The sequence below is a fragment of the Pedobacter sp. SYP-B3415 genome, assembly GCF_004138205.1.
GTDB lineage: Bacteria > Bacteroidota > Bacteroidia > Sphingobacteriales > Sphingobacteriaceae > Pedobacter.
Genome location: NZ_RXNQ01000035.1, coordinates 1 through 115343, shown reverse-complemented (window position 1 = coordinate 115343; position 115343 = coordinate 1). Strand labels below are relative to the sequence as shown.

99 protein-coding genes, 1 tRNA gene and 1 pseudogene (1 of these 101 running past the window's edge) are annotated in these 115343 nt (G+C 48.2%); 60 read left to right on the top strand and 41 right to left on the bottom strand.

Annotated features, from left to right (window positions below):
• On the bottom strand, positions 1–220 hold the 5' portion of the coding sequence (locus EJV45_RS16700) for a DoxX family protein (protein WP_129717475.1). The gene continues 497 nt to the left of window position 1, outside the view; 220 of the gene's 717 nt are visible here — the first part of the coding sequence; it begins with the start codon at positions 218–220; its stop codon lies beyond the left edge, outside the window.
• A gap of 820 nt (positions 221–1040) precedes the next feature.
• On the opposite strand from EJV45_RS16700, the gene EJV45_RS16695 reads away from it, so the two are divergent.
• The 12 genes from EJV45_RS16695 to EJV45_RS16640 all read left to right on the top strand — a co-directional run bounded on the left by EJV45_RS16695 (position 1041) and on the right by EJV45_RS16640 (position 14033).
• Entirely contained in the window at positions 1041–1517 is a 477-nt protein-coding gene (locus EJV45_RS16695; RefSeq protein WP_129717473.1) for a hypothetical protein, read from the top strand.
• Positions 1518–1610: 93 nt separating this feature from the next.
• A complete protein-coding gene (locus EJV45_RS16690; RefSeq protein ID WP_129717471.1) occupies positions 1611–2021 on the top strand; it encodes a hypothetical protein in 411 nt (136 codons plus the stop codon).
• A 53-nt stretch (positions 2022–2074) separates the two neighbouring features.
• Positions 2075–2902, top strand: coding sequence for an HAEPLYID family protein (locus tag EJV45_RS16685; RefSeq protein ID WP_129717469.1), 828 nt, complete (start codon positions 2075–2077; stop codon positions 2900–2902).
• A gap of 182 nt (positions 2903–3084) precedes the next feature.
• Complete coding sequence (locus tag EJV45_RS16680) at positions 3085–3948, top strand: STAS domain-containing protein (protein WP_129717467.1); 864 nt, start codon at positions 3085–3087, stop codon at positions 3946–3948.
• A 6-nt stretch (positions 3949–3954) separates the two neighbouring features.
• Positions 3955–4362 carry an STAS domain-containing protein gene (locus tag EJV45_RS16675; RefSeq protein WP_129717465.1) on the top strand — a complete coding sequence of 136 codons (408 nt, stop codon included), beginning with the start codon at positions 3955–3957 and terminating at the stop codon, positions 4360–4362.
• Positions 4343–4756 carry an anti-sigma regulatory factor gene (locus EJV45_RS16670; RefSeq protein WP_205942411.1) on the top strand — a complete coding sequence of 138 codons (414 nt, stop codon included), beginning with the start codon at positions 4343–4345 and terminating at the stop codon, positions 4754–4756. The genes EJV45_RS16675 and EJV45_RS16670 overlap by 20 nt, the downstream gene beginning before the upstream one ends.
• Positions 4749–5759, top strand: a complete 1011-nt coding sequence (locus tag EJV45_RS16665) for a serine/threonine protein kinase (protein WP_129717463.1) — start codon at positions 4749–4751, stop codon at positions 5757–5759. The genes EJV45_RS16670 and EJV45_RS16665 overlap by 8 nt, the downstream gene beginning before the upstream one ends.
• Before the next feature lie 2 nt (positions 5760–5761).
• Complete coding sequence (locus EJV45_RS16660; protein WP_129717461.1) at positions 5762–6952, top strand: sensor histidine kinase; 1191 nt, start codon at positions 5762–5764, stop codon at positions 6950–6952.
• 194 nt (positions 6953–7146) lie between these two features.
• Positions 7147–9432, top strand: coding sequence for a PAS domain S-box protein (locus EJV45_RS16655; protein WP_129717459.1), 2286 nt, complete (start codon positions 7147–7149; stop codon positions 9430–9432).
• Positions 9433–9614: 182 nt separating this feature from the next.
• Positions 9615–10895: an alpha-L-rhamnosidase N-terminal domain-containing protein gene (locus EJV45_RS16650; RefSeq protein ID WP_129717457.1), complete on the top strand. Its 1281-nt coding sequence runs from the start codon at positions 9615–9617 to the stop codon at positions 10893–10895.
• A 786-nt stretch (positions 10896–11681) separates the two neighbouring features.
• Positions 11682–12827 carry a glycosyltransferase gene (locus EJV45_RS16645; protein ID WP_129717455.1) on the top strand — a complete coding sequence of 382 codons (1146 nt, stop codon included), beginning with the start codon at positions 11682–11684 and terminating at the stop codon, positions 12825–12827.
• The gene (locus tag EJV45_RS16640; RefSeq protein WP_205942410.1) at positions 12828–14033 is read left to right on the top strand and encodes an amine oxidase; all 1206 of its coding nucleotides are present in this window, start codon (positions 12828–12830) and stop codon (positions 14031–14033) included.
• 74 nt (positions 14034–14107) lie between these two features.
• On the opposite strand, the gene EJV45_RS16635 is transcribed toward EJV45_RS16640, so the two are convergent.
• A complete protein-coding gene (locus EJV45_RS16635; RefSeq protein WP_129717453.1) occupies positions 14108–14563 on the bottom strand; it encodes a PA2169 family four-helix-bundle protein in 456 nt (151 codons plus the stop codon).
• A gap of 193 nt (positions 14564–14756) precedes the next feature.
• Here EJV45_RS16635 and EJV45_RS16630 point away from each other — a divergent pair, with 193 nt between their 5' ends.
• From EJV45_RS16630 to EJV45_RS16620, 3 genes are all read left to right on the top strand, one after another.
• Positions 14757–15440: a YetF domain-containing protein gene (locus EJV45_RS16630; RefSeq protein ID WP_129717451.1), complete on the top strand. Its 684-nt coding sequence runs from the start codon at positions 14757–14759 to the stop codon at positions 15438–15440.
• A 43-nt stretch (positions 15441–15483) separates the two neighbouring features.
• The gene (locus EJV45_RS16625) at positions 15484–15768 is read left to right on the top strand and encodes a hypothetical protein (RefSeq protein WP_129717449.1); all 285 of its coding nucleotides are present in this window, start codon (positions 15484–15486) and stop codon (positions 15766–15768) included.
• Positions 15769–15844: 76 nt separating this feature from the next.
• Positions 15845–16315, top strand: coding sequence for a hypothetical protein (locus EJV45_RS16620; RefSeq protein WP_129717447.1), 471 nt, complete (start codon positions 15845–15847; stop codon positions 16313–16315).
• A gap of 36 nt (positions 16316–16351) precedes the next feature.
• On the opposite strand, the gene EJV45_RS16615 is transcribed toward EJV45_RS16620, so the two are convergent.
• Entirely contained in the window at positions 16352–17764 is a 1413-nt protein-coding gene (locus EJV45_RS16615; protein ID WP_129717444.1) for an MFS transporter, read from the bottom strand.
• A 98-nt stretch (positions 17765–17862) separates the two neighbouring features.
• Between EJV45_RS16615 and EJV45_RS16610 the strand changes: the two genes are divergently transcribed.
• Positions 17863–18243, top strand: a complete 381-nt coding sequence (locus EJV45_RS16610) for a helix-turn-helix domain-containing protein (protein ID WP_129717442.1) — start codon at positions 17863–17865, stop codon at positions 18241–18243.
• 652 nt (positions 18244–18895) lie between these two features.
• Here EJV45_RS16610 and EJV45_RS16605 read toward each other — a convergent pair.
• The 8 genes from EJV45_RS16605 to EJV45_RS16570 all read right to left on the bottom strand — a co-directional run bounded on the left by EJV45_RS16605 (position 18896) and on the right by EJV45_RS16570 (position 29560).
• Positions 18896–19699 (bottom strand): endonuclease/exonuclease/phosphatase family protein, encoded by an 804-nt coding sequence (locus tag EJV45_RS16605; RefSeq protein WP_129717440.1) that lies wholly within the window; start codon positions 19697–19699, stop codon positions 18896–18898.
• 22 nt (positions 19700–19721) lie between these two features.
• Complete coding sequence (locus tag EJV45_RS16600) at positions 19722–20510, bottom strand: sialate O-acetylesterase (RefSeq protein ID WP_129717438.1); 789 nt, start codon at positions 20508–20510, stop codon at positions 19722–19724.
• Positions 20510–21412 carry a glycerophosphodiester phosphodiesterase family protein gene (locus EJV45_RS16595; RefSeq protein WP_129717436.1) on the bottom strand — a complete coding sequence of 301 codons (903 nt, stop codon included), beginning with the start codon at positions 21410–21412 and terminating at the stop codon, positions 20510–20512. The genes EJV45_RS16600 and EJV45_RS16595 overlap by 1 nt, the downstream gene beginning before the upstream one ends.
• Before the next feature lie 12 nt (positions 21413–21424).
• On the bottom strand, positions 21425–22348 hold the full coding sequence (locus EJV45_RS16590; RefSeq protein ID WP_165305091.1) for a glycerophosphodiester phosphodiesterase family protein: 924 nt from the start codon (positions 22346–22348) through the stop codon (positions 21425–21427).
• Between the two features lie 8 nt (positions 22349–22356).
• On the bottom strand, positions 22357–23313 hold the full coding sequence (locus EJV45_RS16585; RefSeq protein WP_129717432.1) for a DUF5017 domain-containing protein: 957 nt from the start codon (positions 23311–23313) through the stop codon (positions 22357–22359).
• Positions 23314–23336: 23 nt separating this feature from the next.
• Positions 23337–24929, bottom strand: coding sequence for a RagB/SusD family nutrient uptake outer membrane protein (locus tag EJV45_RS16580; protein WP_129717430.1), 1593 nt, complete (start codon positions 24927–24929; stop codon positions 23337–23339).
• A gap of 19 nt (positions 24930–24948) precedes the next feature.
• Entirely contained in the window at positions 24949–28350 is a 3402-nt protein-coding gene (locus EJV45_RS16575; protein ID WP_240755315.1) for a TonB-dependent receptor, read from the bottom strand.
• A 238-nt stretch (positions 28351–28588) separates the two neighbouring features.
• Positions 28589–29560, bottom strand: a complete 972-nt coding sequence (locus EJV45_RS16570) for a FecR family protein (protein ID WP_129717428.1) — start codon at positions 29558–29560, stop codon at positions 28589–28591.
• A gap of 201 nt (positions 29561–29761) precedes the next feature.
• Between EJV45_RS16570 and EJV45_RS16565 the strand changes: the two genes are divergently transcribed.
• On the top strand, positions 29762–30373 hold the full coding sequence (locus EJV45_RS16565; RefSeq protein WP_129717426.1) for an RNA polymerase sigma-70 factor: 612 nt from the start codon (positions 29762–29764) through the stop codon (positions 30371–30373).
• 51 nt (positions 30374–30424) lie between these two features.
• Here EJV45_RS16565 and EJV45_RS16560 read toward each other — a convergent pair whose 3' ends face one another.
• Positions 30425–31216: an aminoglycoside adenylyltransferase family protein gene (locus EJV45_RS16560; protein ID WP_129717424.1), complete on the bottom strand. Its 792-nt coding sequence runs from the start codon at positions 31214–31216 to the stop codon at positions 30425–30427.
• 263 nt (positions 31217–31479) lie between these two features.
• Here EJV45_RS16560 and EJV45_RS16555 point away from each other — a divergent pair, with 263 nt between their 5' ends.
• Both EJV45_RS16555 and EJV45_RS16550 read left to right on the top strand, forming a co-directional pair.
• Positions 31480–32337: an NAD(P)-dependent oxidoreductase gene (locus tag EJV45_RS16555; protein WP_129717422.1), complete on the top strand. Its 858-nt coding sequence runs from the start codon at positions 31480–31482 to the stop codon at positions 32335–32337.
• A 280-nt stretch (positions 32338–32617) separates the two neighbouring features.
• Positions 32618–33043 (top strand): hypothetical protein, encoded by a 426-nt coding sequence (locus EJV45_RS16550; protein ID WP_129717420.1) that lies wholly within the window; start codon positions 32618–32620, stop codon positions 33041–33043.
• A 574-nt stretch (positions 33044–33617) separates the two neighbouring features.
• On the opposite strand, the gene EJV45_RS16545 is transcribed toward EJV45_RS16550, so the two are convergent.
• The 3 genes from EJV45_RS16545 to egtD all read right to left on the bottom strand — a co-directional run bounded on the left by EJV45_RS16545 (position 33618) and on the right by egtD (position 37105).
• Positions 33618–34784, bottom strand: a complete 1167-nt coding sequence (locus tag EJV45_RS16545) for a MalY/PatB family protein (protein ID WP_129717418.1) — start codon at positions 34782–34784, stop codon at positions 33618–33620.
• 118 nt (positions 34785–34902) lie between these two features.
• A complete protein-coding gene (egtB, locus tag EJV45_RS16540) occupies positions 34903–36099 on the bottom strand; it encodes an ergothioneine biosynthesis protein EgtB (protein WP_129717416.1) in 1197 nt (398 codons plus the stop codon).
• A gap of 10 nt (positions 36100–36109) precedes the next feature.
• A complete protein-coding gene (gene egtD, locus EJV45_RS16535) occupies positions 36110–37105 on the bottom strand; it encodes an L-histidine N(alpha)-methyltransferase (RefSeq protein ID WP_240755314.1) in 996 nt (331 codons plus the stop codon).
• 209 nt (positions 37106–37314) lie between these two features.
• Between egtD and nhaA the strand changes: the two genes are divergently transcribed.
• Positions 37315–38622 carry a Na+/H+ antiporter NhaA gene (gene nhaA / locus EJV45_RS16530; protein ID WP_240755313.1) on the top strand — a complete coding sequence of 436 codons (1308 nt, stop codon included), beginning with the start codon at positions 37315–37317 and terminating at the stop codon, positions 38620–38622.
• 35 nt (positions 38623–38657) lie between these two features.
• Here nhaA and EJV45_RS16525 read toward each other — a convergent pair whose 3' ends face one another.
• Both EJV45_RS16525 and EJV45_RS19705 read right to left on the bottom strand, forming a co-directional pair.
• A complete protein-coding gene (locus EJV45_RS16525; RefSeq protein ID WP_370291467.1) occupies positions 38658–39470 on the bottom strand; it encodes a DUF389 domain-containing protein in 813 nt (270 codons plus the stop codon).
• Between the two features lie 88 nt (positions 39471–39558).
• A pseudogene (locus tag EJV45_RS19705) lies at positions 39559–39746 on the bottom strand (DUF389 domain-containing protein); the annotation flags it as partial.
• A gap of 676 nt (positions 39747–40422) precedes the next feature.
• Between EJV45_RS19705 and EJV45_RS16520 the strand changes: the two are divergent.
• The 8 genes from EJV45_RS16520 to EJV45_RS16485 all read left to right on the top strand — a co-directional run bounded on the left by EJV45_RS16520 (position 40423) and on the right by EJV45_RS16485 (position 48494).
• Positions 40423–41511: a TlpA disulfide reductase family protein gene (locus tag EJV45_RS16520; RefSeq protein WP_129717414.1), complete on the top strand. Its 1089-nt coding sequence runs from the start codon at positions 40423–40425 to the stop codon at positions 41509–41511.
• 272 nt (positions 41512–41783) lie between these two features.
• Positions 41784–42941, top strand: coding sequence for a tetratricopeptide repeat protein (locus tag EJV45_RS16515; RefSeq protein ID WP_129717412.1), 1158 nt, complete (start codon positions 41784–41786; stop codon positions 42939–42941).
• A 235-nt stretch (positions 42942–43176) separates the two neighbouring features.
• Positions 43177–43764, top strand: coding sequence for a GDP-mannose pyrophosphatase NudK (gene nudK, locus EJV45_RS16510; RefSeq protein ID WP_129717410.1), 588 nt, complete (start codon positions 43177–43179; stop codon positions 43762–43764).
• Positions 43765–44052: 288 nt separating this feature from the next.
• The gene (locus EJV45_RS16505) at positions 44053–44547 is read left to right on the top strand and encodes a hypothetical protein (RefSeq protein ID WP_129717408.1); all 495 of its coding nucleotides are present in this window, start codon (positions 44053–44055) and stop codon (positions 44545–44547) included.
• A gap of 734 nt (positions 44548–45281) precedes the next feature.
• Positions 45282–45599 (top strand): hypothetical protein, encoded by a 318-nt coding sequence (locus tag EJV45_RS16500; RefSeq protein ID WP_129717406.1) that lies wholly within the window; start codon positions 45282–45284, stop codon positions 45597–45599.
• Positions 45600–45844: 245 nt separating this feature from the next.
• Positions 45845–46279 (top strand): hypothetical protein, encoded by a 435-nt coding sequence (locus EJV45_RS16495; RefSeq protein WP_129717404.1) that lies wholly within the window; start codon positions 45845–45847, stop codon positions 46277–46279.
• 591 nt (positions 46280–46870) lie between these two features.
• A complete protein-coding gene (locus EJV45_RS16490; protein WP_129717402.1) occupies positions 46871–47065 on the top strand; it encodes a hypothetical protein in 195 nt (64 codons plus the stop codon).
• Positions 47066–48101: 1036 nt separating this feature from the next.
• Entirely contained in the window at positions 48102–48494 is a 393-nt protein-coding gene (locus EJV45_RS16485) for a hypothetical protein (RefSeq protein ID WP_129717400.1), read from the top strand.
• Positions 48495–48724: 230 nt separating this feature from the next.
• On the opposite strand, the gene EJV45_RS16480 is transcribed toward EJV45_RS16485, so the two are convergent.
• A tRNA-Ile gene (locus tag EJV45_RS16480) sits at positions 48725–48798 on the bottom strand.
• A gap of 69 nt (positions 48799–48867) precedes the next feature.
• Between EJV45_RS16480 and EJV45_RS16475 the strand changes: the two genes are divergently transcribed.
• The gene (locus EJV45_RS16475; protein WP_129717398.1) at positions 48868–49503 is read left to right on the top strand and encodes an HAD family phosphatase; all 636 of its coding nucleotides are present in this window, start codon (positions 48868–48870) and stop codon (positions 49501–49503) included.
• 163 nt (positions 49504–49666) lie between these two features.
• A complete protein-coding gene (locus EJV45_RS19535; RefSeq protein WP_165305090.1) occupies positions 49667–49807 on the top strand; it encodes a hypothetical protein in 141 nt (46 codons plus the stop codon).
• A 95-nt stretch (positions 49808–49902) separates the two neighbouring features.
• On the opposite strand, the gene EJV45_RS16470 is transcribed toward EJV45_RS19535, so the two are convergent.
• Together EJV45_RS16470 and EJV45_RS16465 are read right to left on the bottom strand one after the other, a co-directional pair.
• Positions 49903–52095 carry a TIM-barrel domain-containing protein gene (locus EJV45_RS16470; protein ID WP_165305089.1) on the bottom strand — a complete coding sequence of 731 codons (2193 nt, stop codon included), beginning with the start codon at positions 52093–52095 and terminating at the stop codon, positions 49903–49905.
• A 1-nt stretch (position 52096) separates the two neighbouring features.
• The gene (locus EJV45_RS16465; protein ID WP_205942409.1) at positions 52097–53263 is read right to left on the bottom strand and encodes a glycoside hydrolase family 88 protein; all 1167 of its coding nucleotides are present in this window, start codon (positions 53261–53263) and stop codon (positions 52097–52099) included.
• Positions 53264–53601: 338 nt separating this feature from the next.
• Here EJV45_RS16465 and EJV45_RS16460 point away from each other — a divergent pair, with 338 nt between their 5' ends.
• The 6 genes from EJV45_RS16460 to EJV45_RS16435 all read left to right on the top strand — a co-directional run bounded on the left by EJV45_RS16460 (position 53602) and on the right by EJV45_RS16435 (position 64509).
• Positions 53602–55584, top strand: coding sequence for a polysaccharide lyase family 8 super-sandwich domain-containing protein (locus EJV45_RS16460; protein WP_240755330.1), 1983 nt, complete (start codon positions 53602–53604; stop codon positions 55582–55584).
• A gap of 4 nt (positions 55585–55588) precedes the next feature.
• Positions 55589–57469, top strand: coding sequence for a glycoside hydrolase family 97 protein (locus tag EJV45_RS16455; protein WP_165305087.1), 1881 nt, complete (start codon positions 55589–55591; stop codon positions 57467–57469).
• 46 nt (positions 57470–57515) lie between these two features.
• On the top strand, positions 57516–58784 hold the full coding sequence (locus EJV45_RS16450; protein ID WP_240755311.1) for an acetylxylan esterase: 1269 nt from the start codon (positions 57516–57518) through the stop codon (positions 58782–58784).
• 8 nt (positions 58785–58792) lie between these two features.
• Positions 58793–59737, top strand: coding sequence for an AraC family transcriptional regulator (locus tag EJV45_RS16445; protein WP_129717388.1), 945 nt, complete (start codon positions 58793–58795; stop codon positions 59735–59737).
• Positions 59738–59820: 83 nt separating this feature from the next.
• Positions 59821–61158, top strand: coding sequence for a sugar porter family MFS transporter (locus EJV45_RS16440; RefSeq protein WP_129717386.1), 1338 nt, complete (start codon positions 59821–59823; stop codon positions 61156–61158).
• Between the two features lie 21 nt (positions 61159–61179).
• Complete coding sequence (locus EJV45_RS16435) at positions 61180–64509, top strand: DUF5107 domain-containing protein (protein WP_129717384.1); 3330 nt, start codon at positions 61180–61182, stop codon at positions 64507–64509.
• A 279-nt stretch (positions 64510–64788) separates the two neighbouring features.
• On the opposite strand, the gene EJV45_RS16430 is transcribed toward EJV45_RS16435, so the two are convergent.
• The 4 genes from EJV45_RS16430 to EJV45_RS16415 are packed head-to-tail and all read right to left on the bottom strand — an operon-like array spanning position 64789 to position 71173.
• Positions 64789–65793 (bottom strand): DUF4466 family protein, encoded by a 1005-nt coding sequence (locus tag EJV45_RS16430; RefSeq protein WP_129717382.1) that lies wholly within the window; start codon positions 65791–65793, stop codon positions 64789–64791.
• 10 nt (positions 65794–65803) lie between these two features.
• Positions 65804–66214, bottom strand: a complete 411-nt coding sequence (locus EJV45_RS16425; RefSeq protein ID WP_205942406.1) for a hypothetical protein — start codon at positions 66212–66214, stop codon at positions 65804–65806.
• Between the two features lie 16 nt (positions 66215–66230).
• Positions 66231–68015, bottom strand: coding sequence for a RagB/SusD family nutrient uptake outer membrane protein (locus EJV45_RS16420; protein WP_129717380.1), 1785 nt, complete (start codon positions 68013–68015; stop codon positions 66231–66233).
• Positions 68016–68041: 26 nt separating this feature from the next.
• Positions 68042–71173 (bottom strand): TonB-dependent receptor, encoded by a 3132-nt coding sequence (locus tag EJV45_RS16415; protein WP_165305086.1) that lies wholly within the window; start codon positions 71171–71173, stop codon positions 68042–68044.
• Between the two features lie 635 nt (positions 71174–71808).
• Here EJV45_RS16415 and EJV45_RS16410 point away from each other — a divergent pair.
• Together EJV45_RS16410 and EJV45_RS16405 are read left to right on the top strand one after the other, a co-directional pair.
• Complete coding sequence (locus tag EJV45_RS16410; RefSeq protein ID WP_129717376.1) at positions 71809–72054, top strand: DUF3253 domain-containing protein; 246 nt, start codon at positions 71809–71811, stop codon at positions 72052–72054.
• Between the two features lie 202 nt (positions 72055–72256).
• Positions 72257–73309 (top strand): hypothetical protein, encoded by a 1053-nt coding sequence (locus tag EJV45_RS16405; RefSeq protein ID WP_129717374.1) that lies wholly within the window; start codon positions 72257–72259, stop codon positions 73307–73309.
• A 155-nt stretch (positions 73310–73464) separates the two neighbouring features.
• On the opposite strand, the gene EJV45_RS16400 is transcribed toward EJV45_RS16405, so the two are convergent.
• Both EJV45_RS16400 and EJV45_RS16395 read right to left on the bottom strand, forming a co-directional pair.
• Positions 73465–74751, bottom strand: coding sequence for an RNA polymerase sigma factor (locus tag EJV45_RS16400; protein ID WP_240755310.1), 1287 nt, complete (start codon positions 74749–74751; stop codon positions 73465–73467).
• 20 nt (positions 74752–74771) lie between these two features.
• On the bottom strand, positions 74772–75113 hold the full coding sequence (locus EJV45_RS16395; RefSeq protein WP_129717372.1) for a YciI family protein: 342 nt from the start codon (positions 75111–75113) through the stop codon (positions 74772–74774).
• Between the two features lie 417 nt (positions 75114–75530).
• Here EJV45_RS16395 and EJV45_RS16390 point away from each other — a divergent pair, with 417 nt between their 5' ends.
• From EJV45_RS16390 to EJV45_RS16345, 11 genes are all read left to right on the top strand, one after another.
• Positions 75531–76208 carry a hypothetical protein gene (locus tag EJV45_RS16390; protein WP_129717370.1) on the top strand — a complete coding sequence of 226 codons (678 nt, stop codon included), beginning with the start codon at positions 75531–75533 and terminating at the stop codon, positions 76206–76208.
• A 42-nt stretch (positions 76209–76250) separates the two neighbouring features.
• Entirely contained in the window at positions 76251–77696 is a 1446-nt protein-coding gene (locus EJV45_RS16385) for an ankyrin repeat domain-containing protein (RefSeq protein WP_129717368.1), read from the top strand.
• Between the two features lie 12 nt (positions 77697–77708).
• Entirely contained in the window at positions 77709–78683 is a 975-nt protein-coding gene (locus EJV45_RS16380) for an ankyrin repeat domain-containing protein (protein ID WP_129717366.1), read from the top strand.
• Between the two features lie 550 nt (positions 78684–79233).
• The gene (locus tag EJV45_RS19700; RefSeq protein WP_255466233.1) at positions 79234–79359 is read left to right on the top strand and encodes a hypothetical protein; all 126 of its coding nucleotides are present in this window, start codon (positions 79234–79236) and stop codon (positions 79357–79359) included.
• Positions 79360–79760: 401 nt separating this feature from the next.
• The gene (locus EJV45_RS16375) at positions 79761–79838 is read left to right on the top strand and encodes a potassium-transporting ATPase subunit F (protein ID WP_084498241.1); all 78 of its coding nucleotides are present in this window, start codon (positions 79761–79763) and stop codon (positions 79836–79838) included.
• 9 nt (positions 79839–79847) lie between these two features.
• Complete coding sequence (kdpA, locus tag EJV45_RS16370; protein ID WP_129717364.1) at positions 79848–81566, top strand: potassium-transporting ATPase subunit KdpA; 1719 nt, start codon at positions 79848–79850, stop codon at positions 81564–81566.
• Between the two features lie 18 nt (positions 81567–81584).
• A complete protein-coding gene (kdpB, locus tag EJV45_RS16365; protein ID WP_129717362.1) occupies positions 81585–83615 on the top strand; it encodes a potassium-transporting ATPase subunit KdpB in 2031 nt (676 codons plus the stop codon).
• Between the two features lie 17 nt (positions 83616–83632).
• Positions 83633–84202 (top strand): potassium-transporting ATPase subunit KdpC, encoded by a 570-nt coding sequence (gene kdpC, locus EJV45_RS16360; protein WP_129717360.1) that lies wholly within the window; start codon positions 83633–83635, stop codon positions 84200–84202.
• Between the two features lie 141 nt (positions 84203–84343).
• Positions 84344–85414, top strand: coding sequence for a porin (locus tag EJV45_RS16355; protein ID WP_129717358.1), 1071 nt, complete (start codon positions 84344–84346; stop codon positions 85412–85414).
• Positions 85415–85551: 137 nt separating this feature from the next.
• Entirely contained in the window at positions 85552–86682 is a 1131-nt protein-coding gene (locus tag EJV45_RS16350; protein WP_129717356.1) for a sensor protein KdpD, read from the top strand.
• 18 nt (positions 86683–86700) lie between these two features.
• Positions 86701–88464 carry an ATP-binding protein gene (locus EJV45_RS16345; RefSeq protein ID WP_129717354.1) on the top strand — a complete coding sequence of 588 codons (1764 nt, stop codon included), beginning with the start codon at positions 86701–86703 and terminating at the stop codon, positions 88462–88464.
• 92 nt (positions 88465–88556) lie between these two features.
• On the opposite strand, the gene EJV45_RS16340 is transcribed toward EJV45_RS16345, so the two are convergent.
• A complete protein-coding gene (locus tag EJV45_RS16340; protein WP_129717352.1) occupies positions 88557–91136 on the bottom strand; it encodes a TonB-dependent receptor in 2580 nt (859 codons plus the stop codon).
• A 419-nt stretch (positions 91137–91555) separates the two neighbouring features.
• Positions 91556–92476 (bottom strand): glycoside hydrolase family 43 protein, encoded by a 921-nt coding sequence (locus tag EJV45_RS16335; RefSeq protein WP_129717351.1) that lies wholly within the window; start codon positions 92474–92476, stop codon positions 91556–91558.
• A gap of 125 nt (positions 92477–92601) precedes the next feature.
• Between EJV45_RS16335 and EJV45_RS16330 the strand changes: the two genes are divergently transcribed.
• Positions 92602–94422: an alpha-L-fucosidase gene (locus EJV45_RS16330; protein ID WP_129717349.1), complete on the top strand. Its 1821-nt coding sequence runs from the start codon at positions 92602–92604 to the stop codon at positions 94420–94422.
• On the opposite strand, the gene EJV45_RS16325 is transcribed toward EJV45_RS16330, so the two are convergent.
• The 3 genes from EJV45_RS16325 to EJV45_RS16315 all read right to left on the bottom strand — a co-directional run bounded on the left by EJV45_RS16325 (position 94423) and on the right by EJV45_RS16315 (position 97015).
• The gene (locus tag EJV45_RS16325) at positions 94423–94887 is read right to left on the bottom strand and encodes a GNAT family N-acetyltransferase (protein WP_129717347.1); all 465 of its coding nucleotides are present in this window, start codon (positions 94885–94887) and stop codon (positions 94423–94425) included.
• Position 94888: 1 nt separating this feature from the next.
• Entirely contained in the window at positions 94889–95389 is a 501-nt protein-coding gene (locus EJV45_RS16320; RefSeq protein ID WP_129717345.1) for a DinB family protein, read from the bottom strand.
• Positions 95390–95641: 252 nt separating this feature from the next.
• The gene (locus EJV45_RS16315; protein WP_129717343.1) at positions 95642–97015 is read right to left on the bottom strand and encodes an NAD-dependent succinate-semialdehyde dehydrogenase; all 1374 of its coding nucleotides are present in this window, start codon (positions 97013–97015) and stop codon (positions 95642–95644) included.
• 202 nt (positions 97016–97217) lie between these two features.
• Between EJV45_RS16315 and EJV45_RS16310 the strand changes: the two genes are divergently transcribed.
• Positions 97218–99611 carry an outer membrane beta-barrel family protein gene (locus EJV45_RS16310; protein WP_129717341.1) on the top strand — a complete coding sequence of 798 codons (2394 nt, stop codon included), beginning with the start codon at positions 97218–97220 and terminating at the stop codon, positions 99609–99611.
• Between the two features lie 80 nt (positions 99612–99691).
• Positions 99692–100075: a nuclear transport factor 2 family protein gene (locus tag EJV45_RS16305; protein WP_129717339.1), complete on the top strand. Its 384-nt coding sequence runs from the start codon at positions 99692–99694 to the stop codon at positions 100073–100075.
• A 146-nt stretch (positions 100076–100221) separates the two neighbouring features.
• Here the strand turns inward: EJV45_RS16305 and EJV45_RS16300 are convergent, their stop codons facing one another.
• From EJV45_RS16300 to EJV45_RS16285, 4 genes are all read right to left on the bottom strand, one after another.
• Positions 100222–100611: a type II toxin-antitoxin system HigA family antitoxin gene (locus EJV45_RS16300; RefSeq protein WP_129717337.1), complete on the bottom strand. Its 390-nt coding sequence runs from the start codon at positions 100609–100611 to the stop codon at positions 100222–100224.
• A gap of 17 nt (positions 100612–100628) precedes the next feature.
• Positions 100629–100820 carry a type II toxin-antitoxin system HigB family toxin gene (locus EJV45_RS16295; RefSeq protein ID WP_129717335.1) on the bottom strand — a complete coding sequence of 64 codons (192 nt, stop codon included), beginning with the start codon at positions 100818–100820 and terminating at the stop codon, positions 100629–100631.
• Positions 100821–101071: 251 nt separating this feature from the next.
• Positions 101072–101392 carry a cupin domain-containing protein gene (locus EJV45_RS16290; protein ID WP_240755309.1) on the bottom strand — a complete coding sequence of 107 codons (321 nt, stop codon included), beginning with the start codon at positions 101390–101392 and terminating at the stop codon, positions 101072–101074.
• A 37-nt stretch (positions 101393–101429) separates the two neighbouring features.
• The gene (locus EJV45_RS16285; RefSeq protein ID WP_165305085.1) at positions 101430–102296 is read right to left on the bottom strand and encodes an NAD(P)H-binding protein; all 867 of its coding nucleotides are present in this window, start codon (positions 102294–102296) and stop codon (positions 101430–101432) included.
• Between the two features lie 155 nt (positions 102297–102451).
• Here EJV45_RS16285 and EJV45_RS16280 point away from each other — a divergent pair, with 155 nt between their 5' ends.
• Genes EJV45_RS16280 through EJV45_RS16270 form a run of 3 tightly spaced genes read left to right on the top strand, consistent with a single transcriptional unit; the run spans position 102452 to position 105233 of the window.
• On the top strand, positions 102452–103204 hold the full coding sequence (locus EJV45_RS16280) for an alpha/beta fold hydrolase (RefSeq protein ID WP_129717329.1): 753 nt from the start codon (positions 102452–102454) through the stop codon (positions 103202–103204).
• Between the two features lie 21 nt (positions 103205–103225).
• Positions 103226–104407 carry an MFS transporter gene (locus EJV45_RS16275; RefSeq protein WP_129717327.1) on the top strand — a complete coding sequence of 394 codons (1182 nt, stop codon included), beginning with the start codon at positions 103226–103228 and terminating at the stop codon, positions 104405–104407.
• Positions 104408–104453: 46 nt separating this feature from the next.
• On the top strand, positions 104454–105233 hold the full coding sequence (locus EJV45_RS16270) for a DNA-formamidopyrimidine glycosylase family protein (protein WP_129717325.1): 780 nt from the start codon (positions 104454–104456) through the stop codon (positions 105231–105233).
• Here the strand turns inward: EJV45_RS16270 and EJV45_RS16265 are convergent.
• Positions 105220–105963, bottom strand: a complete 744-nt coding sequence (locus EJV45_RS16265; RefSeq protein WP_129717323.1) for a fatty acid desaturase — start codon at positions 105961–105963, stop codon at positions 105220–105222. The two genes, EJV45_RS16270 and EJV45_RS16265, sit on opposite strands and share 14 nt — an antisense overlap.
• Positions 105964–106207: 244 nt before the next feature.
• On the opposite strand from EJV45_RS16265, the gene EJV45_RS16260 reads away from it, so the two are divergent.
• Entirely contained in the window at positions 106208–106969 is a 762-nt protein-coding gene (locus tag EJV45_RS16260) for a DUF72 domain-containing protein (protein ID WP_129717321.1), read from the top strand.
• A gap of 15 nt (positions 106970–106984) precedes the next feature.
• Here the strand turns inward: EJV45_RS16260 and EJV45_RS16255 are convergent, their stop codons facing one another.
• The 4 genes from EJV45_RS16255 to EJV45_RS16240 are packed head-to-tail and all read right to left on the bottom strand — an operon-like array spanning position 106985 to position 110974.
• Positions 106985–108055, bottom strand: a complete 1071-nt coding sequence (locus tag EJV45_RS16255) for a dipeptidase (RefSeq protein WP_129717319.1) — start codon at positions 108053–108055, stop codon at positions 106985–106987.
• 5 nt (positions 108056–108060) lie between these two features.
• Positions 108061–109179: a D-TA family PLP-dependent enzyme gene (locus tag EJV45_RS16250; protein WP_129717317.1), complete on the bottom strand. Its 1119-nt coding sequence runs from the start codon at positions 109177–109179 to the stop codon at positions 108061–108063.
• Positions 109176–109649: a RidA family protein gene (locus tag EJV45_RS16245; RefSeq protein ID WP_129717315.1), complete on the bottom strand. Its 474-nt coding sequence runs from the start codon at positions 109647–109649 to the stop codon at positions 109176–109178. Before EJV45_RS16245 ends, EJV45_RS16250 begins: the two co-directional genes overlap by 4 nt.
• An 11-nt stretch (positions 109650–109660) precedes the next feature.
• On the bottom strand, positions 109661–110974 hold the full coding sequence (locus tag EJV45_RS16240; protein ID WP_129717313.1) for a gluconate:H+ symporter: 1314 nt from the start codon (positions 110972–110974) through the stop codon (positions 109661–109663).
• Between the two features lie 125 nt (positions 110975–111099).
• Here EJV45_RS16240 and EJV45_RS19530 point away from each other — a divergent pair, with 125 nt between their 5' ends.
• Together EJV45_RS19530 and EJV45_RS16235 are read left to right on the top strand one after the other, a co-directional pair.
• Positions 111100–111243 (top strand): hypothetical protein, encoded by a 144-nt coding sequence (locus EJV45_RS19530; protein WP_165305084.1) that lies wholly within the window; start codon positions 111100–111102, stop codon positions 111241–111243.
• Between the two features lie 108 nt (positions 111244–111351).
• Positions 111352–112032, top strand: a complete 681-nt coding sequence (locus EJV45_RS16235) for a GNAT family N-acetyltransferase (protein ID WP_129717311.1) — start codon at positions 111352–111354, stop codon at positions 112030–112032.
• Here EJV45_RS16235 and EJV45_RS16230 read toward each other — a convergent pair.
• Entirely contained in the window at positions 112029–112844 is an 816-nt protein-coding gene (locus tag EJV45_RS16230; protein ID WP_129717309.1) for a helix-turn-helix domain-containing protein, read from the bottom strand. The genes EJV45_RS16235 and EJV45_RS16230 overlap by 4 nt on opposite strands.
• A gap of 78 nt (positions 112845–112922) precedes the next feature.
• On the opposite strand from EJV45_RS16230, the gene def reads away from it, so the two are divergent.
• Complete coding sequence (gene def / locus EJV45_RS16225; RefSeq protein ID WP_129717306.1) at positions 112923–113474, top strand: peptide deformylase; 552 nt, start codon at positions 112923–112925, stop codon at positions 113472–113474.
• 472 nt (positions 113475–113946) lie between these two features.
• Positions 113947–114792, top strand: a complete 846-nt coding sequence (locus EJV45_RS16220; RefSeq protein WP_129717304.1) for a sugar phosphate isomerase/epimerase — start codon at positions 113947–113949, stop codon at positions 114790–114792.
• Positions 114793–115343: the final 551 nt, after the last annotated feature.

Genomic DNA, 115343 nt, shown 5'->3' with positions numbered 1-115343 from the left:
TCACGGTGTAGTAGTAACCGGTATGATAAAGCGCTTCCAGGTAATGCCCCATAGGTTGGTTGTTATGCAGGTCTGTAAATCGTTCGCCCATGATTTTTACGTAACCAGAAGGCAGAAAACCGGCTGCAAGGGCAACACGGTTAAAAACAGTAAAATAACGGAACCAGCGGTTGTTTTTAATCGCTGCATGCCTGGCTTCGAAATACGCTTGAGTCTTCATTTAAAAGTGCTTTGTATTTCAAAGTTAATTAGATTTTTAATATTTCAAATATTGGTGCTGAAAATTGTGGGTCTGTAGGAGCTTTGTAGAATAAAGATTAACGAACCATTGTTGCCCGGGGGAGGTTCTGCGAAAAGCTATAATTCTTTGGTTTCCAGTAGATGTGAGGCTATGGTATCGAACCGCTTACCGCCGCGGGGCTCCTTCTTTTTGGCGAAAAAGAAGCAAAACGCTCCGGCTGAGTATCTCTTCTTGCATAAAAGCATCAAAAGTCCTACGGCGGAGGGAAAAGGCCCGGATTACCTCTGCGCCATTCCGTTCCGGGCTGGTTCCCCTCCTTGGTTCTTCCCAACCTCCTTAAAGCAGTGCAAGACTTTTAATACTTTTCTGCGGCGAGAAGATACAAGGCCGGTCCGCACCTATCAATGGTAGTAATGAGGCAAAACCGTCATCAAAACCACCGCCTGTGCGTAAAACCCATAACGTAAAATTCAGGGCTTGATTCAGAAAATTGATGCGGATATTGCTTTGAGACTTTTCAGAAGGATCTTATTTTGTTTTGCAAATTTTTACCGGACAACAATAGTAAGCAACAATGAATCAGGACCATAGTGCAGGCCTCTCATAATTCCTTTGAGCGGGTGACGAACAGCTCTGTTGAATAAGGAGTAAGGATACATAATCGGCACCATGGTATAGGCCCTCATAACGAATGCCGAAGCTTTACTTTCGCTTCATGTTTGAATCAGATCAGTGATTTTCAAACCTTATGCCCCGACAGCCGTTGTTGTAGGTATCATAGCTACAAAATCTTACGAAGATGAATCTTGAAAATATCGATAACGAACAAAACGCGGGCGGAAACACAGCTGCCAGCTCAGGAAATGACAACCATCCACACCAGGAACCTTCTGCTGGTCAATCTGCCGGGAAAGAAGATGAGGCAGGCGAGTGGGACCAGGAAACAGAATTTGAGGAGTTAGAAACCGAGTCTGAAAGCGGAACGGGGAGCAGTACGGCTTCAGGACAGGAAGTTTCCGGCGTAGCCGACCAGGATGGGTCGCCACTGCTCACGCTGGGTAAAACTGATCCCTTCGAGATTCAGGTTGTAGAAGATAAACTTCGCGTGGAGCCGCAAAACAACGGAACCTACCGGATATTTCTGGGCGGTGACAAAATAGCGGTCATCTATGCCCAATCTGCGGGCGACCAGGTGGTATGGGAAACGATGGATGATATAAATCCTGACTTTTTACAGCAGATCGGTGAATTGATCACGGAGCATAACATGGGCTGATTTGAAATTCTCCGGCCGTGCCTTCATATTGCCCGACCGGAGCAATTCAATGTTGTATTATTCTTTCATGAGAGATTTGGTTATCTTGCGCCGGTGAAATCTTTTGCAGGCTCATATTTCAGGCTGGTTGTATGCTGGATGCTTTTGCTCCAGACAGTTAACCTGTCACTCAACCCTGAGCGGCATCTCAATTTCATTTCCGGCAAGGCAACCTACCTCGAGGACCTGCGTATCAACAAACTTGAAAGTATCAGTGAATTTGTGCTCGAATACATGCTCGGGTTTGATGTTCCGGAGACACAGGATGCGGACGATGATACTGCCGGAAAGATTTTCGTTATGCATGTGCAGCCCGCGACTGCGTTTGCTCTTGCCCTGACTTTTTTCCATGCGCCCACCTATTTCGGATATAATAAACAGCTACCCGAACAATTAAAGAGCCTGGAGTCTCCTCCTCCTAAACGGATCTGCCTACTCAACGTGCCGGCGGCTATCGCCGGATAATAAAGGTTTCCGTTTAACCGGGCAGCAGAGCGTGTCCGATTCTATTACTTTTTATGATCACATATAAAAGAAGTGTCGTTGCTATCGCGCTGACACTTCAGTCGCTGGCTTCATCTGCACAGCGCGACTCCATTGCTAAGCCTGCCAAGGTGCAGCATGCCGAACCTTTATATATTGACCTGATTCGCGACCTTGGTGCCAGAAAAGGCGAAAGGGAGTGGAACGTTGGCCTGGGTATTACCGACCATGACCGGTTTGACGAATACACCGCCCTGGTTGAGTATGAGTTTGCACCGCTAAACCGGCTCGGCCTTGAAGTGGAGCTGCCATTTACCTTTTACTCTGTTAACACGTCGCTGCCAGGAGATACGCCACTGCCAGGCAACCGCCTGAACGGGCTTAAACTGGCCGCTCAGTACACCTTCCTTGTTTCAGAAAAAGTCAGGACGTCTATGGCTATCGGTTACATTCATGAATTTGGCCTCAAGCCATTTAAAGAATACCGACACGGTGTTTTTGAGGGGAATGTGTTCAATCCGTTCCTGGTCGTGGCAAAACGCTGGGGAAGCAATTTCCATACGCTGATTTACAGTGGACCTTACCTGGTCAGCGAATCCGGGCATGGGGTCACAGCAAGCTGGCAGCATAACAGCAGCGCACATTACCTGATTCCGGGCTCCAAAAACTTTCTTGGCCTGGAGCTCAACAAAGAATTTAATGCGTCGGGCTTCGATATGACGATCAGGCCGCAGTTCCGGCTGAGCCTGGCTGACAACCTGCTGGCAGGCATTGTGACCGGAATTCCGGTAAGTAGAGAAAGCCAACGTTTCAGTAGTTTCCTTAGGCTAATCTATGAACCCCGGCATAGGTCACCGCATTAAAATACCACGCAATGCATGCTAAATACGCATTGTTTAGCTCTGAAAATGAAAAATTTAAACAAATTTTTATCCGATCGGAAATTTCCGAATAGTGCTGTTGGCAATATTCCGATAAAAGCCTACCTTTCAGCATTATTTTCAATAGAAAATATAGCCTGATTATCCTTCGATCTATATTTCGCATGTCATTAACAACCAACAACTTGCTAAAAGAAAAGAAAAAAAACATCCTTGAGCTCTGGATGAAAAATCAACTGGCTGACGAAGGTCTTCGTGAAGATCTCATCAGCAATGAAGAACTTAGAAGCCAATCAGAAGAACTTATCGATGCTTTGGTAGACAATCTCACCGAAGGCATTGTGGCTGACGTGAACGCTGATGAATGGAGTCCGGTTATCGAAATCCTTGGCGGTATTGCCATTACACGCGCCAGACAGGGGTTTAGTCCGAGAGAAACCGGAAACTTCGTTTTCTCCCTGAAAGAAGCCTTGCTTGAGGTATTGCAGAGTGAAACCAAGACAGACGCTGATGCTTTGTTTCAGGAAAGCAGAAAGATAAGCCGCATCATGGACAGCCTGAGTGTTGTTACCTTTGAAACGTTTATTAAAGGAAGGGAAGAAGTCATTCTTCGTCAGACAGACGAGATTACAGAAATTTCCACACCGGTTATCCGTGTCTGGGACGGCATTTTAGCACTTCCTATTATCGGGACGCTCGACAGCGCCAGGACACAGGTTGTTATGGAAAACCTCTTGCAGGAGATCGTTGAAACGGGCAGCAGCATTGCCATTCTTGATATTTCGGGCGTACCGGCGGTTGACTCGCTTGTTGCGCAGCATCTCATCAAAACAGTAAGCGCAACCCGTTTAATGGGCGCGGAATGTATCATCAGCGGCATCAGGCCCGAAATTGCACAAACGGTTGTTCACCTTGGTATCGACCTTTCTACAATCATAACAAAGGCATCTCTGGCCAGCGCACTGTCTTATGCATTTAAAGTGATGCGTCTGGAAGTAAAGAAAATTCCTGCTGTTCAAAAATTTTAAAGGTGTATGGATAGAATTCCTATTCTGAGAATGGGCAGTTTCCTGCTCGTTACCATTCAGGTAGATTTATATGACCGTCTTGCGCTTACCCTGGAGTCAGATCTGGTCCAGATGGTGAACAAAACGGGTGCTAAAGGTGTGCTGATCGATATATCGGCGGTTTCGATCGTCGACTCATTTATGGGCAGGATTATTGGTAACATTGCCAGCATGTCAAAAATTCTTGATGCAGAAACCGTCGTGGTTGGTATGCAGCCTGCGGTGGCCATTACGCTGATCGAATTGGGCCTGCCTCTGAAGGGCGTGCACACGGCGCTCGACGTGGAAAAAGGGATGGCGTTGCTCAGAACAATGATAGACGAAGACCCGGAAGACGACCAGGAAGATATAGAACATGGTCCTGTCGCTGAGTAAAGACACGATTCAGGTTGTCAAGGAGCAGGATACTGTTTTTCTTAAAAACAGGGTTAAGGAAACCGCAACCCGGATCAAGATGGGGCTGGTCAATCAGACCAAACTGATTACCGCCGCAAGTGAACTGGTTAGAAATATGCTGCGTTACGGTAACGGGGGATACTGTGACATCGAGGTCGTCTCAAGCGGAAGAAATAATGGTGTCAGGCTCACCTTTGTAGACAAGGGGCCAGGCATTGCCGATATTCCGCAGGCCATGAAAGACGGTTTTTCTACAGGCAGAAGCCTGGGGCTCGGTCTGCCGGGTACAAGGCGCCTTGTAAACGAATTTGATATAAAGAGCACTGTAGGAGAGGGTACGACCGTCATGGTCATAAAGTGGGCAAATGGTTGACGCAACACACATCAGTTTTGCAGCAAACGACCGGAGTTACTTTTCGTTGCTGAAAAAAGAGATTCACCGGATGGCTCTTGAGGGAGGTATCAGGGAACCCCGGTTGAATGAACTGGATATTGTCGTTGCGGAAATGACGTCAAACCTTTTTAAGTTTGGTGACCAGGGGGAAATCTTAGCCGGTGTTTTTGCCAATGGCGGCAATCCTTATATCGAATTGATCAGTATCGACAGCGGACCAGGTATGACCAATCCGGCCAAGATGCTTCATGATGGTGTCTCGACAGTGAACACCATGGGACATGGCCTCGGCAGCATCAAACGGCTTTCAGGCGACTTTGATTTGTATTCGCTGCCCGGTTGGGGAACAATTGTGCTCAGCCGGATCTATAATGAACCGGAGCGAAAGGCCGGTCGGGAACCGGTGGTGGTCAGGGCCCTGGTTGTTTCCAAACCTGGTGAAACGACCTGCGGCGACGGGCTCATCATTAAAAAAACGACCAGTTACCTCAAACTGACACTGGCAGATGGCCTGGGGCATGGTCCTGAAGCCAATAAAGCCGTTAACGAAGCGGCGGCGGCTATCAGGGTTTTTCCTGATCAGAGTCCTACAGATACCATCCGTTTTATTCATCCTGCCATAAAGAAAACTCGTGGTGCGGTTATGAATGTTCTTTTATATGATTTCGCATCAAAGACCTGGCGCTCTACCGGTGTGGGCAATATCGCTGTGCGAATGTTCGGACCAAACCAGGTTAAGAATCACATGTCGTATAATGGCATTGTTGGTCACAACATACCGAATTCCATGAATGAGCAGGTTTATTCGGCAGAACAGTATAACCTGGTTGTGCTTTGTTCTGATGGGATCAAGACACGCTGGGACATTATTAAATACCCGAACATAAGAAAGTTTGATCCGGCAATTTTAAACGCCGCCATCTATAAAGACCATGCACGGAGGACCGATGACATGTCGGTTGTCAGCATCAAAATTAAATGAGCATGAATGAAATTGATGTAATATCGCTCGAAAATGAGATGGACCTGGTTCTGGCGCACAAGCGCTCGCTGAACCTTGGCCAAAAGCTCGGGCTGACGCTGGCTACCTGCACGACATTTGCAACGGCCATTTCAGAGATCGCGCGAACCGTCATCGAACACACGAACAATGGCAGCCTTAGTATCGGCCTGGTGCCGGTAGACCAGCGCTTCGCCCTGTCAGGCCGGTTCACGTTCGGAAGCCCCGAGCGTTTTGTTCCGGCTGACGGCTATTTCTACGCGCAGAAACTTGTGCCTGAGTTTAGCAGGATAGAGCATGACGGCATAACCATTATCGAGCTCCGCATCGGCATTCCGCGCTCCATAAATCTTAACCGGGCAAAGATTACTGCACTTGCTGCCTATTTCAAAGATGCTCCGCCTATTAATGCTTATGAGGAGATAAAAAAACGGAATCGCACCCTGAACAGGATTGCCGAGGAAAAAGAAGAAGAGCTCAAGCGCTCAAAAATCATCGACCAGAAGAAAACCGAGTTTATCTCAGTGGCCAGCCATGAGATCAAAACGCCGATTACCGTTATCAAAGCGTATTCACAAATGATCAAGGTGATGAAAGAGGGCTGTTCTGATCAGGTAAAAAGCATTGTTGATAAAATTGACGGACAGACATCCAAACTCCTAGCCCTGGTACAGCAACTTCTCGATGTTTCAAAATTTGAAAACGGACACATATCCTATCAGATGGAACGGGTGCAGATCGGCGACCTCATCGCTGACATGGTCGCTGTTATGAAACACATAACCCCGAATCATGAGTTCCGCGTTTCGGTAATCAAAGATATAAAGGTTAGTATCGACAAACTCAGAATGGAACAGGTTTTTTCCAATCTGCTTGGCAATGCGGCTAAATATTCCAGAAAAAACACCGTGATTAGTATTAAAGCGGGTGTAGACACGCAGGGATTTGCACAAATATCGGTGTCAGACCAGGGTATCGGGATGAATGAGCGTGATATCCGTTCGGTTTTTGAAAAGTTTTACAGATCTGATGATGTACTTAACTCGCATGCCGGGCTTGGTATGGGCTTGTACATTGCATCGAAGATTGTGACGGATCATGGCGGACGAATCTGGGTTGAAAGCACACCGGGAACGGGCTCTACGTTTCATTTCACTATTCCGGCGTCCTCATAACCTTCATTCAGATCAAGGGCGTTTTTCTGAGAGTGCTGTTGATTGCCGGCTACTGCATGTAGTCGTTCGGACACAACTGGCAAACAACTGGACTGATCCACTGTTTATGATACATTTACCGTTTTTTTTAGGCTTCAGCCGTATAAGGGGCTTTCGCAACCGGCTGTGCGAAAAACGGTTAATACCTTATTTATATGGAAACCACGCCAGGAGCGACTGCGATAAAATCGATTACCGACCAGGACTACCAACTGTTCTTCATACATCTGAATCTGCCGGTTTGCATGGTCCAGAAATCAACTGCAGCACGGGGAAAATACCAGATTCTGGCTGCAAATGCGGCATTCGCGCGGCTTTCGGCTGTGCCTGATTGCGCCGGGCAGTTGCTTGATACAATTGTTACCTGTGAACATATAGATCTGAGTTCGTTTTTAGATCAATATCCTGAAGCGTCAGGAAGTCATGAGGTGAGTTTTTCCGCGTCAGCGTCTTTCGCTACCGTGGGGGTGTCTCCGGCGGGCGCTGAGGGCCGGTTTACTTTGGTTTTCAGCGAAAGCCCCAATGAGCAATCGCAACGTACATCCGATGTAGCTGCTGCTGAATCGCTCGCTCAAACCGCAGGCATCGATCACCAGGAACATGACGATGAATCAATTGACATTGATAAACTCCGTTTTCAGGCGCTTCTTGCGGCCAGTTCTGATGTTATTTACAGGATGAATCCGGACTGGAGCAGGCTGCAGCACGTGGACGGGCGGGGTGTTCTGCTCAATACAGACGAACCGATGGAAGATTGGCTGAATACCTACATTCCGGAAGAAGATCAGCCGCTCTTATTGAAAGCTATACACGACGCAATCGCAGCAAAGCGCGTCTTCAGTCTTGAACACCGCGTCAAATATGCTGACGGTGCTATCGGCTGGATGAATTCCAGGGCTGTCCCTATAGTTGATGAACAGGGGAAGATCCTCGAGTGGTATGGCACCGCTGCAGATGTGACTGCCAACCGTGAAGCTGAGCAGGCGCTGCGCGAGGCCAGAGATTTTGCCGAGCGGCGGGAACGCCTTTATGAGGCCATCACGGCCAACACGCCCGACCTGATTTATGTATTTGACCTTAATTACCGTTTTACCTATGCCAACAGAGCGCTGCTTGAGATGTGGGGTAAGACCTGGGAAAATGCCGTAGGCAAAGGTTTGCTGGAGAACGGATACGAACCCTGGCATGCCGAAATGCATGAACGGGAGATTGATCATGTGATAGCTACCTGCTCTTCAGTACGCGGAGAAGTCTCGTTTCCCCATGCTACCCTTGGCCGACGGATCTATGACTATATTTTTAACCCGGTTATCGATGAGTCGGGTGCGGTAATAGCCATTGCCGGAACAACGCGCGACATCACCGAAATCAGAAATGCCGAGGCAGCGCTTGGAGAGAGTGAAATGCGATTCCGGACTATGGCGGAAGGTTCAAACATTTATATTGCCATGACCGACGAGCATGGAAGCGCCATTTATTTCAACCAGGCCTGGGAGCGCTTAACGGGCGCAACGGCATCAAATCTTATCGCAGAAGGCTGGCTTGAATTGCTGCATCCTGAGGACAGGGAACGCTGCGTCGAGGCCTACACTAGCGCTAAGCAGGCACATCAGCCGTTTCATTGCGATTTCCGCGTTATGGATGCGAACGGGACCTACCGGTGGCTGTTGTCCGATGCGGCCGTGAGGTTCTATCAGGACGGAAAATTCGCAGGCTTTATCAGCACTGCTGTCGACATAACCGATCTCAAAGAAGATGAGCAGCGCAAAAACGACTTCATCAGCATGGTCAGTCATGAACTAAAGACACCCCTGACCTCAACAATCAGTTATGTCCAGGTATCTCAAAAGAAAAGCGCCGAAGCCGGTGACTCGCTCGTAGCCGGTTTGCTTGAGCGGGCGGTCAAACAGCTCAATAAAATGACGCGTATGATTAACAGCTTTTTAAATGTCTCCAGGCTGGAATCCGGGAAAATTCACATCGAGGCTCAAGCATGCAATCTGGCTTCCCTGTTAAAAGAAGCCGAGGAAGAGAGCCGTGTCTCTGTGTCAAGCCATACCATTATTTTCGAGCCAATGCCTGATATCTGGGTACATGCAGATCCGGAAAAGATTGGTCAGGTTATCAATAACTTTATAAGCAATGCTGTCAAGTATTCGCCCGCACGGTCTGTTATAAACGTGGCCTGTACCGAAGCAGACGGCCAGGTGAAAGTCAGCGTAAGCGACTCAGGAATCGGGATTACGGCCGCTGACCTGCCCAGGATTTTTGAACGGTATTATCGCATCAAAAGACAGGAAACCAAGAATATCTCGGGTTTCGGCATCGGTCTGTACATCTGCAGTGAAATCATCAGGCGGCATGGTGGCCAGATCGGCGCCGAAAGCACCGCCGGTACGGGGAGCACATTCTATTTTACGCTCCCGCGTGATGTTGCCTGACCGCAAGCCGGAAATCAGCTCACCTATAAAGCGGGCATCTGACGCCGAAGCGGCTTGAACCGGTCATGCTGCCGTTGTACAAATGTTCCCCATGTACCGGCTCATGCGTATTTTTTTTATGACGCATCGGTCAGCTATTGTCAGCATGGCGCTGACCAGGTATATTTAAGAAAAAACCAAATATGCCTAAGTTTTCCCTGCGCTTTTCACTGCTTTTTCTGGCAATTATTTTTATAGCCGGTCGGGTTCATTCTCAAAAATTAGCTGTCTATGATCTGAAAATAAATCAGCTGACTAACAGTTTAAGCACAGACCTGCAAAATTTAAATTTCAGCTGGAAGCTTAAATCCAGTCAAAAAAACACAACACAGGTTCAGTATGAATTGAATCTGTTGAGTGATGGCGGATCTGGTGCACGTAAGGTCTGGAGCGTCAAAAGCCCTACAGACCAATCGGTGGCTGTTCGTTACGCCGGTGATCCGTTGCGCTCTAACGCCGGTTATTTCTGGCAGGTACGTGTCAGGGACAACCATGGCAATACCTCTGCATGGTCAGAACGCCAGCATTTCAGAACGGCTATGTTACCCCAGGACTGGAAGGCTAAATGGATCGGCGTAAGCGGGAGTGATACATCTGCCGTAAGCCCGGTTATGCGTAAAAAGTTTATGCTGAACAAGTCTGTCCGCACGGCCTACGCTACAATCACCGCCAAAGGTTTGTATGAAGCCCGGCTAAATGGTTCGAGGATCAGCGACCATTATTTTGCACCGGGATGGACAAGTTATAAACACCATATCCAATATCAGGTTTATAAGCTCGATAAACAATTGAAAAAAGGCGAAAATGTGATCGGGGTTACGCTTGCTGATGGCTGGTACAAAGGACGGATCGGTTTTGCCAATCAAAGCAAATTTTATGGCGATACCCGCGCCCTGAAATTTCAGCTTGACCTGGAATACATTGACGGAAGCCGCGAAACGATCATTAGTGATGAAAGCTGGAAAAGTACCGGCGGACCTATCCGGTCTTCTGATATCTACGATGGCGAAACATATGACGCACGGGAAGAACTGCCGGGATGGGATGACATTTCATTTTCTGAGTCTGAGCGCTGGCAACCGGTACAGGTGCTCCAGCCGGGCAGTGAAAGGCTGGTTGGCATGAGCGGCCCGCCGGTAAGAAAACACGAAACTTTTAAGCCCCTTAAAATATTCAGAACACCGGCAGGTGAACATGTAATCGATTTTGGTCAGAACCTCGTTGGCTGGGTTGTGTTACAAAGACGAACGACCAGGCTGTCTAATCCCTTACTACGCATAACTGGCCGAGGGGTTTCCGCACCGCGTCCAAATACGAACTACGAATACCGATATACTACAATAGCTATTCAACAGCACGCCTCAGCGAAAGTTCGAGCGTCTGAATTAATTCTGAAAGCTTTCCTAGGTCAGCATATTCTTTGATCAGGTAACTGAAAACGACAATTGAGGCGGGCCCTTTGCGCCTGGTTTGTATCACACATTCTTCATTTTCTGCTTCCAGTCTGAAGGTAATCTGTACGTCGGGAAACAGGTAGGTAAGCGCTGATCGCAGGATGTCTACAGTAGGCTGGTCTAAGATATTAGAGTCGTTCATTTAAATGGTCATGCGGCAGCCGCCGGCAAATCGTCTGTAAATATTGCCGCCCTTGTATGTCATGCTTGGTTGGAAACATTCCTTCCTGATCCGACTGACTGAATCAGGATCGTGGTCAATGCCGGCGACTGCTCAAATGCAACTTCTAAGCCAGCATCTATTGACCTGCCGCACATTGAAATTCCTGCAGAGAGTAATTTTGATACTCTTGAAATAAATGATTGTTGATCAGAATCTTATAATGAACGCATGAATTAAGCGTAACGCGTATATGTGATTTGTATGACGATTCTTGTATGTTTAATGGCTCCTCAGCATGAGCAGGTGCTTCTAAAGCCAATCAGCTTTTCGTTCACGCTTTTTTACGATTAAATCTCGCGTAAAAATGGATGCGCGCATCGCATCTGCGTGAAATGCCCCGGGGCTGCCACATATACCTGATCGCAGCTAGCAAATACGCATAAACGCCTTTATTCTAAACTGGTGGCATCGGTCTTGCGTTTCCCCGTGTACCCTGTTGTAATGATGATCGCAGTTATTAAACCGGACTGATGATGTTTTCTGCTCATTGCAGCAGGATTGCCAGGGGAAAACATGCCTTACTGTAATATATTATGAAAAACCAAAAACCACTGCTTCCCCAAAATCTACTATGTTTTTCTCACCTGCGCTGGGATTTTGTTTACCAGCGTCCCCAGCATCTTCTCAGTCGCTTTGCAAGCGAAATGAATGTTTATTTTCTTGAAGAGCCGGTTTTCGAAGAAATTGAGAATGACTATCTGGCTGCCGATGAGCGTACCGAAACGCTCACCATCCTGACACCGCATCTTTCCGCCGGGTCAGATCCCAGGCAGATACTCAGGTCAATGAAACAACTGGTGGGCGGCTTTCTTAGCCGGGAAGATCTGGAGGATTGGCTTTTCTGGTACTATACACCGATGGCACTGCCTTACACCGCAGCATACAAGCCCGCCCTGATCGTTTATGACTGCATGGATGAGCTTTCTGCCTTTGATTTTGCGCCTAAAGAGCTGGTATTACTGGAAAAGGAATTGCTCAGGATCGCTGATGTTGTTTTCACCGGAGGTTATTCCTTGTTTGAGGCGAAGAAAGACCAGCATAACAATATATTCCCTTTCCCGAGCAGTATTGACAAAGCGCATTTTTCTGTTGCAAGGGCAAAAACCGCGCAGCCGCAGGACCAGGCAGGCATAACAGGTGTGAAGCTCGGCTTTTTTGGGGTGATTGATGAGCGTTTTCAAACAGAACTGATCGGGTATATTGCGCAACAGCGGCCCGACTGGCAGATTATCCTGCTGGGCCCGGTTTTAAAGATTCCTGTAGACGTTCTTCCCCGGCATGCCAACATACATTACCTCGGCCAGAAAACGTACGACGAGCTTCCGGCGTACCTCGCGGGATGGGATGCAGCACTGATTCCATTCAAACTAAATGATTCAACGAGATATATCAGTCCGACAAAAACGCCTGAATACCTCGCTGCGGGTGTGCGCGTCATTTCGACTCCGATTCGCGACGTTGTCAAACCGTATGGAATAGAAAAACTCGTTAGCATAGCGGCCGAACCAGCAGAGTTTGTTCAGGCAATTGAACGCGAGCTTCAGCTAACCGACCGCCGTGCATGGCTGAGCCGGGTGGACGATTTTTTGAAGGATAAATCCTGGGATCATACCTTTCTGGCAATGAAAGAGCAGATGCAGATCGCCCTGGGACAGTCCGGCACTTTGATGGCAAGTTAGATGGAAAGGCCCGGACAGTCGCCTTTTCGGTCTTTCTGGATGGGTGGATTCGAGTGTACCGATCAATTAAATGTTCATGGCGATCGCGTTGATCTGCTGGCACTGACCGGTCACCTTGAGCAGGCATCGGCAGATTACGCGCTGATCACGCAAATGGGCATAAAGACCGTCCGCGAAGGGATCAGGTGGAGCCAGGTTGAACAGCAGCCCTACGTTTATGACTTTTCTGCCGTAGCCAGAATGATCGACGCCGCCCGGCTGCATGGCGTTCAGCAGATCTGGGATATTTGCCATTTCGGTTACCCGGACGATCTGAGCCCCTTGCATCCGCACTTTACCGTACGCTTTACAGCCGTGTGCCGTGCGTTTGCCATATTTTTTAAAAGCTATTGTCCGGACGAACAATTGATCGTTACGCCGGTCAATGAAGTCGGATTCATCTCGTGGCTTGGCGGGGAGGAGGGGGCAACCGCTCCGTATACGAGGGGGCTGGGCTGGGATGTAAAATATGCGCTTATAAAGGCATACATCCAGGGCATAAGGATGATCAAAATGATCGATGCAGCTGCGCTCATCATGACCACAGAGCCGGTGGTAAACATTGTTCCGCCATTAAGCGCCTCGCCGGAACAATTGATTACAGCCGCTCACGATCATGAATTGCAATACCAGGCAGTAGATATGTTGACCGGCAGAATCTGTCCGGAACTGGGTGGCAGTCCAGAACTGATCGATTACATCGGTCTGAACTTCTATTATAATAACCAATGGATCTCCGGCGAGTTTGCATTTTTGCCCTGGGCAAATCTGGAGCCCGACACCCGGTGGCGCGGGTTGTCTTCGCTCATGCTGGAAGTTTTCCTGCGTTATAACAAACCCCTGGTTCTGGCAGAAACGAGCCACCCTGGTGAGCATCGTCCAAATTGGATTGAAATGATCGGAAGGGAATGTGCCGAAGCAATGGCAGCTGGTGTCCCGTTAGCGGGCATTTGCCTGTACCCGATCATCGACCGGCCTGACTGGGATGACCTGAGCAACTGGCACCACTCAGGATTATGGGACGCTGACGCGGAGCATCCGCGAGACCGGCGGCTGGACCGGGCCTATGCAGATGCAATTTTACTTGTCCAACATCGGCTGCGGACCTGTAACTCTATCGGTTCCATGCCACTTGCAACCAGTCATAGTGACCACGCGCTGCTGTGAACATGCTTGAGACAGACACAAACAAAAAAGCCGTCTTCCTGGAGAGAAAGACGGCTTTTCTTGCAAAGATTTATTTATGCATGCGCATCGCGCAGTGCTTTGATTGCATCATGACTTGCGTTGATGCCTGTTTGCTGACTAAGCAGTACACTGCGAACATCTTCGCCAAGGTCCTGCTCCTGCAGGGCATCGCGGTAAGATTTTTTGATGGCGTCTTCGCCGCGTTCGCATTCGGCCAGAATGCTATGACGATCATCGCCACCAAAACTTGCCTTAATGTCGATCCATGCGCGGTGTAACGTTCCCAAAATGGTGTTGCCTTTTTCCGGTTCTTCGCCTGTACGGCCTACCAAGGCAGCCAGTTCAGTTACGTTGTCACGGCTTTGGGTTGATAATTTTTCGAAAGTTGCTTTCAGATCGATGTTTTCATCTTTCAGATCGTCTGCAGCTCTGCGAAAGCCATCGGCTCTGTCATTATTGATTTCAATGAGGTCATTTAATACCTCTGCGGTTCTTTCTGTGAATCCCATAGTTTCTGTTTTTAAGATGTGAAGAAACAACATATGATTGCCCGTTTGGTTTGCATGTTTCTGAGAAAATGTCGGAAGGCCTTCTTTTCGCCGCGCGGTTAATCCTTAAAAACCACAGGTGTCTGATCGCGTATATAACCGGCAAACTAAACACAGGTTTGTTCGTTTTTAGGGGAGATAAGGGGGAAATATCATGTCGATCGACTGGGAAAATCTGTTTTTGAACGGACTGGACTTTAGCTTTATTACTGAGATTGCATTGCGCACACTCATCATGTTTTTGTTTGTGCTGGTCCTGCTGCGGTCGTCGGGCAAAAAGGGCGTACGCCAACTGAGTATTTTCGAGGTCGCCATCATCATCGCGTTGGGGTCGGCGGCGGGAGACCCGATGATGAATAAGGATTTCGCCATCCTGCCATCGCTGATCGTTTTTGCCGTTATTCTGGGATTTTACCGTTTACTTACCTATGTGGCCTCGAAGAGCGAAAAGTTTGAGATGGTTCTGGAGGGAGAGCCAATGTACATCATAGAAGACGGGCAGTTTACCCTGCAGGAGGAGGGAGCTGATACCTTTGCGAAAGATGAATTTTTTGCCGAGATGCGGGTGATGAGCATTGAGCATGTAGGCCAGGTCAAAACAGCGGTGCTGGAAACAAACGGTCAGGTCAGTTTCTTTTTTTACGAAGATAAGGATGTCCGGCCCGGCCTGCCCGTACTTCCAAAACCCTACCAGAAAAAATCGCAGGAGATCCATGAGGCCGGCGATTATGCCTGTACCCACTGCGGCAAGGTCCTGCATCTAAGCGCTGCACAATACTGCCCCCGCTGCAAAAAAACAGAATGGGTAAGAGCAATTGATACCCCGCGCATTACTTAAGTCCTTCCGGATTTGCAATCCGGAAGCGCTGAGCAGCGGATCTGTGATCCGCACAAACCAGAACATTGATAGCCTAACCACCTTCCAGTCCTTCCGGATTTATAATCCGGAAGCGCTGAGCAGCGGATCTGTGATCCGCACAAACCAGAACATTGTTAGCCTAACCACCTTCCCGTCCTTCCGGATTTATAATCCGGAAGCACTGAGCAGCGGATATATGATCCGCACAAACCAAAACATTGATAGTCTAGCCACCTTCCCGTCCTTCCGGATTTATAATCCGGAAGCATTGAACAGCAGATCTGTGATCCGCACAAATCGTTTGTAGCTACACCATAAACAAATATCTTTGTCTGGCTTGATCTTGATGTCTTCATTATAGAAATTTAAGCCTTAAACAATCAATGAGTACAGAACAATGGATTTCCGAGCAGCGTACGCTGCTTAAGCTCAAAGCCGAAACGCTCGCCGTTGCAGAGCAAAAGAAGTATGGCTATCGGTTTGTAAGCAACAGCCTTGAATTTGTAGCTATCGGCAAGGCACTTCAGGGTGCTGAGCTGGATGAATTTAAGGCAAGTGCGGCAAATGTAATCGCAGCTTTTCCTGCCGCCGGTGCAGATGCTGCGAGCCGGAAGACATACCACAGCGCACTTTCAACATACAAAGGCATGTTGCTGAAGCGCCACAAGATTGTGCCCGAAGGCTACTACTTAGCTATCTGGATGCCCCTTGGTATCGCTATAGGTTTACCTTACGGTATACTTTTCAAAAATCTGGCGATAGGTGTTGCCCTCGGACCCGCAATCGGTCTGATGATTGGCGGGTTTCTCAATGCAAACGCAAAAAAGAAGGGATTAATCATCCCGACTGACTAAACGGCGTCTCCGCAACGCATGGTGCGCAGCTGAAGATTAATTGGCAGCCCGCTTTTTACGTTGTTCGGGTAAAAGATAAAGAAAGATCGCAACCAGTATCAAAAAGCCGATATTGACCAGGGTAGCGTACCGGTAGGCCGATAGATAACGTTCAGCAGAATCGCCGTTTCCCAGGTGGTCGAAAAAAATCCCGCCTGTTACGCCGACACCCAAAGCAATGGCCGTCTGCTGAAAGGTTGCATACATCCCCGAAGCTACTCCTGCAAATTCAGCCGGAATACTTTTTAGTGCCAGCGAGAGCAGGGAAGGCAGAACTGTGCCGCAGCCAAGTCCGTACACAAACAGAACAACTTTGAAAACGCCGGCGGGCACAGCGGGCGAATCAAGACACAAAATGTGACCGCTCAGACCGCTGATCATGACGACTACCCCCGCCTGAAGCATTTTTTTTCCAAACTTCGGAATAAGTACTGTGGCAAACACTGATGCAACTACGAAACCGATTCCCTGATAAACAAAAAGGATCCCGGTATGTGAGGCGGTAAAGCCAAAACCCGACTGGAACAAAAACACATTGATCAGGAAATACGAATCCTGAACCATAAAATAAAAAAGCACGGCGGCCAGTCCGATATTAAAGTCTCTAAAACCAAAAAGGCGCATGTCAATGAGAGGCTGCCGACCGCCGATTAGTTTTTTCTTTTGTACGAACCAGAAAACAGCGAGCAGCATGACCGCAAGACCTAACATAAGGAAGCTCCACATCGGCCAGTTATTCTCGACGCCCGAGACCAGCGGGTAAATCAGTGAGATCAGCGCGCATGTAAGCAGAATGATCCCTGAACGGTCTATCTTGCCTGAAACTGTTCCGCGATCCCGCGGCATATAGCTGAATGCCAATATTGCGGATACGATACCTATCGGGACGTTGATCAGGAAGATCAGGCGCCAGCCCTCGATAATGACCGACTGGTCGGGAAGCAGTCCGCCGAGAAACTGGCCGATAACGGAGGCCGCACCGCCAATACTGCCATAAATTGCAAAAGCTTTTGTCCGCTCATCGTGCTCCGGAAAAAGGTGTTGGATAAAACTGATACTTTGTGGTATCAGGCACGCGGCGCTTATACCCTGTAAAAACCTCGCTGCGTTGAGCTGCCAGGCGGTGTTGGCAACACCGCAGCCGGCAGATGTGATGACGAAGGCCAGCATGGCCCAGATAAACATACGCTTCTTTCCATAATAGTCACCAAGGCGTCCACCGGTAATGAGGAATATGGCATACCCTAAAACATAGAGCACGATGACCAGTTGCGCGTCGGCATCAGAACCGCCTACACCCGACTTGATAACCGGCAATGCTCCGTTCACAATAAAGATGTCCAGAACAGTTAAAAATACCGCGGATGAAAGGATGAAAAGCCGGAGGCTGCGGGGTGTCTGTTTAAGCATAACGATAAACCAAATGATTCGAAACAATTATTAAATTGCCCGTCAAAATTGTCGACTGCGTGCGCGGTAAACAAGTAGTTCAAAGAATGATACCCGGTATGAAAAATAATACGAATGATGAGCTTCAGTCAGTTATAATTTCAGAAAATCAGGCGTTCATGGAAGATAACAATCCGATGACGATGACACTGAAAATTATTGGGGGGAAATGGAAGCTGACGATCCTGAACAGGATCAGGGAAGAGTGCCCGATGCGCTTCGGCGTGCTTCGGAAAAAACTGGCGCACATTACCCAGGCCACATTGTCCATGCAGCTGAAAGAGCTGGAACGCGATGGCATTCTTGAACGTGCTGCCTTTGCCGAGACGCCGCCGCGGGTAGAATATAAGCTGACGCCGATAGGTAAGGAACTGATCCCGATTATGGATGCGTTATGTGACTGGGGCCGGTCGTATCAGGAGTCGGAAGTGAAGTCCTGATGTTGAACTCAATGTTGTCCGGGAAAGTGTTGCGAAAGTATTTAGCCCTTCGGTTGCCAACAAATGTGAAACTGTAGTATCAGACCGCTCACCGCCGCGGGGGCTCCTTCTTTTTCTTGGAAAAGAAGCAACCTGAGGCATAGCCGAAAGCGTTCGTACCATTAAAAACAACATACAAGACACGAACAAAACGCTCCGGCTGTGTATCTCTTCTTGCATAAAAACATCAAAAGTCCGACGGCGGCGGGAAAAGGCCCGGATGTTTTCAGCTCCAGACGCAAAACGGCGTTATGAGTGGTTATGCGCTATGGTCTTGGTTCATGATTCGTTGCTCCTTATTCCCAAAGAGTTCCCCTCCTTGGTTCTTCCCAACCTCTTTAAAACAGTGCAAGACTTTTAATACTTTTCTGCGGCGAGAAGATACAAGGCCGGTCCGCACCTATCAGTGGCAGTAAGCAGGCAAAACCGTCATCAAAACCGCCGCCTGTACGTAAAACCCACAAACATAGAATTCAGGGGGGCTTAATTCAGAAGACTCAGGCAAATACTGTTTTGAGACTATTCAGAACGGTCTTATTTCATTCAGCCAATTTTTACCGGACAACACTAACGTTGAACTCATGATACAGGCCGAAGCGCTAGATATGTGTCATTACCAGGTTACGACAACATCAGCCAGAACGGGAAGGTGATCGAGGTCGTTCAGTCCGGTATGCGGAGCGGATACGTTCATGATCCGGATGTTTTTACTGGTGATGATATTATCAATGTTGGTGTTCGGTCCGCCAGAGCGGCCTGCAAGCGTATTGGTACCTGAAGCTGTTGCAAACCAACCCATGTTTCCGCCGTTGGCGATATTAAATCCTTCTTTCTGAAATCGCAACTGTTCCTGGTCAAGCGCGTTTATATCACCCATGCAAATAAAATATTCATGCCGGTTAAGCTCGCTGATCAGTGCATCGAGCGCCGGAATATGCCAGTCTTTCTGCCAGGGGATATGTACTGAGATAATTGTGATCGTTTTTTTTCCGATTTTTAAATCGCCGAGGATCATATAATAATCGCCCGATGATTTTTTCTGACGGATATTCTGCAAGGTGTAATTCGTCGCGATGCCATTGTAAATCCAACGTTTGCGGTCGCCAAAATACAAGTTTGCGTAATAAGGTTTCAGCAGCGCTTCGGCGGCTTGAATTGTTGAGCCCTTATCAAAGTTCTCATTCCATTCGTTCAGGCCCAGGATATCTAACGATTGCGCGCCGATCCAGCTTCGCCAGCGCATCATTTCAGCAGTAACATGACTGCCGCCACCCTGAAAGCCGCCCAATGAGCCCTGATTGAAATGGCCGACGTTGTAAGTGCCGACCCTGAGTTTCAAAGGCAGGTTGTCAGGCAGCTGGGCTATAGCATAAAGGTTTAACAGACAAAGCGTTGTTAAAATAGACGTAACTTTCATTGTGTTGCTTGGATTTGATGTCTTATCGTAGTTTCTTTTCTTGTAAACGCAGCATGTCAGCTGCAAACCGTTTGCCGTACAAATCTGCAGATTTGCTGTCAAAATGAGTCGTGTCGCCCTTGTGCACCAGACCTTCTGATGTAATAACTGATGTGTGCTTCACCCGGAGGGGCAGATTGGCCAACTCCCTGTTAAAAATGACATATCGCTGCCGGTAGGTACCGAGCTCGCCGGCAATCCACGGTAATTTACGGTTGCCCGTTTCCTTTCTGATGGAATGAATAAGCGTTGTAAGTTTTCCCAGATAGGTATTTACAGCGCTGTCCCTGCCGCTGTCGGCCTCGCCCTGCAGCCAGATCACACCCCTGACCGTGCCCTTTTTCATGGCTGTTTTGATACGGGCAAGTGCATCATCATACGGGCGGGTTTTGCTTGACTTATCATAAGCTCCCGGCGCCCACTTGTTAATAGACGTGCCGCCCACGGCGCAGGGAACGAGCGCAATCGTATCATTCGGATAGGCACGCGCCATTTCGATACCGAAACTTAAGCCCGGACCAACGCCGGCAACGTCGGGTTTATCGAAATGAATCGGATGCCTGGCTATCGTCCATGCCTTATCTTTTGTCAGCATGATCACCCGCTCATGCTGCATATTTTTATATTCAGCTGTAACCCTGCCCCGGCCTGCCATGTTCGACTGTCCCATTAACAAATAGACCTGCACTTTACCGCTTTGCGGGCCGGGCAGGGTGGCACCCATCATCCCTATGGCGACCAGGATTAGTATGGCCAAATTTCCTATTCTCATTATGTACGGCGTTTGAAATAATTTAAAAGTGCCTCGGGCCGGTCGGTTTGTATAATTGAGGTGTTCATCTTTTTCATCCAGCCCCAGGATTCATCGGGTTGATTTTCCTCGACAGCCCGATCATCATGATGACCGCCGGAGGTTTCGGGCCAGATGCTGTTAAACCAGATGCCAAAGCCCTGTTTGCGCAGGGAACCAACCTGCCTTAACAGGGGCAGCTTGTCGTTGTTAAAGTCAAACTGAAAAACAATCTTTTTATAGGGTTTATAGCTGTTTGCAATCGCAGCTGCATCGGCATTTGCCAGGTCAATTACAGGCATCAGGACCAGCCCTGCCGGCATATCCGGGTGTGCGGCTTTTACGCTGTCAAATGGCAGGTCTTTGGTAATATTGAGAATTACCTGATCCATGGTGCCCGTTTTTCGAAGCACAGCCACGACATCATCAAAGTACGTATACCCCTTATCAATGTCAATAATGATCTTGTCTTTTGCTTCGCGCATCAGCTCTTCGAAAGTAGGTACACGGTGGTTGGTAGCATGCCCGGTTCCGTTACGCAGCCACATTTTTTTGATGTCGGCAAGGTTCAGATCTTCCGGTTTCCCTTTGCCTTTTACGGTGCGGTCAATCGTTTTGTCATGCATGACGATGAGATGTCCGTCTTTGGTTTTCTTCAGGTCGATCTCCATGATGTCAACACCCATAGAGATGCAGTTTTTGAGGGCCTGAATTGAATTTTCGGGCGCATTACGCCAGTCGCCACGATGTGCGCAAACCAACGGTTGGCTATGAGCCGGGTTAAATATCGAGGCCATTTTAGCCTTGACAGCGGTTGCAGACTGTGCACAGGCACTCATGTAAAAGGCGCCGGGTAAGAGCAGGGCTATGATGATTTTTTTCATGATGGTTATATCCTATGGATGCAGATTTTTACTTTTCAGATAGTAGCGCAGTTCTTCGGGATGGTCTGTTTCGATGATCGTGACACCATGGGTAATGAGCCGGCCCCAGCCCCGTTCGGGGTCTTTCAGTGAAACAGCGTCATCCCAGCCGCCACAATAGTAGGGACGTGTTGACATGACCCATACATGGTATCCGGCGCGGTTTATGGGCAACATGCGGGGAACGATGAACGATGTGCTGTCTTTAAATTTAGCCTGGAATACAACAGGATTTACCCGGGTTTGAAAACGTTCTGTTTTCGCTGTCAGATCGCCACGCAGGCTGTCGCCTTCCAGGGCAGGAAAGAAATGCACCGTACCTGCTGCCGCCCCGTATGTTTTTCTGAACTTCTTGTGATTTAGCCCAACGCGGAAAGAAGCCTGCCTCGCCGTACCCGTTTCCCGCAATAGATCCAGGATCCTGTCAAAAATCTGCTCTTCGTTATATTTATCGACTTTGATAAAAACTTTTCCCTTCATAACCAACAATGCTTCTTTCAGTGTAGGTACGCGGTAACTGGTCAGCCGTTTGTTTTTATCCCGCAAACAAAGCCCTTTAATTTCTGCCAGTGTATAATCGCTGACCCGCCCTTTGCCATTGGTACACCGGTCAAGCGTCTGGTCATGCATCAGGATGAGCGCGCCGTCTTTTGTTTTGCGCACATCGACCTCTATAAAGTCTGCCCCGAGTTTCAACGCTGCGCGGATCGCCTCGAGGGAGTTTTCGGGAAAGCGGTGCCAGAGCCCGCCCCGGTGCGTTGCGATTAAAATTTGCTTGTCTTCGCCTCTCCGGCGGATGGACGCAATATCCTGCCGCACAACATCCTGCGCAGCAGCAGACAGCGACAAGGCAATGCCAAGCAACAACATTAAACCGCTACGTAATAGCCTGGACATACGCATGGTTATGGGATGACCAGGTCTATCGATTTCACAACCTGCACTTCCTGCCCCGAAGTCACATTTGTAGCCACAAAGACCGCCTTGTATTTGCCGGGTTTTACATAGTTAAAGGAATACGATGTCAGGGGCAGTTCTATCCGGTTTTTGATGGCGAACGGTCTGTCAGGTCCGTTGTCAGTGTCTTCTGTGATCTGAAGGGCGGGCGAGACAGCCCAGTCTTCAGTAGGCTGCGAAAAGTTAGCAGCGCTGTTGTTTCCCCGCAAAATTATCTGTGTGGTTGTATTGCTGGAACGGCCTGACTCCACCGGACCTTTGTGATACATGTTCCATGGACTTGCCGACTGGCTTCCAAGCACATTGACACCCAGATCTGTGGTGCGGGCCAGCAGGTAGTCGCGTATGCGCCACTGTGTATGCCTGATCGCGGTTGTTTGCGGGGGTGTAACATATTTAAAGGCAATGTAGAGCGGTTTGCCTTTTTCAAACAGGTCAGACATATCTGCAGTGCCTGAAGGCAGGAAGTTATCAGTTGTAACAAGCGGAGAAAGTTGGAAACGGTCAGATATATCTTTCCAGGTTGCCGCCTGTACAGCCTCGTCTGTCAGCTGTCCGCTAAAGTTGGTCGAAGCAACTACAGACAGCTGATTGTTCAACGCGGCGGTCCCGCTGTTGAGTTTACAATTTGAGCTGAAAGACATCTGGACATTTTTAGTTTTTACAATCCTGCCGTCTTTGAAGGCGTAATCTCTCAGCGTTTCGCCTGAGTAAAAGGAGACCACATCAGCATTGCCGCTGAAAGTAAAGGTTACGCTTTTTACGGCATTTCCGGCGCTGTCAATAGCGTTTTTTACGCTATAGCCGGTCACTTCAAAGCCGGGTGCGCTTACGTCCATAGATTTGTCGCAGGCTGCTGCAAACAGTAACAGCAGGCTCAACAGGTATAAATAAGTCCTTTTCATAATAAATTCTTAGAAGCTGATGTTTACCAGCCGGGATTCTGTGTCAGTTTTCTGTTCAGGGATAAATCGTGGGTGGGTATGGGCCACAGGAGGTGTTTCTGATCAATGAGTTGCAGTGAGGGAACCACGTTTTTTGCATCAGAGGGCACACCCGAAGCGCTCTGATATTCAGCGCCTACCGCTTTCATGGCAAAGAGATAAGTGCCCCAGCGTATCAGGTCGTACTTACGCAGGGACTCGAAGCACAACTCCCGGGAACGCTCATCTTGTATAACCTGCAAAAAGGCAGTCCTGTCGGCATACTGGCTGGCGCGCAGGTCAGCTGTTGCGTCTGCTGTTGCCGGATTTTTCCCGTAACCGCGTCTGCGTACCATGTTTACCGCATTGACCGCCTCAGCGGTTGGTCCGCTTAGCTGGTTCTCCGCTTCGGCGAACATAAGCAGTACATCGGCATACCTCAGAATCGGATAGTTGATGGGTGTATAACCTTTTGATTTTGGAAGGAATACCTCATACTCGCGGCGGTACTTGCCCGCATCCCGGTTCCAGATGGCGCTGGTGCTGTAGTTGACTTTGGTACTGGAGTTGACCGGCGTATACTGAAACGGCGCAATGGCCCAGTCGCGGCGCAGATCCCCGTTACCATATAGACGGTACAAGCGGGCGGTGGCCCGCACATTTGCATTGCTGTTGCCAACCTCATCGCCCGTATTGCGGATGCCGATGTAATTGCCAACCAGACCCGCCTGGCGCGGTCGGTCAGTACGGTTACCATAAAACTCTACTTCCCAGATGGATTCTTTTACATCATACTTGTCGGCTGCATAGTTGATAAATATCTGCTGGTATGACGGGTTAAGGGTATGTTCCTGCGAATCCATGATCTTTTTTGCCCAGTCGCGCGCATTCTGATATTTGGAAGCATCGTTAAGCGGTGCGCCCGCCCAGTAAAGATAAACCCGGGCCAGGATCCCAGCTACGGCCGATTTATTGATGCGGCCGCCAAAACCTACTGTTGTCGCGGTAGGAACGAGATTGTAAGCGGTTTCCATATCTTTTGTGATCTGGGCATAGACAACTTTTGAAGCGCTGCGCTCGATGTCATTGTTGAGCGGTGAGGTGGTGGATGACAGTTTGAGCGGAACATCGCCCCAGTTTGATACCAGAATGAAGTAGTAATAAGCCCTCAGGAACATTGCTTCGCCCCGGGCAACTTCTTTTTTAGCCGGGCTCATATCTGCGCCGTCTATTCTTTCCAGCATCAGGTTCGCCAGGTTAATGCCTTCATACAAACCAGACCAGAGGTGTGAGATGGCCGGCACACTCGCATTGTAAAGAAACTGGCCTACAATGTTACGGTCAGGCCCCTTGCGGTAATAGCCGTCATCGCCTTCGGTTCCCATTGCGCTGATATAACTGGCCGCATAAAAAGGCTCCTCATTCCGGGTGTCGGCCATGACGCTGTAGATACCTGCGAGTGCCGTGTTGATCTGTGTTTCGTTCGTATAATAGTACTCCGGCGACAGGAAATCTTCAGGCTGCGTGTCGAGAAATTTTTTGCATGACCCGCTGGTAATCAGAATAAGAAGGAGCAGGAAAGTATATGTCTTTTTCATAAAATCTTGTTTAAGTGGCTTAGAATGCTGCTTTGAGTCCGAACACGAGTGTACGTGAATGTGGATATGCAGAAAAGTCAAAGCCGGGTGTGAGGGTCGAGTTTTGAACGGATACTTCAGGGTCCAGACCCGAATAATTTGTCCAGGTATACAGGTTCTGTGCAGATGCGCTAAGAGCGAGGGAGCGGATCTTTGCCCTGCGAATGAAAGCCAGCGGAAGTGTGTAACTCAGGGCCACGGTTTTCAGCCGCAGGTAGGAGCCGTCTTCAAGTGTTCGCGATGACATGACCTGGGGACCGCCGCCGCCGGCACGAAACAGTTCGTTGGTCTGGTTTTCAGGTGTCCAGCGGTTGGCCCAGCTTGCAAACTGATTAAAGTGAGGCGTCTCCGTAATGTTTCCCTCGAAGATGAGGCGGTTTGCATTCATGATTTTGTTTCCGTAAGACCATTGCATCAGGATACTCAGGTCAAATCCCTTATAGCTGAAGCTGTTCGAGAACCCGCCGACATGCAGCGGGATCGCGTTTCCGATCACCGTTTTATCGTTCGCATCAATCACGCCGTCCTGGTTAATGTCTTTGTATTTGATGTCGCCGGGTTTAATGGCACTGCGGATGTCGCCGTTTGTGGGTACGCTGGCCCGCAGGATGTAGGTGCCCGGCGAAGGCTGGTCGAAATCGCTGTACTGATACACGCCGTCCCAGATCAGGCCATAAAACATCGCCGCGGGTTTTCCCACCTCGGCAATATAGAGCGGCTCTTCAGCCATACGGCTTACAAAAGACCTGATGTTTGAAAGCAGATTGGGCTGATTTTCGGCAAGCGCAAGGATTTTGTTCCTGTTAAAACTGATGTTGAAATTACTTTCCCAACTGAACTTTGGTGTGTGTATGTTAACTGTATTAAGCGTAAATTCCCAGCCTTCATTACGTATTTTGCCAATGTTCTTAAATGAATTGCTGAAGCCTGTTGTGTAGGGAAGCTGAGCGTTAAGCAGCAGATCGTAAGTGGTTTTGCGGTACCAGTCCACAACCAGGCTTACCCTGTCTTTGAACAGGCTAAGGTCATAACCTGCATCAACCTGGCCGGTGCTTTCCCATTTCAGGTTCGGGTTGCCCAGGCGCGTGATGTTTAAACCGTAAAGCCGCTGGTTGTTGAATGAATAGCTGGCAAGATCGTTCAGGTCTATAGCGGCCAGGTAGGCGAAGTCGCTGACGCGGTTGTTGCCGGTAAGTCCGTAACTGACGCGAAGTTTGGCATCACTGATAGCCGGAATTTTCTTCAGAAAGGGTTCCTGGCTCATGCGCCAGGCGAAAGCGCCTGAGGGAAAATAGCCCCATCTGCGTCCGGGTGCAAATTTCGAGGAGCCGTCGGCCCGCATGGTAGCTGTCAGCAGGTACCTGGATTTAAAATTATAGTTAACCCGGCCAAGCACCGAAGCAAGCCGGTTGCTGCTGGCATTGGTTGTTGTCTCGAGTGGTGTACCTTGTGCCAGGCCCGCTATCCCCAATGATTCGTTCGGCACGAGGATAGCCGAAAAGCCGTTTGCGGTTGATCTGACACCCTGGAAAGTTACCCCGCCCAAGACTTCCAGGCGGTGGCCGCCGCCCAGTTTTTTATCCCAGGTTAGCGTGTTTTCATTGAGCCAGTCGGTATTTTGCCCGTTTGCAACGGAACCGTTTATGCCGTTAATGTTGTTAACCCGTAAAGGAGTGCCCCGCACCGTTTGAGAATTATAGAACTCCTCATTGCGGCTGAACCATGTATTCAGGCCGCCCGTTATCTTAAGTGTGAATTCTTTCGACAGGTCGTAGCTGGCATATGCGTTCGCGGTAAGGTTGTTTATCTTGCGCTGCCGCAGTGTGTTTTCGGCCGATAGGATGGGATTAATGCGGAAATCGGATGCCGGATCAACGCCATTGTCCAGCAACTGATCCTCCAGGCTTAAGGCATCGGCATCTGAACCGGTAACCGGGCGGTAGCCCCATACCGAATAAAGCAGAAAACCGCTGATGGTTGTATTTGAGGTGGCCGATGTACGGCCAAGCAGCTGACCATAGGTAAACTGGTTGCTGTAGTTGACGTTGACACCGGTTTTGAACTTCTTACTAAACGTTTGATCTAAAGAGATGCGACCCTGGTAGCGTTCGAAACCGCTGTTCACCACGACGCCGCCAGCATTATACATGGAACCCGAAATGGCGTATTTCGTTTGATCAGATCCGCCGCGCATGGCCACGTTATGGATTTGTGTTATGCCGGTTCTGAACAGCTTGTCCTGCCAGTCTATTCCCTCGATGTCCCTGTAATTCTCTACGGTCCTGTTGTTGGTGAAATAACCCAGCTGGTCGGGCCCGGTTCCATAGCGCTCATATTCGTATTTTACAAATTCGTATGGACTGAGCATATCCATGGTCTTCGGCGCAGTTTCTGTACCTAGGGATGAATTCAGGCTGATAACGGCTTTACCGGTTTTTCCCTTTTTTGTTTCAATTACGATCACGCCGTTTGCAGCCCGGGCACCGTATATGGCGGTGGCTGAAGCGTCTTTGAGAATGTTGATAGACTGGATGTCATCAGGATTAATGCCCGCCGTCTGCAGGTTTTCGATCGGGAATCCGTCTACCACATACAGCGGCGCGTTCGATTGGGTAAGCGAGTTATTTCCCCTGATGACGATGTTCATGCCCGAGCCGGGCTGTCCGTCTTCGATCGATGATACCTGCACACCCGCTATGCGACCGGCCAGGGCCTGATCAAAGGATGCAACCGGCGCTTTGGCCAACTGTACCACGTCAACGCTGCCGACCGCGCCGGTCAGGTCTTTCTTTTTTACCGAACCATAACCTATAACCAGGACTTCGTTCAGGTCTGTTGCTGTCTCTTTTAGTTGCAGGTCAATGAGATCTTTGGCGCTGATTGCAACTTCGGCCGTGAGATAACCTACATAACTGAAAATGAGTGCCCGGTCGTTTTCCGTTACCTGGATACTGTAAGTGCCGTTGGTGTTGGATAAAACTCCTGTTGCGGCACCCTTTATCTTAATGCTCACGCCGGCCAGCGGCTCGCCTCTGCTGTCTGTTACGCGCCCCTTAATTGTTCGGGGCGGCAGTGGCTGTTCTTTCCGGGCGCCGCTGCTGCGCAGAAACAGGATGATCGAATTGCCCTGCTGCGTGTACGTCATGTCTGTCGAAGCGAGTACCTGGCTCAGAACGCCCGCTACGGTAGCCGTTTGTTTTTCAACAGATATATGCTGATAGCGGCTGACGTGTTCTGTCGGATAGGCAAACTGGAAACCGGACAAGGCGGATATTTTACCGAGCGCCTCTTTCAGGCTTACGTCATTGAACGATACCGTAATTGTTTTTGTATTTACGCTTTGGGCCCGTCCGGTGTTTGCAGATAATAATTGGAGGGTCATTAGCAAAATAACTACCAGGCAGGCACTTATTTTCATATAAAAGAGGAGAATACGATTGATACTCAAAGATCCGGGCACATAAATGCCTTTCTTGCAAAAAAGATTTTGCATAGTTTTGTAAGGTTAAAATGATGAACATTATTTTGACTGAACTCCTCGGTACGCTTCCCCAAGCAGAGGAGTTTTTTTGTGACGTTAAACGCCGTTATGTTATGGTGATCTGGTCATAACGAATAATTTATTTAGCGGTTACCCCGCAGCCTTCGCCACTGATGTAGTAACCTCCCTTTTGTTTTTTGAAACTGGCACCGCGCGTCAGGCAGAGCACATGAAGTGCTTCCTCAATGGTCTCATTACCCGAAAAGGCTATGGTTGTCGGGCAGTTTCGCAGGGCCGGATCAAACTCAACAGGCGTTTCAAAACGTTCTGCCAGCCGGTCTGCAATGGCGCCGAAACCATCATTATCAAAGGAAAGGTTCTGTTTTACCCATTTCACCTCGTCAGTTGCGTCAATATTCTGGCTCAGTACGCTTGCGCTTTTGCTGCTGTAAACCATCTGTTTGTCTGGGGTAAGAACTGCCAGCACCCGGGTCTTATCTTCTACGCGTACTTTTCCCCGGGTAACCGTTACGGTAATCTTTGCCTGCTCAGGATAGGCTCTGATACTGAAGGCCGTGCCCAGAACCCGCGTGCTTAGTGCGCCTGTGCGTATAATAAAGGGCCGACTTTTGTCGTGGCTGATATCAAAGTAGGCTTCTCCGGCAAGCGTTACTTCCCGCGTTTTCAGGTTAAATGACGCGCCATAGTTTAGCCGGCTGCCTGCCTTCAGGATTACCCGGCTGCCGTCTGGCAACTGAACAAACCTGTTGTGAGCGGCCTTTACTACCTGAGCATGCTGTGCGGTCGCATCCGCCGAAGGCTTGAATCCGGTATGGCGGAACAAGACAATGGCTAAAGTTATACCCGCCAGCAGGGCCGCGGCCACCGGGATGTATCTGCGTAAAGAAACACGTTTTGGAGTTGAAGGCATATCAATACGTTGCCTGAAATCAGTGAGCATCTCATTGGCAAGCCCCTTCTCATCGATGGGCGCCGCATCGGCCGGCAGGTCCAGTTCATTGTACCAGCCTGATAAAGCACGAAGCTCATCATCCGTACAGGTGCCTGCCCGGTACTTTTCCAGCAAACGCGATAGTTCATGCTCATTCATCCTGGGATTCGTTTTTATGTGTATTAACTTCAGCAAGCCCGAACCGTTACCCGCTTTAAAAAAAAATTTACAGCCGCCCAGCCCGGTTTTAGAATTTTATTCTGTGGTAATATTGGCTTAATCTTTTTACGCTTAATTTGCTTTACCGGTCGACTGATAATATATTCGTGAAACCAACAAACTCCAGCTTAACAAGTAATTATGAGTAAAAAGCTAAGTGCCGAGGCTATGGCCATGCTTTGCGATGCAGAGCTGGTAAGTACATGGCAGGAGGGAAGGGATGAGGCTTTTGAAGTTTTATATCTGCGGTATGTGCCCGGGCTGGTGAACCTGGCTGCAAAAAAAACCGGCAGCCGGGAGTTGGCCAAAGAAATGGTTCAGGACGTTTTTTTTGATTTTTATAAACGTAAGTTACATCTTGACCCGCAGGGGGCTATAAAAGCCTATCTGCATCATGCACTGCGGCACCGGGTCTATAACTATTACCGGGAGGTCATGATCAGGAAAAAACACGAAGCAAGTATAGTGAGGCTTCAGCAGGCCGAAGAGAACCGGACAGAAACCGACGTTAATTACCACGAGCTGCAGCAGCTTCTTCGGCATGGCGTTAGCGGGTTGCCGGTTAAATGTCGCGAGGTATTTGTGCTGAGCAGGGAAGAGCACCTGTCAAATAAGGAAATCGCCAGCCGGCTGAATATTTCTGTAAATACTGTAGAACAACACATGCGGAAAGCGCTGCAACGCCTGCGCGGGTCAATGCAACACTATTTAATGTGGTTACTAGCTATGGGCAGCGTGTTTTTAGGTCGGTAACCACCATAATCAGCAGTCCCACCGGAACTCCTGCGTCGGGAATATCTCCGCTTAAAAAGCATCATAAGTAATATGTGACTGGGCATACCTGATAAAGGCGCCAAGCTCCTCTGGTCGTGTGGAAAGGTTGTCTGATTGGCCTGTCAGATATGAATTTACTGCTTCGCGAAGTACGGATCGGTGCTCATCAGGCAGACGCGTCAGCAACCAGCCCGCTGCCAGCTCCTTCGCGGTGATTTTTCCCGTACGGGCGGTGTACCAGATTCTGGCGATGGCCAGGACAATATTCTGCTCATCGCCTGCCCAGTCTTCGGGTGTTTGCCACATGCCAAGCGTGTGCGCCAGGGCAACCCTGACGTCTTCGTGAGGTACTGGCTCAAAGAACGTCTCGGCCGGCGGACCAAAAACAGGAATACTATGTTCTCTGATTTGTGTAAGCAGGAGGCCCAGATCAATGTCGGCAAGCTCCGGTTCGATGATGCCAGCAGCAAGATCGTTTCGCAGCCATTCGCCAAACTGCATCTCGCGGATTGCAGGCGACCGCCAGGGCATGATTTCTTTCTCACTGACCACGGTTACTTCCAGGGCACGTTTAGCGGCATCGCTTTTTGGCGGGGCCGAATGGTTTAAGAGTTCCAGCATCAATGCATGCCGGGTTACATCTGTCAGTTTGTTTCCGATCGTTACGAATAGATCGATGTCGCTTTGCGGCGCCATGTTTCCGTGAGCAGCGGAGCCGTAAAGGTGTATAGCCCTGACATGCGTAGACAGAAAACGCATAATGGTATTGCAGGTAAGCTTAACCTGCCCGGCGATAGCTGGAGGGATGATAGGTGTTGACATTGTAGTGCGTGGTTAAAGATACCAAACTACGGGAATAATGGCGGGCGGAGAATTATCCGATGGCGGAGTCCCGTATAGCATGCTCAACGTCCTTCACCGGCAATAGCATACTGGGTCGCGTAAGCCTGACTTCACCCGGCAGCCGAGGAAAAAAGCCTCAAGAACCTGCAAGTGAAGGCTTTTGTGCTGTGTCATAGGCTTCTTAGAAAATGATGCCGAGGGATACTCCGAACAACTCAATTTCTTAACTTTACTCCACAGCAATGAAAGTATTGGTCACCGGTTCGGCAGGGAAATTGGGTTCAGCGGTCATGAAGAAATTGAGGTCTGCTGGCTTAACCGCGGTTGGCGCCGACCTGGTCGACAGCCCTATGACGAATCTTGTACTGGACGTTAAAGACAGTACTGCTGTTGATAATGCGTGCAGGGGGATAGATGCCGTCATTCATACAGCCGCCCTTCACGGCAGGCATTATGAGCTCGGCTTTGAACGTAAAGCGTTTATCGATACGAATGTTTACGGAACATTACATTTGCTGAACGCTGCGGTAAAGCACGGCATCTGGCGCTTTTTGTATGTCAGCACGACATCTATTTACGGCCATGCCATGGTTGATCCGGAAAAGGCTGTTTGGGTTGATGAAGCCCTGGCCGAACAACCGAGGGACATCTATGACATCAGCAAACAAACGGCTGAACAACTATGCAGGGATTTTTTCTATAAAGAAAGATTGTGCACATCCGTTTACCGCGTTGGCCGGTTCCTGCCGGAAGAGCCAAACCTGCTAGCCAACCACCGGCTGTATCGCGGCCTCGATGAGCGGGATGGAGCAGAAGCGCTGTATCGTGCACTGCATCAGGATTTCAAACAATTTGAGATCTTCAATATAGCGGGAAGCAGCCCGTTTACAAAAGATGATCTCATCTTGCTAAAAACAGACCCGGTGTCTGCAATTACCCGACATTATCCGCATGCAGCAGAAATTTACCGTAAGAGAGGGTGGAGGTTTCCTGATAGCATAGACCGGATTTATGTAACCCGGAAAGCAGAACGAATGCTTGCTTACAAGCCCAGGTATACATTTGACTACCTGCTGGCGCCGGAAAAGAATAGCGATTAACCGGCAATGGCGCTATAAAATACAAGACAATTTCTCGCTGCTTTCCAATCCCACCGCCGGTTTCACGGTCTGTTCTAAAAGGTAGTCTTGCAAAAACATGCCGGGTCCCGGTTACCCTTTTTTTAAAGGTGATGATGACAGTCAACTGTTGCACGATCAACGCAGTCCTAGACAGCTGTCAGATTGCCATTTGCCAGTTGCGGTTTATTCCTGGAAATCGTTTTATGATACAATTCTGCGGTTTACATAAACACTTTCTGCACAACCGGGTTTATGCACTATGGTCTTAAAAATTCTCGGCTACCTGATCTATGCGGTCGTTTTTACCTACTGTTACTTCTTTGTGAATAAACGGTTAGCAACCCGGTGGATCCTCATAGGCTACCCGCTGTTTTTCCTAGTCAGCATTTACCCTGTTAAGATCTGGTTCGACTGGATCAGAACGATTTACAGCGACGCATTTGCGGATACCTGGTTAAAGATTATCCTAATGTCTATCGCCGGATTTACACTTTTCAACTTTGTCTACGGCGTGGTGAATCTGATGGTGAACGCCCAGACAGGCTTCCACAAACGGCACGGGCAGCCCGGACTTAACCCCGTAAAGTTTGTAATTAACCACGAAGCTACCATTAAACGAGGCTACCACCTGTTCTTTTATACCGGCGGGCTGTTGCTGATTGCTATCGCGTTCTGGAAGTATTGACCTTAATATAATTAACACGAAACGGTATTAGCGTCGAGGAATGAAGCCGTCGCTTTACCCAGGAAATTCAGAATGATAGCAGGACCGACAATTGCTGTTAAGATCATTATATGATTTTTCCGCTAGTGAAGTCTTTTACCGTTCAGGATTTATTTGAGTGATCTTTCGGCAGGAATCTTGACATTTTATGAACAGTTAAGAAAAGGCCGGTTGCGAAAAGCAGGCTACCCAACAAACTGACTATCCCACCCAAGGTGTAATAAAAAGTTATGCGATCGGCGGTCAGTGCATTGTTTTGCGCGTAATAAGGCATGTAATTAAAAAATACAGCTATAGCCAGCACAATACCCGAGCCTATAGTCAAAAGTATCGCATCTGGCAGCGCGATCCTGATAAGGTAATAGAGGCATATCGCAAATATCAACAAGGGTGAAATAAGCGGGATCAGTGACTGAAGTATATCTAATGGAGTCATCGGGTTGAAACTAACAGTTGAACGAATATTTCGTATAACAATCGAAAATTCTTTGGGTTTCACTTACTGCTGAACATGAACATATCGTTTGGATATATCTTAACAGAACTTTTCCAGCACGTTCTTCAAACGGGTTAAGCCTTCCCGTAACGTTTCGCGGGGGCAGGCTATATTGATACGCAGAAAACCTTCACCCGCTGCGCCGTACATCGCGCCGGGGTTGACCCATAATTTTTCCTGTTGCAGAAGTAAGTCGGCCAGATCTTTCGACTTCATTCCGGTCTGACTGCAATCGAGCCAAACCAGATAGGTTGCTTCGAGCTGCACCACCACGATCTGGTTTAAATGCTTCTCAATAAATGCCTTCAGCATCCGGTAATTTTCAGCTATATACCAGTTCAGTTCGGCAACCCACTCATCACCCTGTGTATAGGAGATGGTCAACGCTTCGCAAGCCATAAGGCTGGGCGTTCCTGTGCCCTGGGCCCAAAGCTGTCTTTCGACGTTCTTTCTCAGTTCACTGTCGCTGATAAATAGATAGGCAGCGTGTAATCCCGAAAGGTTAAAGGTTTTACTGGCCGCCCCGCAGACAACAAATGGAAGATTTTGACCGGTTGCAATTTTGAGAAAGGAGATGTGCCCTCTTTCATGCGCCACCAAATCGCAATGAATCTCATCTGATATAACATAAACGCCATGTCTGGCGCATATCGCTGCAACCTTTTGCAGTTCGGCCTCGGTCCAGGCCCGGCCTATGGGATTATGGGGATTACACAATAACAGGATTTTTGCTTTATGCGAGCTTGCTTTACGTTCCAGGTCTTTAAAGTCCAGCCGATATGTGCCGTTTTCATAAATGATGCGGTTTTCTAAGATTCTGCATTTGCCGCCGTTAACGACATCAAAAAAATGATTGTAGGCTGGTGTTTGAATAATCACCTCGTCGCCCGGATCAGTTAGCGTAGCAATTATTGCCGAAACCGCTGCAGAAACGCCGGTTGAGGCTAAGATCCAATCTTTTTCAACTGTACAACCGTGTCTTTTTTGCCACCAATGTATAATCGCCGCGTAGACTTCGTGGGGCACCATGTTGTAGCCGTAGTTCCCCTGCTTAACTATTTGGGTAAGCGCTTCAGCCAGCGGCGGAAAGGTTTGGAAGTCCATGTCAGCAATCCACATCGGGAGTATTTCCTCTGTCTCATTGGCATCCCATTTTATGGAATGCGTACCTTTCCTTATTCGTATCTGATCAAAATTGTATTTCATTTGTTATAGATTGCCCTCGGGCTGATGCTTGGATTCCAGAATATTTTTGCCATTCCATTCCCGCGACTGCTGCCAAAGGCTGGTTTGCTGTTGAACTTTTTAAGAAAGTGGCCGACACTTATTGTAGCGAGGTGTTATCGACAAGCCTGATTCCCGTAAATTGCCACTGATGTTTGGCATGAAAGAAATTTCGATAGGTATGCCTGCTGTGGCCTGCCGGTGTTGCCTCTGAAGCTCCTCGCAAAACCATCTGGTTCACCATGAACTTACCGTTATACTCACCCACCGCACCGGTTTCCTTCCTGAATCCGGGATAGGGCAGGTAAGCACTCCCGGTCCATTCCCAGCGTTGTCCCCAGGAAAATTTATCAGAGGCCACTTCCCATTCAGCTTCCGTAGGTAAACGCATATTTTTCCAGGACGCATAGGCAGATGCTTCATAAAAGTTTACATGGCACACCGGCGCATCCAGGTCCAGATCCTGCAAACCGGCGAGGGTATAATGCATCCATTTTCCATCCAAAAAATGCCAGTAAAGCGGCGTTTTTGCACTTTCCCTAACCCAGTCCCATCCTTCAGCGTGCCAATGACGGAAATCTGTATAACCACCGTTTTCTATAAACTCCAAATATTCGCCATTGGTAACCAGGCTGCTTGAAATGTCGAAAGTCTCGACATAAACTTTGTGACGGTTTTGCTCATTGTCAAAACAAAAGCCATCGCCATTGTAACCAATTTCATAAATCCCTTCCGGCACGTTGACAGTTGTTGGGGCTTCTGAATGACAATTTTTGGCCGCAAAATCAGCAGAATACACCGGAAACAGCGGATTGTGACCCAAAATATATTTAATGTCTGTATACAATAATTCCTGGTGCTGTTGTTCGTGATTTAATCCCAGTTCGAGTAAAGCCCTGACAGCAGGCGTCAGTAAGTCGCCTGATAGAAACTCCCGCATCTGCTGATCTACGTATTCCCGGTAGCGGAAAACCTCTGCAACAGAAGGGCGGCTCAGATTCCCGCGGTCTGTTCTGATCACCCTGGCACCAATCGTTTCATAATAACTGTTAAAAACAAAGTTATATTGCGGATCGAACACATTGTAACCCGGATGGTTGGGCACCAGAATAAAGGTTTCGAAGAACCAAGTTGTGTGACCTAAATGCCATTTGGGCGGGCTCACATCGGCTATAGGCTGCACAACATAATCTTCGGTTTGCAGAGGCGCACAAATATTTACGGAATGATTCCTGATGGCAGAAAATCGCCTCAGTAATTCGGTTGTATCTGTTGATTTGCTAACAGTTTCTATCATGTTGTATCAATTATTTTATCCAGGCGGCATCTACGAACCAACCCTTCGAATCTTCGATCGTTGTTAACGATTTAAAATCAGATTCGTCAGCCAGAGCAGCTATTTCCTCCGGCGAAAACTTCTGCGAAACTTCGATGTTAATGAGCTCGTTCTGGCCGAAAGAGACGGTTAAACCTCCAATGGCAACTTTCTGTTCGCTCAGGCTCACCAGATAACTCCGGCATGCGCCGGTAAGCGGGTCGTAAGTCTGGTAATGTTGAAACCGGCTTAAATCAAAATCAGCTTCAAGCTCACGATTTAACCGGGTAAGGATGTTCAGATTGAATGCGGCAGTGATGCCTGCCTGATCATTGTATGCATCAAGGATGGTATGCGGATTTTTGCGAAGGTCGAATCCGATCAGAACGATATCGCCGCTGGTCAAATTCTGATTTAATTCCATGCAAAATTTTCTGATTTCATCCCATTCCATGTTGCCGATATTTCCGCCCAGAAACAAAACGACTTTTCGTTTTGACGAACGCGAGGTTGCCTCGGCAAGCATGTCGAAATATTCTCCTTGTAAGGGTTCAATTTTCAGATCAGGCATTTCGTTTCCTAGTCGATCCGCTAGTTTCTCCAGGATATTGCCAGAGATATCGATAGGCCGGTAGGTAAACTCAATGTCGTGTTTCAGCAGGTGTTGTAAGAGGTAAGCAGATTTCATCGCATCACCCGCGCCAAGTTCAATCAGGTCAAATGGCCGGGGATCTGCTGTGATAATAGCTGCAAGCTCTGCTGTACGGTTCTGGAAAATATCAAGTTCACATTTCGTCAGATAATATTCGGGCATTTTCATGATGTCCTGGAAAAGACGATCGCCGGCTGTATCGTAAAGATATTTCGATGGAATGCTTTTGCTGGAATGTGTAAGTCCGGTCAGTACCTCCCGCTTCAATTTTTCGGTCGCGTTAAAATCAGTGTCCATCCGTAAACAACTGGTAAGCTCTGTATTTGTTTGTTGCATTTAATTGAATTAGGTAGTTCTGCAATTCCCTGCGGCGGAATTACTTTCCATCAATTCATGCGCCAATGTTATTGATCCGGCGTGAATGTGGAGTTTTAATGTGCCTGCAGATTTTCAGGCAGCTTCCGGTTCTTTCAGCACGACGATAAATTCGGATAAAAATATTGTATTTTGCCTTTTAACCTATCTTTGCCGGAACACTTAATAAAATGAAGAAAACTGCGATAGAGAAGATCATGGCCCCGGTAAGCCGTTTTATCCATCTTGAATATACAAGCGGCATTGTTTTGTTGCTGAGTGTGGTGGCTGCGATTGCCTGGGCAAATTCTCCATATCACAATTTCTATGCGCATCTTTGGCATATCAATTTTTCAGTGGGTTTTGATGATTTTATCCTGAAACATCCGCTTCATATCTGGATAAATGATGGTCTGATGGCCATATTTTTCTTTGTCATCGGCCTTGAATTAAAAAGAGAATTTATGGAAGGGGAATTGTCTACGATCAGCAAGGCGGCGCTTCCAATGACTGCTGCCCTCGGCGGCATGTTAGTACCGGCACTCATTTACTACCTGATCAACAAGAATACCGATGCCGGCCATGGATGGGGGATTCCGATGGCGACCGACATTGCCTTTGCACTTGCGCTTCTTTCGATGGCCAGCAAACGGGTGCCTGCATCTGTAAAAGTTTTTCTTTCTGCACTTGCTGTAGCTGACGATCTCGGCGCCGTTCTCGTTATTGCTTTTTTTTATACAGCTGAAATTAATTTCGTTGCGCTTGCTTTAGGCGGTGGATTTTTAGTGCTTTCAATACTGGGAAACGTGTTAGGCGTTCGGACAAGTCTTTTTTACCTGGCTGTCGGGATTTGTGTATGGGTATGCTTTTTATTATCCGGCGTCCATGCTACAATTGCCGGCGTACTGGTGGCTTTCACGATACCGGCAGTGACCAGAATTAACGAACACATCTATTCAGATAACCTGAGGAAACTGTCTTACGATTTTGAAGCTGATATCCCCGAACGTGGTAAATTGATTACCCCCGCCCAAAATAAGACCATTCAGAAAGTAAAGAGCTTGAGCATGGCAGCCGAAACACCCTTGCAAACCATTGAGCATGCGCTTCATCCATGGGTAGCCTTCGGTATCATGCCTTTATTTGCTATCGCAAACTCAGGCATGGTCATCGGGGCCGACTTCTTTTCTTCCATTCTGAATCCCGTATCTATCGGCGTGGCATCGGGCCTGATCATTGGTAAGTTTGTCGGTATTATGCTTTTCTGCTGGCTGATGGTTAAATTGGGTTTGGCCTCGTTGCCTGAAGGAGCTAACTGGAAATACATTACCGGGGTTGCGTTGCTTGCCGGGATTGGGTTTACGATGTCTTTGTTTATCAGTGGATTGGCTTTTAATGATGAAGCCCACATCACACAGGCCAAATACGGTATACTGATTGCCTCGCTTATAGCAGGGGTTTCGGGCATTGCTGCGCTTAAAGTTGCCGCCCGTAATTAGAAGAAATACGCGTGCAGCAGCTTCTTATGTATCCTCTAGTTTGTTATGATCAACCTTAAGGAGTCTGCACCGGTTCGGGTTTTTAACCAGGCCTTCATGCGGAGCGCATCCTGTGTGGAAATGTTGCCTGGTGAACTGATGATAGCGGTGGTAATTGTGTCGCTGCGACTCGTATCGAGTCTTGTTGTGATGAGGTGATCAAGTGTATAACTGGTAATGTAAGGGAACAGACTCCTGATTTCAGCTTTCAGATCCGGAATGGCTGTAATTTGTCTGGAGGCTGCCGCACTGCGTTTTGCTGACGAATCGCCCTGATAAACCGCCTCCAGTATACTGGCTTTTATCTGCGTAAAATCCAGCTGATTCTTTGCATTTAAACCCTGACGGATGATTAGTTTTGTGCCTGAGAGTTTGTATGCTGTCAGCCTTCGCTTCAATGCGCTTATTTCGTTTTTGCTCAACTCATTTCCAAGGATCAGCAGGTCAATCACATTGCCCTGGCGGTTGTAATTAAAGGACTTATTGATTACCTGTCTGTCAGTATAGTTCATTTCATTCTGGATGAAAGAATTAGCGTTGTTCTCAAATATACTTTTATCTACGATGCGGTATGCCAGATAGATACTTGGCGCGGCTGTTATGAATACAATAATCCAGATGTAGCGGGTCACCTTTCGCTCGTCAGCCTTGTCTTCAAAGTTTTTCTTCCGGAATTTCAGATAACGTACAATCAGGTATGTGGCCACACAAATGAATACGCTGTTTATAAAAGAGAGGTAGATTGCTCCTAGAAAGAAATACATATCTCCTGATGCCAGACCAAAGCCGGCTGTACATAACGGCGGCATGAGCGCCGTTGCAATGGCAACTCCGGGGAATCACATTGCTCTTTTCTTTTCTGGTTGCAGCCACAATTCCTGCCAGCCCGCCTAAACCGGCTATAAAAACGTCCCAAATAGACGGTGATGTACGAGCAAGTAGTTCAGATGATGCTTCATGCAGCGGCGTAACCAAAAAGTATAGGGTAGAAGTGATCACACTGATAAGTGTCGCAATGGCAAGGTTTCGACAGCTTTCTTTACGAGGTCAAAATCGTTGATTCCAATGCCGAGACCGAGACCCATAATCGGCCCCATTAATGGGGAAATGAGCATTGCGCCGATAATTACAGCAGTAGAATTAACATTCAGTCCAATGGAAGCAATAAATATGGCAAAGACAAGTGTCCATAAGTTGGCCCCTTTGAACTCAACATTCCTCTTGATGGATTCAACAGTGTCCTGTTCTTCTGCATTGTCTTCGTGAAGCGAAAATCTGTAAGAAATGAAATTTCTGATTGCTATAAAAATCTCTTTCATATTAAGTGAGCCAGGTGTTCTAAATTTATGTTCAGACAGGTCAATGGCTTTTCACTTATACGATGCTGTTGTCAGCCGATAACCATGTATGGTTCCTCTAAAAGGCAGCAGCAGCTGTTTTGTTTTTACGCAAGGTGGAAGTTTTCTTACAGACCACATTTAATCCGGTAGGTAACGCATAGGCCGGGTGGGAGGGAACACACGGTACAGTGACGGCATGAGGCGAATGCCCGGCAGGGGCGTTCGCATCATCTGATACCGAACTGATCAGCGTTGCATAAGACGTATAGCTGTCTACAGATATCAGCGAGAGATATCTCCACTGCTGAGATAACGATTTAACAATAATTCACAACCTTACAGACAGATTTTCCTGTATCTTCCTGGTCGTATACAAAAATTGGTTTACCCCCACCTGAATTAGACCTGACAACCTTAAATTATGAGATATTTATTCAGTATCATGTTTCTTGCCGGTACCATTATGATGGCTTCAGGCCAAACGAATCCCGGATATAAGATTACCGGAACAGTGAGCGGGATGAAAAACGGCGCGTGGCTCTACCTCCGCTTAGCCACACCTGATAAGAATATCGACTCGTGCCGGGTCTCCAACGGTCGCTTCCAGATGAGCGGTCGCATTCAGCAGAAAGCGGCTCAGGTTTATCTGCATACGGCCCGTTATACCGATTATGTTGCCTTTTGGCTCGAGAACGTACCTATGCGAATTGAGGTTAAAGCAGGCGAATTTAAAAATGGCAGCGTTGCCGGATCTGCGACACACGAAGAGTACAAGAGGTTCGAACAGTCTAAAAAACCGTTATCAACGCAAACAGACAGTATCCAGAAGGCATTTGATACCACCAAGGACCGAGCTACCCGCAACAGCCTGGCGTTTCGATTAGTTGAGCAAAGACAGAAAGATCTACAGCTTGATCGCAATTATATCCGCAGCCATCCAAAATCCCTGATTTCTGCCTACCTGCTGAGTGTTTACGCCAGTACCTGGGGAAAAGACACCACCGCGGTATTGTATGGAATGTTGGCGAATGATCTTAAAGAGTCGGGCTATGGAAGCCAGATCAATGAATTCATTGCCTTGAACCGCGACATCCAGATAGGCAAGCCGTACGTAGATTTTCAGCAGCCAAACACACTGGGCAAACCTGTTAAGTTGTCTGATATAAAAGCGCGCTACATTTTACTCGACTTTTGGGCTTCCTGGTGCGGGCCTTGCCGTGATGAAAACCCAGGCTTCGTTAGCACATATGCAAAGTTTAAAGACAAGGGTTTTGCAATATTAGGTGTATCGCTTGATGTGGATAAAAAGCTTTGGCTAAAGGCAATAGCGGATGACAAGTTAACCTGGGAAAATGTCAGCGACTTAAAGGGCGATCGAAACAGTGCAGCACTGATCTATGGTATCAGTGCTATTCCTAACAATTTCCTGATAGACAACAAAGGCAATATCATTGCCCGGAACTTACGTGGCGATTCTCTGGGAAACAAGCTTAAAGAACTATTACAGTAGATTAAATTGAATTCCTGGGATGCCAACAGGAGAATTTTTCGAATCACAAAGCTTAACACCGGAGGATTACTCGGGCCGGTTTTTTTGGCTGTTTACAACGACAACAATCTTTTAGGCAGCAGCGCGATTGCGTCAGTTAAGTTCGAAGATGCCGGCATCTGGATTTGCATTTACGGCTAACTTTTTCGGTGAGATAGATGTGAGAAGTCGCTGCTAACACACATCAGCACAAATCCATTTGCAATGATGAAAAATAACTAATAAATTAGTTTATGAAAGTTTTTTATCTTGTTTCAACTTTGCTGGTTATCATTCAATCGGCTTTCGCACAGCTGTCTAGAAGCGACAGTGAAAAATTACTTGCATGTTATCGTTTGCATGATTACCAGGCTGCCGGCGATATTCTGAGCAGGTATTATAGCGATACAACGACAAATAAAAGGCTGATAGCGGAGTTTGCCTATAGCCGCCAACAAGCTGACCGAAGCGTTGAGGCAGAGGAGCTTTATGCGCACCTGTATGCATTGGATACCAATTCCATAAGCTCCATGATCAGTCTGGCGAGGATAACCCAACTACGCGGGAATGTGCCAAAGGCAATCCGTTTGCTCAGAAAGGCGGCCGAAGCAGACTCCCTGAATTTTGATTCACGCAGGCTCCTGGCAGACCTGAGCGAAGATCCGGGTATGCGAATAAGGTATACGCTCGAGGCCCTTGACCTGCGTCCGCAGAATGCCGACATTGTTTATTTAGCTTGTGAAACCTACCTGAAATTGAAGCTACCTGAACATGCATGGAAAATTCTTGACCCTCTGATGAAGGCCGATCCTGAAAATATCAGCCTGATAAAAATGAAGGCCTTGGTGTGTGTTGCTATGGGTAAAAATGAGGAGGCTATTGAAAGCTGTCTTAACCTGATGAACAAAGGAATAAATACGCCCTTCGTACAGCTTAACCTGGCCCGAGCGTACTACAACAACAAAGACTACCGCCTGGCTCTGACGCACTTTACGGCGCTCTTACCTGACAGTGACCCCGAGGCCGGTAACTATAACATTGCTCTTTGTTACCTGGGGCTGAAAAACTATCCGCTTGCCGAAAGGCACCTTCTGAAAGCGATAGAGGGGGGGATATCTGAACAGACCGCCGTCTATTATGGGTTGCTCGGCGCTGCACTGGCCCGCCAAAATCAGCCTGAAAAGGCGGCAGCAGCGTATGAGAAGGGTCTCGAGTTCAAAAACGATGGCAGCCTGAACTATACGCTTGCCGACCATTACGAGCAGCAACATAACCATGAGTTGGCCATGACCTGGTACCGGCGATACCTTAAAGAGGTTGGCAGCAACCCGAAGAAGACAAAACTGGTTGCACACCTTGAACGAAAGATCGATTCGTTAAAAGAAGTTGCTGCGGGTAGGGCGGGGAATTAAGCTTACATCAATTTAAGGACATGAAAAGTAGCAATCGGCCGCATTCATTTACTTTTGGCCAATTTCTTTGCACCCGCGCGGGCCGAAGTGCTCCCGGACCGCCCGCAATCAGGCAGGATCCGCATTCACACATTCATGTGATTGCCGGAAATCATCTTCCCGGTATCTTTGAATCTAGTTTACAGGTAGCGTAGTTAACTATTTTTACTTGAATAGTCTGTAAATTTATAACAAGATGAACAGCGAGAACATTAGAATAATGAGTAGTGAAATACTCTCAGACAACTGGTACACTTTAAAAAAGATCACCTTTGAATATCGAAAGAAAGACGGTACCCGCGAAGTGCAAAGCCGCGAAGCTTATGATAGGGGAAATGGCGCAACCATATTACTCTATGATATTGACCGGCAAACGATCATTTTAACAAGACAGTTTAGATTGCCGACCTACATCAATGGAAATGAGAGCGGGATGTTAATCGAGTGCTGTGCAGGTTTGCTTGATAAAGATAATCCCGAGACTGCTATTATTAGGGAAACCGAAGAGGAAACTGGCTACAAGATAAGAAAGGTGAAAAAGGTTTTTGAGGCCTATATGTCGCCCGGCTCAGTCACAGAAATTCTTCATTTTTTTGTCGCTGAATACTCAAATGACATGAAGGTCCACGAAGGTGGCGGTCATGCGGACGAACAGGAAAACATCGAGGTCATGGAGATTCCCTTTGCCGAAGCATTGGATATGTTAGATCGTGGTGAAATTAAAGATGGTAAAACCATTATGCTACTTCAGTACGCGTTGATCAACAAGATTTTTGAAAGGTGAGAGGTAATGAAGAATGAGGGCTATGCGTATAGTCCATATCCTTGATCTTATTGAATCGTACTGGCTGGAAATTTTTAGGTGTTTACCTTTTTTTTGAGAAATTCGATTGCAGACTTTCCTGTTTTTCTTACTGACAGGTATTCTGTAGTCGATTCCTGAAAGAACAAAACGGCAAAATAGCATGCTAACTTGGAAAAACTTTCTGGAGACCTCGTCAGTGCATCAGGATGAACTAGCCTTTATCAGGGATTTTAACCACAATAATATAGAAGAACAAATAAAATCCTCATGAGTAGAAAAGCGCTCATTATTGTTTTGTTTTTAATGTCGGCATTTGGCTGTCGAAGACAACCAAACATAACTAACTATCGTGTCGACAGCATAGATAGTTCGAACTTCTCAATTCAATTTCGCGAATTACAAGCTCATGAAAAAATTGCTTTAAAGCTGAATGACGAACTTATACTCAAGGATTCGGCAAAAGCCGGTAGAAAGCCCGGGTTCTGGCGGTATTATTATTATCCGAAATCAATAGTAAAGATTGAGTTCAGTAATTACTTAAACGGACAGTTGAAATTAAGAAAGATTTTCAAAGATACATTAGTAAACGTTGCCCATCGCACATTGATTGTTTCGAGACCATTCCCTAAGGGATTGAATGCAAAAAATTGGAAGCCCTATGGATTTGTTTCGATTGATACCGGGACTAGGGAAGTACGGCTTGTAAATGACGCGGTAGCTTTTCGTGAATACTGGACCGATGAAGTTATCAAAATACAGTAATGACAATTTGATACTTTCGATGCTCTAAATATTTCTTGACATATATCGTAAAATGGCTAGTGGCAATAGGCTCGTATAGACTATTCGAAAACTTACTAAAGTAAATCATGTGTATGATGCCAAAGTCAACGCCAACAAAGATGAGCGAATAAATATTCAGCTGGCCTTCTTTGACCTTATACAAACCGAAGAAGGACTGGCTAGAAACAATTCCGGAAACTACAGCTACAACCATACACGTCACTTACGTAGTGTCCGATATACTTTAAATAGGCACCCATCCACAGGCGTACTTCAAACATTACGGATTGATAACTATTTGTAGTGTTTGGTTTTTTCATCGCTACTCATGAGCTCGGCTATGCCTCGGTTATTACGCATTTGGCTTGAGAAAATCAGCAACTGCTGCAGCAAATAAGTATCTTTAATGGCAAGGAGTTGCGTTGGAGTTGGGCCAGTATGATAATGGCGCAAGGTCCGTAACACGGGGGTTGGGAGTTAGAATGTTATAGATACTTAGCGGAGAGACCAAGGCGCTTTTCTCCATATGTCTATGGAAATGACAATTCTCTTCGAGTTATAGAACCTAACGGGATGAAAGTCAAAGATTGGATAAAGTGGAGCTATGGCTCTTAGGCAAAAGGGAAGGGCAAACGAATTATAAATCGCGGTAGTAAAAGCGGGACAAGTAGGAGATAACGTTCATCACGAGTTTCCAGGTAAAAAGAAAAATAATGAGTAGTGAGAAGATCTGGTTGGCCTTGGTTGGAATAAGACCGCTCAGCGGCAATGAGTATTTTAATAATGCAGGTGCATATGTAAATGTTGCATGCTTAGCAGAGAGTCAAAGTGCATTCACATCTAAACTTCGTTTTAATTTCGAGTATCATAATTTCAAAGTATTCGACATTGATGATATAGAAACAGAAGAGACTCTAATTATCCATAATGATGAGAATGCGGAAAAGTTGCGGTTAATCGGGGAAATAAAGCAAGGATATAAGTTTGCATGGGGTACCTTTCATACTTTTGATAATGAAGATGCTTCATGAAGATCATCAATAGTGAGAAGAATATCCAATCTAGCATTTCAATAACCTTCGTCTTTTGCTATCTTGAAGGCATACTTACCGGATGTAAAAAGAAACTGGCAAATACGAGGATGAGAATGCACAGTAGCTTATTACCTGTATGCCGGGCATCAAAGCTTTGGAGAGCTAACACCCGAAGGCAATAGGATGCTCAGAGTGATAGGCCCGTTGAACACATTAGAAAGAGGTATTATAAAAAATAAGTAATGATGAGACTGATAATTTTATTGGCTGTATGTATTCATCAAAGTTTGTTTTGTTATGGGCAGGCATCTGAAAGTAAAAGGGATAGTAATTCCGTGCTTAAATTTCTGGAAAAATCGGAATATATTTTTTTAGGCCCGAATAATTATGGACAACATATTAGGATCAAGCATCCCATTATGGGAAATACACTTGACAGCTGGAATCTAGACGACGATAGGGGTATTTTTGCCTGGCTTAAGCTTACAAAAACGATGAAGGCAGAGCTTCTAGCTGAATTTCTTAGCTTTCAAGCGGATACCGCCAAAAGCAATAAATATTATTTTATGAAGGTTCCAAGGCCAAATAGCGACAGTTATTCGACACGCTGGAACATTCCTAAAGATAAATCATTTACTGTCGAAATTGAGCCCTTTATACGTTCACATGGCTCCTAATAACGGGGATTCCACCAATTCAACCCGTACTGATTGAAAGAAAAACTGGCATAGAGATTAATTCAAATCGTAAAAAAGTGGATGCGGTTTATAAACTTTATAGAAAATGGCTGAGAGTGAATGAGAAAACAGGTTTCAAAAATTTCAAGTCGCCTCTGGAAGGAACCCCTTATCGTTGGGTCGGAGATGATTCAGATTTAAAAAATCGTCTGAGAGCTGAGTTATGACGAAACCCATGCCAACTATGATCGGTAATGGGAGTCGACGAGCTGTAAAATAAACTGTATCAAAGGACGGCTATAATAGCAAGGCATGCCCTAGAAGACTACAAAAAAAGATTGGACCGTTTCAATACTGATGTTTGACAAAAAATAATGCCATCGTTGGTCTTTTTACTTACAATTTATATGATGAATTTGGGAACTCGAGTTCGGTTTTTTCGCCGGAAGCTGATCGTCATGTCACGGGCTGTCCAGACTGTCTCGGAAAGTTTTATATTTATATTCCTGGAAATTTTGTGCCAGATAATTTTGCTAATCCATCTATTCAAGTAAACGCTATTTTTTGATTTGGCGCTAAAACCTTAGAGTTATGAACTATACCAAAGAAGTTTTCGAAAAAGTGGAAATAGTGAGCAGAGTGCTAGATGAATTTGATGCTTCTTATTTACTGGAAAGTTCCGACTTTTCAGTAGATGAGATGTCCATGGAATCTTGGCTTAAACTCAATTCAAACGATAAGAACGAAAATAAGATTCCATTAAGCTTAACATTTATGCAAACATAATTGGAAATCGGACTGGATAGGATAACACAAGCGATTGACTGATCAAACAAAGATTTAATGGAATCCACTTCGAATGTGTCAATATTGCTTAAGAACGTATCAACAAGCCACGCACTTGTAGAATATTACGGGGCGTCGCGGACTTCAATAAGTTTGTTTGATTGGGATGGGAGGTGTACCAATAATTTCAAATACATCGAAGGTCTTTCATTTAAAGGGAAGCGAGAGGATAGGATTTATAGCCCTATCTATTAGAAGGACTGAATTCATGAATCGATAGCCCTTGCAGAAATGTTAAGGCTCTTTAAGTGCCGGAAATTTTATCAAAAAATGCACTTAAATAAAAAGGAGTCTTGTAAACGTTTACAACTAATTTAGTCTTTGAAGGATTAATTTCAAATCCTTACGATCAATGGAGGTACGGAATGAAATTAAAGAGATATCGGTATGTTTTATAAATTAAATTTCGGCTGTGCTGTCGTTTTATTTGTTTTGACAATGACATATAGAAATGAAATTTTATATGGTTTTACAGATGATGTTGAATTCATTCAAACTTTGTTGACAGGTTGGAATATAATTATGCTAATGAGTTTGGGTGTATTATTTCTACACAATATACGGCTTGGATATAAAAGAATAAGTTTATCGTACCACTTGTTGGGCGGATTAGCTTTAGTCATGTTGGCCATATCAATTATTGGCATTTTTCTAACACCAAAAGGAGTGGTATAATTACCGGCAAAAGCGAACAAAATATATCGTGCATTGGAGGCCGACATCCAGCATAGGAGAGCATTAGGATAGAGTTTACTTGCTATGCCGTATTGAAGGTAGCTAAAATATATAAATCGCGGATTCTGTAGTATTTGATGCCGGTATTATGGGTGTAAGTTTCGTTCCGGCTACGGAATTGATGTAACGGTGTATTTTCAAGCGCCGATTGATTGGTCAAACACGCATCAGCAAGATGCAAAAGAGACCACTTGGGATCATACGTGAAGATAATACGGATTAGACGGCTCGCGCTTATAAAATGAAAATAGATATGTTAAATTATATTTTTTACCGGGCTTATCTGGCCTACGAAAAAAAGAAAGAATCAGGGCTGTATAGCGCTACAATGTATTGTTGTGCTATTTGCGTGGTTCTATTTATGCCAATTCTCGGTTTAGCGGATCTTATCCTTGGGTATGGTCATAAGCATAAAACAGAAGTAGGAATTGTTTACTTCACATTAACGCCATTGCTCACATTTTTTTATTACTACCGGAGAAAAAACTTGAAAAAACTTATCAACAAGTATCGATCCTCGCCATACAACAAAATAATTCCAAGCTGGTTGTTTTTTTTGGGCATTCCAATCGCAGCGGTGATCGGCATCGGTGGATATGCATGGATTTCTATAACTTTTCGTCCTGATCGGTAGCTTCGCTATTTAAACAGTTAAACTAGCCTGGAAACGGTGTGATTTTGCATTGACGATGATGAAAGCTCATTTGTGAACTGTAGTTTATACTTGATTTACTGACTTTCGTACAGTTTTGAATGTGTAAGCGGCGCGCCCACCTGGGCTTCCTTTGCTGGCGCTCTGGATAAACTTCTCGCCCGGGCCGGCGTTAACGCAAAAAAGCAACCTTTTAGAGGTTGCTTTTTCTGTGCGCCCACCTGGGCTCGAACCAGGGACCAAAAGATTATGAGTCTTCTACTCTAACCGACTGAGCTATAGGCGCAGACAAAAATCTTTCGATTTTTGCGAGTGCAATGTTACATATTTGCAGCGGATTTTAAAAACGATCTGCATGGAAAATATCAAAAACATCATCTTCGATTACGGAAATGTCATCTTCACCATCGATTTTCAGCGGGCACAGGATGCTTTTGCGAAACTGGGAATCAAAGATGTGACCGCCTTTTTTGCGCACAAAGCACACAACAGCCTCTTTGATGATTTCGAAACGGCGGCAATCACGCCCGAAGAGTTTCGCGCCGGTATCCGCGAAGCGGCAGCAAACAGCGACCTCAGCGACGCCGAAATCGATTCCGCCTGGAACAGCCTGCTCATCGGGACAGCGCCGCAAAACCACCAGGTGCTGCAACAGGTCAAAGAAAAGTACCGCACTTTCCTGCTCAGCAACAGCAACGCCATTCACTACGACTGGATCACCGCCTACCTGCAGACAACTTTTGAAGTCGAAAATCTTGATGGCTATTTTGAAAAGGTTTACTTTTCACAGCACATTAAACTCAGGAAACCGCATACCGCCATCTTTGAACAGGTTATTAAAGAGAACGGGCTTAATCCCGCAGAAACACTGTTTATCGACGATAGTCCGCAGCACATAGAAGGCGCACGCAAGGCCGGCCTGAAGGCCCTGCTGATGACGGAACCGGCCGAAAGGTTAGGCGACTTTTTGCGCCAGAACGGAATTCTGTAATAAAAGTCAATCGCAGCCCTTATAATCGGCGAGGTCCCGGATTACACATATAAGCCTGGACAATACGCTTAATATCCGGGTTGCGGTTATTTAACCGCCGTTTGCTGAGGTAATCGGTCAAAAAAAATCTGGCTAACAAACCGTCGTCAAGCCTTTATCCCGAATGATGATACTGACCGCCCTGACTAACCCAGAGGCGGTTCTTTCTGCTTATCAGGTTAACGCACTTTCCAGAGGCGCAGAGACAAGAAAAGTTCTGCTGTCGCCAGGTATCATCACCTCCCTGCCCATCGTAAAGTTTTAATAATAACAGTGGCTTGTCGGGTAGTTTTGCTCTGAGCAGATACTTACCGTATTTAGCGGGTGCATGCATCTCCCGGCAGCAGAGGTAGAAAATCATCAGTCCACCTTGTCCCAGCCTATAATCTTGTAGATATTCCTGCCGTAAGTGCCATTCCGCTGAGTCTGGAGCTTACCATTTTTCCACTTTAAACTTGTCCAGCTATACTGACCTTTTTCAAAGTTAAAAGTGAAGCTGTCATCTTCGAACAGTCGGATGCCTCTGTCAGGCTTTCCATATACCCTGCATGTCAGCTCGAAAATGCTATCCGGCGTGATAAATTGCAGGGGTTTGGCCAGCGGCAGGATCGTACCGCTTTTTACAAACAGCGGTATTTCGTCAAGAGACGTCGTGATGGTGTATTTTTTGCCACCGGTGTACTTGCTGCCCGTGTTGAAGTCATACCAGATGCCCTCGGGGAAATAGATCTCGCGCGTAGAAGCGCCATCTATAAAAGGGGCACACAGCAGGTTTTCGCCCATCATATACTGGTCATCAACTGTATGTGTCCGCTTGTCATCCGGATAATCCATTACCAGGGCCCTGAAAACCGGTGTACCTTCAAAATAATACCTGGCAAACGCACTGTACAGATAGGGGATCAGGCTCATACGCAGTTCCACAAGTTTTTTTGTTTTTCGTTCCAGTTCGAAATAATTCGGCAATGCTTCATCCCGGTTGTTCTTATCCTTATCATACTGGAACCAGGGCACGTTTTTCAGGAACCAGCAGTCGGCCACCATGTGCGCCGACATGAGTGTTGTCTGCAAACGTCTGATCAGGTCTGCTTCAGAACGGCTTTCCCTGAGTTCTGGCGACCAGTTCAGCCCGGAAAAACCGGAGTTTACAATCATGCGCACGAAATCTTGATGGTCATACATATCGGTATAAAGCGCGGCGGCATAGGGTGCGGCAAACAGGTGCGAGGCGCGTACTTCAAACATGGTGCGTTTATTTTCCTTGCGGTATTCATCCCACATTGTTTTTTGGTAGAGCAGCCCGAGCATTTGCCGCATCTGCACGCCATCTGCCCCTGATGGAAACTTTGCAATATCCGGGAAACTCCATTCGGCCTGAGCTTCGGTATAATAGGCTGCATCACATTCATCGAGTTTGAATGAAGAAATGCCTTTACGGATAAAATTTTTATTGTGATAACTCCCGAAAATCTGCCGTGCCCGGGGCGTAAGAAAATCGGGAACTGCACCTTTCCATACTGCATAATTTCCGGAGTAGGGCACAATGCTGTCGAAGACCGGCGAACTCGGGTGTACATAGGCATGTTCCCAAAGACTCAATTTGTAATGCGCGCCATGCATGACAGCCAAAAGGCTGTCAGGGTTGGCAAATTTCTTCGGGTTCCAGCTAAAGGAGCATGAGTAGATTGCCGATTGCCAGCCGGGTTCCAGGCCAAACATATCGCAGGGGATCTGTTTATCACGAAAATACCGGCTCATCTTTGTAACCTGAGCAGCGTCAAAATCGCCTTTTGCCCGGTATTTAAATCCGAGTGCCCAGAGCGGCGGCAAGGATCCTCCGCCCGAAAAAAGATTGTACCGTTCAATAACCTCACGCATGGCGGGGCCTTCGAACACCAGAATTTCCATGCCTTTTGCACCTTCAACCACAATGGATGCATCATTTGAAGTTCCGTAATTTTTGTTGTACAGCGCGGCAGGAGACTCTGCGACGGACTGGTCTGCTTGCTTTAACGCCGATTTAAGCTTAACCGAACGCTCCAGACGGTTTTGCGCGCCCATATAAAACGTTACGTACCTGGCCGTGTTAACAAGCAGGCCATAGCCCCTGCTTGATATATAAAACGGCATGGATGCGTGTCCGAAACCTACATTACCAACGGCCCAGCTATTAATTCGGATGTCCCGGCGCATGCCGCGCTGCTGAAAAGTATTCGACTGCAGACCAAACCCATAAACTTGCTCGGCACTATCGAGAACAAACTCAGCCAGCGCACCTTTGGCAGTTTGGCTAAATCGAATCGAGCTTAGATCTATTGCCGGCCGGTTGGTGGTCTTCAGCTTTTCAAGCGCTGCTGTCAGGCCTTTCATTTTAACATCGGTAGGTTTGAAACGCTCCTGTTCGCCAAAGCTTACGGACCAGATGCCGGCTGCAACCTTACGAACCTGCTGTGCGCGGGCCGGTACGGCCAAAATCATGACCATTGCCAGAAATAGTGCCATTGCTTTAAATCTGTCTCTTGTTTTAACGTTTGTTTGGTCAATACGCATCATCTTAATAGGTTTTGTATCGGTAAATGGCTTCCAGAAAATAATAGTCAGCATAAACAAGGGGCACATCGATCTCCGTTCCGCCGGGTTTGTGCCCGGTGCTGTGCTGCAGTAAAAAACAATGTTTTGCCCGCGGTGCCACAAAATAGACCGGCGAACAGAGGCTTTTCAGTAGCGCAGTGGCTTTGTCACGGTATTTTTCTTTATGAATGTATTTGCTGAGTTCGAAAAGTGCTGATGATGCGACGGCGGCCGCAGAGGCATCTCGCGGGGTAGCCGGACCTGGCAGAGCATTAAAATCCCAGTAGGGGATATGATCAGGGATTCGGCCTGTATAACTTAGAAATAGATTTGCTGCATTAACAGCAGCCCGGAGATAACGGAGGTCTTTTGTGTACCGATACAGCACGGTGTATCCGTAAATTGCCCAGGCCTGGCCGCGTGCCCAGCAAGATTCATCTGCCAGGCCCTGGTGCGTCTTTCGCGCCATCAAGCTTCCGGAGCGTTCGTCAAACTCAAGCACATGCCAGCTGCTGTAGTCGGTTCTGAAACGGTATTTCAGATCAGTGTCAGCATGGGAAACGGCAGTTTTATGAAACAGGCTGTCTCCTGAAGCCTGGGTTGCCCAAAATAGATATTCCAGGTTCATTAGGTTGTCAACGATAACCGGAAAGTGCCATTGTTTTCGATCCCATGAGCGTATGGCGCCAACACGCGGGTTATAGCGACTGGTCAGGGAACCTGCTCCGGCAAGCAGAATGTCTTTATATGCTGCATTCCGGCTTATCTGGTAGGCGTGCCCGTAGGAATTGTACAGCATAAATCCCAGGTCGTGCGTACCTGTGTTGGTTTTTTGAGATTCCAATCCAGTAGTAAAGGACATGGCAGATGGAATCCATTTTTTATCGCCAGTCAGCTGGTAGAGATACCACAGATTGCCGGCAAAAAATCCGCTCGTCCAGTCGTCAGCCTGTACCGTGAGAATTGTCCCGTCTGCTTTCAGACTTCTTGGATATCTCGTCGTGTCCGGGTTCAGGGCCAGATACCGTTCAAGCTGCTGCGCAGCAGCCCTGATTACCCGGTCGGTATCGATGTCAGCAACCTGTGCTGCGCCTGGTTTGTGCATCAGCACCAGGAATAGAAATAAAAAAGTTTGAATAGTCCTTTGCATAAAAGTGCATGAAAATTGCGCCTTTTTCAGGCTTGGTTTGTACCGTCTGTTTTCCGGATGCAGTGTCTGCCCCATTACTTGTTGCTGAATATCTCAGCTGCCCTGCTGCATCGTCTGCTTTGAAAATCTTTCCGCTAAATACAGTATATAATCCATTGTCTTGCGGTTGATGGCATGTCTAAATGTAACTGAATATATCTTTTAAATATCATTGCTGTTAGTGAGATCATAAGAAAGTCCATGCTTTTCATAATAATTTCTATCTGCTTGCTAACTTTTAGGCCCATATTTGGTAAACGGTCTAACCACGTCACTATCCAAATATGCGCGCTTTGTTTGTGCTTCTTTTTTTCTCATGTATTACTGCGACGCAGGCCGGACAGCCCGATGCAGACAGCGTACTAAACAGGCACCGACGGTATCTGATTTCCGCCGGCAAAGCGGGCGATCAGAAAATCCTGATGCAAACCTTCGATTCGCAAAAAAGGCAATGGGCGGGTATTGATTACAACGACAACTCTGTAGCTTCCTGGCAGCCATTGAAACACCTGAAAAATGTCTTCGCATTGGCGCTGGCCTGGTCGGTCACGAAATCAGATCGTGAGCGCAGCGAGCTGAAGCGTGTGGCTGATGCAGCGCTCAGTCATTGGTACAAACACCGGTACCGGAGCACAAACTGGTGGTACAACGAAATCGCAGTGCCGCAGGTCATGGCAGATGTTATAATATTGATGCGGTGTGGCTGGACTGAAACGCAAAAAGAGGATGCATTGAGTATACTGGGGCAGCATCGTGTAGCAGGAACGGGCGCCAACCTGGTTTGGACAGCAGCCCTGGGTTTATATCACGGTGCTTTGACGGGTAACCACGCAAAGGCAGATCGCGCTGCCGCTTTGTTACAGAATGAAGTCAGGATGGGTACCGGCGATGGCGTACAACCCGACTATAGTTTTCTTCAGCACGGCGCACGCCTGCAGATGGCGCATTACGGGGCAGCTTTTCTGGCAGATAACCTGCGCCTGGCCTGGGAACTCAGGGCAACGCGGTGGGCTTATCCGCAAGAGAAAACGGATATTTTGGCTCAAACGATGCTGCAGGGCTGGCAATGGATGGCGCGAGGAATCCATGTCCCTCCGGGTGTGGTAGACCGCGCTGTGAGCCGTCCGAATAGTTTGCGCAGCGGTGATCTGAGATTTATCGTACCTTTTGCTATAGAGGCGGCACCGCAATATAAATCTGAATTACGCGGGTTTGCCGCGCAGCAGAACGCCCCCGGTGTGCTTAGGGGTTTTAAGCATTTTCCATACGCAGACTTTTCAGTTTATCACCATCAGGATTTCAGTTTCTTCCTGAAAACCATTTCGACCCGTACCTTACCGGCCGAATCAATTAACGGCGAAAATCTTCAGGGACAACTCCTGAACAGCGGCGATGGTTACCTGGTTAGCAACGGTAATGAATATTTCAACCTGATGCCCGTCTGGAACTGGAATATGCTGCCGGGAATAACCACCTTTGCCGGTGCAGAAGTGATTGGGCGGCCAAAATTCAGTGGTGCAGTGAGCAGCGGAGCGTCAGGTCTGGTCGCTCTGGACTTATCGTTAACGAGTAAAGATAACAGGGAGCAGCTAACCGGACATAAAGTCTGGGCCATGCATGGAAAGATGGTAGTCTGTCTGATCGCAAATCTCAATTTTATCAACGCCCGTCCTGATTATCCGGTAAGCGTTTTAGATCAGGCGCGTTTAAGCGGCAATATCACCGTAAGCAAGCCAGCTGGCACCCGCAGCGGCAACATGCAAACGTACAGGGGGCTTAAATGGATACACCACAACAAATTTGCATATCTGCCATTGGGATCAGAGCCTGTAAGCATTTATGCAGGACCCGTAAGCGGCAGCTGGAGCCAGGTTAATAGCTCAGAAAGGACAGATACGATTACTGACCAGATTTTTCGACCGGTTATTTATCATAAGGCTTCATCTTTTTCCGGCTATGTCATTTGTTTTGCTGATACGCCGGCAGATGCGGCGGCGCTGGCCAAAAGTTCTCCATGGAAGCTGCACAACACAGCAGATTGCCAGGCTGTAACTTTTGAAGATGGCACAGTGATGAGCGCTTTTTTTGCCGGCGGAAGTCTGAAGCTACCGCATAAAACGCTATCGGTAAACAGGCCCTGCCTGCTCATTATACAGAACAACAATTTATTCGTGAGCGATCCGACCCATACGGGCGGCCCGGTCGTGATAAAATACAACCAGAAAATCTTTAACATTACCCTGCCAGGCGATGGGACAACCGCCATGTCGCGGGGCATTTGACATTATGAAAAAAATATCATGTTTACTGGTGCTGTGCCTCTGCATCTTTTCTTTGTCTGCCCGGCAGACTGCCTCTCTTGCCAGTCCCGACGGACACCTGAAAATTGTTGCTTCGGCAGGTATAAATCCCGGAAGCCTGCTCAGTTACAGGTTTACTGTGCGCGGAACAACGGTTATTGAAAAAGGAACTATCGTATTACAAGCCGGTAAAGGCGCTGAAGCTGGAACATGGCGACTGGCGAACGTAAAAAGGGATGCGAAAAATACAAGCTGGAAGCCGATTTATGGCGAGCGCGCACTGGTGCCCGAGCAATACCGGGAACTGCGGCTTTACTTAAGTAATGCCACGAACCGGCAGCAGGCAGTCATCACCTTCAGGCTTTATAATGAAGGACTGGCATACCGGTACTTACTAAAAAGTGTTGACGGAGACACGCTGCAACTCAATGCCGAGCGGTCTGAGTTCGGATTTACCTCAAATCACACTGCCTGGGCCACGAGAACGGCTCAGGGAATCATTGAAGCAAAGGCCATAAATGACATCGGCGAAGCCAGCGAACGGCCTTTGACAATAAAAATAAATCCCCGGTTATATATCGCGCTGGGCGAAGCGGGGCTGGTTGATTTCGCCCGGATGAAATTTGTACGAACCGGAGTCAATACGCTTGGAACTGTCTTGCATGGTCCTGTAAACCAGTACCCCGAAATACGTTCGCCCTGGCGCTATGTGCTGACCGCCGGAAGCCCGGGCGGCTTGCTTGAAAAAAATTACCTGTTGCTGAATTTGAATGAGCCATCCAGGATTCGCAGTACTTCATGGATCAGGCCCGGCAAGGTAATTCGTGAAAGTTCACTGACAACAGCCGGATCCATGTTATGCATTGACTTTGCCGCCCGCCACCGCATTGCATATGTAAGTTTTGACGCCGGCTGGTATGGCCAAGAAGACAGTGATACGTCTGATGCACGCCGCGTTATGCTTGATCCGGCGCGGTCAAAAGGACCGCTGGATCTGGCCGCAGTTATCAGCTACGCCAATAGCAAAAATGTCGGTATTATTCTCTATGTAAATCGCCGGGCGCTCGAGCGACAACTTGATACCCTGCTTCCAATTTATAAACGCTGGGGCATAAAGGGAATTAAATTTGGATTCGTACAAACAGGTTCGCAGAAGTGGACAAGCTGGGTGCATGAAGCCGTTCGCAAGTGTGCAGCGTACAATATGGTGGTCGATATTCATGACGAATACCGGCCAACGGGTTATGAACGTACCTATCCGAACCTCCTTACACAAGAAGGTGTTCGGGGGGATGAAGAAAGTCCCGATAATGCTATGGTGCTAAAGACACTATTTACACGAATGATTGCCGGTCCGGCTGATCAGACCAATGCGTATTTTACGAGACGTGTAGACAAGATGAGTTCGCATGCCTCACAAATGGCCAAAGCGATTTGCTTGTACAGTCCGCTGCAATTCATTTACTGGTATGATCGGCCTGTAGCCACACTACCTGATCCTGCACCCGAAGGGGCGATACAAAATATTGCCGACCTTGAATTTTACGATAACGTGCCAACAGTGTGGTCAGAAACGAAGGTTATCGAAGGCGAAATCGGTGAATATGCAACTGTTGCACGGAAAAGTGGTAAGGAATGGTTTGTCGGGTCGCTTGCCGGGAAAACGGGGCGAAAGCTGCAGCTGGACTGCTCGTTTCTGGATAAATCGAAACGGTATATGGCTATAATATATGCCGACGATGCCGGGAGCCGGTCGCCAACCAGGGTTGCTATCTCGGAAATACCGGTTAATCAAGGCTCGGTGCTTAACTTAGAGATAAAGGCAAATAACGGACTGGCTATCCGGATTGTACCATTAAATAAATAACATGATGGCTGGAAAAAGACTATGTTGGTTTGTTTTGGTAAACTGCTTGCTCATATTCAGTGCATCTGGAATTGCACAGCCTTCCCGGACATTTTTAACGGTAAACGTCTGGGCCGACCATACCGACTGGACGTACAAGACAGGTGAAAAGGTTGTCTTTCATTATAATGTAACGCTTAACAACAACGAAGTTCCAAATTGTAAGGTGAGCATCCAGCTCGGACCAGAGCAGATGCAGCCCAGCCGGGTCATGAACAAAATTATAAACGGTCACTCAAGCATTGAGGGCGGAACCATGACAAAGCCTGGGTTTCTTCGCTGTGTGGTTACCACCGAGTATGAGGGGAAAATTTATCGCGGTCTTGCTACCGCGGCCTTTGAACCGCTAAAAATTCAACCAACTACACAACTGCCGGCCGATTTCGAGAAGTTCTGGTCTGAAGCAAAGAGACAGGCGGCCGGCATTCCTGCAGATGCAAAGCTCACGCTATTGCCGGATCGCTGTACAGAAAAGGTAAATGTGTATCAACTGAACGTGCAGGCCTACCGAAGCGGAAGCCGGGTATACGGGATTTTAAGCGTGCCGAAAAAGCCGGGCAAATATCCTGCGCTGCTGATTCTGCCCGGAGCAGGGATCAGGCCGTATCCCGGTGATGTTGAAACGGCAGAGAAAGGGATCATCACGCTCGAGCTTGGTATTCATGGTGTGCCTGTAACAATGGAACCGTTGGTCTATCACAATCTGGCCGGCGGGGCGCTCAATGCATATCCGTTTATGAACCTGAATAACCGGGATACCTATTACTACAAACGTGTGTATATGGCCTGCCTGCGTGCAAACGATTACCTGTGCAGCATGCCGGAATATGATGGTAAACAGCTTGCAGTTTATGGTGGCAGCCAGGGTGGCGCCCTGGCCATCGTAACCGCTGCACTTGATGAGCGGGTCAAATGCCTTGTAGCGCTATACCCGGCATTGAGTGATATGACCGGTTATCTGTATGGCCGGGCAGGGGGCTGGCCGCATATGTTTAACAAGGCTAATGCAGCGATTTACGCTCGCCCGGAAAATATCCTGACAAGCCAGTACTATGATGTAGCCAATTTTGCCAGGTTTATACGTGTTCCCGGCTTCTATTCCTGGGGTTTTAACGATGAAACCTGCCCGCCCACAACGGCATATGCAACGTACAACCAAATTGCTGCGCCTAAATCTTTGTTCCTTATCCGCGATTCGGGACATCATCTGTATCCTGAGCAGAAAACAAAGTTATATGCCTGGCTTGCGGATAAATTGCTGGTAAAAAAAGAATAGCTTTGAGTATGTCTGATACGCTTACGTCCGCGCATTCGCCAAGAAAGAGTGATGGCTTCAATGGCCAGCGCGCTATCGTCTTACCCGAGAAAATCATCGCCGGCTTTGCAAAAACTCCGCTGATCAACAGTTTGTTTGTTACCGATATCGGGTTTTATCCAAAGGCTAAATTCCACTACCGGGAGCGGGAAACCGGGTCTGCACAGCACATCCTGATCTATTGCGTGGATGGGCGCGGATGGCTGCAGATTGCCGGCAGGACACTTCAGGTAGAGCGTAATCAATTTATGATGATTCCTGCAGAAACGCCACATAAATACGGCTCTGATGATAAACAGGCCTGGTCCATTTATTGGCTGCATTTTAACGGCAATCTGGCCCAGTCACTTAGTGCGCTGCTGTCTGCCGGAAACACAAATTTCACGGGCGACCTTTCGTTTTCAGAAGACCGCGTCAAACTTTTCGATAAGATGTACAATACATTAGAAAAAGGTTACAGCGATGCCAACCTTCAGTACATTAATATGTGCCTGTGGCATTTTTTATCATCTTTTAGCTTTCCTGATCTGTTTCTGCCTGGTACAGAAGGCAATAACGAAGATTCTATTGATCGTTCAATCGCGTACATGCGCGAAAACATTCATCAGCCGCTGGCTTTGAAACAGCTTGCTGACCAGGCGCTTATTTCCTCCTCCCACTATTCAGCGCTCTTCAAGAAAAAAACAGGATATCCTCCATTGGAATACTTTAATCACATCAAAATCCAGAAGGCTTGTCAATACCTTGAATTTACGAAGATTAACATCAAGGAAGTAAGTTATAAACTTGGAATAAACGATCCTTATTACTTTTCAAGGCTGTTTAGTAATATTATGGGCCAGTCGCCGCTTGATTTCAGAAACCGGAAAAAATTCGCCGGACCCGCCGTGCCACCTGCCGGCCCTTTGCCGTAAGATAATCCATTTTTTTCAAAGGATATTCTATTTTTAACGCGCCTGCAGAACGTAAGTTTGACTTACGTTTAACCAATAGATTCATGGGGAAAACCTCTTTTAGTAGCTACATCATTGGTGTATCTTTTATATCAGCATTGGGCGGATACCTGTTCGGTTTTGACTTCGCCGTGATTTCAGGAGCGCTGCCATTTTTACGGCAGGCTTTTGGGCTCAATGCTTGGTGGGAAGGCTTTCTGACCGGTTCTCTTGCGCTTGGCTGTATAACGGGGTGTTTACTAGCCGGGAATATAGCAGAACGTTTTGGCCGCCGCCCCGGACTCATGCTTTCTGCCCTGATATTTGCCGTATCTTCTTTGGGTATGGCTATGTCGCCTTCATTAACGGTTTTCATAATCATGCGTTTTGCAGCAGGGGTAGGTGTAGGTATGGCCTCGATGTTAAGCCCGATGTATATTGCAGAAATTTCGCCGGCCAGCATGCGCGGTCGCAATGTGTCTATTAACCAGCTTACCATCGTTATTGGTATCCTCGTTACGAACCTGATTAATTATAAGCTTGCAGATCTGGGCCCCGAATCCTGGCGCTGGATGTTCGGTCTTGGTTTTATCCCATCGGTATTGTTTCTGCTAGGCGTGATCTGGCTTCCGGAAAGTCCGCGCTGGCTGGTCAAAGCTGGTAAAGCTGACGAGGCCGAAGCAGTGTTGAAAAAAACGGGCACAGAAGCGTACGTAAAGAAAACCATGACCGATATTTCGCTGTCGCTCGCTGTACCAGCCGGTTCATCTGTACGCGCAATATTTCACAAAGGCGTTCGTCCGGCCGTATTTGTTGGAATTGTCCTCGCGGTATTTCAGCAGTTATGTGGCATTAACGTCGTGTTCAACTATACCTCTACCATTTTTCAATCGGTAGGCGCCAGCCTTGACCGGCAGCTGTTCGAGACCATTGCAATCGGCTGTGTTAATCTTGTTTTCACGGTGCTTGCCATGTGGCTGGTAGAAAAACTTGGCCGCCGGCCGCTAATGCTCATCGGTTCGCTGGGCTTGTGCATTGTCTACGTGCTTCTTGCCACACTGCTTAAGAACCAGGCAACTGCCGCGCTGATATCGGCAATCGTTCTTCTGGCTATTGGGCTTTACTCGTCTTCTCTGGCTCCGGTTACCTGGGTGTTAATCTCAGAGATATTTCCCAATCATATCCGTACTGCAGCATCTTCGGTTGCAATAGTTGCACTTTGGGGCGCCTATTTTATCCTTGCCTTTACGTTTCCCGTTCTCGCAGAAGAGCTGGGTACATACGGACCGTTCTATCTCTATGCCTGCATTTGCCTGCTTGGTTTCCTGTATGTGAAAGGAAAGGTAAAAGAGACGAAGGGGCAGACACTTGAAGCGCTGGAGCACAATTTAATTCGCCATTAACAAATCATCCTTTTTATTTATATGCAGCAATTCACGGCAAAAGCCTGGGAAGAAAAAGTGACTATCCCCACCTATGGTATCGGTAAAGCCGAAAAAAACCCAATGTTTTTTGAAAAAAGAGTTTACCAGGGCAGCAGCGGTGCGGTTTACCCAAATCCGGTGATCGAAAAGATTTTAGATGAAAAACAGGACCGGGTTTATAAGGCTCTGTTTCTTGAAAACAAATACCTGAAAATCATGCTTCTACCAGAGTTGGGCGGAAGAGTTCAAATGGCCTATGACAAAATAAAGCAGCGGCATTTTGTATACCATAACCAGGTGATCAAACCTGCGCTTGTGGGCCTGACCGGCCCATGGGTATCTGGCGGGATAGAATTCAACTGGCCTCAGCATCACCGTCCAAGCACATTTGAACCCGTAGATTACGATTTGTCTCAGCAGGCAGACGGAAGTGCAACGGTTTGGATCAACGAGGTCGAAAAAATGTCACGCACAAAAGGACTGGTCGCGTTTACGCTGCATCCTGATAAAGCCTATCTTGAGATCAGCGCACAGATATACAACCGGACTAACCTGCCGCAGACTTTTTTGTGGTGGGCAAATCCGGCAGTAAAGGTAAATGATCATTACCAGTCTGTTTTTCCACCCGACGTAAACGCGGTATTTGATCATGGTAAGCGCGATGTTTCTGCGTTTCCAATTGCTACAGGTACCTATTACAAAGTTAACTATGCGCCCGGTACAGATATTTCGCGTTACAAAAACATACCCGTTCCTACCTCGTACATGGCCATCAATTCTGCTTATGATTTTATGGGCGGCTATGAACACGATACGCAGGCGGGAATGCTTCATGTGGCCGACCACCATATATCGCCTGGTAAAAAACAATGGACCTGGGGTTACGGTGATTTTGGACGAGCCTGGGACCGAAACCTGACCGATGAAGACGGACCATACATTGAGCTGATGGCCGGGTGTTTCACAGATAACCAGCCCGATTTTACCTGGCTAATGCCTTATGAAACCAAAATCTTTACCCAGTATTTTCTGCCCTACAGGGAATTGGGATTGGTGAAAAATGCAAATAAGGACCTGCAGATGAACCTGGAAGTTCAGGATGGAATTGCCCGCATCAAAATCCAGGTTACCTCGGTCTTCCGGGCAGTAGCCGTGACCTTGACAGCCTCTGAAGGTCTGCTGTACGCTGCCAGGGAAGACCTGGATCCTGAGACTGTATTTAACCGCGAGATTGCAGTACCGGGGCATACAGATGACAGCCGCCTTATACTTCTCCTTCGAGATGCGGAAGGGAATGAATTGATGAGTTATCTGCCCGGACAGAACGCGCCGGGTAAGCTCCCGCAACCAGCCAGTGCAGCGCTGCCAGCCAGCCAGATTGATCACATTGAGCAATTATTTTTAACCGGCCAGCACCTTGAGCAGTACAGGCATGCAACCTATGATCCCCTCGCTTATTACAATGAAGGACTGCGCCGGGATCCGGGCGACTACCGTTGTAACACCGCCGTCGGAACCTGGTATGTCCGCCGGGGCAGATTTGATAAAAGCATTGTTTATTTCAGCAACGCGATACAGACCATAACCTCCCGCAACCCTAATCCATATGACGGCGAGGCGTATTACGGCCTGGGCCTTGCCCTGAAATACATCGCGGAACTTGATTCTGCCTACAGCGCTTTCTACAAGGCAACCTGGTGTAAGGCGTTTCAGGATACCGGCTTCTTTGCCCTGGCACAGATTGACCTGATCAGAAAAAACTACCGGCAGGCTGTTTTGCATGCGCAGCAAGCTATTTCAGGCAACGCGGCTAACAGCAAAGCATACGTGCTGCATGCTGCCGCCTTACGTCACCTTGGACAGCTTCGCGAGGCCCGATCAGTGGCAGAAGCTGCTGTTATCCGCGACCGGTTTAACCTCGGTGCCATCAGAGAATTGGCTGCATGCTGCGATATTGGAAGAGATGTTACCGGACAACTTCACTGGGAGGGCCAGCTCAAGCTGCTGGGAAGAGAACATGTAAACAGCTATATTGAATATGCGCTCGATTATGCTGCCGCAGGCCTGTTTAATGAGGCTGTAAACCTGCTGGAGCACGTTGCCGGACAGGGAGCGCCAATGGTCTTTTATCACCTGGCTTACTGTTACGAACGGCTGGATCGGCAAGCGGAGGCAGTGTCTTACCTGTCGAAAGCTGCTCTGGCAGACCCTTATCTTTGTTTCCCGAGTTTTCTCGAAGACATTGCGGTACTGTCTTATGCCAGCCAGACATCGCTGCGCGATGCAAAAGCACCCTATTATCTCGGCAACCTGTGGTACGATAAAAGACAATATGATCTGGCCATAGAAAACTGGATGCTGGCTGTACAGCGGGACGATGCTTTTCCCACAGTTTACAGAAACCTTGGTATTGCTGCATTTAACAAGCGCAATGCGCCGACAGAGGCACTTGCTTTTTTTGAAAAGTCTTTTGAACTCGATCCGACCGATGCGCGGGTGCTGATGGAACTTGATCAGCTACGCAAAAGAATGAATGTAGCACCGCAAACGCGTCTGCAAGCCCTCAACCAGCACCTGAAAATTGTGGAGCTTCGCGATGATCTTTATCTTGAACGCCTGTCGCTTTACAACTTCCTCGGCGATCATGACATTGCGTACGAACTGATCATGTCCCGGAAGTTTCACCCCTGGGAAGGCGGGGAGGGAAAAGTTTCCCGGCAATACGTCCTCGCGCTGGTTTCCCTCGCCAGAGAAAATATTATGGCTGGCAGGTATACCCAGGCATTACGGCAATTGAATGAAGCACGTGTTTATCCCCATCATATCGGAGAAGGCAAGCTGCCTGGTGTGCGCGAAAACGACCTCGCATATTTTAGTGGCCTGGCCTGTGAAGCGATGGGGGAAGATACGGGTGCTATGGAGTTCTTCAGGCAGGCAGCATTAGGATCGTGGGAACCCGGTGCTGCGATGTTTTACAATGACCAGCAGCCGGATCAGCTGTTTTACCAGGGCCTTGCTTACCGGAAACTGCAGGATCAGACCAAAGCCAGACAGATATTTGAACGCTTGATAACATATGGTGAAAGCCATATAAACGACGAAATCAAGATCGATTATTTTGCTGTATCCCTCCCAAACCTGCTGATTTTTGAAGATGACCTGCGAAGCCGCAATCAGGCGCATTGTCTCTATCTCAAGGGACTGGGGCATCTTGGCCTGCAGCAATTTGAACAGGCATCTGCATCACTGCAGCAGGTGCTGAAGATTGATGCAATGCATTTCGGCGCACACATCCACCTCGTGATGTCAGAGACTGAAACGATTTGTTAAGGAAACTATAACCAGGATCGATGGTCGATAGGGCGTGACTATAGCCCGACTACCATGTTCGATGGGCAGGGGCCATAGTAACGCGGCTGAATGAACATTCTTTTCTCTTTTGGGCTTTGGCGGCTAAGGAAATTGCCGGGCCTCTGGACTATGGTCCATAATCATCTCTTCTCTTGTTCTTCCCAAAACCATATCTCCGTTCAGCCTTTTCGGCATTGTTCGATTTCGGGGTAGCAAAAAAAAAGCCCTTTCGGGCTTTCCTCCAATTTAAAACCAACGCTAAAAGTTTTGCAGGCGCTTCAGGCTGATTACTGCCGTGCTGGTACTGTTGTTTACCGAGTTGATGTATACGAACGCGGTATACCTGCCATCTGCTGTTTTCATAAAGACGCTGCCATCATTAGTAAGGGTAATGGCATAGTTGGCCGAACCATCGAAATTCTGTTTTTGCAGGTCGATATCATCAATATAAATGTTGCTGTTGGCATCACCCTTTAGCTGTCCGTCGTAGACCCAGGTGCCAATTTTCTTTTCCATTGCGGTGCTTTTGCGTGTCCAGGCCGCTGGAATGGTAAATCCATTTGGAAGAAACCCTGCTGCTGCAGGCGAAACGAGCGAGTGCCCGTATGTATAGGCCGCGGTGCCTGGGGTAATGGTAGGCGCATAGGCATATACAAAGTCAATTTTTGCCGAAAGGTTTCCGGCTTCTACCTCAGCCAGGGTATAGGCGCGCATATCTGCAATGGAAAAATACCGTGCTCCGGCAGCAGTGCCGACAAGCGGGATGCTCCGCTTCATATCCATGGCAGATATCTGATACTCCGGTGTCCTGACCGAAGACCGGTCGCCGGCGCTGTTGGTCACAGCAAATTCGAATGAAACCTTTTGTCCACGGGCTGCCTCTGGCGTTATATAAGCGTATCTGAGCGTCGTCGCATTGGTGTCAATAATCGAAACCGTTGACAGATTGCCGTTTGTCTGGCTGTTGCGTGCAACCAGGGTTGTCACGTCTGCAGCATTCACTGTCCGGTGCGTAACCATTTCCCAGAGTGTACCGGTTGCACCAGCAATGCTGGCTGTGACCTGCACGGCGCTAAGCTTGCCGCTTTTGGTGCCCATCCCGTAGGCGAAATCAATTTTTTCGCCCACAATCAGGGGCGCGACTGTCCGTTTGATAAATGAACCCGTCAGATCTTTGTTCCTGGCTTCAATCTCGTTTTTTTTGCAGCCAAATATGGCTGTAGAAACCGCCAGAAGGCCAATTAAGTATGCTGTTCTTTTCATAATGACTGGCTTATTTTTGCACTGTAACCGTAATTGTATATAACTTCCTGATCTGCCGGTTGCCTGACACCAGCGTATAAGTCTTCGGCTGATTGAAGTCTGTCCACAAGCCCATGAAAGGCTCGACCAGCATGTCATTTGCTCCTAAAGAGCAATAGGGTTTTACCTTGCTTATGTTTGTACCGAACTTCGCTATCGCCGTAACCGTACATTTAACTGTGTCAATAAGGCCATTGGCAAATGTGGGCGTAGTAACGAGTACGGTCTGGTTGTCTGATCCAACCAGGTTGAAACTGCTCATGTAACAAGAGGTATTGTCTGTAATAAGTAAGCCGTCTTTATCTATCGGGTATTTGCGGCAGGATGATGCTGCATAAAGTGCAGCCATTCCCAGTATGGTAAGGAGGAGGTTTTTTTTCATCTGTAAAAGCATTTGCTTATAACCACGGTTCATTTTGTTTGATCTTGGGGTTGTTAACGATCTCTGCCGTTGGGATCTGGAAAATATAAAAGCGCTGGAAATCGCGTTCAATCGCATTTCTGAATTCATCCCGCACCAGTTCGTTCCAGGTGCTGAGAAGCGGATTGCCGTTCGGTTGCGTCCAGATCTGCTCTACTTTGTTCCAGCGACGGATATCAAAAAAACGGCTGCCTTCAGCGGCAAGCTCGATAATGCGCTCCTGTTCGATAGCGTTAAAGAATGCGGCCTTGCCTGCAAACAGACCACGGTCTAAAGGAGGCAGGCCACCCCGGCGTCTAATTTTGTCAATTAGATCGTAGGTTTCGGCGGTTGGCCCGCTTAACTCGTTTATGGCTTCGCAATACATCAGCCATACATCGGGCAGACGCATCATCCAGGAATCCTGCGGACCATTCTCACGCGCATACCCGCTGATCTGCCGGATGTATTTGCGGTACAGGTAACCGGTAAATGCGCCGTCTGCAAACATATAAGGTGGCGTTGGCGCATTCGTTTTATATAGAAAAGTGAGCACGTTTGAGGTTACTGTACCGTCTGCAAGTATCTCATTGATCGACTCGCCATCCCACATAACGGTAGCCTTAAGGCGAAAATCGCGCCCTGCATACGATGCCGGGTTTACCGCGCTGTTTAGCCGGGTGCGGGCATCTGCAACTGTTGTAGGATTGAGCGGCACCAGGGGCGGCGCAAAATCCCCAGTCGTAACCAGCTGATAGCGGTTAACAAGCCGCATGGTAGGAGCGACGTTGACACCGCCGGCACCGGTGCTGCGGGTGCCGAAATCGTACAGGTAGGTATCTCCGTAGAACTGGTCGGACTGATAATCGGAAGCGCCAAATAGCGGACCGCCGTTTGTAAAAGCGAAAATCACTTCAGAAGCATAAGCCGCATCCTCGTTTGCCCCGTTAAAGAGCTCGCCATAAAAGGGTGCAGTTGCCGGGCCCGGATCGCCGCCTTTGTACAAAGTGCGCCCGTATGCCGGTTTCATAATTTCAGCGAAATCTGCCGCTGCGGCCTGGTAGTGTGCCTGCGCATCGGTTGTATTTCCTGCATTTTTCTGCCAGCATGCCCAGTATAGCTTGATTTTACCGCGATAGCCAATAATTGCCGCCCTGGTAGCACGGCCCTGGTCGGCCTTCGGAACACTTACAGGTACATGCTGTGCGGCGAGGTCAAGATCTGCAAGGATCTTGTCTTTAATCGCCGTTTTTGAGCTGCGCGTAAGCGAATACGCTTCGTCATTTCCATTCAGTACGCCTTCATAAAAAGGTACATCGCCCCAAAGATCGATAAGTCTGAAATAAGCAAGCGCCCTGAGAAACAAGGCTTCACCTTCCACACGACGCAGGATCGTGAGATTGGCAGGCACTGTTTCCCTCGCAATCATGGCCCGTACGTTTACCAGGACATAGTTTGCCCGGTTAATACAGCGGTAGCCATCATTCCAGTGGCGCGACGCCGAGCTCCCGAAGTTGTTGCCGGGGGTGTAGTTGGAATATGGCCGACCGTTGATGCGGCTGTACATCATTTCGCTACCTCCGTCCCAGGCATAGGTTTTATAATGCATCTCGCGCGCCGCGACATATACACCAAGTAAAGCAGCAGTGGCTTCACCTGGTTTTGTAAAGTAGCCCTCTTCGGTTAATTTCGAAGGGTCATTCTGTTTGAGCAGGTCTTTGCGGCAGGAGCCTGCCACCACTACAACGAGCAGTAAAGCAAAGGCGTATCTTTTTCTTTTCATAACTGAAAACATAATCTGTATTTGACTTATAAGCCGATGTTGAGACCAAATGAATATGACTTGAGGATAGGGAAGGGGTCGTCATTGAAATTCTGGAACCCGTTGCCAAGCGTCGATTTTTCAGGGTCAACACCAGGCCAGCTGGTAAATGTAAAAAGGTTTTCGGCTGTCCCGTAGACACGTATCCGTTCCACGCCAAGCGTCTTAAGGAGCCGTGCAGGAAGGTTGTAACCGATCTGAATGTTTTTCACTCGCAGATAATTCATGCTGTATAACCAAAAATCTGATTCGACGCGGTTGTTGCCGGCGTTTGCCGCGACCACCCTGGGGAACATAGCTGCACGGTTGTCAAGATTCCAGAAGTCAGTTAGATATCTTTCCTGGAATGCGTAGCGCTGCGGATTCACATTTGTACTCGTCATGTCTTCCAGGAAATAATCTTTGCGTCCTGTAGCTGCCTGCAAAAGAACGCTTAAATCAAGTCCCTTCCAGTTCGCGAAAAGATTTAACCCGTAGTTTGCTGTAGGACGTTGCTCGTTTATAGCCGGCGTAGCTTTTTTGTCAAAGCTGCCGATCTGGCCGTCTCCGTTCAGGTCTTTATAAAGCAGATCGCCGGGTGAGATATTTGCCGAACCCTGGTAGGGCGAATCATAGATGTCCTGCCAGCTCTGCGCGATACCGCTGGAGAGCATGTAATAGGCATAAAACCAGGGCATATCAATAAAGTTTTTGCTTGGATTAAGCCGTTGATTCCATTTTTCAAGCCGGTCAATGTTGTAAGAAAAATTTGCCGTGGCACCGTAGTTAACCTTTGCAATTGCCGACCGCCAGGAAAGGTTTATATCAATACCGTTATTCCTGAAAGTTCCGATGTTCACCTGCGGTGGATTAAAACCTGTCAGCAAAGTTGATAATACCGAAGGCCTGATCAGATCGGTGGTCAGTCTGTCATACAAGTCAATTTCAGCAGTCAGCTTATTGCTGAAAAAGCCCAGATCTAGACCGATGTTCGCCACACGGGTTGTCTCCCAGGTAAATTGCCTATTAATTTGTTTATTTACGCTTACGCCGGTGGCCAGGTTATTACCATTCAATACATAGGGGGTAGATATGAATGTCTGAAGTTGCTCGTACCTCGATACACCGCTATTGTTTCCTAACGAGCCATAAGAAAGGCGCAATTTTCCTGCCGAAACGATAGTGCTTAGCGGCTTGAAAAAGGTCTCTTCAGAGAAACGCCAGCCGGCAGAAACAGATGGGAAGTAACCCCATTGGTGACCTTCTGTGAATTTCGAACTCCCGTCGGCACGCATGCTTGCTTCAAAGAGATAGCGGTCATTTATTGAATAATTGAACCTGCCAATAAAGGACCGCATACCTTCCTCAGATGAGGTGCCGTTGAAGCCGATATTTAATGGCGCCAGTGCCTGGTTGCCCAGTTCGGTTATACGTTCGTCCAGCCGCCCGCCGGCACCTACGCCGAATTGTTTGTCATTCCAGAATTCCTCGGTAGCAACGGCAAGCAAGTTTATCTGGTGACCCGGGAGAATTTCGCGGGTGTAGTCAAGCCGGGCCTGCGCAAGCGTCTTATACCCTTGCGTTGATGTATTGCTCAGGTTCGACGTGAGCGGGAACAACTCAAATACAGAACCTCCTGTCTGGAAATTATACAGGTTAACTCCAAGGTCTGTATAGCTCTTCTGAAACTGGTTATAATATCTGAGCGCGTAATCGATGCGCGCATTGAAGCCCTTAAAAGCATTCCAATTGATAAAGGCCGTGCCGTTGAATTCCTGCCGCTGTACCTCGTTATGCCTGGCATTGATTTCGGCATACAAGTTTGGCGCATTGGCTGCTTCGCCATATGCCATCGCCCCACCATACTGGCCTGTATTCGAGTTGTAAGGCAGCAAACCTGTTATAGCGAACACGAGCGGCGCATTGGGGCTGGAATAGTCAATAAATCCATTAGCCATTCCGAACTGCTGGTTGGTCCACTGCCCGTCAGTGCGCAGACCGATCGATACATTTTTTCTAATCTTATAGTCGAGATTGGCGCGGAAATTATAACGTTTCGCATCATTATTCACAAGAATGCCTTTCTCGTCATAGAGACCCGCAGAAACAAAATAGTTGCCATTGTCGTTAGCCCCTGCGGCCGAAATGTTATGTGTCTGAATGTTGCCTGTTCGCAGCACATAATCCAATTGATTGGCATTGGGAAAACGGATCGGATCAACCATACTCTGTGCCAGCCACTCATCTACAGTTCCGTCATAAAAGCTGGGAAGTGTTCGCCCGGCACGGGAGGCACGCTGCTCAAGCGTTAGTGCCATCGCATAATCTTCGAGCAGGTTGTAGAAATTGGTTGGATTCGACCCGGCATAGGTACCGGTGTATCTGATCTGCGGTTTCTTCAGGCCTTTTCCTGACTTTGTTGTAATGAGGATCACACCGGTCGCGCCGCGTGAACCATAGACTGCGGCCGAGGCTGCATCTTTTAAAACCGATATATTCTCTACATCATTGATGTCGATCCGGTTAATATCTACATCCGGAATGCCATCAACGACAATGAGTGGATTTGTGTTTGTTGAGCCATTTGGCGAGCTGAGGCCGCGAACCAGCAGCTTGGCATTACTCGAGCCTGCCAGTCCGGTGCTTTGCTGAACCGCAAGCCCTGGTACCATCCCCGATAGTGCCGACGATAGGTTTGTTACAGTCCGGTTACTGATTTTTTCATCTACGTTTAACGAAGAGACAGCACCGGTAACGTTAACTTTTTTCTGCGTGCCATAGCCGACAACAACTACGTCATCGATCAACATTGCTTCAGAAACCAGCTTGATGTTGAGCTGCGTCTGATTCCCAACAGCAACTTCCTGGCTTGTAAAGCCGACAAACGAAAATACAAGAACAGCCTGGTTGTTTGGTACCGCAATGCGGAACTTTCCGTCAGGATCTGTAGTGACACCCTGCAAGGTACCTTTTACGCGCACGGTGACGCCGGGAAGGTGTTCGCCTTTGGTATCATTAACTGTACCCGAGACCATTCTTTCCTGAATCATCGCGCTAAAAACGTTTTTCATCAGCCGGCCGCGGGGCAATGCGCTGAGACTGGAAAGAAAGAGCACAATGAAGAGTAGAGCTTTTCTCATAATCATTTTTGTAAGTCTATAAATGGTTGTTTGGTCCCCAGAGTGGCCGGGGGTATGATCAAAGTTATTGGTATTGATGGGGCTGAAAATGGAAGATTTGATGAATGGGATGGATAATATTACGAGGTAGCTGCTGTTCAGATAACTGAAAACGAAACTGATATTTTTGATCACTCCCTGCCCTTATGAAGGCTGTGGTTCTTTAAACGCAGTACAACAGGTTAAAAATGGGCTCTGCATACCGAATTGATAAGCAGGCAGCTTTGGTCTAAGGCAGGTAAAGCGTGAAGAGGTACCGGTGTAGATGGACAGAATTGTGTTGATCGACCAATGTGCGGATAGGGTCAGATCATCTCAGTACTCGACAATTTCAAAACGGACAGGTGTTATAGATGGCGGTAAGGTCTCAATTGAATCAAAGAATTAGACCGGCTCAAGCTTAGGTCAGACATGCACAAAAGGAACAGGCTGCTGATAAAGTATTGTGAACTCCGCACACAGAGCTATGCGCTTCTCTGCCGCGCTCATGAAAACAATATGAATGAAGATACCGGGCAGATCGGTAAGATTGATCAAAAAATCAAGAGGTTTTAAAAGAACTAAAGCGTCCATAAATCTGTTTAGCCAGACAGATCATGCAAGGTTATCAGGAAATATCTCATGCTATTCTATCCACTGCTGAACAGCGTGGCCCGGAGAAAAGTACCTGTCCGTCTGAAATAGCACGTCAGTTATATCCTGACGATTGGCGTGAACAGATGGAGAATGTTCGCAAAGTGGCTATCGGCCTGCATAAAGCTGGCAAGGTTCAAATCACGCAGGGCGGAAAACCTGTCGATGTGGATCATATAAAAGGTCCTGTGCGCATCAAAATAAAGTGATTCGGTTCCTGTCTGTGCGGGTATGCAAAAAGCCGTCGCCACAAGTCTGCCCGTTAACGACCTCTGTTTTTTCAAACAAATATGCATGAACAGGGTTTGACCTGAAGTAATTGTGATGTTAGGTGTCTTTCCGATGCGTTCGGACAGCTTAAATTCGATACATCTTTATCCGCGATCACGTTAAACAACTCATATAACCCGAATGAAAATCAATCATCTGCGCCTCCTTCAGCTGTCCTTCCTGGCTCTTTGTATCTCGTTTACCGCCTGCCGTAAAAACAGGGGGGAGCTTCCTGAACCTGAACCCACCGAAGATGTCTATGCCGTTGGCCGGGATGCTTACCGTGCTATGTTCTGGAAGAACGGTGCGGTGACGGCCCTGGGTAAAGGACCGGGAAGCTCTGACGCCAATGCGCTGGCCCTGGCCGGCGGCGATGTGCACATTGCCGGCTACGAGACCAGCAATGATATTTATGTAGCAAAATACTGGAAAAACGGTGTCGCCACCAACCTGAGCAATGGTACAAGTGATGCCATGGCCAATGACATCTTCGTTCAGGGAAATGATGTTTACATCGCCGGACAGGAAAGGGTAAACGGCACGTGGCAAGCAAAGTACTGGAAGAATGGTACGGCTGTGCAGCTGCCGTCCAACCAGGCGGCCAGCCTGGCAAGCGGAATCGCCGTTCTGGGCAGTGATGTCTACGTAATCGGCGAAAGAAACGCAAATATTTACACTTCGATAGCCTGTTACTGGAAGAATGGTGTCCTGACCGACCTTGCCGACCAGAATACAAATGCTGCATACCAGGCTGTTTCGGTTTCGGGAAATGATATTTACATGATGTGGTCTGCCGCTTATAACCAGTTTGGTAAACTGCAAACCAGTTATGCAAAAAACCTCGGAACACCGGTGGTCATTGCAGACGGTACCCAGGACGTAACCGGCACGGCTATAACTGCCAGCGGAAGCGATATCTTTGTTGCAGGCTGGGGACCGCATTCAACCTCAGATGTCATCGCTCCCAAATATTGGAAGAACGGGACACCCGTTTTTATTGCAGACGATAAAGAAGGCGCTTTTGCCCTGAGCATTTTTCTGGCAGGCAGCGATGTTTACGTTGCCGGCTGGCGTCAGAACGTACAAACAAAAAAAGCGTCAATGGCCACGTATTGGAAAAACGGAGTGGCGGTTGCGCTTACTGATGGAAGAAACGATGCATTGATCAGGGATATCGTCGTTGTGAAACGTTAGCCTGGACAATCTTCTCCCCATAAACCTTCAATTATTTCTTCGGAAGATCCGGTAAATAGCCAGTTAATGGTATGCAGCTGGCACCGTCGAGGCTATGGATTCTCAATGCGGGTCTACACAAATATGGATCAACCGCTATCTAAGACCGCGCAAAGCTATCGTGCTTCCGGTTTTGGTGCGGTCTTATCAATGTCTTTTCTGTTTTTTGCTTTGCCTGCATTCGACTCGAGCATGCTGATTGCTTTAAGTAGTTGTTGCTTTTGAGGCAATGATGCAGTCAGCTCAATGGCCCGCACATAGTGTTCGATCGCCTTCGCGGAATCAGAGTCAGCGTGCAGGTAGCCCAATAACTGGTGATAATAGCTATCATGAGGCAACTTAATTTTTTCTGTTTCAGCGAGCGCTTCGATAGTACCGTATACTTTAGCGACAGCGAATAGTCTGTTCATTGCTGTTGCCGGCGAGCCATCCATCAAAATCAGTCGGTCATATAAGCTCAAAATCTGTTGCCATTTGTCATCGCCTGACTGCGCTGTATGCCAATACGCAATGCCGGCCTCAAGGTGATATTTCGAAATTTCACTTCCGCCGGTAGCATTGATCAGGTAATGATTGCCCTGGTCAATAAGCTGCTGGTTCCACAAACTCCTGTCCTGCGATTCATAAAGAACAGCGTCGCCCTCATCGTTTTCCCGTGCATCCAGACGCGAACTCTGATAACACATAAGCGCCAGCAACGCATTAACTGCGGGAGTGTTGGTAAATCGGTTCTCAGTAAGCAGCAGGGCTAGCCGGATGGCATCAGCACACACATCTTTTCTGATCTGCCGCGAATTTGTTGTCGATGCGTAACCTTCGTTGAATAACAAATACAATGTTCTGAGTACGGTAGGCAGCCGGGAATGGATTGCAAATTCCTCAAGCGAGGCGATATCAAAGTTGCTTTCTCGTAGACGGATGCGCGCCCTGTACAGTTGTTTTTTTACTGTTTCCTTTTTTATCAGGCAGGCACTGGCTATTTCTTCAATACTAAACCCGCAAAGTATTTGCAGCGCCAGCGCAATCTGTGCGGTAACTGCGTTAGACGGGTTGCAGACAGCGAAGATCATGGCTAGTTGGCTGTCTTCTATTATTTTCGTGTCAAACTCAAACTGGAACGTATTGTCCCATGCCGAGCCGCCGAGGTTCATCTTAACTTTGGCATTGAAAACATGCAGATGCCTGAATTCGTCTTTAGCCTTATTGCTGGCCACTGTATAGAGCCATCCGACCGGGTTAGCTGGCGTACCGTTCAATGCCCAATGTTCTGACGCTTTAAGGAAGGTATCAGCGGCGATGTCTTCAGCAGCTTCCAGGTTTCGTAAGCCAAAATGACGGCACAGGAAGGCCGTCATTTTGGCGTATTCCTCGCGGAACAGATGGGGTAATAATGCCGTGTTCACCTGGTTATTTTTTACGGTGGTTAATCGCGTTTCAATGCCTCCCGAATCTCAATCGAACCGCCTATTTTGAAAATGGGGTTTCCCCGGGCAAGCTCCACCGCTTCATCGATTGATGCTGCGCGGATAACAATATAGCCGCTGATAAATTCTTTGATTTCGGTGAATGGCCCGTCTGTGACGATGTCATCACCGCTGACAACTTTTGCGCTGCCTGCCACCGGAAGAAGTGTGTTTCCCTTATCGACGAGCCGGTTTTGCGCGGCGATACCTGCAAGCCAGGCCATGCGTTCCTGCATTTGCTCTGGTGATGGTTTAATGTTGGTGCCTTCCTTTAGCCTGAAGATTAATGCAAATTCTTTCATTTTTTTTTAAACGTATAACGGGCCGGATCCTATAGTGGGGACATATTCATCTGGAAAAATAAATCAACAGCAGCTCTGTCTGAGATATCAGCCGGGTCGCTTTCAAACATGTGGGGCATTGTGTAGCCTCTTCTTTAGCCAGGCGACGCCGGCTAGCTCCCCGGTTTCAAGTAGTAGTTGGCTTGTGCTGTTTATATATTGAAGCTAAGCAATTTATCCTGAATGTTACCAGTTTCGGCAATTTACAATCATAGATGCTCCATCATCTTGGAAACCTGATACTCTGAACGTCATTTCCATATACAAATTGCAGTCATTAAAAACGGTCCCGCTGAAAAACATCCGGGAAAAATTATCTCTCAAAACCATCTACCGAATCCTGCGTTATTGCTTGCATTACAACCTGATTACGTTTTGATGAACCGCCGATTTTCCTCTTACCTGTTTCCCTCTCAGGGTCCGCTGCAACATGCCGATGAGCGCATGTCGGGTGTGCGATCCTTGTCTTTCAAAGTATTCTTTATCATTTGCACACTTTTTTTACCGCTGAGCACCCTGGCCCAGGCGCCCAAAGAAGTGGTCGCTGTTCCCGCCGCGATGAATGGGTTTATTCCGAAAGGTTACAAGGCACTTAACCTGACCCGCGGTGATCTGAACCGTGATGCCTATCCGGATGCCGTACTGGTGCTTTATAAAACCGGGGAGGAAAAGACCTCAGACGTGATCAGTCATCCTGAAAAACGGCCCCTGATGCTGCTGCTTGGTCAGCCGGATAAAAGCTATAAACTCGCTGCGCGAAGTAACAATGCGGTTTACTGCGTGGATTGCGGCGGACAAATGGGTGACCCGTTTACGGGCATCACCATAAAAAACGGCTACTTTTCTGTTGAACATTATGGCGGCAGCGGCCACAGGTGGACACGCATTGTTACCTTCAGATTCTCACCAGCCGACAAGAAATGGTATTTATTTAAAGATGGTGGAGAGCGCTTCCACGCCACATCGCCGGAAGAGGTAAAGACCGAGGTAAAAACAGCCAAAAATTTTGGCGTCATTCCCTTTGAACGTTTTAATATTTACATGGAAGAGGAATAATGCATCACTTGTTTCGTTCGTTTAAACACCGTACACCTAGAAATGACTAACGACTACAACAGCATCAAAGAAGCCTATCACCGCAATTTGTTCGCCAGCGCCGATGATAGGATCAATATCCTGTCTCTGTATCAGGGGCTGCCGACGCTCGATATCAAAAACGAAATGGACGAAGACCTCTATCACCTGGCAGCCCGCTTTGCTGACAGGTCGGCCATAGAATTTTTGCATACTTCCGGTCTGCAGCCCGCAAGCAACAAATACGGCAACACCGCTTTGCATAGCCTTACGACAACTAAGTTTGATCCCGCCGATCCGGCGCTTGAGGATAAGGCTGAACAGATCTATCACACCGCAAAACTGCTGCTGGAAGCGGGTGTAAATCCGAAGAAAAAAGACGACTCCGGCAAGCAGGCCTATGTTCAGGCAGCACAGGTTTATATGTATCCGTTTATCCAGGCCATGGCCGATGCGCATGTAAAAATGGATGCCATCCTGGAAGAGGGTAAGAATCTTCTGCACCTGATCTGTGACAAACTGGTGCATCGGAAAAGTATTCCCGGTGCAGTAGATGCGGCCACGAAAACGGTGCGCATCCTGTTCGAGCGTGGAGGTATTGATACCGAAGATAAAGACATTTTTAATACAACTCCCTTAACATATGCGCAGCGCAGCGGCGTGAAAGAAATAGCAGCGCTGTTGTCAGGTAATAAAAGTGACGTGGCAACCGGCGGTATGACCATTCATGAAGCCGTGCTAAACCGCGATACCACCGCTGTCGAAGCGCTGATTAAAGCAGGGGTAGATCTGAATGAGGTTTCTGACCAGTACCGGCGTACAGCGCTGATGCTGGCATGTGAGTACCCCTCAGCGGCGATGGTTGAACTGCTCAGCGCGGCCGGTGCCGATGTAAATTTCCGTACGGGAAATGGGGAAACCGCCGTCTTCTACCTGCTGGCAAAGGCCGTCAGTAATTTCGGTCGCGGTATGAGCAATGACCTGAAAGACATCAGGCTGATGCTGCGTACACTGATTGCCCATGGGTTGGATATCAATGCACCAACCAACAATGAAAGCGATACTGCACTTCATATGGTCTGCCAGGCGGGTTACCTGGCCGATCTAAACCTTCAACTTGCCGAAGAGATCGTGGAGGCTGGATGCGATATCAACAAGGCCAATCTCGCAGGAAAGACTCCGCTCATGTCGTTCGCCGAACGGGGAAACGAACCGCGGTACGGTCTCGCCGAATTGCTGCTGGATAACCATGCCGACACTGGGTATACCGACCGGCTGGGCAATACCGCATTGATCTATGCAGCCGGGAACAGCGATAAAATGTCGGCCAAACGGATTGTATCCCTTCTTCTTGATCAGGACAGCTCGACTGTTGGGCGGGTAAACAATGCCGGACAAAGCGCTATGGATATGGCTGTCAATAATGATAATGAGGCGGTAGTAAAGCTGCTGCTTGAGGCTACGGTCTAAAATAATACTGTAATGGACAATATGTTTTTGAATGCGTGTAAAAATGCGCAGAAAGGTGTAGTACAGGCTTTCCTGAAAAAGGGAGGCATCAATATAGACAAACGTGATGCGCAGGGCAATACCCCATTAACGTACGCATGTCTTAAAGGTGCCAAAGATATTGTAAAACTACTGCTGGATGCCGGTGCCAATGTTCATCTGGCCAACAATGCCAGCGAAACGCCCCTGCATTCAGCAGCGCGGAGCGGAACTAAAGAAGTTATTAAATTATTGACCGATGCAGGGGCTGATCTGGGTTCAGCTAACAACCATGGACAGACACCGGTCTTTTATGCGGTGCTGTCCGGCAAAACCGAAACGGCTCTATATCTTATCTCGCTCGGTGCTGAAACCGCTGTAAAAGATAACGGTGGTTATACGATCCTCGACCATGCCACCGCGAAGGGCATGCGGGATCTCGTTACAGCGCTATCGGCAAATCATAACGCCGGGAAAGACGACCATGGAAACACACCGCTACACCAGGCGGTTTATAACAACCAGAGCGAAACGGTAAAGGCGCTGCTTACCTCGGCTGCGCCGGATGTCAATGCCTTAAACAATGACGGCGTGAGCCCGCTGGTCCTGGCGGTCAATAACAACAATACGCACCTGGCCGAACTGCTGATCGGGCATGGAGCCGACGTCAACAGGCAGGTATTGAACGGCAATTCGGCCCTGCATTATGCGGCTGGTCTGGGTAATCATCATTTGGGCAACGTGCTGCTCGAGGCAGGTGCCGACCTGAATGCCAAAAACAGCTATGGCGAAACACCGCTCATCGTGGCGGCGCAATGCGGTTTTAATGATTTTACGGCCATGCTTATTGAACGCAGTGCCAGGGTTAACAGCGTAGATAATGCAGGGCGCAGCGCGCTTGCGCTCGCGAGTGAACGCGGTTATACCGGGATTGTCGAACAACTGCTAATGGCAGGCGCGACGACTTAGCGGGAGACCGGTAGCCGAACCACGAGTCAGAGAAGCTATAAGTTGTAGGTATTAAGTTGTAAGTCTCGGCGCAGGACCCCTCACTCTGCCAAGCCCCACCAACATCCACCTACGCCGTCATCCCGAAGCGCGTTTACGGAATCCCTTTCATCCGGAATCGCAACGGCGGGGGATCTCCTGCGAAGAGGTAGTACCGAACGTTCCGCAAAGCTAACAAAGAAAAACGACCAAGGACAAAAGACCGCAGCGCCTAACCCTCAATATGCTCTACCCTGCCGAGGGGTTGCTCCCTGTACCAGGACTCATATCTCATATCGTGAGATATCCATTGGCTTCATTCCAGTCCGGGATATCTTAGACGGGTCATTCAGAGCGTAGCGAAGAATCTGAATATGGATCCCGAGTCATATCCTTTCCCGACTGCTTCGGGACAGGCTCGCCCGCTCCGCTCTGTCTGGATGACTTCAAGGGGAGGCACGAGCCATGAATCCATAAAGTATTAAGTTGTAGGTTTTAAGTTGTAAGTCTTGGCGCCTAACCCCTCGTTAAGATGAAAGAGAAAGGAAAAACGATGAAAGACCTCGGCGCATACCCCTCGCTCTGCCATAGCCGCCTGAAGGGTTTGACACTCTGTCTAAATACGAACTACGAATACCTTTATACTATCGAAGCCTAACCCCCTCAATAGGCCATACTGGTCGAGGGTTTTTGCATGTCTCAAGACTCATATCTCACATCTCAAATCTCGAAAAAATGCTCCACCTCTAAATACGAAATACGAATATCTGTATACTCTACGTATCTCACATCTCAAATCCCTGGAATCCTTACCGATATGAAAAATACCCTTTCATTTTGGAAGGGTTTTTTTCGAGCAAAAAACGCTAATCACGCTTATTTATTATTTAAAATATTGATAGTCAAATAATTGTGAACATTCATTCCTCGTATGGCATCACAATTGGCAAGGCATGTGAAATTCAAACAACATGTTAACACTGCTATTATTTCTGGCCCTGCTGATCCTCTGCTGGGTATGTTACAAATCGATCGACTGGTTCGAAAAAATCTGACACAATGACCGCATTATTCATTATCGCCATCGCCGTCTTCATCTACATGATCTACGTGCTGATCAAACCCGAAAAATTTTAATTACACACAATGAACTCAGAACTACTTGGAATTATAGCGACCTACGGACTTACCGTATTGCTGGCCATTCCGCTAGGTAAATATCTCGCAAAGGTGTTTGCCGGAGAAAAAGTCTGGACAGACTTTTTAAAACCGCTGGAATCAGCGATCTACAAACTTTCCGGTATCAATCCGAAAGAGGAGATGAACTGGAAGCAGCATATGAAAGCCCTGCTTACGGTTAACCTGGTCTGGCTGGTTTACGGCTTTTTTGTTTTGATGAACCAGGATAAACTGCCGCTGAACCCCGATAGCAATCCGGGCATGAGCGCCGATCTTTCTTTCAACTCCGTCATCAGTTTCGTCGTGAATTGTAACCTGCAGCACTATTCGGGCGAGTCGGGTGTAAGTTACCTCTCTCAACACTTCGTCATGATGTTCCTGCAGTTTGTAAGCTGCGCAACGGGCCTGGCAGCGGCCGTGGTCTTTTTTAAGGCTTTTCGCGACAAAACAACCGTTAAACTAGGTAATTTCTGGGATTTTTTCGTCAAATCGATAACCCGGCTGTTGCTTCCGTTATCCCTGTTTATGGCTGTCATTCTGGCTTTTAACGGTACGCCTGCAAGTTATGAGGGAAAAGACCAGTTCATTTCACTTCAGGGAGATACAGTGAATGTTTCGAGAGGTCCTGCCGCCGGTTTTATCGCCATTAAACACCTTGGGACTAACGGTGGCGGTTGGTTTGGCGTAAATTCTGCGCATCCGCTCGAAAATCCGAACTACCTGACCAATATGGTGGAGCTGATTGCTCAGGTTATTATTCCAATTGCAATGGTGGTTGCTTTCGGAATCTTTATCAGGCGCAAAAAACTTGGCTGGGTCATTTTTGGCGTCATGACTATCGGCATGCTGCTGCTGCTCATCCCGACAATCAGTTCTGAACTTGGCGGAAGCCCTGCTATAGAAAAAATGGGTATTACCCAACAAACCGGCGCAATGGAAGGCAAGGAAGTGCGCTTCGGACCAGCCATTTCAGCCTACTGGAGCACGGTGACAACGATCATTTCAACCGGTTCTGTAAACAGCATGCACGACAGCACCATGCCGTTAACAGGCGCCTGGCAATTGCTTGGTATGATGATCAACTCGTTTTACGGGGGCTGCGGGGTCGGTATTCTCAATTACTTCATCTACCTGATCATTGCCGTCTTTATTTCGGGGCTGATGGTAGGAAGAACACCCGAATTTCTGGGGCATAAAGTGGAGGCAAGGGAAGTCAAAATCGCAGCCATCATTACCCTGCTGAGTCCCTTTCTGATTCTCGCCGGAACCGCCCTGGCCAGCTATACCTTTAATACGTATGGTAATGCCGACTGGGCCGTCCAGCCACAAAACTGGCTCAACAACCCGGATTTTCACGGTTTCTCAGAAATGTTGTACGAAGTGACTTCATCCAACGCCAACAACGGATCTGGTTTCGAAGGCCTGGGCGACAACAATATTTTCTGGAATGTGCTGACTGGTGTCGTCCTGTTTATCGGCCGCTTTCTCCCCATTATTGGCCCGGTAGCAATTGCCGGCCTGCTGGGTGCTAAAAAATATGTTCCTGAATCGGCGGGTACCCTAAAAACTGATACCATGACATTCGGTCTGATGACTTTTGCCGTCATCATCGTCCTGAATGCGCTTTCGTACTTCCCGGCTCTTGCACTCGGTCCGCTGGCAGAGTACTTCACCATGCTTAAATAATACTGATATCAAATAAAGATGAAAACATCATCAAATAAATTATTCGAACCTGCTTTGGTGCAGACTGCATTCAAACAATCGTTTATCAAGCTTGATCCGCGGGTTATGATCAAAAACCCGGTCATGTTTACTGTCGAGATCGGAACGGTCATCATGGCTTGCGTAACGGTGTATTCGATAAGCAATGCCGGGCAGGGCTCTTTTGCCTACAACTTTATCATTTTTCTGATCCTGTTGCTCACGGTTTTGTTTGCCAACTTTGCTGAGGCGATTGCCGAAGCAAGGGGTAAGGCACAGGCCGACTCCCTGCGAAAAACACGGGAGGAAACCCCTGCAAGGGTCCTGTTGCCCGATGGTACAACCAAAGTGCGGTCCTCTTCCCTGTTGAAGAAAGGGGAGGTCTTTATTTGCGAGGCAGGTGATACCATCCCGACCGACGGCGAAATTATTGAAGGTATCGCAACAATCGATGAGTCTGCCATTACAGGAGAATCTGCCCCTGTGATCCGCGAGTCGGGCGGCGACAAATCTTCGGTTACCGGCGGTACGAAAGTGCTTTCAGACCGCATAAAGGTTCAGGTAAATACCCAGCCGGGCGAAAGTTTTCTTGATAAAATGATTGCGCTTGTCGAAGGCGCGTCACGCCAGAAAACACCCAATGAAATTGCGCTTACCATTTTGCTGGCCAGTTTTACACTCGTATTTATCATTGTGTGCGTAACGCTGAAACCTTTTGCCGACTATGCCAACACGCCTATTACCATAGCTGCCCTGATCTCGCTGTTTGTCTGCCTGATCCCCACTACCATTGGCGGCCTGTTGTCGGCCATCGGCATTGCCGGCATGGACCGCGCGCTTCGTGCTAACGTGATTACCAAATCAGGTAAGGCTGTAGAGACGGCTGGCGATATCGATGTGCTGCTGCTCGACAAGACAGGCACCATCACGATCGGCAACCGCAAGGCTACTGCGTTTCACCCGGCTCCGGGTGTCGACATGCAGGAGTTCATCCGTGCCTGTGTAATGAGTTCACTGGCCGACGAAACGCCCGAAGGGAAATCAATCCTTGAACTTGCTGCTGCACAAAACTTCAGGGTGATGACGGCTCCCGCCGGATCGACATTTATCCGGTTTACAGCCGAGACCCGCGCAAGCGGTCTGGATACGGCCGACGGAAACCGAACCCGGAAAGGCGCATTCGATTCGATCCGAAACATGGTGCTAAACGCCGGAAACCCTTTTCCTGCGCAAACTGAAGAACAGGTCAAAGCTATTTCGGGCAATGGAGGTACGCCGCTGGTGGTTGCAGTAAACGAAAAAATCATGGGCGTAATCGAATTACAGGACATCATCAAACCCGGCATCAGCGAGCGTTTTGAACGCCTGCGCAAGATGGGTGTAAAGACAGTAATGGTTACCGGCGATAACCCGCTGACCGCAAAGTTTATTGCAGAAAAAGCGGGTGTGGACGATTTTATCGCGGAAGCAAAACCTGAAGACAAGATGAACTACATCAAAGAAGAGCAGGCCGCCGGCAAACTTGTGGCCATGATGGGCGATGGAACAAACGATGCACCAGCGCTGGCCCAGGCAGATGTCGGCGTCGCCATGAACAGTGGCACGCAGGCTGCCAAAGAAGCCGGTAACATGGTCGATCTGGATAACGATCCGACGAAACTTATCGAAGTCGTCGAGATTGGCAAGCAGTTGCTGATTACCAGGGGAACGCTGACAACCTTCTCCATTGCCAATGATGTTGCAAAGTATTTTGCTATCGTTCCTGCGCTCTTTATTGCTTCCATTCCTGCACTGCAAAGCCTGAATATCATGGGTCTTCACAGTCCTGAAAGCGCTATACTCTCGGCAGTGATCTTTAACGCGATCATTATTCCGATCCTTATCCCGCTCGCCCTGAAGGGGGTGGCATACAAACCGATCGGTGCAAGTGCCTTGCTGCGCAGAAATCTGCTTGTTTATGGGCTGGGTGGGGTTATCGCACCGTTTATAGGCATTAAATTAATCGACTTACTGGTAGGCCTGTTCGTTTAGGCTCTAGAAATACAATCATGAAAAAATACATCTTACAATCCATCCGTTTAACCCTGGTTTTAATCGTACTGCTTTGCGTAATCTATCCGCTGATGGTAGCTTTTGCGGGAGGATTTTCGAAAGGAAATGGCGGCGGCGAAAAAATCACAAAAAACGGAAAAGTGGTCGGCTATGCTTTGCTCGGACAGTCTTTCACAAAGCCCGAATACTTCTGGGGCAGACCATCAGCCGTAGGCTACAACGCCGCCGGCTCTGCAGGTTCCAATAAAGGACCTTCAAACCCCGATTACCTGAAGCAGGTCTCCGACCGCATCCATACCCTGCTAAAATACAATCCCGGTATCAGAAAACAGGATATTCCGGCCGATATGGTTACGGCCTCCGGCAGTGGCCTTGATCCCAATATTTCAGAACAGGGCGCTATCATGCAGATCAAGCGTGTGGCCGCTGCGCGGCAAATCGATGCTACGAAGGTTGCCGAACTGGTTGCCGCAAATACCGAGGGACCATTCATGGGGGTTTTTGGTCCGCGGGCTGTGAATGTCCTCAAACTAAACCTGGCGCTTGATCGGTTCAGCGCGAAGTAATCCTCAACTATACTACCTGGTTTTGTCCGCTTCCTCTTCAGATTTTGCGGCACAGGCCGGAAGCAAACTACAACCCAACTACCAAACATCAGACACAAGATGGCGGCAACTATTATCCGCCACCAATCAAAATATGCAACAATGAAAAAATACTTTATACTGGCTGCGGCCCTGACAACCGGATCAATTGCTTATGGACAGGACGAACCGAAAATCAAGGTTAGCGGATACCTGGAAACCTATTTCGGTTATGATTTTAACAAGCCGGCAGATAACAACAGGCCTGGTTTTATTTACTCGCATAACCGCCACAACGAATTTAACCTCAATCTCGGTTTCATCAAAGGAAGTTACGATAACGGATCAATCAGAGCCAACCTGGCGGTTATGGCAGGAACTTACGCCAACGCGAACCTGGCGGCAGAACCGGGTGTGCTGAAAAACGTTTTTGAGGCGAACGCCGGCGTTAAATTATCAAAAACGACAAACCTCTGGCTGGATGCCGGTATATTTTCTTCGCACATCGGTTTTGAGGGCGCCATCTCAAAAGACTGCTGGGTGCTTACGCGGAATATATCTTCAGAAAATACCCCGTATTATGAATCTGGCACAAAGTTGAGCTACGTTACAAGTGATGGGAAATTTGGCGCGACAGTGCTGTATTTGAACGGATGGCAGCGTATAGCGCGTCAGAATGGCAATAGTCAGCCGGCAGGCGGGGTACAGCTCACCTGGAAACCAAACCCGAAGATCACGGTGAATTACAGCAATTATCTGGGCAGTGAAGGTGCCGATTCCGTGCGGGTTAGCCGGTTCTATCACAATGTTTATGGTATCTTTCAGCTAACCGATCAGTTCGGTGTCACGCTTGGCTTTGATTACGGTACACAACAAACCGAAAAGGGAAGGAGCGACAAGTATGAGGTGTTATCTCCGGTAGCCATTGCGCAGTATAAAATTGACAGCCAGTGGGCACTCGCGGGACGTTTTGAATATTACGACGATAAAAACGGTGTCATCGTTGCTTCGGGCACACCCAACGGTTTCAAAACCAGGGGCTATTCGCTCAACATCGATTATGCCCCGGTATCCAATGCAGTTGTCCGGCTGGAAGGTAAAGTGTATGATAGTAAAGACCCGCTTTTTGTCAGGAATGAGGCCGCCGTTCGGCACAATGCGGCAGTTACAGCAAGTATAGCCGTTTCTTTTTAATAAGCTGATGGCGTACCGGCCGGTGAGATATTCAAAAAGGCTGATCCTGTGTACCTGCGCAGGATTGGCTTTTTTATTGGTTATCTGGTTTTTGGCATCCAGGGGTTATATTATTTTATCATGGTAAAAATGATCTGATGGAAGAGCAAGATCAGGCACAGTCTGTAAAGAAGTTTTTAGACCTGGTGAAAAAGTCCAGGCGTGGAAAACTGAAGATCTACATAGGCATGAGCGCGGGTGTAGGAAAGACCTACCGCATGCTGCAGGAAGCGCACGCCCTGTTAAAAGATGGTATTGATATCCAGATCGGCTACATCGAGACACATAACCGCAAAGAAACGCACGCGCTGCTTACCGGAGTCCCCGTTATACCGCGCAGAAAGATTTTCTATAAGGGAAAGGAACTTGAAGAGATGAACGTGCAGGCCGTCATCAACCGGCATCCCGAGGTTGTGATTGTTGACGAACTGGCGCATTCAAATGTAGAAGGCAGCAAAAACGGCAAGCGCTGGCAGGATGTAATTGACATCCTTGATGCGGGCATCAGCGTCATTTCTGCGGTAAACATTCAGCACCTGGAAAGCATGAACCAGGAAATCGAAAGCATTACCGGCATACGTATTACCGAGCGCATTCCGGATAAGGTGCTCGAATCTGCCGATGAGATCGTAAATATCGACCTGACAGCAGATGAGCTTATCGAACGTCTGAAAGCGGGCAAAATTTATGACCAGAGTAAAATCAAACGGGCGCTCGATAATTTTTTTCAGCCCGAAAGGATTCTGCAGCTCCGAGAAATGGCTCTCAAAGAGGTTGCACACCACCTTGAGCGTAAGATCAGTATTGAAGTGCCCGGGCAGATCAAGCTAAGGCCTGAAAAATTTCTTGCCTGTATATCTACAAATTATGAAACGGCCAAAGTAATTATCAGGAAAACCGCACGTCTTGCATCCTACTACCAGTCGCCATGGATCGTACTCTACGTCCAACGCAGCCGGGAGGGGGGCGACAAGATCAAACTTGATCTGCAGCGTCACCTGATCAATAATTTCAAGCTGGCTACAGAACTTGGCGCGGAAGTGCTTAAGGTGAAAAGCGATGATATTACCGGAACAATTTCAAGAATAACACGCGAAAAAGAGGTTACCACCATCTGCATGGGTAAGCCGCACGTAAATCTCTTCCAGATTATCATGCGAACTGCGATATTCAACCAACTTTTAAAACATGTTTCTCAAACGGAGACTGACCTGGTTATACTTTCATAACCGTACAATAAAATGACCATGAAGATCAAAACAAAATTACGCCTCGGGTTCGGGTTCTTATTTATCATCGTTATCCTGTTTGGCGGCATATCACTGTTTTACATGCAGAAGATCTCGGCAAGCTCTAAGGTTATTTTAAAAGATAATTATGAAAGCCTCCGGTACACCCGCGAAATGCGGTCAATCCTCGATGATCATGAACTTCCGCTCAGCGGCTCAGCAAAAGACAGATTGGGCAGGCAGCTCAGTCTGGAAGAGAAAAACGTCACGGAGCCTGGCGAACGGCAGGCGGTGTTGGCTTTGTCAGCGGCTTTCCGGGGGTTGACCGAGCCGGCTGCTAACCTGTCGGCCAGGAAGCAGGCCTTACGAACCATGCACCTCCAGCTGCGCCTGATCGATGAACTGAACATGCGTGCAATTGTGCGGAAAAACGACAGGGCTGCTGCGAGTGTTGAAACTGCGGTAACGTACCTCATCGCCGCTGCTTCCCTGTGTTTCCTGATCCTGTTTTCTTTCAGCGTGAATTTCCCTGGCTTTGTTGCCAACCCACTCAATGAGTTTTCGGCAGCAATCAAGGCCATCAGCAGAAAAAATTATAAGCAGCGCCTTGCGTTCAGGGGCAACGGCGAATTTGCTGAACTGGCAGAAGAATTCAATCACATGGCGGCACAGCTCAACAAGTGGGAAAACAGCAATGTGGCAAAAATTCAGTCGGAAAAGCTGAGAATAGAGACCATCATCGGGCAGATGCAAGATGCCATCATCGGTCTGAATGAGAAAAAAGAAATTCTTTTTCTTAACCAGGTTGCGGGACAGCTGCTCAATATAAATGAAAAGGAAGTGATCGGCGCAAATGCTTCAGATCTTATGAAACATAACGATTTGTTAAGCAGTGTGATACAGTCTACCGATGAAAAACCAATGAAGATCTTTGCAGATGGAAAGGAATCGTACTTTAAGCTTGAAAAGCGCGAGATCACGATACCCAACCTTGATGATCAGCATGACCGGGCCATCAAAGCAGCAGCAAAGACCGCCGGCGAGGTCTACATACTGAAAAACGTAACGGAATATAAAGAGCTTGACGAGGCGAAAACGAACTTTATTGCAACCGTTTCTCACGAGCTAAAAACGCCGATTTCCTCTATAAAAATGAGCCTTAAATTATTGAAGGATGAACGCGTAGGCGCCATGAACACCGAACAGGCAGATCTCATTCATCACATAGAAGAAGACTGCGGGCGCCTGCTGAAGATTACCAGCGAGTTGCTGGACCTTTCTCAGGTGGAAACGGGTAACCTGCAGTTAAACTTCGTAAAGTCTGATCCACGGGAAATTGCGGCTTATGCTATGGACGCTGTAAGGTTTCAGGCCGAACAGAAAACGATCAATCTTGAGCTCATCGCTGCAAACGGATTGGCTAAAGTTCATGCCGATACTGAAAAAACCGCCTGGGTACTCGTGAACTTTTTATCAAATGCCATGCGCTACAGTTCGCAGAAGTCAACGGTAACTGTATCCGTTATCCGCAAGGCGGGGAACATAGAATTTTCTGTCCGCGACTTTGGCCGCGGCATTGATCAGCAATATCAGAAGCGACTCTTCGACCGGTATTTTCAGGTGCCGACAGACGGAAATAATAAATCTGGCTCAGGGCTTGGACTGGCCATATCAAAAGATTTTATCGAGGCGCAGGGCGGAAAGATCTGGGTGGAGAGCGAAATCGGCGAAGGCAGCAGGTTTTGTTTTGTCCTGCCGGTGGCTGAAGATGCGGCCGGATAAAAGGCCGCCGTATATGTAGCCGATAAGCGGGCTTCTACAAACAAAGGACCACGACTGATCTCGATCGTGGTCCTTTTTATATCATCTGCTGATTACAGAGCGTACCGTAGCGTTAAGCCGAAGGTTCGGGGATCGCCCAATACCCCGGCGTAGTGACCGGCATTTCCGCCGGCAGGCAGCAACTGTTCAAAGTAATCTTTGTCAAGCAGGTTTCGCGCCCATACAAAGGCCGACAGACCCTTTTCAGATTTCCACCCGATTCTGGCATTAACCAATGCATAACCTTCCACATTCAGGTACCTTGACGGGGAAGGGCTAGAAGAAAAGTCTGACCGGAAAGACGCATCAACTGCAGTAAAGAAGTTTGATTGCGTATTAAAGACCTTCGAACCGGTTACAAATTCACCGCCGAGTGAGCCTGCCCATTTTGAGATACCGGGAAGACTGCCGCCCGAAATATCTTTAAAGGCAACCTGCTGGTTTGCACTGTTAGTCAGGCCGGTTTCTTCCAATGGAAGCGGTGCATTGGTAAAGCGAATGTATTTTCCTTCTGTAAAGGCTGCAGCTCCATAAAACGAAAAGTTTTTGTCTACTCTGAAACTCCCGTCAAATTCGATACCGCGCACCCTTACTTTTTCAGCGTTGGCGAGGTAACCGCGGTTTACACCAATTTCGGCCGACTGAACATTGGTCTGGTAGTCTTTGATGTCTGAATTATGCAGCGTAAGGTTCAGGGTCAGATGATCAGTTGGATTGGTTTTTACGCCGACTTCATAGTGTTTGGTGTCTTCCGGTCTGATAACGGCCAGATCAAGCGCGGGCGCGCCGTTCACAGTTGGTAAACCGGAAACGTTCACGCCAATAGGTTTGAAACTGGTAGAATACGTAGCAAAGGCATTGATGTGTTTATTTGGCCGGTAGGCTGCCGTAAGCTGATAGGTGAAGTTTTTTTCGTCAGCGTCGGCAACGTAATATTGGTCCTGGTATACCAGTGCTTTTAACGCCAGCAGTGCAGGATCAGTTGTCTGCAGGCCACCGTAAGTTTTTCTGTCGTACAGCACGTCTTTTTTGTCATAATTGAACCTGATACCGGGCAAAATGTGCAGGCCTTCTGTCACCTCCCAGTCTACGTTGGCAAAAACCGCTGCACTTGTTGATTTGATAGAAAACCGGTTGCGAACGCCAAAGCCCTCAAACAGGTTCGGTGTTCTCCACAACGCGCTGGTGGTACTTTGTGAGAAACGCCAGGTAGCAGAGCCCGACTCTTCGATGGCGACGGGGTCGGTTTGTACTTCCTGGTCAATATAAAACAGGCCTACCACACCGCTGAGGTTTTCGCTGATGTCGCCCGCATAACGGACCTCCTGCGACCAGTTCTGGTGTTTAGAATAGTTATTTGATTTAGCAAGGGATTGCAGGCCGGTAAAATCACGGTCGTTTGAAGGATCCCACTTCCAGTAGCGCCATGCCGTCGTAGCCGTCAATGTACCCGGCCCGATCTGTATGTCGGCATTTAATGAAACGCCGCCAAGGTCGTTGCCCGAGTTCCATGGTGTATCGTGGTCAACGATGCGGTCAAACGCATTCTGCGTTGGCAGCGCATAGCCCAGATCAGCTATAATGGCATTAAACTGCCGGTAGGCGGGGCGTAGGGTAGGCGCAACACCGGCTACGATCTGCGCATAGCCGTCAGGACGCTGACGCGAGTTATCACCCGCGAGTAAGATGGATACCTTATCAGATGGGCGATATAAAAGCTGACCCCTGAAACCGAGGTTATTGATGTCATTGATATTTTTCAGGGTACGGATATTTCTGATCGTTCCGTCACGCTGTGTTCCAGAGAAAGAGAACCGGCCGGCGAGCGTTTTGCTCAGCGGCCCGGTAACCGATGCCTTTGCCTGGATATAACCATAGTTGCCGAAGCTGGTCTCGAAACTGGCATCAGGTGAAAAGCTTGGTTTACGGGTTGTAATGTTAAACGCACCTGAAGAAGTGTTCTTGCCAAACAGCGTGCCCTGGGGACCGCGTAATACTTCGATCCGTTCCACGTCGATAAAGTCGAATGTTCCTGCCGCCGGGCGCGCGTAATAAACGCCATCTACATAAAAGCCTACACCCGGGTCAATTCCGTCGTTGGTCAGACCAAAAGTAGATCCCAGTCCGCGAATGTTTAGTGTTGTATTACGCGGGTTCGACGAATAAAACTGCACTGAAGGCACGAGTTCTTTCAAACGGTTCGCATTAAAGGAGCCGGATTCCTCGATTTGCGCCCCGCCGACAACAGAAATCGGGATGGGAACATCCTGCACGGCCTCGGTACGCCGGCGCGAGGTTACCACAATTTCTTCGAGCAGGGCATCACTGACAAGGGTCAGTTGCGCAGGCCCGTTGTCTAGTTTGAGGATCTGGAAATCCTGGGGTTTATAGCCGACAAACGTGGCCCGGAGGAAAAATGGTGGCTGTTCATTAACGGTTAAAGTAAAGTGACCAACTGAGTCAGCAGCAACTGCGTTCCTTGTGCCCCTCACAGACACACTTGCTCCCGGCAGCGGCTGGCCCTTATCATTCTTTACAAAACCCGATACAGTTTGCTGCGCGAAGGCGGCTGTGCTGCTAAGTAAAACAGCTGTTAGGAGTAGAAATCTTGATACATAAATAATGCGTTTCATTTTATAGTTTGTTTAGTATGGATACAAAAGTCGAAGACGGTTCAACAGCGGGAGCCAAACGGGCAAGACAGGAAAGATTCATTAAATGGTTATCCGCCCGAACCTTCCCGGGCCTAACCTGTGTGCATATTTTCTTCAACGGCAATAATTTTACGTCGCAAATATAGCGGGAAAATTTGTATATCCTAATTAATCTATGGATTTAGTAGTTATTTGAAGCTTGATTATCTACCGGGCGGGTGGCACCTATTTAAATATGGCTGTTGGTACGATGAGTCTGGCAGGCAGTCTTTGCCGGCCGGCCGCGGCGTCCGGCAAAGACTGCAATGGAATTATCGTTCTGACTGATGTATGTACATCGCAATGATCAGGTCTACTCGAGCGAAGACCAGCCGGACAATCATGCGAAGGGTAAAGCCTTAAGCCGATGGTTGTCCAGATGCAGCAGCAAAAGCCGCCGGCCCCTCCGAGGTCATGAGCACCCGCTGCATGGTTCCGTCAGCATTGTACTTCAGGACATCGACACAAACGGAGCGCCGGTGGCTTCCGCCGGTCTCAAGACCGCCGTTGTGGTAGAAAAACAGGCTACGGCCCTTGAAATCAATGATCGCCGGGCGGTTCGTTTCGCAATTACCGGCAAGTTCATTTAATATGCCTTTAAATTCCCAGGGTCCCTCGGGGCTTTTTGCCATGCAGTAGGCCACGCGCTCAGGTTGCCCATAACCATAACTCAGGTAATACCAGTCATGACGCTTATGCAGGTGCGCGCCTTCGCGGAAACCCGGGAGCTCCAGTTTGGTGATTGGCCCGTTAAGCGAACGGAGGTCGGATTTCAGCCGGGCAAGATAACAAACACCGTTGCCCCAGACCAGGTATACCTGTCCGTCATCATCGACAAGTACAGTGGGATCAAGGTTTGCCAGCTCAAGTTCGGTGTCCGGTATCATTTGCTGGTCGATAAGCGGGCTGCCTATTGCATCACGAAACGGACCTTGGGGCTGATCTGAAACTGCAAGGGCTATCGCTTTTCCGCCGGAGGCGTTGGTAACAAAAACGAACCAGTAATATTGCTGCTCATAAACGATCACTTTTGATGCATAGGCATCGCCGCTGGCCCACTCAAAATCTGTCGCACTGAGCGGAACAGGGTGTTCCTCCCAGTTAACCAGGTCTGCTGATGAAAAGCAAAGCCAGTTACTCATTACATATACGTTGCTGCCTTCGGGTGCTTCGTCGTGCCCTGTATAGAGGTAGATACGACCGTTGCTTTCGATCACTGTGGGGTCACTCGTAAAAACATGACGGATGATCGGATTGCCATTTAACTGCGTGTCTTTCATTGGGATGAGGTTTTTTATTTCTCCTGGAACAACCGGAGACCAGAATGTGATTGAAAAAAATCCACTTTGTTTTTTATGCGCATGTTTTTCTCTGTAGTTTCACCGCCGGCTAACAAATGATTTTCATGTTAAAAAACCGAATTTACCTGTATCTGGCGCTCTTGGTGTTTTCTGGTCAGGCGAACGCCCGGCAGCCTGCTCCGGCCCAGAAAATGAAATGGTTTGCTGACGCCAGGCTGGGTATCTTTATTCATTGGGGCATCTATTCTGTAAACAGCGTTTCTGAATCCTGGTCATTCTTTAATAATTACACCAGTCATGAAACCTACATGAAGCAGCTTTCCGGCTTCAATGCGAAACAATACAATCCTGACGCCTGGGCCTCGCTCATCGCCGAGAGTGGTGCCAGGTACGCAGTTATAACCGCAAAACATCATGATGGCGTAGCGCTCTGGAACAGCCAGGCTGCGGGGGCTGTTACAACGGCAGCAAGCAGCCAGGCCAGGCGCGATGTGCTTACACCGTTTGTAAATGCGTTGCGGCGGCAGAATCTTCGCACCGGAATTTATTTTTCACTGCCAGACTGGTCTTTTGCCGATTATGACGTATTTACCCGCTTGCGAAAGCGTTATCACCTCAGTCAGGATCAGCCGCGGTGGAGCCGTTTTCAGACTTATCTCAATAAACAGCTGGAAGAACTGAACACGCAGTACAGACCAGATCTCTTTTGGTTTGATGGCGATTGGGAACACAGTGCCGCTGAATGGGGCTCGCCGCAGATCCGGGAAAAACTGCTGGCACATAACCCGGATTTGATCATTAACTCGCGTCTGAACGGACAGGGAGACTATGATACGCCAGAGCAGGGAATTCCCGTGCAGCGCCCCGCTTCAAATTTCTGGGAACTGTGTTACACTATAAACGATTCCTGGGGGTATCAGGAATTTGATACCAGGTACAAGTCGCCTAACATGATTATCCGCACCCTGATCGATTGTATCAGCATGGGTGGAAACCTCCTGCTCGATATTGGTCCGAAGGCAGATGGTATCATTCCGGAGGAGCAGGTCAGGGTGTTAAAAGCACTTGGCCGGTGGACAAAAAAGCACGGAGAAGCGATTTATGGCAGTCAGTCGGGTATATCGCCGAATAATTTTCCCGGCAAGACAACGCGGTCGGCAGATGGCCGGAAAGTTTTTCTTTTCCTCGATCGGCGTAACAACGGACAAATCACCGTTTACGGATTAGAAAGCGCTGTTAAGTCGGCACGTATCATCGGTTATTCCGGCAAGCTGTCGTTCAAAAAGAACGGCAGCCAGCTCACAATTGACGTTCCGCCCGCTGCAGAAGACCAGGATGCTACGGTTGTAGAGCTGGCCTTTGCAGAACCACCCGTTTTTGCTGACCGCAAGCCCGGAAATCTCGGCCTGGTCGAGATTGCTGAAGAAAAAGAGCCGGTAAGGCAGGTTGCCGCCCTGAGCAGCGCGGTCGCAGCCGGTCATAATCCTTTTCCGGAGAAGCGGCTCTCGCCAGATGGAAGTGGTTTTGAATGGCGCCGTAATGATGTCCTGTCGTCCTGGATCAGGAAACATGCCGAAGCGCTTTACAAGACAGGCAGGGGTCTGCCACTTACACATTACGACGGGCCATCGTCTCTCTCGGCAGACAAGCAGACTTTATATCTTTTTGTGAAAGGCCAGCCCACAGGTCCCATTGCAATAAAAGGCCTGAAAAATGCCATACAGCGGGTGCGGGTAGTGGGGTCGGGGAACATCATTCCGCATGAGGTATACAATAAATTATACTGGAGCAAGACGCCCGGAATTGTTTACATCGATATTCCTTCCAAACTGCTGGATACGCAGATGAACGTAATTGCTGTGCTGCTTGACGGACCACTTTCTCTTTTTTCTGAGACAACCGGTGCGTTGGAAACCAATAATTAATCAGCGGTCAAGGCGCATATTTAACAGGTAGGGTTTAAACCCTGCCTTTTCGTAAGCGCGGATCGCCGCTGTATTTTCAGCGTAAACGTTTAGTTTGACCTCTGTGATTCCCCTTTCTGTTGCCCACGTTACCAGCCGGCTTGCCACCAGTTGGTTCAGGCCACGGCCGCGGAACGCCGGATCAATAAACATAAAACCGAGATAGGCAAATTCGGTAAACACCTGGTAGGGTTTAGCCTTTTTGATAAGTGCGTATCCGCCGCCTACAAGTTTTCCTTCAGTTTCGGCAACCAACACACACGCGTTCTCCGCTTCGATCATCGCGCCGAGATCATAATACTCGATATCACCGGGCTTCAGGGTAGGGTCAAAAGGTCTTTCGGCAGCTACAATTCCTTTTTCGAAGACACGCAGTTGCGGCAATTCATCTATCCGGGCTTCGCGGATGGTAACTTCCATGTTCATGCTAACGGTTTAATGATGTGATGATGTCATTCAACTGACCTAAATGCCGTTCGGTGTGTGCCTGTATAAAAGCTATCCATTCCAGTCGGGTAAGGTACCCGAACCCGGGCAGTTCAAATCCAAGACAAACCGGCTGCAGGTCTTCTGACGCGGCAAAATGACTGATCTGAGCCGTTACGCCGCTGAGTGCACCGACAAGTTCTTCCCTCGGAATTGCATGCGCATCAGGGAGCAGCACCTCGGGCGAAGTCATTTTAATGCTTCGGTCGAGAAACATGGAGCAAAGCGATTCGACATTTTGATCGGCAGGCCGCGTACTGCGTTCGGTCGGTCCCTGAAGAACACCGACAACCTGGTAAGACTTGAGTAAATGCTGTCCGACCTGCGAAGCCGTCCAGCTGCCGGAGAATGGAACCCGGTCAAGCTTGTCCTGGCTTAGATCGGATAACTTGGTAATAAGCTGATTAAAGCTGTTGTCGAGTTTTTTCTGAAGTTCATTCATGGGATGTAAATTTTTCGCTCAAGTTAGGTTTTTGCGCGCGGATACGCAAAAGGTTGCTGGTATCTTCCTGCGACAGCAGGTATTGAAATCTGTTTTCTGGAATATAAAAGAATAGGGAAGAAAGGCCGTCAGATCATTGACTATTCTAAAAGGTTCAGGGATAAGTAAGGCGTCTGGTCCAGGTCCGCGGTGCACGGTCGTTTCCTCCTGTGAAATTGTGGCGCCAGTGTACTTAGCGCTGAGAACACTGATCTAAACGATATAAACCGTCTTAATATTAACGAACTCATGAATCCCGAACATGCCGAGTTCCCGGCCATAGCCAGACTGGTTGATGCCGCCGAAAGGCAGGCGCGGGTCTGACTTTACCAGTCCGTTTACAAAACAAGATCCCGCCTGCAGCCTGGTTCGTGCAAGCAGTTCGCCGGTTTCAGTATCGCTTGTGAAAACAGCAGCCCCGAGACCAAAGACCGTATCATTTGCGAGTTGTATGGCGTGTTCGGTATCCCGAGCGGTGATGATGGATGCCACAGGCCCAAAAATTTCCTCGCTGAACGCCGGCATGCCTTTCTTAATGCCGCTTAAAACAGTCGGTTCGTAGAATGCATGGTTTCCTGGCCGGTCCGGAATCCGGCCGCCCATCAGGCACTTTGCGCCGGCCTGAACGTTTTTGAGCACCTGGTCGTGCAGTTCGTCGCGCAGATCGGCACGTGCCATCGGGCCAAGATCTGTGGCGGCATCAAGCGGATCGCCGGTCGCCCTCTTTTTAATCTCATTACAAAACAGGTCTGTAAACTCACGTTCCACTTTTTTATCTACAATAAAACGTTTCGCTGCAATACAGCTTTGTCCGTTGTTAATCAGCCTGCTCGATGCACATATAGCTGCTGCCTGCGCTAGGTCTGCATCATGCATCACCAGGTATGGATCACTTCCGCCGAGTTCCAGCACTGTTTTTTTTAGCAGCGAGCCCGCCCGCTCTGCTACCTTCATGCCGGCCGAGGTGCTTCCGGTAAGTGTAACCGCCTTAACCAGCGGATGAGTTATGACTGCATCTACCGCAGAGGCGCTGATCAAAAGTGTCTGGAAAACGCCCGCAGGGAAACCGGCCTCAAGAATAAGGTCTTCGATAGCCAGCGCACACCCCGGGACATTTGAGGCATGTTTCAATAAGCCGCAATTGCCTGCCAGCAATGCGGGTGCAAGAAATCGGAATACTTGCCAGAAAGGAAAATTCCAGGGCATGATGGCAAGTACCAGGCCCAGGGGCTGAAATGTGACGTAACTTTTGCTCGCTTCCGTTTGTACCATCTGGTCATTGAGAAACGAAGCGCCGTTTTCAGCATAATAAGTGCATACGGCTGCGCACTTTTCAATTTCGGCGTGCCCATCCTTCAGCGGCTTTCCCATCTCGGCTGCCATGAGCATTGCGAGCTCATCCTTGCGCTTAGCCAGTACATCTGCCAGTTTGAGCAAAAGCTGCGCCCGCCTGGCCATCGGTTGCTCCCGCCATGCAATCCAGGTCTTATGCCCCGATAAAATCTTTTTTTCCGTCTGCCCCGCAGGCAGTTCTGTGTAACGCCTGATCTTTTTGCCGGTAACCGGATTGATAGAAGTAATCGCCATAAGGATAAATGCTATTGAAGCTTTAACGGCGAGACATGGGATTTGTTTGGCGCGGAAAGAGAGAGCTGGTCTACAGAGTCCTGATCCCCGTTCGTCGACCAATCCAAGCCATATGTCGAAAAACCCCAGGGGAAATGTAACTGATCTACGAAAGTGTTCGTCTTATTAGAAATTAAAACCAAAAAACTCAATCCCGTTTAAAATGAAACTTTTTACATGCATCATCCTTATTTTTATATCTGCATTTTCTGCAATGGCACAACGCTTCGTCAGGGGAAAAGTGAAAGACGAAAAATCTGCCGGCGTTCCGTTTTCAACCGTGTTACTCATCCCTGAAGGGCAGACATCCCCGGTTGCGCAAAAAATAGCCGACAGCGCCGGTAACTATGAGCTGCAGGCAAAAACCAGCGGGAAATACAGGCTCAAGGCTTCGGCGGTGGGTTACACAGAGAAAAGCATGGATGTTATAGTTGGGCAGTCTGATCTGAAAGAGGATATTACACTGAAAAGTACAGGTCAGCAATTGTCTGATGTTGTTGTGGCAGGCAGAAAACCGCTCATTACCCGCAAAGCTGACCGCATCGTGATGAATATCGAGAACAATGCGCTTGCTTCGGGAAAATCTTCCCTCGAAGCCATGAGCCTGGCTCCGGGCGTTTTTGTCAGGGACGGCAAGATATCAATCAACGGGAACTCAGGCACCCGTGTCATGGTTAACGGAAAACTGTTGCAGCTTTCAGGTGATGACCTGACCAATTATCTCAATTCTTTGCGTAGTGATGAGATTGAATCGATGGAGATCATCGCCCATCCACCGGCCGAGTATGATGCCCAGGGCACGGGTGGAATGATAAACATCGTACTAAAAAAACAAGGCAAAGCCGGTCTGAACGGTTCAGTTTATTCGAACTATCGCCAGGGTCGTTATGGTGGCTTTGATAATGGGGTGCAGGCTAATTTCAAAAAGGGGAAGCTTGGGGTATTTGCTAATTATTCCTATTCGAACATGAAACGTTTTAATGATATTGACCAGAGCAGAAATTTTCCGCAGAATGGTTTATACAGTGCCATTAATAACGGGATCAGCCGGAATACAGGTCAGCGTATCCGTGTTGGCGGAACGTTCGATATTAATGATAAACAATACGTTGCGGTTGATTATACAGGCTCATTGGGTACCTATAATGATGATTTTTCCGCCCGTACGCAGATCATTTATCCGAACGTGGCGGGCAATTCGGTAAGCCGCGGCGTTTTTCCCGCCAGGTATGCGAGCGACTACCATTCGGTGGGACTGAACTACCACCTGAAGACTGATACAGTCGGATCAGAGCTGGTCATCCTGTCTGATTTCAGTACAAACAATGCCCGCAACCGATCTGAGGGACGCACCTCATTTTTTAATGGCAGTGAGCAGTTTCTGCGCGATACCGCATTCCGGAACTCTACACCCAGCGAAGCAAAAATTTTTACTGCAGATGCCAAATACATACAGTCATTTGGCAAGCTCGGCAAACTTACCGGCGGCGGAAAGATCTCAATAACAGATATAGATAACCGTGCGGCATTTGAAGCTTTCTCCCGGGGAAGCTGGCTGCAAAACACTGCGCAGGACTTCACTTATCTGTATAAAGAAAACATCCTGGCAGCCTATCTGAAGTTTGATGCTACTCTTGCAGGTACAGATATACAACTGGGCCTGCGCGGCGAAAACACTGACCTGACCGGGACCCTTTTCAATAACAACCAGGTTACACCTAATAAACGTGATTATTTCAATCTGTTTCCGAGCGTTTACCTGAAGCGTAATTTGAATGAGAAGGGGAGCTACAGCCTCAGTGCCAGCTACAACCGCCGTTTCAACCGGCCGTCATTCTTCGACCTGAATCCGTACGTGGGGTATATCGATAACTACTCTTCCTCAATGGGAAACCCGTACCTTACGCCCGAATTCAATAACGCTTATGAATTGAATTTCACCATGGCAAGCAAGTACGTTTTCACTGCAAGTTATACCCGGAACCGGGATGCGATTAATAACATTATAAAGACGGCAGATAACAACCCGGAGATGATGATTCAGCAGCCAAACAATATAGGGTCTACGGAAAATTATCTTATCGGAATTTTCGCTCCCGTGAAGGCAGCAAAATGGTGGGAGATGCAATATACGGCACAGTTTAGCAATCAGCGTGTTGATGCACCACAATATTCAATCTCCAAAAACATCCTGACGCTGCAGACCAACCAGTCATTCACGCTCCCAAATCAATGGTCAGTGAATTTGAATGCATTTTATTTGTCTAATATAATTTTTGCAAATGCAGTCATTGATCCGCTTTATGCCGTAAACGTCGGTGTGCAGAAGAAACTGTTTAAGAACAAACTCGTGCTGAAAGCCAACGTCGACGATGTGTTTTTCACAAACAAAGTAAGCGGTGCTTTTTTCTTTAACGACCTCACAATGAACTTTTCACAAGTTCAGCAGGACAGGCGGTTTACCCTTGGACTGACATGGAACTTTGATCTGGGCAAAGCGTTCAAGATGAAAAATGTGGAGAGCAGCAGTGATGATGTAAAAAGCCGCCTCAAATAGCCGCATTTTCAATCTGTACTTTTAAGAAAGCCTGGCCCTGATGCATTTGACGTATCCGGGCCGGTTCTTAAATTAGCGGTATGAATGATACGGAACGCAAAACGCTCATAGAACTTTATATTCAGGCGTATAACACTTTTGATGTAACAGGTATGCTCGCCGTACTGGATGCTGAAGTTGTCTTCATAAACGTGTCGGCGGGTCAGGTAACTCTCCGGTTGGAAGGAATAGATCAGTTCCGGACTCAGGCCCGTGCGGCTGCAGCCTTTTTTTCAGAACGATCACAAACGATTACCGCCATGCGTCATGAAAATGAGTATACAGAGATTGACATTGACTACTGTGCTGTTGTTGCAGAAGACCTGCCTAACGGATTAACAAAAGGTCAGGTGCTCAAGCTACAAGGACGTTCCGTGTTCACGTTCAGCGAGACTAAGATTTTAACAATCGATGATTTTAGCTGAAGCAGCGCTATGCGTATTGCGGTGCCGGTTTTTCAATTTGTACGGTAGTTTGCCTGCGAATCTAACTCTTAACGGCGCCGAGCAGGGGAGCTAGATTTCCTGGATGGTGACAGCCGTTACACACGGTCAATTGTGAGGAATAGAGGTTATGCAGGATGGCTCTTCAACTCATACTCCTTTATAAGTGCTTCAGCGGGTATTCTGAGCAGTTTGCTGAATTTCCGGATCATTGTGAGGGATAAGGCCTGTTTGTAATTTAACACTTTGCTTACGGTCCCTTTATCCCCGTATTCTTTTGCGAGGTCAGCAGATTTATAACCAAAATCTTCCATGCGGATTTTGATAAGCTCAATGGGATCAACTTCGGGCAGATCCCATTGCGCCTTTTCGTATTCGGAGATGAGATGCACAAGAAGAAGCATCTCTTTATGCTCTTCGGTGCCTTTTACCGCACGTTTGATTTGCTCGTATCTGGCAGTAGCCAGTTCGTAATCCTGTTCAGATTTGATCAGGTACCATTGTGAACTTGTAGCCATTTTTTCTGTGCTTAAATTTAAATTGTTTCGGCATCAATTTTATCATAGTCGTTATGGGTGCCAATAAATCTTATCTCTGCAATCCCATCGTCGAAGTTCAGCTCTACGACAAGGCGATATTGATTCCCTGAAATCTTGAACCTTGCCCGCTTGCCCTTTATAATGCTTGCCGTAGGAAACTTTCCAGAACGTCTTTGCTCTGTTTCCATTCAAGATCTTTCTGTTACCGTTTTCCATACCGACAGGCTTTTGGCCGAGTCAGCATGTTTGTGCGCAAAAAGCTGTAACTTCTTTAAATAAATGATTACCATAATCTATGAAAATTTAATCAAATTACATTTTCATAATTACTAAATTTGTATATTAATTAAAAATTAAATTATAAAATAATACACTCACTCCTAAAGGTTAACAAGTATACACAACTGTTGTTGATTTGCCAACTTTTTTTCATTTTTTATCAACCGCCTGGTTCCCGGTTTACGGTAATGATGTCGGCCCGTTCAAAAGTGAGATTCACGGAGCGCTTGCCTCCCGGCCGGGTCCGGTGCAGAACGCCTGCAGGCACGGTGAAAATGTCTCCGGGACAAAGTTCGGCGCTTTCGTTTTCAAGATCTATCCAGAGTTTTCCTTCCAGCACCATGAATGTTTCGTCAGAGTTTGGATGCAGGTGCCAGAAATAGTCTTTCGTCATCAGCGATATACGCAGCACATGGTCATTAATGGTTGAGAGGATGCGATTTTCATAGTCGCCGGCTAGGTCGCCAATTATGTGGTGCAAACTTATGGCAGTCAGGTGGTGGGGAAACATCAGAAGCTCAGGATTGAATTGTCTGCTCTAAAAAAGTTTCAAGAGTCGTTTCAGACTGCAGCCAGATAGTTCCCTCTTTTTGAGCGCCGCTTCTTCCTGTTCTTACGAAAGCTGTCATTTCAATAAAATTCTTTGTTGCGTCGGGAGTAAAGCCCATTGCCGATATGACTTTTCCCCACTCCTCACGCGGAAGTTCTTCCGCTATTATTTCTTTACCGGAGTGTTTCGAAAGAGCTTGTGCCACATCATTGGCGCTGTATGTTCTGGGCCCTTCGAGCTCATAGATTTTATTGCCACCGGGACCGCCGGGCATCAGTTTTGCGGCAAGTGCTGCTACATCAGCCGGTGCAACCATGGGAATTTGCAGATCGGGAGGGAAAAAGGTCGGAAGAATCCCGCTTTCTTTAGCCCCCTGGAAATTAAACAGCCAATTGCTGAAATAATAGGCAGGCCTGATAAAAATCTGCTCCACTTCACTGTCGGTAAACGTTTGTTCAAGTATGTTAGATATGAGAAGGTTACCGGTGCCCTCATTGTATTGCGCACCCATCGACGATATGGCGACTATTTTATGGATTGACGACCTGCGAATAGCGAACCTGTAATTGTCGAGAAGTGCCTTTGCATCGGCAAGTACATCCTCGCTTGCACCGTCTTCGGGAGTGATAATAAAGAGTGCCCGGCCCCCCTGAAACGCCTGGATAAGATTTTCCCGGTCATGTGCATCGGCGACGAAAGTTTCTGCCCCCTGATCGAGTAAGACTTGTTCCTTTGCCGCCGATCTGACTATTGCCCGCACAGGCTGACCGTTTTGCAGAAGATTTTTGACAACCATCGAACCAACCTGGCCCGATGCTCCGATAATAATGTTCATGATAGCTGTATTTGAATGTATGGTCATGCCGGTACTGCCGCGGCGAATGGGATGACAGACAAAAAACAAGCAATTGCTGCCGAAAGTTTTTATGGATTAATTAACAATCGCCATGATTAATGAAATGCTAGCAGACAAAATCATAAATTGCTGGTATGAAAGCAATCCTAATCTTCAGTTTTTTCATCTTTGGTTTACTGCCAGACAGCAGCGCCCGGCAAAAGCCCAGCCTGGTCATCGTACATGGCGCATGGGGCGGCAGCTGGTCGTTCAGGAAAACCGACTCCATATTGCGGCAGCAGGGGATAAACGTATACCGTGCAAACCTGACGGGTCAGGGCGAGCGTGTTCATCTTTCATCAAAGGATATTGATCTTGATACGCATATCAAAGACGTAGTAAATCTCATCCTTTATGAGGATTTGCATCATGTTATTTTGGTTGGACACAGTTATGGCGGCATGGTCATAACTGGAGTGGCAGACAGTATTCCGGACCGGATAGCCAAACTCGTTTATCTTGATGCTTTTGCGCCAAATGATGGTGATAATGCGTTGACCGTGCATGGGGGCAAGGTTCCCGGGCAGGTAAAAAGCCAGGAATTTATGGTGCCGGTCTGGGTGAAGGAAAACCAGCCGCCCCCGAAAGATGTGCCACAATCGTCAAAAACATTCTTGCAGCCCGTAAGGCGCCGAAACCCGGCAGCACTCAAACTTCCCGCAACCTACATTCTGACAGTAGATCCGGGCCGGACCGCTTCGGCTGATTCTTTTTACCCTTCATCACAACGGGCAAAATCGCGCGGATGGAAAGTAATCGAGATGAGTGCTGATCATAATCCGCAGATGACTGCTCCGGGCAAACTCGCAGAATTTATCAGCAAAGAACTAGAGCCGGATCCCTCATAATTGCCTTATACCACTCTATCGATGACAACAGACAAAAAAAAGGTAGGGCGTGCGCGCACAGCGACCCGGTTTATTTTTCTGGTGTGTGGCCTTGGCATGGCAAGCTGGGCCCCCATGGTGCCCTTAGCCAAAGAACGCCTGCATCTCAATGAAGCCGGCCTGGGTGTGATCCTATTGATGCTTGGGGCCGGCGCCATCGTCATGATGCCTGTTGCCGGGTTTTTTGTTCACCGGTTTGGAAGCCGGGTCGTTATGTTGGCTTCCGGTCTGCTTATGGCAGCGGCGCTTCCGTTGCTTATGCTTGCCGGCACACCCCTGCTGCTGGGAACCGTGCTCTTTTTTTTCGGTGCCGGCGTTGGCGCGATTGATGTTTCAATGAACGCACATGCAGTCGTTGTTCAAAACCTGTATGGTAAGCATATCCTTTCATCCTTTCACGGCCTGTTCAGCATTGGCGGTTTATTTGGATCACTTGGTCTAGGCTTTCTGATCAAAACAGGACTTTCCGCCGGGCTGGCGGCCTGGTGTATCTCGGGCGTGCTCGTACTTATCCTGCTATTTCAGTACCGTTGGCTTTTGTTGCCCCGGGCAGAACGGTCGGCATCTGAACCTCCGGCAACGCCAGGTAAAAATACGCACGGGAAAATGTTGTGGGCAAAGCCCTCTGTACTGTTTATAGGGCTAATGTGTTTTGTGCTCTTTCTCGCAGAAGGAGCCATGCTTGACTGGAGCGCATTATTTCTGCGCGACCATCGCCGCATGGATGCCTCGCTTGCCGGCTCGGGCTATGCTGCTTTTTCAATCGCCATGGCATTGATGCGACTGCTTGGCGATGGCCTGGTTGAGAAGTTCAGTCCGCGTAAAATCGTATTATGGGGCACCATGGTTGCTGCCTCCGGATTTATGGTTGCCGTACTTTTACCATGGGCTGCAGCGGGCTTACTGGGTTTTGTCCTGATCGGACTTGGTGCGGCGAATACTGTTCCCGTTTTCTTTTCTGCGGCCGGCAAGATTCCCGGGGTGCCGCCCGCAATAGCGCTCCCCGCCGTTACCACAATTGGCTACACCGGACAGCTGGCCGGTCCGGCCCTGCTCGGTTTCGTCGCATATGAGTTTTCGTTACCCATTGCCCTTGGGTTTACCGGAATAGCTATTTTTCTTGCCGGATTGGCATTTTTTGTTCGCAAGGCTGCCAAATCCTGAAGTTAAACGGCAAACAATTAATGCTTCTTTTTCTTACATTAGACACATGCCAGAATTACCAGACCTCGAAGTCTTTGCCGCAAACCTTGAGAAGCGGTTCAAAGGAAAAACGTTGGAAGAACTTAAAGTTCCGATTGATAAAAAGCTTAACGTACCCGTAGCTGAACTGAAAAGCACACTGGAAGGACACAAACTTGCGTCAGTAAGCCGGAACGGAAAAAGTCTGTTGCTTGACTTCGGAAACGAGCGTAAGCTTGGTCTACATCTGATGCTTCATGGAGAATTGAAGTTACATGATGCGGACCGGGCGTACCGGTTCCCGATCATAGAATTTTACTTCAAAGGGGATACCGGTTTCGCGCTGACGGATTTCCAGAAGGCCGCCACCCCAACATTAAATCCGGAAATTCCTGATACACCCGATGCCTTCGCTATTTCTGAAACGGCATTCCTTGAATTGCTTGCCAAAAAGAAAGGAGAGGTCAAGAGTGTGCTGCTCGACCAGAAATCCATACGTGGTATCGGAAACGCTTATGCTGATGAAATACTTTGGGAAGCACGGATCTCACCATTTTCGGCGGCAAAAGCCATTCCCGAAAAGAAAGCGAAGCTACTCTTTAAAGTCATGCAACAGGTACTAAAAGAGGCTATACAAGAGATCAAAAAGGCAAATCCTGAACAGCTTAGCGGCGAGTTGAGGGACTTTATGAACATTCATCACAGTAAAAAATCCAAAAGCCCTACAGGTGCAGCGATTCTGACCGATAAACGCGGTGGGCGCACAACCTATTATACTGAAGAACAGAAACTGTTTACCGGAAAGTAACCACCGCGGGTTTTATCCGTACAATCCCTGCTCTGTCCAGTAGCTTCGTAATATTATAAGTCAGGTCCCATTCGAACCAGCGTACCGCATTGTTTGGCCGGCCGGGGTGCTTATGGTGGTTATTGTGATAAGCCTCGCCCACAAAAAGTAAATCTACAGGAAGAATATTCTTGGAGGTATTGTTCAGGCTGAAATTTTCGTACCCGAACTTGTGTGCCCACCAGTTCACCGCGATTCCGTGAAGTGAACCCATAATAATCGTAAGCGGGAACAGAAGCCACAGCCACCATGAAGTGGCAAAAAAGAAATAAAATGCGAAATATATGGCTACCCAAAGCAGCCGCATCTTGTAATTATGCGTAAAGCGGTCAAATGTTTCCCATCTCGGCAGGTCTTTATGGTATTTCTCATCTGCCTGCATTTTTCCGATCCAAAGATTGAAATAATAGTTCCTGGTATCCCATAGCAGCAGAAAAATGTTCGGCTCATTATGCGGTGAATGCGGATCCAGGGCCTTGTCGGTATGTGCATGGTGAATCCTGTGCATCAGGCCGTATGTAGTCGGGCTGATGTATGAAGAGCCCTGGCTCAGGAAACTGCAGATGTAAAAAAAACGCTCCCAGCCCCGGCTCATGGTAAAGTGACCGTGGGCCGCATACCGGTGCATAAAAAATGATTGAAAAAACAGCGAAATGTACCAGTGAAGGACGAAAAAGATCAGTATAGCCATAAGTAAAGCAGGGGGTTAAGAGCTACGCAACGCTGTGAGATCAAACCTGCCTTCGCTATATAAACGAAGGGAAGGTACGGTTTAGATTTCAATTCTCAGCAATAAATAACTGGAGGCTGGCCACCACTGCCTAAGTCAGTGCCATAAACAAAATGGATGTAGTCCTGTTCCTATGAACGCGTAGAGGTAAAAGGCGCGGCAGTAGAAAATTCACTCCGTTTCTGATCCTGAGCTTCAAAAAAGTATGACTGAAAACAGCCAGCGATATTTTACCGGCACAAGCGGCCTGCTGCTGCCGGTTCCGAATAAAAGTTTTTATCCCCCAGCTTTCCAGGAAAAAAGCCGGCTAACCTATTATGGGCACCTGTTTAACAGTCTCGAGGTAAACAGCTCTTTTTACAAGATGCCACGTGCACAAACACTGCAGAAATGGGCAAGCGAAGTACCTGATGGTTTCAGGTTTACGTTTAAACTTTTTAAAGGGCTTACGCATAATAAAGGCCTGGAATTTGATGAAGCCGAGATTCATAGCTTTCTGCAAAATATCGATGCTGTGGGCCTGAAAAAAGGCTGCATGCTGGTACAGTTTCCCGGGAGTTTCCGCCCGGCCTGGATGCACCGGCTGGAATATCTGTTCCGGCTGATCCGCGAACATGATCCGGCAAAGGACTGGCACACCTCAATCGAATTCAGGCATGACGACTGGTACAAACCTGCTACATACGACCTGCTTGCGCGGTATGACATGGGCCTTGTGCTGCACGACAAACTTAGCCAGGGCATCATGCTTGGCAGTCTCCAGCCCGGAAATGCGGTTTACCTGCGTTTTCACGGCCCTGAAGGGAATTACCGCGGCACGTATGAAGACGATGTTTTGTACGAATATGCAAGTTACATACAGGAATGGCTCGACGAGGGACGCACCGTATACACCTACTTCAACAACACAATGGGTAGCGCCATCAGTAACCTTCAAACGTTAAGAAAAGCCGTCTTGAACGTATAGGCAAGCGGCAATTTTTCAGCGCCATGCATGCTCAAGAAAGCGCAGCCAGTTCCCGTGCATGACCCCGGTTATATCTTCAGCGGAAAAACCCCTGTTGCTGAGCAATTGCGGTATCTTCTGAAGATCAGCGATGGTTTCCAGATCATAAGGACATTGCTCCCGGCCAAATGCTCCGTCAAGGTCAGAACCGATGCCAACATGCTGCGCACTTCCTGTTAGCTGACAAATATGATCAAGGTGATCAATTGCCGCTTCCAGATTGCAATTCATGTCTGCCGGGCTAGAAACACCGCGTTGCCAGCCGGGAACGATCATCCAGGCATCGAGGGCCATGCCGATTACAGCTCCGCGATCTGCCAGTGCCAGGATTTGTTCATCACTAAACTGACGATTGTGATTAACCAGGCTCCGGCAGTTGTTATGGCTTGCCCAAACCGGACCAGCGAAGTGCTCAAGCGCTTCCCAGAACGAATCATCGCAGAGGTGCGTGGCATCAAGAATGATGTTGAGTGATTCCATTTCCGATAGTAATCTGCGTCCGGCATCGCCCAACTGCCCGCTGGCATCGGTACCCTGTGCATACCGGCCCGGGCCATAGTGTGCCGGACCAAGCGCCCGCAAACCCGCCGCATGCGCGATATGAAGGTAGTCGGGTGTAACGATAGAATCTGCTCCCTCAAGACTGAGTATATAACCAATAGGTAATTCGGTATGGTTTGTGTTTTCATTCCAGAGTTTTACATGGCTCCGGAGCGTTTGTAAATCAGTGATTTGAACCATCTCGCCTTTTGCTTCCATGGCACGGTACCAGGCAAGCTGCCCCTGGGTCTGTGCCCAGGCCTGTTCAGGCGAATGCCATCCCGGCAGCGGGTTGCCGGGCGCCACATAACGGGCAATCTGCGTCGCTACGACCAGGCCGATATTACCCTTTCTTAATTCCGGAAATGCAACCACGGCGTTACCACGATCAGGTTTATCAGTAAGTCCTGTTTCCCGGTCATTGATTTCGGAAACCGGAACGGAAAGGTCGCGGTTCCATTCCATAGCGTTCATAGCCAGGTCCAGATGTGCATCAATCGTGAACATAATTCTCAGATATTTATTTTCCGTTTTCTGGCTGTAGCCGGCCATGTACCCGTTTTTTTTCCTGCTACGATGGTTACAGCTTCTTCATGAAGCGCGACGGTAGGACAAATGTGCCAGGGCAGGGCATAAATCAGATCACCCGGCTTATAAGATCCGGCCAGCGCCGAGCCGATAATCAAATGCTCCTCACTATGACCTGTGATGGAAAAGGAGGGATCGAAAGGAAATCGCAGCCGCTGTGCTAAAGGCATCTCAGACGCGACGGCCTTATGGCCAGGATCAAGGCATAACCGGCCGGGGCCGGGAACAGAAATCACGCGCCCCAACAGCCAGGCTGCGGGCTGGAAAGCCTGTTCAGGGTATTGTTCCTGGTAACCGGCATCCCAATAGATAAACGTGCCCGGACTGCAGGTTACACGGTTGCTCTCCAGATGCAGCAAAAATGTAGGCGTGCCGCCGGCAACGAGTTCCAGCGCTGTGCCGGTCTTCTCTTCCAACTCATCAGCCAGGCTAAAAACAGGCCGAAAAGCTTCTTCCCAAAGGCTGCGCCTTATATCAAGCTCAAGCTGATGAATGTGCCCATCATAAGCATGCAGCCCGCGTAACCGAAGCTTGTCACGGCCCAGAATAACCGACGCCAGACCGCCTGCTTCCTGAACAGCGATGCCGGTTCTATGCATACCCACATCAAGGTCGATATACAGATCGAAAACCAATCCATGCGCTGCGGCTGTGCTGTTAAGACGATCGGCTACCGCCGGATGGTCGACCAGGCATGCGAAGCGGGTATTGGGATAACTGCCGATGAGCTCTGCCAGGCGAAAAATGTTCGCGCCGACAGGTTGGTAAGCAAGCAGGACTTCGGCCGCACCTTCCATACCAAGCATCTCTGCTTCGGCAATCGTGGCACACTTGAAGCGATTCAACCCTGCCTTAAGCATAAGCCTGACTGCATGAGCAGATTTGCAGGTCTTGACATGTGGCATCAGGCGGTGTGTTCCGCCTGCCATTTGAATAAGCAGATCGATATTGGCCTGCACAAGCTCCGGGAAAACGACCAGGCAGGGTGTCTCCAGCGCTTCCGCCTCATCGATTGTGAGCGCCCGGGGAATCTTCAGGCTCATGGCACTAGCTCAAACAAGGCTTCGACTTCCACTGGAATATTGTCTGGCAAGGAGCCCATGCCTACTGCGCTGCGTACGCCAATCCCGTTTTCCTCGCCCCAGACTTCGGCAAAAAGCTCGCTGCAGCCATTTATAATATAGGGATGCTTTTCAAAATCGGCGGTACAGTTCACCATGCCAAGCACTTTGATTACACGTTTGATTTTATCAAGCGTTCCGAAGTTGCTGCGAATGGTAGATAGAATGGTCAAACCGACCTGACGCGCCGCCTCCTTGCCTTCTTCGGCACTCAGGCCTTCGCCGATGCGGCCGATGATCAGGCTTTTATCATCCCTGACCGGACCGTGACCGGATACATACAGGTACTTGCCGTCGACAAGGAATGGTTTATAAACGCCCAGAGGGGTAGGAGCGGGCGGAAGCGAATAGCCCATATTTTCAAAACGCTGATCAGGACTTAATGTGTTCATATATTGAAGTTTTAAATAAAGACATTTAGCAGGAGCACACCGCCGAGGCCGGCTACAGCTACGATCGATTCCATCACTGACCAGGACATAAATGTGTCGCGCATGCTGAGGTTAAAATATTCTTTGAATAGCCAGAAGCCAGAATCATTTACGTGCGAACAGGCAAGACTTCCCGCCCCGATTGAAAGAACCATTAAGTTCGGGTTCGCCTGCCCGGCCTGAATGAGCGGCAGGATGATCCCCGCTGCGGTCAGGCCGGCTACTGTTGCCGAACCTACACAAATGCGGATAATGGCGGCAATCAGCCAGCCAAGTACCAGCGGCTCCATATGTAAGCCCTGCAATGCCGCTCCAATTTCCGCATTCACGCCAGATTCAGTAAAGACCTGTTTCAGGGCACCTGAGCCGGCGATGATCAGAATGACCGGCATAACGTCTTTTACAGCGGCTATACTTTTTTCGATCACTATGGGCAGGGTATGACCGCGACGGATACCAAGCGAAAAAAAAGCATAAAACAGCGAGATCATCATCACCACCGAGGGGGCGCTGATAAAAGCAAGAATGCGCAGGCTCGTTTCGCCCGCAGGGAAGACCATTGGATAGACCGTCGTTGCGATCAGCAGAAATACGGGCAGCAGCGCCGAGAAAAAGCTGTTAAAGGTACCCGGCAGCTGTTCATCAGGCAGGTCTTCGGCAACAAAGGTGGCAAGCGGCAACGATGGTATTCTTAGCAGGCTTCGGGAAAACAAGGGTCCGGCAATAACGATCGTAGGAATTGCAATAGCAAAGCCATACAGCAACGTCAGACCCATGTCGGCTCCAAACTGAACAACCAGGGCAGATGGCGATGGGTGAGGGGGTAAAAAACCATGTGTAACCGAGAGCGCGGCCAGCATGGGGATGCCTACGCCAACGGCAGGTAGCCGGTATTTATAGACAACCGAAAAAATAAGCGGAACCATCAGTACAAAGCCGACACCATAAAACAGAGGGATACCTATAATAAAGCCGACAACCATCATTGCCCAGTGGATATTCTTCGGACCTGTTAAGCCCATCAGCACACCGGCAATCTTTTGCGCAGCACCACTGTCGGCAACGAGTTTACCGAACATCGCGCCGAAGGTAATCAGTATAAGCAGCGACGAGAGCATGTCTCCAATGCCCTTTTCAACCGCACCTGTGATTTTTTCAGCGGGCATACCCAGCACGGCCGCGGCAAGAATGGAAACGACCAGGAAAGCGATAAATGGATGCACCTTGAAGTAACTGATCAGAAAAACCAGGATCGCGAGACAAATGAAGATCAATAGGAATGTCATTCCTGCTAATTTAATGTTATTCTCCGGATTCCAAAGCAGGTCCTGCAGCCGGCGTTAGCCGGCAGAAATCAATTTTATGCCGGGACATTTTCGCTCTGACCATCGCATTTACTGAAATTGTAGGTATGAATCACAGACAACATCCGGCTTTAAATAAACAGCAGCCCAAAGCGATCGCTGTAGCAGCGCCCGCTTTCCGTATTTTTCCCAAATGGCAGCAGATTGCCGAAAAGATCAGCAGGCTTATTGCGCTGTACTCAAGCAGATAAGCTGCGGGCCGGGGTTAGAACATTGCCTTCCGGCTGAGCACAGCAATAACCGTAAAAATCGTTTGCCAATTTGTCTGATCACTGGCCGGCAAGCCGTAAATTGCGGTTATGGATCAGACCCTATTAGACAATCCCGCCTGGGCGGCCCTCAATGGTCCTCAGGCGCTCTTTGCTGTCGGCAACGGTTGTGCCGTCCGCTATTCGCGCGAGCTCCTGCCTTTCGCAGCGCTTGCGGAACCCACGCACACATGCATTTCCGCACTTATGGAACTTACTGAGCCCGGTGAGCATATGTACCTGATCGGCGATTTGCCGGAGCTTCCCCCAGATTGGCAGCTGCTCAGTTCTTTACCATGTACGCAGATGCTTCTTGGTTCCATGCCGGCAAACGTACATTCGGAGGTTCCGGAATTGCTCGGGCCCGAAGATGCTGCCGAAATGTTTGAACTCGTAAACCTGGTACAGCCTGGGTATTTTGCCGCCGGTACCGGTTTGCTTGGCTGTTATTACGGTATCCGCCATTCAGGAAAACTCATCGCACTGGCAGGCGAGCGGATGCGGCTGCCTGGTTATGTCGAGCTAAGTGCAATTGTGACCCGCCCCGGCTTTACCGGTCGTGGTTACGCCCGCACACTCATTTCCAAACTCTGTGGTGTGCACAGCAGGCAGAGGCTTCAATCGTGTCTGCATGTTGCGCACAGCAACCAGAGGGCAATCGGAATTTATGAGTCAATGGGTTTTGTGCGGCGCCGGGAAATTACTTTTCACAAGTTACAGTGGGCAAATTAATACTTCTGTTTTCGCAGCAGCGCTGCTGGCGCAGCACCCGTAAATTTTTTAAAATCCCTGATCATGTGGCTTTGGTCGCAATAACCGTTCATGGCGGCGGCAGCGGTCATAGCTGGCGCCTTCTCGGCGGTAAGACATTGATAAGTGCGTAAAAAGCGTTGTAGGGTCAGAAATTCTTTCGGGGCCATGCCTGTATGCCTGTTAAAGGCACGCTCGAGTCTTTTGTAGGCGGCTGCGTTCTTTCCGTGTACTTCAGAAAGCCTGTTCAAACTGCCGGTACTATCCTGTAGATAATTCAGAAGGTCGTCTTTCGCACGCGGTTCAGCATCGTTTGCAATTCTATTCAGGGCAAGAAAGTGCTCTGTGTTATTCACATGCTCTTCCGCTGTTAGTCCCGCCCCGGGATGTGAAAATCCGATGCGCTCCAAAGGCAATACCGCCTGGCTGCGCAGATCTGCCGGAGGGAGCGCAGTCATTTCAAAAAACAGCGCCGGCCTGAAGCGGAAAATGACAAGAAAATCGCCAGCTTCCTGAAGGTCCAGGCAGCGGTTTTCGAAATAGGGACTTCCCACCCAGCCGCCATGGAGCGTGACCGTCTGGCCCGCACGTTCAATCAGCAAGCGGCTGTGCGGATTTGCCGTGATAACAAGAGTCGGGCAACCATCACTAAAAAATACAGACCTATCCGGAATGAGCGCCGCAGGAACGATCAGTATTTCGCTGACAAGCTGCGCCGGCACTGCACGCGGTGCCAGCCGGGCAATCTCCGCCGGACCTGCCTGATGAAGATATTTGAAGAGACTCAGTGGCATGGGGCAAATTTACGCATTCGGAATGTCTTTGTAAGGTCTAAATTATCCAATATCAGCAGGTTTGGCTAACCGATCTTTGTGGAAAACAAAAACATGATTCTGCCAATCGTGCCATACGGACACTCCATTTTACGAAAACCATCCAGGCCAGTGCCGGCGCAGTGGCCGGAACTTCCTGCCTTGCTAAAAGATATGTGGGATACGCTTGATCATGCTGGCGGCGCCGGACTTGCTGCTGTGCAGGTCAACATAGACCTTCGCATATTTATTGTAGATACAGGAGCAGACAGCGTGCCGCCGATTAAAAAGGCCTTTATCAACCCTGAGATTGTCTGGCACTCAGCCCACCAGGAATTTGACGAAGAGGGCTGCCTGAGTATCCCCGGTTTGCAGGTTGAAGTACCGCGCGCTGCTGCGGTACGACTTCGTTATCTTAATGAGCAATTTGTGCAGGAAGAGGAATATTTTGAAGGCATCGCGGCCCGGATTATTCAGCATGAATTTGATCACACGCAAGGGCGGCTTTATCTTGACCGGCTGAAGCCCCTGCAGGTTCAGATGCTCCGTAGCCGTCTGGAACGCATCAGAAAAGGAAAACTAAGCTGCGCTTACCCGCTTTTGGAAAACTAATTGGTCTTAAACTCAGCTGACTCAGCACGATGTAGATATTCGTTAGGCAAGCTCGGGTAACTAATGACGCTTGGGAGCGCGTGTAACCGACCGCTGCACAGTACCCCGCTAAACCTGGCCGACCACTCGGGTAATTTGGTTTCAGGTACTCGGTTTTTGTTCTTACGTGTGTCAGATGACCTGCACAAATGCACTTAACAGCGGGCGGAGGGACAAGCGGTTGCTAAATATTTATCCACAACCCTGAAACCTTCCCTGATCGCCACCATCTGCCAGTTTGCTCAGGCACTTGCATAAATTGTTCATTGGCGCTTTCCTAAAAAGTTTTAGCATCAAAAACCGCCTTTTACGTTAGCAGGACGGAAATTTTATACATATACGCTTATGTTAAGAATGTTACAGGTACCTGGCTGCATTTTCTAAGAAAAGGCAGTTGATTGATGTAGATTTAGCCTATAAATCATTCAAAACCATGAAAAATCCTTTGATCTTCCTGTTGTTTGTTGCGGTGTTAAGCTATGGCTGCAAGAGCAGAAAAGTGGGGCAGCAAGCCAACGCTTATCCTGAAGAACGTCTGGGCTGGAAGCTCGGATCACAGGCATATACATTTAACCGGTTTGATTTTTTTCAGGCCATTGCAAAAATTGACAGTTGTAAACTGCGGTATGTTGAGGCTTTTCCTGGCCAGCGGATTGGCGGAGGGCTGGAAGGGCGAATGGACTATCATATGCCGGCAGAGCGACGCCAGCAGATTCTGGCCAGGCTAAAGGATAGCGGCGTCACTCTGTATGGTTATGGAGTCGTCACGCCGCGGTCGGCCGATGAATGGAAACAGCTGTTTGAGTTTGCGAAAGCGATGGGCATTCGTACCATCACATCTGAACCTCCAGTGGCAGATCTGGATATGATCGCGGGGCTTTGCAACACGTATAAGATCAATGTTGCGTTACATAACCACCCTAAACCATCAATTTACTGGGATGTAGATTTCGCCCTGCAGTCAATAGGAACGAAGAGCCGGTACCTTGGACTCTGTGCTGATATCGGCCATTGGGTACGGTCCGGACTGGATCCGGTGGCCTGCATGAAGAAAGCACGCGGACGTGTGCTGCACATGCATTTCAAAGATCTCAACGAAAAAAGTGCCCGCGCCCACGATGTGCATTGGGGAAGCGGTGTCTCAAATATTCCGGCGGTACTGACCGAGCTGAAAGAACAGCGTTTTAAAGGAATGATCTCTGCCGAATATGAATACAACTGGAAGAACAATGCCCCGGATGTTGCTGCAAGCGTGGCATTTTTCAGATCAGCGCTTTAGTTCGTATTTAGTAGTTCGTATTTTGTATTTAGACGTGACACATTTTTTCGAGATTTGAGATATGAGTCCTGAGACACATAAATAGTATAAAGGTGTTCGTAGTTCGTATTTAGACGTGATGCATTTTTTTGAGATGTGAGATTTGAGTCTTGAGACGCAAAACCCCACAGCAGGTTATGGCGTATTGAGGGGTTAGCCGCCAAGACTTACAACCTAATACCTACAACTTAATACTTTATGGATTCATGGCTCATGCCTCTTTATGAAGTCATCCAGACAGAGCGGAGCGGCGGAAGGATCTGATTCGGGATCACAAGTCAGATTCTTCGCTACGCTCTGAATGACCCGTGGGGGATAGCGATCTGTAATGAAGGTAATGGATTATCGTGATTTGAGATATGAGATATGAGTCTTGAGACGGACGTGTCTTGTCCTGAAATAGGTTGACACATTAATCAACTTAAAACAAGGATTATCATGACAAAAAGTAATCGTAAAGTGATTCGGTACAGTATTAGCTTCAAGCAGAAAGTAGTAAAAGAGATCGAGCA

Excerpts from the sequence above, each read along its gene's own strand:
- EJV45_RS16280 (WP_129717329.1), top strand. The coding sequence starts at position 102,452 with ATGAAAGCAATCCTAATCTTCAGTTTTTTCATCTTTGGTTTACTGCCA.
- EJV45_RS16695 (WP_129717473.1), top strand. The coding sequence starts at position 1,041 with ATGAATCTTGAAAATATCGATAACGAACAAAACGCGGGCGGAAACACA.
- EJV45_RS16295 (WP_129717335.1), bottom strand. The coding sequence starts at position 100,820 with ATGGAAACAGAGCAAAGACGTTCTGGAAAGTTTCCTACGGCAAGCATT.
- EJV45_RS16305 (WP_129717339.1), top strand. The coding sequence starts at position 99,692 with ATGAATGATACGGAACGCAAAACGCTCATAGAACTTTATATTCAGGCG.
- EJV45_RS16315 (WP_129717343.1), bottom strand. The coding sequence starts at position 97,015 with ATGGCGATTACTTCTATCAATCCGGTTACCGGCAAAAAGATCAGGCGT.
- egtB (WP_129717416.1), bottom strand. The coding sequence starts at position 36,099 with ATGATAGAAACTGTTAGCAAATCAACAGATACAACCGAATTACTGAGG.
- EJV45_RS16330 (WP_129717349.1), top strand. The coding sequence starts at position 92,602 with ATGTTAAAAAACCGAATTTACCTGTATCTGGCGCTCTTGGTGTTTTCT.
- EJV45_RS16425 (WP_205942406.1), bottom strand. The coding sequence starts at position 66,214 with ATGAAAAAAAACCTCCTCCTTACCATACTGGGAATGGCTGCACTTTAT.
- nhaA (WP_240755313.1), top strand. The coding sequence starts at position 37,315 with ATGAAGAAAACTGCGATAGAGAAGATCATGGCCCCGGTAAGCCGTTTT.
- EJV45_RS16250 (WP_129717317.1), bottom strand. The coding sequence starts at position 109,179 with ATGAGCCTGAAGATTCCCCGGGCGCTCACAATCGATGAGGCGGAAGCG.
- EJV45_RS16465 (WP_205942409.1), bottom strand. The coding sequence starts at position 53,263 with ATGCAAAGGACTATTCAAACTTTTTTATTTCTATTCCTGGTGCTGATG.
- EJV45_RS16500 (WP_129717406.1), top strand. The coding sequence starts at position 45,282 with ATGAGTAGTGAGAAGATCTGGTTGGCCTTGGTTGGAATAAGACCGCTC.
- nudK (WP_129717410.1), top strand. The coding sequence starts at position 43,177 with ATGAACAGCGAGAACATTAGAATAATGAGTAGTGAAATACTCTCAGAC.
- egtD (WP_240755314.1), bottom strand. The coding sequence starts at position 37,105 with ATGCAACAAACAAATACAGAGCTTACCAGTTGTTTACGGATGGACACT.
- EJV45_RS16300 (WP_129717337.1), bottom strand. The coding sequence starts at position 100,611 with ATGGCTACAAGTTCACAATGGTACCTGATCAAATCTGAACAGGATTAC.
- EJV45_RS16515 (WP_129717412.1), top strand. The coding sequence starts at position 41,784 with ATGAAAGTTTTTTATCTTGTTTCAACTTTGCTGGTTATCATTCAATCG.
- EJV45_RS16490 (WP_129717402.1), top strand. The coding sequence starts at position 46,871 with ATGAACTATACCAAAGAAGTTTTCGAAAAAGTGGAAATAGTGAGCAGA.
- EJV45_RS16340 (WP_129717352.1), bottom strand. The coding sequence starts at position 91,136 with ATGAAACGCATTATTTATGTATCAAGATTTCTACTCCTAACAGCTGTT.
- EJV45_RS16220 (WP_129717304.1), top strand. The coding sequence starts at position 113,947 with ATGAAAAATCCTTTGATCTTCCTGTTGTTTGTTGCGGTGTTAAGCTAT.
- EJV45_RS16350 (WP_129717356.1), top strand. The coding sequence starts at position 85,552 with ATGGAAGAGCAAGATCAGGCACAGTCTGTAAAGAAGTTTTTAGACCTG.
- EJV45_RS16380 (WP_129717366.1), top strand. The coding sequence starts at position 77,709 with ATGGACAATATGTTTTTGAATGCGTGTAAAAATGCGCAGAAAGGTGTA.
- EJV45_RS16495 (WP_129717404.1), top strand. The coding sequence starts at position 45,845 with ATGATGAGACTGATAATTTTATTGGCTGTATGTATTCATCAAAGTTTG.
- EJV45_RS16660 (WP_129717461.1), top strand. The coding sequence starts at position 5,762 with ATGAATGAAATTGATGTAATATCGCTCGAAAATGAGATGGACCTGGTT.
- EJV45_RS16235 (WP_129717311.1), top strand. The coding sequence starts at position 111,352 with ATGGATCAGACCCTATTAGACAATCCCGCCTGGGCGGCCCTCAATGGT.
- EJV45_RS16645 (WP_129717455.1), top strand. The coding sequence starts at position 11,682 with ATGAAAAACCAAAAACCACTGCTTCCCCAAAATCTACTATGTTTTTCT.
- EJV45_RS16655 (WP_129717459.1), top strand. The coding sequence starts at position 7,147 with ATGGAAACCACGCCAGGAGCGACTGCGATAAAATCGATTACCGACCAG.
- EJV45_RS19535 (WP_165305090.1), top strand. The coding sequence starts at position 49,667 with ATGATGATACTGACCGCCCTGACTAACCCAGAGGCGGTTCTTTCTGCT.
- EJV45_RS16560 (WP_129717424.1), bottom strand. The coding sequence starts at position 31,216 with ATGTCAACACCTATCATCCCTCCAGCTATCGCCGGGCAGGTTAAGCTT.
- EJV45_RS16265 (WP_129717323.1), bottom strand. The coding sequence starts at position 105,963 with ATGGCTATACTGATCTTTTTCGTCCTTCACTGGTACATTTCGCTGTTT.
- EJV45_RS16650 (WP_129717457.1), top strand. The coding sequence starts at position 9,615 with ATGCCTAAGTTTTCCCTGCGCTTTTCACTGCTTTTTCTGGCAATTATT.
- EJV45_RS16320 (WP_129717345.1), bottom strand. The coding sequence starts at position 95,389 with ATGAATGAACTTCAGAAAAAACTCGACAACAGCTTTAATCAGCTTATT.
- EJV45_RS16415 (WP_165305086.1), bottom strand. The coding sequence starts at position 71,173 with ATGAGAAAAGCTCTACTCTTCATTGTGCTCTTTCTTTCCAGTCTCAGC.
- EJV45_RS16555 (WP_129717422.1), top strand. The coding sequence starts at position 31,480 with ATGAAAGTATTGGTCACCGGTTCGGCAGGGAAATTGGGTTCAGCGGTC.
- EJV45_RS16610 (WP_129717442.1), top strand. The coding sequence starts at position 17,863 with ATGAAAAATAATACGAATGATGAGCTTCAGTCAGTTATAATTTCAGAA.
- kdpA (WP_129717364.1), top strand. The coding sequence starts at position 79,848 with ATGAACTCAGAACTACTTGGAATTATAGCGACCTACGGACTTACCGTA.
- kdpC (WP_129717360.1), top strand. The coding sequence starts at position 83,633 with ATGAAAAAATACATCTTACAATCCATCCGTTTAACCCTGGTTTTAATC.
- EJV45_RS16620 (WP_129717447.1), top strand. The coding sequence starts at position 15,845 with ATGAGTACAGAACAATGGATTTCCGAGCAGCGTACGCTGCTTAAGCTC.
- EJV45_RS16260 (WP_129717321.1), top strand. The coding sequence starts at position 106,208 with ATGACTGAAAACAGCCAGCGATATTTTACCGGCACAAGCGGCCTGCTG.
- EJV45_RS16245 (WP_129717315.1), bottom strand. The coding sequence starts at position 109,649 with ATGAACACATTAAGTCCTGATCAGCGTTTTGAAAATATGGGCTATTCG.
- EJV45_RS16285 (WP_165305085.1), bottom strand. The coding sequence starts at position 102,296 with ATGAACATTATTATCGGAGCATCGGGCCAGGTTGGTTCGATGGTTGTC.
- EJV45_RS16685 (WP_129717469.1), top strand. The coding sequence starts at position 2,075 with ATGATCACATATAAAAGAAGTGTCGTTGCTATCGCGCTGACACTTCAG.
- EJV45_RS16435 (WP_129717384.1), top strand. The coding sequence starts at position 61,180 with ATGCAGCAATTCACGGCAAAAGCCTGGGAAGAAAAAGTGACTATCCCC.
- EJV45_RS16585 (WP_129717432.1), bottom strand. The coding sequence starts at position 23,313 with ATGAAAAGGACTTATTTATACCTGTTGAGCCTGCTGTTACTGTTTGCA.
- EJV45_RS16640 (WP_205942410.1), top strand. The coding sequence starts at position 12,828 with ATGGAAAGGCCCGGACAGTCGCCTTTTCGGTCTTTCTGGATGGGTGGA.
- EJV45_RS16675 (WP_129717465.1), top strand. The coding sequence starts at position 3,955 with ATGGATAGAATTCCTATTCTGAGAATGGGCAGTTTCCTGCTCGTTACC.
- EJV45_RS16590 (WP_165305091.1), bottom strand. The coding sequence starts at position 22,348 with ATGTCCAGGCTATTACGTAGCGGTTTAATGTTGTTGCTTGGCATTGCC.
- EJV45_RS16580 (WP_129717430.1), bottom strand. The coding sequence starts at position 24,929 with ATGAAAAAGACATATACTTTCCTGCTCCTTCTTATTCTGATTACCAGC.
- EJV45_RS16665 (WP_129717463.1), top strand. The coding sequence starts at position 4,749 with ATGGTTGACGCAACACACATCAGTTTTGCAGCAAACGACCGGAGTTAC.
- EJV45_RS16595 (WP_129717436.1), bottom strand. The coding sequence starts at position 21,412 with ATGAAAAAAATCATCATAGCCCTGCTCTTACCCGGCGCCTTTTACATG.
- EJV45_RS16430 (WP_129717382.1), bottom strand. The coding sequence starts at position 65,793 with ATGAAAAGAACAGCATACTTAATTGGCCTTCTGGCGGTTTCTACAGCC.
- EJV45_RS16485 (WP_129717400.1), top strand. The coding sequence starts at position 48,102 with ATGAAAATAGATATGTTAAATTATATTTTTTACCGGGCTTATCTGGCC.
- EJV45_RS16525 (WP_370291467.1), bottom strand. The coding sequence starts at position 39,470 with ATGCCGCCGTTATGTACAGCCGGCTTTGGTCTGGCATCAGGAGATATG.
- EJV45_RS16335 (WP_129717351.1), bottom strand. The coding sequence starts at position 92,476 with ATGAAAGACACGCAGTTAAATGGCAATCCGATCATCCGTCATGTTTTT.
- EJV45_RS16325 (WP_129717347.1), bottom strand. The coding sequence starts at position 94,887 with ATGAACATGGAAGTTACCATCCGCGAAGCCCGGATAGATGAATTGCCG.
- EJV45_RS16575 (WP_240755315.1), bottom strand. The coding sequence starts at position 28,350 with ATGACCCTCCAATTATTATCTGCAAACACCGGACGGGCCCAAAGCGTA.
- EJV45_RS16270 (WP_129717325.1), top strand. The coding sequence starts at position 104,454 with ATGCCAGAATTACCAGACCTCGAAGTCTTTGCCGCAAACCTTGAGAAG.
- EJV45_RS16395 (WP_129717372.1), bottom strand. The coding sequence starts at position 75,113 with ATGAAAGAATTTGCATTAATCTTCAGGCTAAAGGAAGGCACCAACATT.
- EJV45_RS16375 (WP_084498241.1), top strand. The coding sequence starts at position 79,761 with ATGACCGCATTATTCATTATCGCCATCGCCGTCTTCATCTACATGATC.
- EJV45_RS16455 (WP_165305087.1), top strand. The coding sequence starts at position 55,589 with ATGAAAAAAATATCATGTTTACTGGTGCTGTGCCTCTGCATCTTTTCT.
- EJV45_RS16570 (WP_129717428.1), bottom strand. The coding sequence starts at position 29,560 with ATGAATGAGCATGAACTATCGCGTTTGCTGGAAAAGTACCGGGCAGGC.
- EJV45_RS16505 (WP_129717408.1), top strand. The coding sequence starts at position 44,053 with ATGAGTAGAAAAGCGCTCATTATTGTTTTGTTTTTAATGTCGGCATTT.
- EJV45_RS16420 (WP_129717380.1), bottom strand. The coding sequence starts at position 68,015 with ATGAAAAGAAAAAGATACGCCTTTGCTTTACTGCTCGTTGTAGTGGTG.
- EJV45_RS16345 (WP_129717354.1), top strand. The coding sequence starts at position 86,701 with ATGAAGATCAAAACAAAATTACGCCTCGGGTTCGGGTTCTTATTTATC.
- EJV45_RS16470 (WP_165305089.1), bottom strand. The coding sequence starts at position 52,095 with ATGATGCGTATTGACCAAACAAACGTTAAAACAAGAGACAGATTTAAA.
- EJV45_RS16445 (WP_129717388.1), top strand. The coding sequence starts at position 58,793 with ATGTCTGATACGCTTACGTCCGCGCATTCGCCAAGAAAGAGTGATGGC.
- EJV45_RS16635 (WP_129717453.1), bottom strand. The coding sequence starts at position 14,563 with ATGGGATTCACAGAAAGAACCGCAGAGGTATTAAATGACCTCATTGAA.
- EJV45_RS16385 (WP_129717368.1), top strand. The coding sequence starts at position 76,251 with ATGACTAACGACTACAACAGCATCAAAGAAGCCTATCACCGCAATTTG.
- EJV45_RS16520 (WP_129717414.1), top strand. The coding sequence starts at position 40,423 with ATGAGATATTTATTCAGTATCATGTTTCTTGCCGGTACCATTATGATG.
- EJV45_RS16230 (WP_129717309.1), bottom strand. The coding sequence starts at position 112,844 with ATGCCACTGAGTCTCTTCAAATATCTTCATCAGGCAGGTCCGGCGGAG.
- EJV45_RS19530 (WP_165305084.1), top strand. The coding sequence starts at position 111,100 with ATGAATCACAGACAACATCCGGCTTTAAATAAACAGCAGCCCAAAGCG.
- EJV45_RS16630 (WP_129717451.1), top strand. The coding sequence starts at position 14,757 with ATGTCGATCGACTGGGAAAATCTGTTTTTGAACGGACTGGACTTTAGC.
- EJV45_RS16670 (WP_205942411.1), top strand. The coding sequence starts at position 4,343 with ATGGTCCTGTCGCTGAGTAAAGACACGATTCAGGTTGTCAAGGAGCAG.
- EJV45_RS19700 (WP_255466233.1), top strand. The coding sequence starts at position 79,234 with ATGAAAGAGAAAGGAAAAACGATGAAAGACCTCGGCGCATACCCCTCG.
- EJV45_RS16255 (WP_129717319.1), bottom strand. The coding sequence starts at position 108,055 with ATGTTCACGATTGATGCACATCTGGACCTGGCTATGAACGCTATGGAA.
- EJV45_RS16600 (WP_129717438.1), bottom strand. The coding sequence starts at position 20,510 with ATGAGAATAGGAAATTTGGCCATACTAATCCTGGTCGCCATAGGGATG.
- EJV45_RS16355 (WP_129717358.1), top strand. The coding sequence starts at position 84,344 with ATGAAAAAATACTTTATACTGGCTGCGGCCCTGACAACCGGATCAATT.
- kdpB (WP_129717362.1), top strand. The coding sequence starts at position 81,585 with ATGAAAACATCATCAAATAAATTATTCGAACCTGCTTTGGTGCAGACT.
- EJV45_RS16310 (WP_129717341.1), top strand. The coding sequence starts at position 97,218 with ATGAAACTTTTTACATGCATCATCCTTATTTTTATATCTGCATTTTCT.
- EJV45_RS16410 (WP_129717376.1), top strand. The coding sequence starts at position 71,809 with ATGCAAGGTTATCAGGAAATATCTCATGCTATTCTATCCACTGCTGAA.
- EJV45_RS16390 (WP_129717370.1), top strand. The coding sequence starts at position 75,531 with ATGAACCGCCGATTTTCCTCTTACCTGTTTCCCTCTCAGGGTCCGCTG.
- EJV45_RS16565 (WP_129717426.1), top strand. The coding sequence starts at position 29,762 with ATGAGTAAAAAGCTAAGTGCCGAGGCTATGGCCATGCTTTGCGATGCA.
- EJV45_RS16545 (WP_129717418.1), bottom strand. The coding sequence starts at position 34,784 with ATGAAATACAATTTTGATCAGATACGAATAAGGAAAGGTACGCATTCC.
- EJV45_RS16550 (WP_129717420.1), top strand. The coding sequence starts at position 32,618 with ATGGTCTTAAAAATTCTCGGCTACCTGATCTATGCGGTCGTTTTTACC.
- EJV45_RS16405 (WP_129717374.1), top strand. The coding sequence starts at position 72,257 with ATGAAAATCAATCATCTGCGCCTCCTTCAGCTGTCCTTCCTGGCTCTT.
- EJV45_RS16475 (WP_129717398.1), top strand. The coding sequence starts at position 48,868 with ATGGAAAATATCAAAAACATCATCTTCGATTACGGAAATGTCATCTTC.
- EJV45_RS16605 (WP_129717440.1), bottom strand. The coding sequence starts at position 19,699 with ATGAAAGTTACGTCTATTTTAACAACGCTTTGTCTGTTAAACCTTTAT.
- EJV45_RS16240 (WP_129717313.1), bottom strand. The coding sequence starts at position 110,974 with ATGACATTCCTATTGATCTTCATTTGTCTCGCGATCCTGGTTTTTCTG.
- EJV45_RS16275 (WP_129717327.1), top strand. The coding sequence starts at position 103,226 with ATGACAACAGACAAAAAAAAGGTAGGGCGTGCGCGCACAGCGACCCGG.
- EJV45_RS16440 (WP_129717386.1), top strand. The coding sequence starts at position 59,821 with ATGGGGAAAACCTCTTTTAGTAGCTACATCATTGGTGTATCTTTTATA.
- EJV45_RS16680 (WP_129717467.1), top strand. The coding sequence starts at position 3,085 with ATGTCATTAACAACCAACAACTTGCTAAAAGAAAAGAAAAAAAACATC.
- EJV45_RS16615 (WP_129717444.1), bottom strand. The coding sequence starts at position 17,764 with ATGCTTAAACAGACACCCCGCAGCCTCCGGCTTTTCATCCTTTCATCC.